The organism is Haemophilus parainfluenzae (assembly GCF_003253005.1).
In the GTDB taxonomy this organism is placed as follows: Bacteria; Pseudomonadota; Gammaproteobacteria; order Enterobacterales; family Pasteurellaceae; genus Haemophilus_D; species Haemophilus_D parainfluenzae_M.
The window spans coordinates 57,672-173,014 of the sequence record NZ_QEPZ01000005.1; the positions used below are offsets into that span (position 1 = coordinate 57,672).

A 115,343-nucleotide genomic window follows, 5' to 3' on the forward strand; every position below is an offset into this window, starting at 1 on the left:
CAGCAATCCCTAAGTTAGTTGCGAGTAAGAAGAAGAGCAATGCACCAAGGGCTAACACATTATTTTCTGGCAAATAGAATACTGGGAAGAGGAAGAAAAGTGATAACAATAAGCTATAACTGAAACCATCGAGGTTGCAGAAGCAGCGAAGCAATCCATGGTAACGGAAAAACAAAAAACATGTTTTCTGTGAAAAACCTATTGCCTTAAGTTATCAAGATTGTGATGACATGGTGCGCGCTTGCGAAGAAAATGGCGTCACCTTTATGGCTGGCCATGCGATGAACTTCTTTAACGGTGTTCACCATGCCAAAGAATTAATCAATCAAGGTGTGATTGGTAAAGTGCTTTATTGTCATACTGCACGTAATGGCTGGGAAGAACAACAACCAACCATTTCATGGAAAAAAATCCGTGAAAAATCTGGCGGTCACTTATACCACCATATTCACGAATTAGACTGCGTACAATTCATTATGGGTGGTATGCCAAAAACCGTTACCATGGCGGCCGCCAATGTTGCACACAAAGGCGAAAAATTTGGTGATGAAGACGATATGATTTTTGTCACCATGGAATATGATGATAATCGCTTCGCTGTTCTAGAATGGGGTTCGGCGTTCCGTTGGGGTGAACATTATGTATTAATTCAAGGGGAAAAAGGTACGATCAAACTTGATATGTACAATACCAAAGGTACCCTTCGTGTGGATGGGAAAGACACCTATTTCCTCATTCACGAAACCCAAGAAGAAGATGATGACCGTACCCGCATTTACAACAGTACAGAAATGGACGGCGCAATTCAATACGGTAAACCGGGCAAACGCACACCGTTATGGTTGAGCTCTATCATGAAAAAAGAAATGCGTTATTTAAACGATATTCTTCATGGAATGGAACCTACTGAGGAATTTGTAAAATTACTCACTGGTGAAGCTGCCCGCGGTGCCATCGCCACAGCCGATGCGTGTACCCGTTCTCGTTACGAAAACCGCAAAGTTGATTTATCAGAAATCATCGGTAAATAAAAATAACGTAAAAACTAACCGCACTTTGGTTGAGGAATCAAAGTGCGGTTTTTTTAATGTGTTTTCTCTTTCTTGCTCAAGGGCACAATATCGTGATGGTTTTATTAGACCCAAGGTTGCATAAAAATTATCTATGGTGGATCATAAGAAGCAGAATTAAGTAGTGAATGAGCCGGTTGTATGCTTGTTATATCAATTAACTAATATTAATATAATTAACAACCTCAAAATAATCGATAGCTATGAATAAACAATTAACACCCGCAGCCTTATTTGCTCTTAAAGAAGCACTTATCCATATTTACTGGTATAAAAAAGATCTAAAATCATTTTTACTTAAAAGTTTACCTAAGAATATAAACATCAGTAAAATTGATTGGGATGCTCTAACCAAAAGAGATATATGCATATTAATCATTGATAAATTATTTGAATTAAATAATACAGAAATTCTCTTACAATTAGCTAACGATATTTGCCAATTTAGAAACTTTGACCACTTAAAGCATCTTGAGGATGGAGATAATAAAGCATCTAAAGCCTTAAGTACTGTAAAACAGTTAAAAGAATTTATAATTCCATATCAAGAAAAGCAACGAGCTGAAGAAGAAAGACAAAAAAGAATAAAACTTGCAGAAGAGAGACTTCATTTATTTAAAAGCTATCAAGAGGAACTAGCTAGCTTAAGACAAGAGTTTTATTCTTTAGTAACGAGTCAAGACAATCAACAAAGAGGATTTAAATTAGAAAACTTGATGAACAAACTATTTATCTTAAATGATTTAGATCCTAAGGCTTCATTTAAAATTATGGGACAACAAATAGATGGCGCATTCACATTGGATGGAACAGAGTTTCTTTTTGAAGCCAAATGGACAAAGTCATTAATTAATAGTTCAGATTTAGCTGTTTTTAAAGAAAAAATAAAAACTAAATTGGAAAATACATTAGGGCTATTTCTATCTATTGATGGATTTTCAGAAGAAGGTGTTAATGCCTTTCAATCATCAGATAAAGTCATGATTCTTATGGATGGTTCAGATCTCTTAGCTATTTTAGAGGAAAGAATTTCTTTCACAGAATTAGTTTCTCGAAAAAAACAAATCGCCTCAAGAGAAGGTAAAATTTATGTCCCATTTTCTCAAATGAGATGAAACCTACTCAATCTAACACCAGAGTAAACTATCAAAACCTCAAAAAGAGACTCGAAATCCTACCGCACTTTTTGTAAGTGCGGTTGTTTTTTACATATTTTTGAAGAAACTTACGGTGATAATCGCTCTATTTCCCATTTTCCATCATTGAATAAATAACAAATTCTGTCATGTAAGCGGCTTGGGCGACCTTGCCAGAATTCAATGCGATCAGGAATCACAAGATAACCGCCCCAATGTGGTGGACGAGGCACATTCAATGGGTGTTTTGCTGCAATCAATGCGGCTTTCGCTAATAAAGATTTGTGGCTAGAAATGACCGCACTTTGCTCGCTGGCCCAAGCACCGATTCGGCTAGTATAAGGGCGAGTTGCAAAGTATTCATCTGATTGTTCAGGCGAGATTTTTTCAGCTTTGCCCTCAATACGAACAGAACGTTCTAATTCAGGCCAAAAGAATGTCAGGGCAACGAAAGGATTATGTTCTATGGCACGACCTTTTCGGCTGTGATAATTCGTGAAAAAGACAAAGCCTTGTTCGTTCACTTCTTTTAACAGTACCATTCGACTTGTTGGTCGACCGTCTCCATTGACTGTCGCAACATTAACACCCGTTGGCTCATTTACTTTAGCCGTAATCGCTTCGTTGAGCCATTTTTTAAATTGTTTTATTGGGTTGGGATCGCAATCATGCTGAGAAAGCGCCTGTTTGCAATAATCCTCACGAATATCATGTAAGTCCATTTTCTTTCTCCTTTTGCTTGAAAACAAAAAGCCCTTGCAACTGCAAGGGCTAGTATAGTCCGTTAATTATTTACCATCAACACTCACGCCATAAAACGCATCGTAGCCGAATGGGCTTTGTACGTAGCCTTTTACGCGAGGGCTAAGTGGTGCAAAACCAACTGAGTGTGCAACTGGAATCCATGGCGCTTGCTCATGGAAAATCACTTGTGCTTTTTTATAAAGTGCCGCACGCTCATCTTTATTGGTTAAGCCAATCGCTTTATCTAATAAGGCATCAAATTCTGCATTTTTGAAACGAGCAAAGTTTGAGTTGCCAGCGTTAGCACTTGCAAGTAACGGAGAAAGGAAGTTATCTGGATCACCGTTATCGCCTGACCAGCCAAAGATACCCGCCGTTAATTCACCTGCTTTAGCACGTTTTTGATAGTCAGCCCATTCAAACGTGACTGGATTTGCTTTTACGCCCACTTTCGCCCAGTCTGCCATCACAAGTTCAGCCATACGTTTTGGATTTGGGTTAGACGCACGTACCACTGGTTGAATCCAGAAATCAGTTTCAAAACCGTTTGGATAACCAGCTTCTGCTAAAAGCTGTTTCGCTTTCTCTGGATCATACGGATAATCTTGGATTTCATCGTTATAACTCCAAATTGTTGGCGGTAGTGGGTTTTTCGCTGCCGTACCTGCACCTTGATAAACCGCTTCAATAATTGCTTTTTTGTCCACCGCATAGTTCAATGCTTGGCGCACTTTCACGTTATCAAATGGCGCTTTCTCTGTATTGAATGCGATATATGCCACGTTCAAACCTTTTTGTTCCAAAAGCTGTACTTTCGGATCAGTTTTCATCTTGGCTAAATCCGCCACGTTCGGAAAGAGAATTAAATCACAAGAACCCGCTTGTAACTTCGCATAACGCGTAGTCGCATCTGGTACGATACTGATTACTAAACGATCAAGCGGTGTACGACCTTTCCAATAGGTTTCATTTGCTACGTATTGTGCAGCTTGGTCAGTTTTGTAATCTACAAAAATAAACGGACCTGTACCCACTGGTTTGTTATCAAGCGTTTCTGGTTTACCCGCTTTCAGCATCGCATCAGCATATTCAGCGGAATAAATAGAAATAAAGTCCATACCCAAGCTTGCTAAGAAAGTCGCATCTTTTTTATTCAAAGTAATACGAACAGTGTTGTCGTCCACTTTCTCAACTGATTTTAATAAATCTGGGAATTTCATCGCTTTGAAATATGGATAAGTCCCTTTTGATACATTGTGATAAGGGTGGTTAGGATCTAACTGACGTTGGAAAGAAAAGATTACATCATCCGCATTAAAATCACGTGTTGGCGTAAATTCTTTTGTCGTATGGAATTTCACCCCTTTACGTAAATGAAAAGTATAAGTTAAACCATCATCACTGATTTCCCAGCTTTCAGCTAAGGCTGGCTCAAGGTCAGTTGAACCTTTTTTGAATTCAACCAAACGGTTATACACTTGTTGTGAACTCGCATTATAAGATGTGCCTTCCATTACCAATGCCGGGCTAAAGCCAAGTGGTGCTTTCGCCGTACAGTACACAAACGTGTTATTACCTGAAGGTTTTTCTGTTTCTGCTTTTGCATTTTCTTTTGCCGCAGAACCTGATTGATCACAAGCAGCTAAAAACAAACTGGTTGCAATAAGAGTTAAGGTCGCTTTTAATTTCATAAGTTTTCCTTCTTTAATCGAGTGGAACACCCAAACATAAATATAAAATTTTACTTAAGATATAAGCAAATCAAACTTTTACGAAATAAGAAAAAGATCTTTCTTATAACAAATTAGACTAAGGCATTCAATATCAGCGTTTTTTCCGCAAATGATCCCCGTCTGTTTTATGCAAATAACTCAATATCCAAACTAATGCGATTGCAAAAACAGAAGTGGTCAAAAATGTATAGCTAAAAGCGTGTTGTAACGCATCCCCCTCATTACCAACAAATTGACGGTATAACGTCAAAATAATGGATGCCACCGCGATACCAAACCCAATACCAACTTGTTGCACAATGCTCAGCACCGTTGAGCCTACACCGCTTTGTGCCTGTAATAGGTCGCCAACGGTAAGAGTGTTAATTGAGGTAAAAATCATCGACATGCAGGCACCGTACCACATCAGATTACATATAATCCATGTCGTTGATGATGAGGTATCAAGCCATGACATTGAGACCGTTGAGCCAGCCATTAAAAGTGACGATAAAATTAACGTGGTTTTATAACCTAGCATATTTAAAATATGCCCAATAAAGCGTTTAAATACGACGGACATTAGCGCAATAGGTGCAAGCAACCAGCCTGACACTTCAGCTGAATAACCAAAGGAAAGTTGGAACATTAATGGCAATAAAAACGGCACTGCCGAACCGGAAAGACGGATAAAGATATTGGCTGCAATGCCTAATCGGAATGTTCTTGTATTGAAAAGAGATAAAGGCAAAATAGCACGATCATTACCTTTCGCATAAAAATAATAAGCCATCAATAATGCCATGCCAATCGCTAATGCACTGTATGTGGTTATGCGATCACTATGACTTTCACCGAGTAAATCAAGCCCGAGCGTTAAACCCACTAAACCAAATGCAAAGAGTAAAAAGCCCGTCCAGTCTAACTTATTCGCATTACTCTTATGATTGCCCATCACTTTAGCCGCAGCCCAAAAGCCTAATATGCCAATCGGAATATTGATTAAGAAAATCCAATGCCATGATGTATGCACCACAAGCCAGCCACCTAAAATCGGACCAAGAATCGGGCCAATCAATCCCGCTGTCGCCATTAAATTCCAGGCATTAATTAATTGATTTTTCGGTACGGTTTGAATAATCGCAAGGCGAGCAACCGGCATCATAAACGCACCGCCAATACCTTGAAGAATCCGTGCAAGCACAAGAGTTTCGAGAGAAGTGGCCATCGCACAAGCGACTGAACCGAATACAAAGGTAAAAACAGCTGAGCGGAAAACAGTAAGCGTACCAAATTTCGCTGCCGCCCAAGCAGTTAAAGGAATAAATAAAGCAACGGCAAGAGAATAGGCGATAATCGCCATTTGCATTTCAAAGACAGGGGTTTGTAGATCTGTTGCGATGGTTGGTAAAGCAGTATTTAAAATAGTCGCATCCAAGCTTTGCATAAACAAAGCCATGGAGGCCACCCAAGCCAGCCCTTTATAGTGCTGACGTTCTATTACTGCGTCTTTTTCCACCATTGATAAATAAACTCAGCGATCTGTTCAATGTGATTAATATCTAATAAAGTGCGGTCAGTTTCAAGCGAATAATCTGTTGCTAAAGCCAGTACGTTTTCATCTAATTCTGGCAAAGGTTTTATCATCTCTTGTCGGTGCAACAGAATCTTTGGAATAGGTTCTTGTTTAAATCCTTCCACCAAAACTAAATCTGTTAAATGACGATCAAATTGTTGGCTTAAATAGGCTAATGAAACTGGCTCTTGAGGCGTTTCTGTCATTAATGCCCAACGAGTATCACAAGCCATAATAACTTGTGCAGACCCCGCCTCTTTCATTCGCCAACTATCTTTGCCCTCTTTATCCACATGAGCGTTGTGATGGCTGTGTTTAATCACTGAAACACGTAGGCCTTTTTTAATTAATTGAGGAAGCAATTTTTCCAGCAATGTGGTTTTGCCACTACCGCTGTAACCCGTGATGCCAAGAAGAGGAAGGGGATTATTCATTGTAAAAACCTTTAGAAAAATGACCGCACTTGATAAAACAAAACCCCGCAGGACGGGGTTTAGCTATCAAAATCCATTAAGTGAAGAAAGTATAGCAAGGGGAAGCAAAATAGCAACTTTCTTACGTCTACTGAATTATTTTAGGAATGTTACGCCTTCCACAATTCGCTTAGCTGCTGCAATTGGAAGCTGTCCGATAAAGGTAATATCTTTATCGCCCATGACTTCACTGTAAATCGTATAAGCCCCTTGTTTCCACGTATTTTCTTTTGCAGCGGTGCTGTCGGCTTTATTAACATAAAGCGTGAAAGTGAAAAGACCGTCACTAAATAACGCATTTTCAATCACTTCACCATCCATTACATCTTGATTTTGACGAATTAAATCAAAACCTTGAGGTAACCAATCAGTTTTCCAATTGACTGCAAGAGATGACTCTTGTTTGCTTTCATTTAAAAGTGGCGGCACTGACACCTTATTCAGGTAATCTGTCAAACCACGTAGACGATCATCGATATATAACGTCACCACGCGGAATTGATCCAATAACTTACCTTCTCGGTCAAGCATATCGCCACGCAATAACAAACCATTTTCTTCATCTAAGAAAACGAGATATTGATAGCGAAAATCATCTTTTGGCACAATACGAATGGTATCAACAAATCGGCCTGCAATTCGGTCTTTTCCAAGCTTAATAAAATCATAATTCTGACTCAGCTTGCTAAAATCAGTACGAATCACCGCCGGAAGCGCATCCACAATCTCACCACTGTTAATCGTGAAAGCACGTGAACCCGGCTGGAAATAGCTGACTAAATTACCGCGCTGGATGATTTCTTGCTGTTCACCATCTAATGTCACCAACTGCGCATACACTTTTTGCCCTTGCTTAATATGACGATAACGGAATGAGTCCATATTTGTTGGCGTAGTTTGCACAAAAGCAAGCTCATAGTTTAAATCTCGCATGGCTTGCGACATTTTATTTAATGACTGGATTGGCTCTTCTGCAAATGCCGTAAAAGGCAATAAGAATAAGCCTAAAAGTGCGGTTAATTTGAGAGGCGTTTTTTTCATAAATAAATTGGTTTATCCAGAAAAAAATTCACCACGCCTAAGGTGGTGAATTATCGATTAATTGTAGTAATTATTTCGCTTGGTTGCTACCCACATTTAAGCTATCTGTATGCATACGACGCTGTAATTCATAGTTTTGTAACATCGTACCAATACGGCGATTTTTTTGCTCAACCTGTTCCGAAGTCGCTACATCTTTGGTCGGAGCGTTGTAACTTACTTCTTGAACAGAATTGTTAAATGGTAAGGTTTGTAAAACTGGATTTTCAGGTGTAACCGAGGTGCTTTTTGCATTGAACGATTGCACACCCACTACTGCCACCAAACACACACCTGCAGCCACGGCAATTTGTGTCATTGGTGCAAAGAATGCTTTTAATTTTTGCACGAATGGTAAGCTGTCTGCTTCTTCTGGTGTTGGTTGAGAAACAGTAATCTCCACGTGTTTTACTTCTTCTAATTCAATTAAGTCCGCCATTTTCGCCGTAAAGTCAGCACCTAATAACACTGGTGACTCTTTACGCATAACCGATCTTACTGTGTGATATGCCGCCCAAGATTTTTGTGAATCGTTATCCTGACAGAGTTGTTCCGTCAACTCGGCACTGACTTCTTCTCCATCCATATAGGCTGAAAGTAACTCTTTTTGCATTTTATAAACTCCGACTTTATTTTAACGTTGCATAAGCGGTTGTATTTTGTTCTCAATCACTTCCCGAGCACGGAAAATGCGAGAACGTACAGTGCCTACTGGGCAATCCATTATTTCTGCGATCTCTTCGTAACTTAAACCTTCAAGCTCACGCAAGGTAATCGCGGTTCTTAAATCTTCTGGCAAACTGTGAATAGTATCAAATACCACTTTTTCTAATTCGCTAGATAACATTTCATTTTCAGGGGTATCTACATCACGTAGATGGGTTCCCACATCATAGCTTTCGGCATCTTCAGCCAAAATATCTTCGCTCGGTGGACGGCGCCCCTGTGCCGTTAAGTAATTCTTTGCCGTATTAACGGCAATTCGATATAGCCAAGTGTAGAATGCACTATCGCCCCGAAAGGATTCAATGGAACGATAGGCCTTAATAAAGGATTCTTGTACAACATCTGGAATGTCGTTATGAGAAATGTAGCGGGTTAAAAGTCCGGCCACTTTATTTTGATAACGAGAAACCAATAAATTAAAGGCTTTTTTATCGCCTTGCTGCACTCTTTCTACCAAAGCCTGATCTGTTAGCTGTTCAGCCATATATCTCCTATGCTACGTCTAACACGCCTTCATATATTCAAGACAGCAAGCTATTGTTGCTTTATCAGACAGAGTTAAAATTGAAAAGTTCCTTATGTATAAAAAATTTCAAAAAATTAACGGACATTCGTTTTCTGCACATCTTGGATATATTCAACCATCGCTTGCACTTCAGCATCTTCTGATTGACTGCCATTAAAAAACCACGAAAAAAGTTGTAAATCCGTGGCGGCAAGTAAACGAATAAAAATATCTTTTTTGTCGTCAGTCAGTTGGTCAAAATGCGCTTTATAAAACGGCATGATGATTTTATCCAGCTCAAGCATGCCTCGACGACAATCCCATTCAATGCGGAGTTTATTGTACTTATCCATAATTCTCCCTAAATCATTGTAATTATACCTGATAAATGAAAAGTGCGGTTAAAAAAATTACCGCACTTTTTAATCAAAGAATCGATTATTCTGTCGCCTTCGGCTTAATCACCGCATAAACCACGCCGGTTAATAATGCCCCTGTTGCAATTGCACCTAGGTAGAGTAATGGCTCAGAAACAAACGGAATCACAAATAAACCACCATGTGGTGCTTGCAGAGAAATATTTAATGTCATTGAAATCGCACCGGCAGTTGCACCACCGATCACCGAGCTAATAATCACACGTAATGGATCAGCAGCCACAAACGGCAATGCCCCTTCAGAGATAAAGCATAAGCCTAAGATAAAAGAGGCCTTACCTGCATCACGTTGATTACGGGTAAATTTACTGCGTGTAATCCAAGTTGCAATCGCCATACCAATTGGCGGCACCATACCGGCAGCCATAGCGGCAGCCATTGGGGTATGAACTTGAGAAGCTAACATTCCCACGGAGAACGCATAAGCTGCTTTGTTTACTGGCCCGCCCATATCAATACACATCATCGCACCGATAATCGAACCTAACACCATCGCATTGACTTCGCCCATGGATTTTAACCAATCGCTTAAGGTGGTCATAATTTGTGAAACCGGTGGATTAATCACATAAATCATGGCAAGACCAACAATTAAGGTACCAAAGAGCGGTAGAATTAGAATCGGTTTTAAGGAAGTTAAACTTGCCGGCAATTTAATGGTTGCATTTAATCCTTTCACCACATAACCCGCTAAGAAACCCGCGATAATGCCACCTAAAATCCCGGCACCCGCCGTGGTGGCTAACATACCGCCAATAAGACCTACTGCAAGCCCCGGACGGTCTGCGATAGAAAAGGCCACATAGCCGGCAAATACCGCAATCATTAGATGGAATGCTGCGCCACCTCCAATATCCATTAAGGCTTTTGGAATACCATGAAAAATTGTTTCATCTTTGAAGGCTTCGATACCAAACATAAAAGAAATCGCGATTAATAAGCCACCAGCAACCACCAATGGCAACATGTGCGATACACCTGTCATCAAATGTTTATAGACGCCTTTTTTCTCGCCGCTTTCTTCTGATTTAGCAGAAGATTTTGCTGCACCACCTTTGTAAATTTTTGCTTCTTTAAATGCCTTATCGAATTCCTGTGCCGTTTTCTTTAAAGCCAAACCCGTTGAAGTACGATACATCGGTTTACCTTGGAATTTATCTAACGGCACATCAATATCGGCCGCAACAAAGACTAAATCTGCCGCAGCGACTTCTTCTGGGGTAATTTCATTACCTGCTCCCACCTGGCCACGGGTTTCGACTTTTACCTGCCAACCTTGTTTTTTTGCATAGGTTTCAATGGCTTCAGCTGACATAAAAGTATGCGCAACACCCGTTGGGCAAGCTGTAACCGCAACAATATTTTTGACGCCAGAAACACCGCTAAATCCAACCGCACTTTGAGTCGGTTGAACATAGTCCACTGCTTGATTAAGTGCATTCGTCAGCGTGACTTCAGGTGAAGCAATTGCCGCATCTTCATTGGCTAAAAAGACTTTTTTGCCCACAAGTTCAGCAGAGTTTGGCAAACTAGATCCGAAAACAATCACTAAATCCGCCTCTTTGGGTTGTTCAACCACAGTATGATTGGCTTTTTTCGCGACCACACTCAATGCTTGGCGAAGTAAATAGACTTTTGCCGCACCAATTTGCGGAGATTGAGTTAAAAACAAATTCATTACATTATCCTTCAATCACAGAAATTTTGACATTCGCCAGAATTGGCTCAAACAAGACGATATCACTCACGCCCACATTGCTTTGCGAAACAGCAAAGGCAGAAACAGCACTTGCAAACGCTAAAGTTTCCGCTTGAGATAAGCCTTTTTCGATACCATAAATTAAGCCAGCTACCATAGAATCGCCTGCGCCTACAGTGCTCACCACATTTTCACATTTAGGTGGTTGAGCTTGAATCACAGCTTGATCACTCAGCCATAAAGAACCGTTCGCTCCCATCGAAATAATGACGTTAGCAATGCCTTCTGCTTTAAGTTTTTTGGCTGCAGCAATAATTTCATCAAGAGAATTTAACGGATGGCCAATCCAAGCTTCTAATTCGCGATGATTTGGTTTCACCAACCAAGGATGCGCTTTCAAACCCGCTGTGAGTGCGGCATTACTGCTATCTAATACGACTTTCACACCAGCTTGATGCAACTGATTAAGCCAATCCGCGAACAATTCAGGACTCACACCACACGGTAAGCTGCCACATACCGCAACAATATCAAAGTTTTGGCAATATTCTAATGAATCTGCTGTAAATTGCTGCCAAGCTTCTGGAGTAATTTGATAGCCTAAGAAATTTAGGTCCGTCACATCGGCTTCTGTTTCCGTAATTTTTACATTAATACGGGTTTTGCCTGCAACACGATGGAATTTGTCTTCCAATCCCTGTTTTTTAAATAAGGTTTCAAAATCACCGACGTTGTCTTCACCTAAGAAACCACCAACAGCCACCTCTACGCCCAAATCTTTTAATACCTTAGCGACATTGATACCTTTGCCTGCAGGGAAAAGACCGAGCGTTTCAACAGTATTCACTTCGCCGATTTCAATACGAGGCAAACGCCCAACTAAATCGTAAGCGGCATTTAAGGTAATTGTTGCTACTTTTGCCATCACTTACCCCCGACCTTCGCCTAAACCACTTTCAATGACTGCACCAATACCGTCAATCGCTTGTTGAGCTTCTTCACCGCTCGCGACGAAACGTAGGCGATGACCTTTCACGACACCAAGCGCCACAATTTTCATCAAACTTTTTGCACTGACTAATTGGGTGTCACGATCTAAGTTTTGTACCGCAACAGACGCATTATATTTTTTCACTTCATTAACGAGCACGGCACTTGGACGAGCGTGTAAACCGTGTTCATTGCGAATCATAAATACCGCTTCAATGGCATCAGCTGGTAAACCTGTTTTTTCTTCATGAATTTGTGATACATGCTCGCTACTTACTTCAATGGTATCCAGTTCAGCTGGTGGTACGGCAGATACGCTTTCGCCAAGCCCACTCGCAATGATCTTACCTAAAGCTTCAATGGCCTGTTTCGCATCATCACCTTCTGCAACAAAACGTAAACGATGACCTTGAGTCACACCTAATGCCACAATTTTCATCAAGCTTTTTGCACTAACTGGTGCGGTTTCTCGAGTAAGATTTTGTACCGTAATCTTGGAGGTGAATTTTTTCACTTCATTAACAAGCACAGCACTTGGGCGAGCGTGTAAACCATGTTCATTGCGAACAGTAAAGGTCCCAATCACTGCACCCGTAGCGATTTGACCTTCAGATTGAGCAGCTGCAACAGGCACTTTACCGCCATTAAGTGCGGTCAAAATTTGCTGCGTATTACCACTTAATAAAATATTTTGGACTTCATCATCTAATAAACGCGCTAATGTCTCATTAATTTGATCGTTAACCGCCGAAATCGTCAACACGCCTTTCACCGCTTTGCCATTATGATTAAAAATGGTTTTCGCACGACTGAATGCCAACGCATTTTTCACATTACCTGATACGGCATCTGTAACCCATAAACCTTTACCTAGTGGCAGAGCAGAATTGGATACCACTTCAGAAACAAAGCTATTTTCAACCGCACTTTGCTGTTGTAATTTACCTGCATTGATGGCGGTAAGGGTGAGCAAACTTTGTGTTTCAATATCTAAACTTAATGTTTCTTCAGTAATGCTAAAAGCATCGCTTTCACCTAACAAAATCGCACGAAATTTTTCAATATCTGTTAATGTCGCTAACTGTGCCGCGGTGTCTTCATCACCTAAAACATGCGTTAATTGACGAAGTAAAGCAAGATGCTCATCAGAACGGGCAGCAATACCAATCACAACATAAGCAATATTACCTTCTCCCCACTCAATACCTTGTGGAAATTGGAAAACTTGCACACCAGTTTTTTTCACCATCGAACGGGTTTCTAATGTACCGTGTGGAATTGCAATCCCATTGCCTAAAAAAGTGGAGGTTTGTTGTTCACGTCCAAGCATACCTTGCAAATAGCCTTGTTCAACATTGTCAGCTTGCTCTAACGCGCTTGCAGCCATTTCAATAGCTTGCAGCTTATTTGTTGCCGTAGCATTTAAATGAATGTTGCTTTCCGAAAGTTCTAACATTCTTGCTCCTTCACATTGATGATTTAAAAAAAGAAAAGCTGCTGATGAGGTCTCTCATCAACAGCTCAAATTGATTATTGGCCGGTACAGGCTTTGAGTAGCATTTCGCTACCTTGAGAAATGTAGGCGTCATTTTCACCGCGCTCTTTGCCTTTTTGCAAATCACGCATTGCATCGTAGATCCCTTGCGTCACACTTGGCGAATCCACTTTTTGCCAACAATTTGCACTTAAACGGCTGAAGTTAGTTTGTAATGCTTCTGCATGTAACACACCGCTATAGTAAGCATACACATCAGAATCATGACCACCTGTGTAGAGTTTATCTTGAATTTGCTTGATTGGTACAACAATACGACCGAGATACCAGTCATTCGCACCACTTGCAAAATTATCCACAAAGAAATTTTTTGTTACACGATCTTTATACGTTGCCACAGTGGCTTCATAAGCGGCGGCATAAGATTTTTGGTCGATTTTATCTTTATCTAAATCAATGACCTTTTTGTCTTTACCCATAAATGGAATGTAAGAGGTCATATCCGAAATCGAAGAACAACCCGCAAGCATTACTGCCACAAAGAATACCGAGATTTTTTTAAACATTAAATTTTCCTTATTTATAGGCGGTTAAAAACGCCGTTAATTATACTTTTAATATGGGATTAAGCAAAGAAAAACCCAGCACCACGCTGATTTTTTTCTCATGCCGGTGTCTTTTACAAACGAAACTAAAATTTTATCAATTTTTTAGTTTTTTGTATTAATAATTTCAAATTTATATTTATCGTTTAAAACAAAATCGGTTTTTTTTGGAATTTTGCGTAACATATACATCATAAAGCCACTAATAGTCTCGTAATTTTCTGAATCAGGGAAAGATTCAATATCCAAAACGCGCATCACATCTTCAAGTGGCGTTGCCCCATCAATCAACCAAGAGTTTTCATCGCGGCTAACGATTTGCTCTTCTTCGTTAGAAACCAATTCTCCCATCACAATACTCATCACATCGTTCAAGGTAATTAAGCCCATTACAAGCGCATATTCATTGACGATAATCGCAAAATCTTCCCCCGTAGATTTAAACAACTCCAATACTTCGTATAACGACAGCGTATCTGGGATAAATAACGCTTTGCGTAATAAACGGCTATCTGTTAAATCTACTACTTCTTGTTGAAGATAAAGCGTCAACAAAGTATGGGATTCCACATAACCTAAAATCTTGTCCAAACCATTATCACAGATCACTAATTTAGAATGAGAGTCAGCCGATAAGGTATTCAACACTTCCTGACGAGTAAAAGTGCGGTCTAAAAACACGATGTTTTCACGAGTCGTCATGGTTGAAGACACGGTACGCTCTTGCATTTCAAAGATGTTTTCAATCAAATAATGTTCTTGTGTTTTTAGTACGCCAGCTTCTGCACCAGCCTCCACAATCGCCACAATGTCTTCTGGAGTCATATTATCTTCGCGCTTAGTGGATATCCCCATTAAATGGAAGAAGATATTAGAAAGACCATCAAAAAACCATACAATAGGTTTTAAGAAGAAAATGAAGACTTGCATAATGCCAATAGTCCGTAACGCCACACCTTCAGGATTAATCAATGCGAGACGTTTCGGAATTAAATCGGCTAATAAAACAAATGTTGTGGTTACCATGAAAAAAGCAATCCAAGAGGAGGCTGGCTCAACCCATTCTGCCGTGGTGTATTCATGTAAAAAACTCTGTAAGTGAAGACTAATGGTTGCTTCACCAATCACACCACCGAGTACGGCAACCATATTAAGTCCAATTTGTACTACAGTGATGAAACGCCCTGGCTGTTCCTGTAATTTTAAAACTTTCTCCGCTTTGATATTGCCTTCATTGGCCAACGTTTGTAGTTTAATGCGTCTTGCACCCGCGAGAGAAATCTCAGCTGATGACAAGATTGCACTGACAATAATTAATACGATTAAAATAAAAATCGCTGCAGATAAACTCATAATGTTCTCTTTATTGGCTTTAAAGTGCGGTCAATTTACCGCTGGTTTTTAGGTTAGAAATGTTATTATTAAATTGTGAGGGCGTTCTATGACGCCCCATATTTGAGAAACGCTAATTTTCGCTGTCGAACCAGCCACGTACAAATTGGATAGAAAGGAAAAGAGTAACTAATAAGAAAGCATAGAATACCCAAGATAAAATCGGATGGCTTGGTGTCACATCGCCACTGATTTCTTTCACTGCAACGGCATTGCGATATTCATCGAACATCGTCATCCGCCAACCGTAATACTTGATTTGCACTAATTTGTTTTCATTACCCAAGGCTTGAACTTGAGCCTGTAAGTTCGCTGAACCAAATTTAAAGTATAATGGAAAACCCCAACGGGTATCTTCATTACGATACACCATGATTTTGCCATCATCATTTTGTGTATTGATAAAATACACATCGCGCGTTGGACCATCAGCCGGATTCGATTTTGTAATCGGGCCATCTTTATCCACACGTTTCACTTCCACACCCGTTACTCGCGTTACATCATAGTGTGGGAAAACGTAGTCCACCACAGCAAACATAAAGCCGTGAAAAACAAAGACCACTAAAAATAAAAAGTATTTAAAAAACTTACGCATAAAACTCTCTCATTTAAATCGATGATTTATTGTACATTAATTTTAAATAAACGCTCGAAGTTTTGTGTACTAATTTGTGCAAATTCTTCCATAGACAGCCCTTTTAACGCTGCCACATATTCACAAACCTCTCGCGTATAGGCAGGCTGGTTCTCTTTGCCACGATAAGGCACGGGTGCTAAGTAAGGCGAATCCGTTTCAACTAACAAACGATCTGCTGGTACATAACGAATGGCTTCGCGAATACTTTCTGCGTTTTTAAAGGTAATAATGCCCGAACAAGAGATGTAAAAACCTAAATCAAGCGCCTTTTTCGCAAAATCTAAGGTTTCCGTAAAACAATGAATTAATCCACCGCACTTTTCTGCCTGGTGCTCACGCAACATAGCAATGGTATCTTCTGGTGCTGAACGCGTATGAATAATCACGGGTTTATCCACTTCATTAGCAATTCTGATTTGATCAGCAAAAACCGTTTGCTGCAATGCCTTATTATCTGCACTGTAATAATAATCCAAACCAATTTCGCCAATTGCGATCACTTTTTTATCTTGGGATAAACGTAATAAACGATCGGCATCGTAAGGTTCTTCTTCAAGATCTAGTGGATGTACACCGCAAGCCAAAGACACATTCGGAAATGTTGCTAACTCAGGGTAAGCTTTTTCAAAACGGCTTAATGTTACACCAATCGCCAATAAATGCTTCACATCTCGTGCGTTGGCTTTGGCCACTACATCAGCAATATCTTTGTGTAAATTTTCATAATCCAATGCATCTAAATGGCAATGGGAATCTACGATAAACATAATTTATTTAGTCCTTAAATACGTCGGTAATTAATTTTGTCAAACCATCTAGTAACATTAATTCCGTGTTAACGCCGTTGATAGTGAGTAAATCCGAGCGTACTTTTTGCATAATTTTATTTGCGGTTAATAACCCAAGCGCTGTTTGCTCGTCTGCAAATTGAGTTACACCTGTTTTAAGATCGAGTGTTTGCCAGCCACTTTGTATTTCGAGTTTGTATTTAATGGCATCGCTTAAAAACGCTAAAATCCAATCTACTTGCTGTATGGTGCGTTCTTTTTCAAAGAAAGGCAAAATTTCCAAAGGCGAACGACGACGATAAAACAGCCAAAATTGGCGTAGGAAATTCTTCCGTTGTTCAATTAATCCTTGCTGGAGCGTTTCCAATGCTAACAGTGGGCGCCCCAAATTCATCGCAAGTGCGGTCAATAATTCTGATGTTTCTGCCTGAAATTGAGAAGAAAGCCAATTTAGGGCTTCCGCTTCCGTTGGCAAAGGCACATTCCACACTTGGCAACGACTGTAAATAGTCGCTAACAACGAAGAGGAAGGCTCTGTTTGCAACAAGAAATACGTGTTCGGACGTGGCTCTTCCAAGGTTTTGAGCAATGCGTTAGCCGCTGCTTCCGTAAGACGTTCTGCATCTTGAATATATACTAATTTATTGCCGTTTTGTTGCGCGTGTTGGCTGACAACTTCATTAATCGACCGTACCTGATCAACACCAATATCTTTGCCTTCTTGAGAGGCTAAAACATGAAAATCAGGGTGACTGTACGCTGCCATTAAATGGCAAGCATGACAATGGCCACAAGGTGCATTATCTGGCGTTTGACACATAATGTGTTTTGTCAAAGCCTCAAACAAACCTTCAGCACCGAGACCTTGATCAGCTTTAATCAATAATGCATGATGCCCCAAACCTTCGCTAAAAGTTTGGCTAATTTTATGATAAGTAGGCACTAACCAAGGATAAAGTTTGCTCATTTTGCTTGTAAAACCCACCAATTTTTGACCGCACTTTGTATGTCTGCTTGTACTTTTTCCAAAGGCTGACCTGCATTAACAATGGCGGTTTTTGGGTTGTTCTGTATTAATTCCAAATAACGTTGGCGGGTACGATGGAAGAAATCGAGTCCTTGTTGTTCAATGCGGTCTAATTCACCACGACCTCTAGCACGAGCCAGCCCTTCTGCAGGATCAATATCTAAATAAAGCACAAAATCAGGCTCAAAATCGCCTAATACCATATTTTTTAAATTCACCATAAGCGTTTGATCAAACTGACGCCCACCGCCTTGATAGGCTTGTGAAGACATATCATGACGATCACCCAGCACAATTTTGCCTGCAGCCAATGCTGGCTTAATCACATTTTCTACCAATTGAATTCGTGCCGCATAAAGCATTAATAATTCCGCTTTATCCGTAACGGGTTCTTCTGTTTCATGCTTGATTAAATGGCGCAATTTTTCTGCTAGCGGAGTACCACCTGGCTCACGAGTAAATACGATATCATTTACACCAAGGGATTTTAATGTATCCACCACCGTTTGCATGGCGGTACTTTTACCTGCACCTTCCAAGCCTTCAATCACGATAAATTTGCCTTGCATTAGTTGGCTCCTTTTTGTTGGTTACGATACCAACGTAAATATTCTTGCACGGCTTTATTATGCTCGTTCAGATTACGAGTAAATTTATGGCCGCCACTTCCATCGGCAACAAAATAATAAAAGTCTGTTTTAGCTGGATGAGCCACGGCCTGCAAAGCACTCTCACTTACCATCGCAATCGGTGTCGGCGGTAAACCCTCAATCATATAGGTATTATACGGGGTCATCGCCTCCAAATCTTTCTTACGAATATTACCGGTATAACTCTCACCCATTCCATAAATCACCGTTGGGTCAGTTTGTAGTTTCATATTCGCTTTTAAACGGTTAATAAATACCGAAGCCACTTGTGGACGCTCCTCTGCAATCCCCGTTTCTTTCTCCACAATAGAAGCCAAAATCAGCATCTGATACGGATCCGCTAATGGGAGATTTTCATCGCGTTCACTCCATGCTTTATCCAAAGCTTTTTGTAGACGAGTAGTTGAACGTTTTAATAATTCAAGATCAGTCGAATTTGGTGTGTAATTATAGGTATCTGGATACAACCATCCATCCATGTTATTCCATTCGTAAACGGCTTTTGCAACAGCTGGAATATCCAATAACGCCATGATCTCTTTATCCGTTTTACCTTGCAAGGTTTGTTTTAAGTGCGGTGCGCTTTCAAGGTTTTTACGCCATTCCTTGAACGTTTTACCTTCAATAAACTTCACACTAAATTGCGCTTCCTTGCCAGAATTAATGATATCCAATAAATCTTGCAACGTTTTCACACCCGTTAAAGAATAAGTCCCCGCTTTCACTTTGTTGAGCTGCGGTTGTAATTTCAATAACCAAGGTAATAAATCGGCATGCTCAAGAATTTTTTCCTGCTCTAATAACGCAGCGAGTTTACTACCTGTAGTTCCTCGCTCAATTGTCAGCAATTGATCTTGAGTAGCATTCACCGGCGTATGGACAAACTCCGTTAGTTTTTGATAACCCCAAAAACCAACACCGGCTAGAATAAGCAGAAGAATTAGTAAAAAGGCAAAAAATTTTTTCATGCGTCACTCATTTTATAAAAACGACAAAAGGGGCAAAAATGCCCCCTTATTCTAACGGTTTCTGTTATTTATCGAAATATTGAATATCAGCATTTTTACGTAATGCCTTCACCCAGTCCTTGGTTGCATCTTGTAATTGGCTATTAACAATTTGTTCGTAAGCTTTTTGACGATAGGCATCTTCTGTTTTATCGCCATCGCGACTGCCAGTTACTTCGAGAATATGCCAACCAAATTCAGATTTAAACGGTGCAGAAATTGTACCTTGTGGGGTTGTTTCAACCATTTTTGCAAATGGACCCACATAAGCTTCAGGGAAGGCATAGCCTAAGCTTCCGCCATTCGCACCAGATAAATAATCTTTAGAATATTTTAATGCCGCATCAGCAAATGTCATTTTGCCCGAAATAATCTCGCTACGAATACGTTTTAATTCTGCTTTTGCTTGGGTATCGTTCAGTAATGGGTTTAGTTTTAATAAAATATGACGAACTTCATACTCTTTGCCCATCACTTTTTGTGCCGTACCTTTTGCTTTTGCTTCATCGAGCATTTGTTTACCCAATGCATCCACTTGCTCACGAGTGACATCTACGCTGTTTTGAATAGCATGATTACGCACGCCCGCCATTAACATTTGACGAGAGATTTGTTGTTTAAATGCATTTAAGGAAATACCTTGATAATCCAACGCATCTAAGAATTGACCATAAGTTAAACCATTTTTTGCCGCAATATCTTCTACGATACGGTTTACTTCCGCTTGGTTTACTTTTACGCCTGATTCCTTGATAGCCTTATCGGTCAGCATATCATCAATAATCTTATCTAATGCTGCACGTTGGCTACCTTTCTTGCCCATTACAGCATTCACTTGGCTTTGTAAAATTGGTGTGCCATTTACGGTCGCCACAACGCGTTCTTCTGCTTGTACTTGAGAAAAAGTAAACAGACCGATGATGGCAAATAAAAAAGATTTTAACATTGATTTTTTCATTTTAGTTATCTTAAAAAATAATAGGATAATGCTTGTTAGATTATCAATTTTATCAAAGGTTCACAATAGGCTGATCGTTATTTTGGCAATAACGCCACTTCATAACAACCATCATATTTTAATGTACGCACCTGAACTTGCTCATCACGGGAAGTCGGCACATTTTTACCCACATAATCGGCCCGAATAGGCAATTCACGGTGTCCACGATCGACTAAAATCACCAATTCAATTTTAGCTGCTCGACCAAAATCCGTTAACGCATCCATCGCAGCACGAATAGTTCTACCGGTAAAGAGCACATCATCGATCAAAATGACTTCTTTACCCTGAATATTCATATAACTTGAGGCACCGCTATATACAGGAGTTGGATTTTCAGGTTCAACATACTCTAGGTCATCGCGGTAAAACGTGATATCCAATTCCATCATTGGAAGATTTACACCATTTAACTCTTCAATACGACGTTGAATCAATTCAGCAATTTCTGCACCTCGACGTTTCACCCCAACTAAAATCACATTATCGAAATCTTGGTGCTTTTCAATAATTTCATGGGAAATACGTGAAATGGTGCGTAAAAATCTGTCTGCATCAATAATGATTTTTTCCATTTTATCTCTCGCTTTGTTTACATAGCCCAAATGCGGTTAAAAAACACTGATTTTTTGACCGCACTTTTACTGAAATATTAACCGAATTCTAGCTCTACCGCATTTTCACCAAGCAAATTCACCAACTCTGTTAGAATCTCATCTGTTGGTGTAATCGACCATTGAATCCCTAAACGCAATAACGCACGGCCTTTTGCACTTTGATAATATACGTTAATTGGTAAAGTCCCACCACTAACAGGCTCTAACATTTCTTTCAGTTTCTTAATAAAACTTGGGCTAATCTGCTCCTCTGACAAACTGATCGCCAAAGATTTCGCATAACGGGAGCGCGCCTCATCTAAGCTCATCAAATCCCGTACAGACATTTTTAACCCGCCTGAAAAATCGTCAAAACTTACTTGGCCAGATACCACCACAACCGTGTCTTTTTGCAGTTTTTCACCGAATTGGTCTAAGCTTTCCCCAAACAGAGTTAAGTCCAAACGTCCAGAACGATCATCTATGGTTGCAATACCAATTCGATTGCCTTTTTTCGTTGTTGCAAAGCGAGTTGATACTAACAAACCAGCTGCTGTGCTAATTTGTCCACGGCGATTCGGTGTCAGATCTTTTAATCGTGTAGAGCTGTAATGAGAAAGCTCTTTCAAATAACGACTCACCGGATGGCTACTTAAATACAAACCTAGAGTTTCACGTTCACCATCTAAAATTTGTTTTTCTGTGTAAGGTGGCGTGTGGGCATAAGCATTTTCCACTTCTTCGTGTGTTTCTGTTAGCACACCGAACATATCAGTTTGCCCCATGGCCTCATCTTTTGCATGCTGATCAGAGGCTTTGAGTGCATCTTCTAGATTCTTAGATAACGCCGCACGATGTGGTCCTAGCTTATCAAATGCGCCTGACATAATCAGACTTTCAAAGGTACGACGGTTAATTTTTTTTAGATCAACGCGAGCACATAAATCAAATAAATCTCTGAAAATTCCACCTTCATTACGCGCGGTAATTAGAGCTTCAATAGGACCTTCACCCACGCCTTTAATCGCCCCAATACCATAAACAATTTCACCATTTTCATTCACGCTGAAATGATGTTTCCCTACGTTAATATCTGGTGGGGTGACTTTTAAGCCCATACGCAAACATTCATCGTATAAGCCGACAATTTTATCCGTATTATCCATTTCCGAGGTCATTACGGCTGCCATAAACTCAGCAGGGAAATGGGTTTTCAGCCAAAGGGTTTGATAAGATACCAATGCGTAGGCAGCGGAGTGCGATTTATTGAAACCATAGCCGGCAAATTTTTCCACCAAGTCGAAAATTTTCATGGAAAGCTCGCCATCAACCCCATTTTTTTCAGCGCCTTCTTTAAACACTGAGCGCTGTTTCGCCATTTCTTCTGGCTTTTTCTTACCCATCGCACGGCGTAATAAGTCCGCACCTCCAAGAGTATAACCTGCTAGCACCTGAGCAATCTGCATCACTTGTTCTTGGTACAAAATAATACCGTAAGTTGGCTCTAAAATCGGTTTAAGGCTTTCATGTTGATAGTTTGCATCAGGATAAGACACTTCTTCTCGACCATGTTTACGGTCAATAAAGTTATCCACCATGCCCGATTGCAATGGACCTGGTCGGAATAACGCCACCAACGCGATAATATCTTCAAAACAGTCTGGCTGCAGACGTTTAATCAAATCTTTCATCCCGCGCGATTCCAGCTGGAATACGGCAGTCGTTTCAGACCGTTTCAGCAACTCAAAGGATTCGGGATCATCTAATGGAATGGCGGCAATATCGACTGGAGGTTTGCCTTCACGAGTAAGGCGGGCATTAATCATATCTAGTGCCCATTTAATAATGGTGAGCGTACGTAAACCTAAGAAGTCAAACTTCACTAAACCGGCATATTCGACATCATTTTTATCAAAGTGAGTAACCGGATGAAGCCCCTCGTTGTCACAATAAAGTGGCGCAAAGTCTGTAATCAAAGAAGGGGAAATCACCACGCCACCCGCGTGTTTACCCGCATTTCGAGTAACACCTTCTAGCTTACGCGCCATATCAATTAGGGCTTTAACTTCTTCATCTGAATCATATGCCACTTGTAACTGTGGTTCAGCCTCAAAAGCCTTAGCTAAGGTCATGCCTGGATCCGGTGGAATCATTTTTGAAATACGATCCACAAAGCCATAAGGATGGCCTAACACGCGCCCCACATCTCGAATTACTGCTTTGGCTGCCATAGTACCAAAAGTAATAATTTGTGATACTGCACCACGACCATAGGTTTCTGCTACATGATCGATAACGCGATCGCGTCCGTCCATACAGAAGTCGACGTCGAAATCGGGCATGGAAACACGCTCCGGATTGAGGAAACGCTCAAAAAGAAGATCGAATTCAAGAGGATCCAAATCGGTAATTTTTAGTGCATAAGCCACCAATGAACCCGCACCAGAACCACGTCCTGGTCCAACTGGGATATCATTATCTTTTGACCACTGAATAAACTCCATGACGATTAAGAAGTAACCCGGGAAGCCCATTTGGTTGATCACATCGAGTTCGACTTGAAGACGCTCATCATATTCCGGTCGTCTTTCTGCCCGCACTTGTTCATCGGGAAATAAAAACGCCAAACGCTCTTCCAAGCCTTCTTTGGATTTCATCACCAAATAATCTTCCGTACTCAGATCGCCTGTTGGGAATTTTGGAAGGAAATATTCTCCCAAACGCAAAGTGACATTGCAGCGTTGCGCTATTAATACCGTATTTTCAAGTGCAGAAGGAATGTCTGCAAATAAGTTGCACATCTCTTCTTCTGAACGGAAATATTGTTGCTCGGTATAACGTTTTGGACGTTTCGGATCATCAAGGGTATAGCCATCATGAATAGCAACTCGAATTTCGTGTGCCTCAAAATCATCAGGCGCGAGAAAGACAACATCATTGGTTGCGACAAGCGGTAAATCATGCTCCTCAGCAAGTTTTAATGCGGCTTGAATATAACGTTCTTCATCTGGACGCCCCGTTCGAGAAAGTGAAAGATAAAAATGGTCTGGAAAAAATTCTTGATAAAAACTGACCGCACTTTCAGCTTCGGAAATATTTTCTTTAAGGAGTTTTTTTGCAATATCGCCTTGTGTGCCACCTGATAAAACAATTACACCTTCACAATGTTCAATCAACCATTCCTGATCAATATAAGGCAAATCCACATAGCCGCGTTGATAGGCTTTTGAAAGTAGTAATGTGATGTTTTTGTAGCCTTCATTGTTCTTGGCAAGTAAAGTGAGAGTGAATAATTCCTCACCACATAACTCGCTTTTAACATGAACATCAGCGCCAATAATCGGTTTAATCCCCAAAGAAAGGGTTTCACCATAAAAACGCACCACACCACAAAAATTAGTAAAATCTGTTAATGCCAACGCGACCATGTTATCTGCTGCACACGCCTTGACTAATGGTTTCACTTTCGCAATTCCATCAATCATTGAAAAATCAGTGTGTGTGCGAAGATGCACAAAACGCGGTTTGGCTGACATTCAAATTCCTTGTTAAGTAAAAGTGCGGTTAATTCTAACGGGATTTTGCAATTGGCTCAATAAAACAAAATGCGAGGCTAAACCCCGCATTTCCAATTCATATTTGTAATTATTTTCTTGCCAATGGTGGCACGAAAGTTAAACCTAAATCCCAAGGTTGTTCAATCCAAGTATTTTGTGGAATATCAATCACGTAATCATCCACTAACTCAGCTCCTGCAGGTTTTGCGAATACTGTGACGAATTTCGCTTTCGGATACATTTCACGAATTGCACGAGCAGTATTGCCAGTATCCACTAAATCGTCTACCACGATCATTCCTTCACCATCACCATCTGCGCGGTGTAATACTTTTAATGCACCTTGTTCATCGTGATCATAACTAGCAATACACACGGTTTCTACGAAACGAATATTTAATTCGCGAGCAAGTACCGCTGCTGGGAATAAACCACCGCGGCTTACTGCAATAATACCTTTCCACTGAGTAGCAGGAAGTAAACGTTCCGCTAATTTACGGGCATGCATTTGGAACATATCCCAAGTCACAACATATTTTTCGCTCATAACAAATACCTTAAACTTTGTCGCTAAATAAAAAAATTGCAGAATTCTAACCCGAAATGGCGTTTTATGCTATGATTTCCGCAAAAATTTTAATGAAAAAAGGAGTTCATTATGTCAGAAATTACAACATTACAACCGCAATTACTTTGGAAATGGTTTGATCAAATTTGTGCGATTCCACATCCATCTCATCACGAAGGTGCGCTCGCGACCTTTATTGTTAACTGGGCGAAAGAAAAACAATTTTTTGCCGAGCGTGATGAAGCCGGTAATGTATTAATTCGTAAACCTGCCACAGCAGGTATGGAAAACAGCCAACCTGTTGTGTTACAAGCACATTTAGATATGGTTCCACAATCGAATGAAGGCAATCCACATAACTTCGCTCAAGACCCAATTCATCCTTATATTGATGGGGATTGGGTAAAAGCACAAGGCACCACACTTGGCGCGGATAACGGTATCGGCTTAGCCTCGACCTTAGCGGTATTAGAAAGTACCGATATTGCACATCCACCACTTGAAGTGCTACTCACTATGACTGAAGAAACCGGCATGGATGGTGCCGTACACCTTCGTCGTAACTGGTTAAAATCAGAAATCTTAATTAATACCGATACCGAAGAAATCGGTGAAATCTATATTGGTTGTGCTGGTGGGGTAAATGCTAATGTTGAGCTACCTGTTCACCGTGAAACCAATTCATTCAACCATACTTTGCAAATTAACTTAAAAGGTTTGCGTGGCGGTCACTCTGGTTGTGATATTCACACCACTCGTGCGAATGCAATTAAAGTATTAGCACGCTTATTAGCAAAACTTTCACAAAATCAACCGCACTTTGCCCTTGCAGAAATTCGCGGAGGCTCAATTCGTAATGCGATTCCACGTGAAGCGTCCGCAACCATTTGCTTCAATCATGATGTAGAAAGCGTAAAAAGCGCGGTCAAGAATTTTGAAGTTTTATTGAAAGAAGAGCTTGTTATCGCTGAACCAAACTTAACCTTAACTGCTGAGCAAGTTGAAAATCCACAACAAACCTTCACGTTTGAAACCACCAAAAAAGTGATTAATTTGCTGAACGTCTTACCAAATGGCGTAATCCGCAACAGTGATGTAATCAAAAATGTCGTGGAGAGCTCGTTAAGCATTGGTGTATTAAAAACCCTTGAAGATAAAATCGAAGGTACCATTCTTATTCGCTCATTGATTGAAAGCGGTAAAGAGTATGTAGAAGAAATCTTAACTTCACTCGCTGAACTCACTGGTGCAACGGTCGAATTCTCAGGTTCTTACCCTGGTTGGAAACCGGTAAACGACACGGCAATTTTAGCATTAATCAAAAAACATTATGCAGAAGTGCTTGGCAAAGAACCTGAGATTAAAGTGATTCATGCAGGGCTTGAATGTGGCTTGCTGAAAGAACATTATCCGAATATTGAGATGATTTCTGTAGGACCAACTATTCGCAATGCGCATTCGCCTGATGAAAAAGTCCAAATTTCAACAGTACAAACGTACTGGGAATTACTTACTAAAGTCTTAGCGGATATTAAATAATCTACAAATAAAAAGGGCTAAATATTACATTTAGCCCTTTGTTTTTTATCTTTTATAAACTACGTAATGCTTCGATACGTTTTTCAAGCGGAGGATGGCTCATAAAGAGTTCGCTGCGTTTGCCGTTAATCATAAAGGCATTAAGTGAACCTTCCATCTCTTGTGGCTCATGAATTTGTTGTAAACGTTGTAATGCCGCGATCATTTTTTCTTTACCCACAAGGTGCGCTGAACCAGCATCTGCACGGTATTCACGATAGCGTGAGAACCACATCGCGATAATGCTCGCTAAAATACCAAATACAATTTCTAACACCATTGAGACTAAGAAGTAAATACCTGAACTACGGCTTTCTTCATCACCATTACGGGAGCTCGCCACCACATTAGCAATTACGCGAGATAAGAAAATCACGAAGGTATTCAATACGCCCTGTAATAAAGTCATGGTCACCATATCACCGTTCGCGATGTGTGAGACCTCATGAGCCAATACTGCTTCAGCTTCCTCTGCCGTCATGGAGTTCAATAAACCGGTACTAATCGCCACTAAAGAATTGTTTTTAGTTGCACCGGTAGCAAATGCGTTAGCATCATTAGAATGGTAAATCGCTACATCAGGCATCGGAATGCCGGCTTGTTGCGCTTGACGGCGTACCGTTTCTACCAACCAACGTTCAGCTTGATTACGTGGTTCGGTAATCACTTCCGCGCCCACAGAACGCAATGCCATGGTTTTTGATAAGAATAATGAAATCAATGATCCAGCAAAACCAAAAAGCATCGCCATAATTAAAATGCCACCTGTACTATTTCCTGCAATACCGGTCACATTCAAAATAATCCCTAACACAAGCATCACAGCAAAGTTAGTGGCTAAAAATAAAAGGATTCGCATCATAATAAAGTTCCTCAATAAAATAGAAAGTAAACACTGCAATAATGGAGAATTTTTTGCAAAATTCAAGGTTTAACAAATAATTTATTGTAAATCTTCTAAGGTATTAAAATTTACAAATCGTCCCTCTTGTTCGTCAAATTGGACAGCAACCGCGCCATTTTTATTCATAAATTGTAATAAACGACGTTCGCCCTCGTTTAAATAAGCACGTAACTTCTCTTTAAGCTGAACGGACATCAAACAAAATGTTGGGTGTTCACGCTCTTTATCTTTTGCATAAGCCATTAAAGTGCGGTTATTTTTAACCGCACTTTTTAGTTTTTCTAATAAGTTTTGTGGAAAATATGGGCTATCACAAGGCACAAAAAGTACAAAATCCGTTTTAGCTTGTTCCAGAGCCGTCAACATACCACTCAATGGCCCCTGAAAATCAGGCAATTCATCTGAAAATACGGGAAACCCCCATTGAGCATACTCCGTATGGTGACGATTAGCATTAATCGATATATCAACTACTTGGGGTTGTAAGCGCTCAATCACATGACTAATTAACGGTTTATTTTGTAAAAGCTGTAAGCCTTTATCCGCCTCATTCATTCTCCGTGCTTTTCCGCCAGCCAAAATAACCGCACTTATTGTGTATTCCATATTTTCTTATTGCCTTATTTGAAGTATGATCTAGCCTTATTTTTCTCCATTTAAAAGGAAATAGCAATGAAATGTAAGCGTTTAAATGAAGTTTTGGAACTTTTACAACCTTACTGGTCTAAAGACCCAGATCTTAGCTTGCTACAAATTTTGCAAAAAATTGCTGATGAAGCAGGTTTCGATAAGCCCGTGGCAGAATTATCTGATGAAGTGATTATTTATCATTTAAAAATGCATGGCACAGATAAGTTTGAGCCAATTCCTGGCATCAAAAAAGATTATGAAGAAGATTTTAAAACCGCATTGTTAAAAGCGCGCGGAATTATTAAATAAGGAAAACAAATGAAAAAATTTTTATTTTTACTCAGTGCTTTATTTTCATTTAACGCATTCGCAGCTAATCTAGAAGAAGGTAAACAATACGTTCAAGTGGGTCAAACCGCTTCTGCACAGCCTGAAGTGATTGAATTTTTCTCTTTCTACTGCCCGCATTGCTATGCCTTTGAAATGGAATACCACATTCCAAAACAAGTTGCAGAAGGCTTACCACAAGGCACTGAATTTAAACAATATCATGTTAACTTCTTAGGTCGTCAATCTGAAAACCTCACTCGTGCATGGGCATTAGCGATGGCACTTGGTGCAGAAAGCAAAGTGAAAGCGCCTTTATTCGAAGCGGCACAACAAGATAAATTAAGCTCAATGGACGATATTCGCAAAATCTTCATTGATAACGGGGTTACAGCTGAACAATTTGATAACAACATCAACAGCTTTGCTGTAAACGGTTTAGTGAATAAGCAAGTAAATGCAGCAGAACAGTTTCAAGTACGTGGCGTACCTGATTTCTATGTCAATGGCAAATACCGTGTAAATCCTGAAGGCTTAAATTACGACGATTTCGTCAAAGATTATGTAGAAACTGTGAAAGGTTTATTGCAAAAATAAAAAAAAATTGGTTTAATGCCTGCCGTTTTTAAATATAAAGAAGAGAGATGATATTATGGCTGCTAGTTTCAGTGTTACTCGTCGTTTTTTTGACGACAAAAACTACCCACGCGGATTTTCCCGTCACGGTGATTATACAATCAAAGAATCCCAAGTATTAGAGCAATATGGCCAAGCGTTTAAAGCATTAGATTCAGGCGAGCGCAAGCCGACGACAAAAGAAGAAAAAGAATTTGTTGCTTTTTGCCGTGATGAACGTGCACCGGAAACTTTCTTCGAAAAAACATGGAATAAATATCGTACTCGCATTAACACAACAAAACGTGTTTACACCTTATCAGGTGATGTGAGCGAAGCGGCTTCTGGCGGCGAAGATTATTCTGGCGAATAATATATTTTAAAAGGCAGGCAGAAGCTTGCCTTTTGCTTTTTTACTCAATCCCCATGCTTGCCAAGGACTGTGGGATATTTATCATTCAAACGTAAACATCAATGCAACTACCCGTTTCCCAATATACCGAACTCCTGCAAAAAAAGACTGAAAAACTGACCGCACTTTTGCAGCCTTTTAACGCCCCAGAAATAGCCGTGTTTGATTCGCCAACCAGCCATTATCGGATGCGTGCAGAATTTCGTATTTGGCATGATAAAGGCGATTTTTATCACATCATGTTTGATCAAAGTACCTTGCAGCGCTATCGAGTGGACGAGTTTCCAATTGCCAGCGAACTGATCAATCGCATGATGAAAGCCTTATTGCCGTTGTTAAAAACGCAGGAAGTGCTTCATAAAAAACTGTTTCAAATTGATTATTTGAGCACACTCAGCAATAAAATTATTGTAAGCCTGCTTTACCACAAGCAACTCACGGAAGAATGGCAAAGCGCTGCAGCAAACCTAAAAGGTGAATTACAACAACTTGGTTTTGATGTGCAACTGATTGGTCGTGCGAGTAAACAAAAAATCTGTTTAGAGCAAGATTTTGTTGATGAAGTATTACCAGTAAAAGGTCACAATTATGTTTATCGCCAAGTGGAAAACAGCTTTACCCAGCCTAATGCAGCTGTAAATTGCAAGATGTTGGAATGGGCGATTGATTGCACTCAAGGTTCTCAAGGTGATTTATTAGAGCTGTATTGTGGTAACGGCAATTTCTCTATTGCCCTTGCACAAAACTTCCGCAAAGTACTTGCTACTGAAATCGCCAAGCCATCCGTGGCTGCCGCACAATTTAATATTGCGGAAAATGCGATCGATAATCTGCAAATTATCCGTATGTCGGCAGAAGAGTTTACCCAAGCAATGAATGGTGTACGTGAGTTTAATCGCTTAAAAGGCATTGATTTAAAAGCCTATCAATGCAATACGATTTTTGTTGATCCTCCACGAGCAGGGCTTGACCCTGACACCGTAAAGCTGGTGCAGAATTACGATCGTATTTTGTATATTTCCTGCAATCCACATACCCTTTGTGAGAATTTGCAAACCCTAAGCCAAACCCACCGCATTGAAAAAGCGGCACTGTTTGATCAATTCCCTTACACGGATCATATGGAAAGCGGCGTATGGCTGGTGAGAAAATAAAAATTCAACTGCTTGCCGAAGCGGGAACATTGTCAGAATTGACCGCACTTTGTTCCCCTTTTGGTATTGAGCATTGTACTGAAAGTCCGCTTGCATTGGTGAAAACTGAAAGTCATCTCGCCTTGCGTAAACTCGATGAGCCCAAATTAGGCGATGTGTTTGTAGATTTCGTAGCCGGCGCAATGGCTCATCGTCGTAAATTTGGCGGTGGACGTGGAGAGGCTATTGCCAAAGCTGTAGGCATTAAGGGCACAGAATTGCCGAGCGTGATTGATGCCACCGCAGGACTTGGTCGAGATGCTTTTGTTTTAGCTTCTATTGGTTGCCAAGTGCGTTTAGTAGAACGCCATCCGGTGGTATATTTGCTATTACAGGATGGACTCAACCGAGCCTATCAGGATGCAGAAATAGGTGAAATGATGCAACAAAATATGCGTTTACTAAATGTTCATCATATTGCCGAACTTAATCCACAAACCGAGAGTGCCGATGTGGTGTATTTGGATCCAATGTATCCACACAAACAAAAATCTGCCCTAGTCAAAAAAGAAATGCGTGTATTCCAACATTTGGTTGGTGCGGATTTGGATGCCGATGAGCTCTTGACACCTGCGCTACAATTAGCCCGTAAACGCGTGGTGGTAAAACGCCCTGATTATGCGGAATTCTTAGCGCAAAAAGCGCCCCATGTCACTCGTGAAACCAAAAATCACCGCTTTGATATTTATATGGGAGAAGCGCAATGCTAAAAGAAAGTGCCGTTGTGATGAGCTATGATGCGGAAACCGGTCTTGCTAAAGTGAAATGTCAATCACAAAGCGCCTGCGGGGCTTGTTCGGCTAGAGAAGCCTGTGGGACAGCCTCCCTGTCTGAACTCAATGGAAAACGAGGTGAGCATATCTTCACACTCGAAACCATTACGCCACTGCGCACAGGTCAAATGGTGGAAATCGGTCTAGAAGAAAAATCCATGTTATTTTCTGCATTGTTAATGTATATCGTGCCGCTTTTGACTTTATTGATTGCAACGTTGCTTTCTAGCTATATCAGTGAAAATGAGCTCATCCGTGCGATTTTAATCTTTATGTTGACCGCACTTTCCTTTGTGATGGTTAAACGTTACACCCTAAAACTCGGCCAACAAACAGAATTTCAGCCTGTTTTGTTGAGAGTATTGTCCTAAATAAAAAGAGCGGTTGAAAACAAGTTAATTTTCAACCGCTCTTTTGTACTTAGCTTATTACTACTCGAAAGAGCCTACATTAAGATGTAGGCTTTTCTTTTTTAATTAAGCTTGAGATTTTTTAAGGTCAAATTTGTAAGAAACAAAACCATACAATGTCCAACCGATAAAGGTCACAATTGAACCGTATAGCATCGCTTGTTCACCCGCAGCATAAAGCGCATAGATACTATAGACTGAACCAATAAAGGCAACAAGAACAGTTTTTTTGTATTTTTGGTAAGGAACGTTTTCAGTTTTCAACAATACGGGAAGTGCAGCCATTGAGAGCAAGTATGGAATAACGTTTGTTACTACCGCTAGGTCAACCAGCACATTGAATTGTTTATTTAATGATGGGCTGATTGTCATTAATGAGAGTAATGTTTGTAACGAAGTGATAGTTACCATACCAACGATAGGTGCATCTTTGCTAGTAACTTTTTTGAAGAATGCTGGGAAATAACCTTCTTCTGCTGAAGATTTGAATACTTGAGCAATAGTGAACTGCCAACCTAATAATGAGCCGAAACAAGACATCACCATTAAACCCATGATGACTTTACCGATTGTTTCATCAAACATATGAGCAAAGGCTAAACCGAACGGTGCGGTTGAATTAGCAAGTTCAAGATTAGGAACAATACCTGCGATAACGTTAGTAGAAACGATATAAATTACCGCAGCCCCTAAAGTACCACCAAGTACCGCAATTGGTACGTTCTTCTCTGGATTTTCAACCGCATCAGAGTTCGCACAAGCAGACTCTAACCCTAAGAATGCCCATAATGTCATTGAAATAGATACACCGATCGCTTCAAAAGTAGGTACATTGTGTGGGTTCCAAGAATTTACATACATTGTACCATCAAACCATTTCCAACCGATGATTGAAATACCCACCACAGGAATAATTACACCCCAAATGGTGAATGAACTGATGTTACCCGTAATTCTTGCGCCACCGAAGTTAAGAATGGTAGCAAGCCAAAGAGTGAAGATTGTCCATAATGCGATAGAAAGTGGAGAAAGAGTTGCACCGAGGAACTCTGAACCATAACCTACAGCAGAAATCGCAATCGCAGTATTCGCAATAACTAACGACACACCATAAGTATAGTTCGCCATAAAGTTACCTGCTTTACCGAAAGAGTATTCAGCATAGCCACCCATACCACCGGATTTTCTACTAAACATACCGCATTGTGCGAATGCATAAGCTAAGGCTGTTGAACCAACTGCGGTTACAAGCCAAGAAACGATAGAAATAGTCCCAATTTCGGCTAATTTGGTCGGTAACATAATGATACCTGAACCCATCATATTAACCATGGTCAGAATGGTGAGTTGAACCACACCAATTTTATTACTTTTAGCACTCATAATTTATACTCCTTAAAGTACGGTCAAAAAATCAGATGTTTTTAACCGCACTTTTTTTGTTTGTGCTGAGAGGGTTATGAGGGAAAACCTCATAACCACACTTTATTAATAGTCAGTTAAAACATAGCCATATGCACGAGTACGTCCATCAGGGTCTTTTTGTAAGTAAACCCCTTGGATTTCAGGTGCGAAACCAGGTAATGTGTTGATACCTTCTTCTAATGCGAGGAAGTATTTTTGTGCAGTCGGACTCCATCTTTCCCCCGGAACCACACATAACACACCTGGAGGATAAGGTAATGCACCTTCCGCAGCTACGCGACCAACAATGTCAGTTAATGCAACAAGTTCAACTTTGTTACGAACGAATTCAATATTCGCATCGTGTGGATTTAATGCATATTCCGGTAATGTTGCTTTGCGGAATAGGTCTTTTTGAAGTTGTTTTACATTGCGGCTTACATAAAGGTCATGCATTTCTTGGCATAATTGACGGATTGTGTAACCTTTGTAGCGGTCTTCGTTGTTTTTGTACACAGTTGGCAATACATCTTTTAATAAAGAGTTTTGTTTAATGTGTTTTTCGAACAAGGCGATTTGAGCGACCAATGTTTGCATTTTGGTAAGAGTTTCTGCCGGAGTGAGCAAGAATAAGATAGAGTTCAAGTCACATTTTTCCGGAATAATACCGTTTTCACGTAAGTAGTTTGCAAGAATGGTTGCTGGAATACCGAAGTCTTCATATTCACCATTTTCTAAGCTGATACCTGGAGTGGTAAGTAAGAATTTACATGGGTCAACGAAGTATTGTTCATCCGCATAGCCTTCAAATTTATGCCATGTATCAGTTGGGTGGAATTTGAAGAATTCGAGGTTGGTTGCGATTTCTTCTGTGTCATAATCTTGCCATTTTTTACCTTTCACTGTTGTAGGGATGAATGGACGGATTAAATCACAGTGATTCAATACTAATTTACGTGCTTCGATACCCACTTTCACACATTCATGCCATAAGCGAAGACCGGCTTCACTACCTTGGATTTTCGCGTTCACATCTAATGTTGCAAACAATGGATAGAACGGACTGGTTGAAGCATGTAACATGAAGGCGTTATTGAAACGTTTATGGTTTACATAACGATCTTGACCTTTGATATGTTTATCTTTTTTATGGATTTGTGAAGCTTGTGAGAAACCAGCTTGTTGTTTGTGAACAGATTGTGTCACTAAAATACCAGGGTCATTTTCATTTAATTCAAGCAATAATGGAGAGCAATCTTTCATCATTGGAATGAACTGTTCATAACCTACCCATGCAGAGTCGAATAAGATGTAATCACAAAGGTGACCGATTTTATCCACAACTTGGCGTGCGTTATAAATCGTACCGTCATAAGTACCTAATTGGATAACTGCTAAACGGAATGGACGTTTTTGGTTTAATTTTTCAGGTGCCACTTCTTTGATTAATGATTTTAAGTAATCTTCTTCAAAACAGTGACTATCAATACCACCGATGAAACCAAATGGGTTACGTGCAGTTTCCAAGTAAATTGGCGTTGCACCTGCTTGAATTAACGCACCGTGGTGGTTTGATTTGTGGTTGTTACGGTCAAATAACACTAAATCACCTGGAGAAAGTACTGCGTTTAATGCTACTTTGTTTGCAGATGAGGTACCATTTAATACGAAGTAAGTTTTATCTGCATTAAATACTTGAGCGGCATATTTTTGTGCATCACAAGCTGCACCTTCATGAATTAACAAGTCACCTAATTTTACGTCCGCATTACAAATATCAGAACGGAAAATATTTTCACCAAAGAAATCGTAAAGGAAACGACCTGCTGGGTGTTTACGGTAGTATTGACCACCTTGATGTCCTGGACAGTCAAAAGCGATATTACCCATTTCCACATATTCACTTAACATTTTGAAGAATGGAGGTAACATTTTTTCTTCATAAAGTTTCGCTGCAGTTTCGATTTGACGGCTATAAAGTTTGATGTCATAACCGTTTAAATCTTGGATATGATAAATAGAATCATAGAATTTTGGATCCACTTGTTGTTCTTCTGTTTGAACAACGAATACTGGAACGCCGAATTTTGTTGCTTGAATTCGACCGAGGTATTCTCCTACATCACCTGAACTTAATACGATAGCCGCAACATCTGTAAAGTCTGTTTTGGCAATCTCAACTAATTCTCTATTTGTAGAGAAATATTGTTCAACTTTTGGACTATATGCAATTTTTAAGTTTGGCATAATAAACTCCTTTATTTATTTTTGACGTAAAGTTACCCTGCATTATTAATTTTAATAACGCAATAGATTTATTTAGAATAAAACAACCCTCTCTAGATTTTAATAACAAAAACTAAAGTAAGAATTTATTTATTTTAAATTAAATAAGATTAAGTTAATTTCACAAAATATTTTTTACCTGTCCTAGACAATGTAAAAATATTCAGAAATTAATCTGTGGAGACTCTCTAAACAGAGAGAACAACTCTGTTTAGAGAGCCGTGTTGGATGGTTTATTTTGAGAAGCAAATACTGAATATGAGAAGCAAGAGCGATGCGATGGCATCATAATATGGCGTGTACGACGGATGTGCGCCATCAAAGAACGACCTTTTATCGGATTAAACCGTAAAAGTCTCAATACTTTCGTATGGACGTATCTGTGTATATATGTACGAAGTAGCATAGAAAAAGTCCCTCTTTCTATCTAAACTAACCTTTGTTGGGTACATTCTCTGCTTGTGTAAATATTATGTCAATAATATTTTTCAAAAAACGTGATCATTATCAAAAAATAAATTTAAATTTTACATAAAAATAAAACTACAAAAGTATGGAAATATTTTATCCTTAAAATGAGATGATGAATAAATATACCAGTTTATCTAGCTCCTTCCTAAGTTAAACTCGCAACCATGACTGCTTTAATCGTATGCATACGATTTTCTGCTTGTTCGAATGCAATATTCATCGGCGATTCAAACACCTCTTCAGTCACTTCAATGCCATTTGCTAATTCAGGATACTTTTCAGCAATTTGGCAACCCACTTTCGTTTCACTATTATGGAATGCAGGTAAACAGTGCATGAATTTTACTTTTGGATTACCCGTACGCTTCATGAGTTCAGGCGTTACTTGATAAGGAAGCAATAACTTAATGCGTTCTGCCCAAGCGTCTAATGGTTCGCCCATTGAAACCCAAACATCAGTATGCACAAAATCGGCACCTTTTACTGCTTTATCAATATCTTCAGTTACGGTAAGGCATGCACCACTTTCTTTAGCAAAACCTTCACACATCTCAACAAAACCGGCTTCTGGTAATAAAGCTTTGGGACCGCAAATACGCACATCCATCCCTAGTTTTGATCCAATTAGTAAAAGAGAATTCCCCATGTTATTACGTGCATCACCAATATACACATAACTAATTTGACGAAGTGGCTTGTCACAATGTTCAATCATCGTAAGAACATCCGCGAGCATTTGTGTAGGATGAAACTCATCCGTTAAACCATTAAACACCGGCACACCTGCATAATCCGCAAGTTCTTGCACGGTACTTTGTTTAAAGCCCCGATATTCAATCGCATCATACATTCTCCCAAGAACTCGAGCTGTATCCTTCATGCTTTCTTTATGTCCAATCTGAGAGGAGTTTGGATCAATGTAAGTCACTCTAGCACCTTGATCATAAGCAGCGACTTCAAAAGCACAACGAGTACGAGTTGAGGTTTTTTCAAAAATAAGTGCAATATTTTTACCTTTAAGTTGTTGCTGCTCTGTTCCTGCATATTTAGCACGTTTCAAATCACGTGATAAATCTAACAAATAATTAATTTCGCGTTCTGAATGATGAACAAGACTCAATAAGTGTCTATTTTTAAGATTAAAAGCCATAGCGCTCTCCTTATCGGATGCCATCAATAAATGCGGGCTACCTTACTGTGAATAACTTAATTTTTAGCGGATTGGATGTTCTATTTTTGTCCCAAACGTGAAGTTTTGCAACCAAATTCAATCCCTTATTTTGTGATGCATATCACACTTCATTTCATAACTTTATATTGCGCTTTCTTTATATATAAAAGAGCTTTAAAATCTTGCCGATTCTTACATAACAGGAGCTCATATGATCAACAGAAGAGATTTCATCCAACTTGGCGCAAGCAGTATTTTAGCGTTAAGTACTAGCCGTTTTGCTTTTGCGAAAAGCGATACACAAGTCGATTTACGTATTGTAGCAACGACCGATATTCACAGTTTTTTAACTGACTTCGATTACTACAAAGATGCACCTACTGAGAAATTCGGTTTTACCCGTGCAGCAAGCTTGATTCGTCAAGCACGTCAAGAGGTGAAAAACAGCGTTTTAGTTGATAACGGTGACTTAATTCAAGGTAACCCAATTGCTGACTATCAAGCAGCTAAAGGTTATAAAGAAGGCAAATCAAACCCAGCCGTAGATTGTTTAAATGCAATGCACTATGAAGTAGGGACATTAGGTAACCACGAGTTTAACTATGGCTTAGATTATTTAGCCGATGCGATTAAACAAGCGAAATTCCCTATCATCAATGCTAACGTAGTAAAAGTTGGTACTGAGGAGCCATATTTCACGCCTTATGTGATTCAAACCAAAGAAGTGGTGGATAGCCAAGGTAAAAAGCACAAACTAAACATCGGTTATATCGGTTTTGTACCACCACAAATTATGGTGTGGGATAAAGCGAACTTACAAGGCAAAGTTGAAACTCGCGATATCGTGAAAACAGCACAAAAATATGTGCCAGAAATGAAACAAAAAGGCGCAGATATTATTGTGGCACTTGCACACACTGGCCCATCTGATGAGCCATATCAAGAAGGTGCAGAAAACTCTGCATTCTACCTTGCTGATGTACCACACATTGATGCGATTGTTTTCGGTCACTCTCACCGTTTATTCCCAAATAAAGAGTTCGCCAAATCACCAAATGCAGATATTGCTAAAGGTACCGTAAAAGGCGTACCTGAAAGTATGGCTGGCTACTGGGCAAATAACATCAGTGTAATCGACTTAACCCTTGCTCAACACAACGGCAAATGGTTAGTGGCTGATGGTAAAGCGGTACTTCGTCCAATTTACGATGCAGAAAACAAAAAAGCGACCACAGAAAGTGACGCAGAATTGACCGCACTTTTAAAACCTGTGCATGAAGCCACCCGTGAATTTGTGGCACAGCCAATCGGTAAAGCGACCGATAACATGTACAGCTACTTAGCGTTAGTGCAAGATGACCCAACTATTCAAATTGTGAACCAAGCGCAAAAAGCTTATGTTGAAAAAGTGGCACCAAGTGTTGCAGCAATGACTGGCTTACCAATTTTAAGTGCAGGCGCACCATTTAAAGCGGGTGGACGTAAAAATGACCCAACGGGCTATACTGAAGTTAACAAAGGTGAATTAACCTTCCGTAACGCAGCAGATTTATACCTCTATCCAAATACCTTAGTTGTGGTGAAAGCAACCGGTGAAGAGCTGAAAGAATGGTTAGAATGTAGCGCGGGTATGTTTAAACAAATCGACCCTACAAGCGACAAACCACAATCGTTACTTGATTGGGAAGGTTTCCGTACCTATAACTATGATGTGATTGACGGCGTAAATTATGAATTCGACCTGACTCAACCACCACGTTATGACGGCGAATGCAAATTGATTAACCCGAACTCACACCGCGTGGTGAATTTAACTTACCAAGGTAAACCGGTTGATCCAAAAGCAGAATTCTTAATTGCGACTAACAACTATCGTGCTTACGGTAATAACTTCCCTGGCACTGGCGATGCACACATTGTTTACGCTTCTCCTGATGAAAACCGCCAAATCCTTGCGGATTACATCAAAGCAGAAAGTGAAAAACATGGCCATGTAAACCCAAGTGCGGATAAAAACTGGCGTTTTGCACCGATTAAAGGTAACGATAAATTAGATGTGCGTTTTGAAACCTCGCCAAGCGAACAGGCTGCAAAATTCATTCAAGATAATGCACAATATCCAATGAAGAAAGTCGGCACTGATGAAGTGGGATTTGCAGTATATCAAATCGATTTATCGAAATAACAAAAAAGGGCGTGCTCAGCACGCCCTACTTATTTCAAAGTGCGGTCAATTTTGACCTTATTTTTCTTCTTTTGGAAGTCTGATTAAGGAAAAGATCAAGCCGCCCCAAATCACTAGAAGCGCCACAATCATCATTGCAATTGCAATACCTGTCATTTTTATTCTCCTTTTTCTTCAAGATTGAGGCTCTCTTCATTTTTCCATTTTAAACGAGAAAGAATGAATGAAACGACCACTAGCGAAATTGCCATTCCCCAACCAAAGATATTGACAAACCAGCTTGGATAGCCTTCATAACCTTCTGTAAATACTTTCGCACCTTCACTGAATAACATAAAGGCGAGAATACCGGTGGTGATGACAATGCATAAACGCCATAGGAAGCCCACTTTAAATGAAGAACTTTGATTTAAGTGCTTGCCTAATAAGCCTAGTTTTTCATTTGCTACAATCACAATTAATGAAACAAATGCCACTGCAACAATACCAAAATAGTTCACAAATTTATCGAATACATCAAGCATTGGTAAACCGGTTGTAGTACCAAATAAAATGACTGACACCACCATCATTGGTAAACCAACAACAAAGGTCGCTTTTGCTCGACGTAAACGGAGTTTATCTTGAATCGCTGAAATGATTACTTCAATAACAGAGATAAATGAAGTTAATGCCGCAAAAGTTAATGAACCGAAGAATAATACCCCTAACACTTCACCGAATGGTGCTTTATTAATAATAGTTGGGAATGCAAAGAAGGCTAAACCAATACCACCTTTTGCCACTTCGCTCACCTCTACGCCTTGTGCGGTTGCGATGAAACCTAATGCCGCAAATACACCGATACCTGCAAGTACTTCAAAACTTGAGTTTGCAAAACCGACAACCAAGCCGCTACCTGTTAAATCAGAATCTTTCTTCAAGTACGATGCATACGTGATCATAATCCCGAAACAGATGGAAAGAGAGAAGAAGATTTGACCATAAGCTGCAATCCACACGCTTGGGTTAGACAGTTTTGACCAATCTGGTGTAAATAACGCATTCAAGCCTTTTTCTGCACCTGGTAAGAATAAAGAATAAACTACCAATGCCACAAACATTACGACTAAAACAGGCATTAAGATATCTGAAGATTTAGAAATCCCTTTTTGAATACCTAAAGAAAGCACGCCTAACGCCACTAACCATACAGCAATTAATGGACCTGTTACCATGCCGACAAACTCAAAACTCACACCATTGCTGATCTCACCCATTTTTAAAAATTCATGTAGGAAGAAATCAATCGGCTGATCACCCCATGCAGAATTAAGTGAGAAATAGGTATAGCTTGCCGCCCAACCTAATACCACTGCATAGTAAAGCCCGATAATAACATTGACCATCACCTGCCACCAACCAAACACCTCAAAGTGCGGGTTAAAACGACGATAAGAAAGCGGGGCACCACCACGATGGCGATGACCAATTGCGTAATCTAAGAAAAGCAATGGAATACCAGCGGTTAAAAGTGCAATAAGATAAGGGATAATAAATGCACCACCACCATTTTCATAAGTAGTATAAGGGAAACGCCAGATGTTTCCTAAGCCAACAGCGGATCCAATCGCCGCCATAATAAATGCCTTCCGACCAGAAAAGGTCTCACGCTTTGCGTTTGACTGCGTCATATTAAGTTCCTTTTGAATGAAGAAAGGTTTCAATATAGTGAATTCTAAAACCTAGTCAAGAATTTGATTTAAAGTGCGGTTAAAAATAATGAATTTTTTTTTAATATCACTGTCTAAAGGCGGAATTTAATCTCTATTAATAACCAAAAGGAAACATTTATGGATCTCAACAGCATTTTAAATCAAGTTTTAGATGTGGCTAAAAACTCTGCAAGCAAACTTGAAACAGGCAACCAAACTATCGACTCTCTCACCAAAGTAGGCGGTGGTGCAGCCTTAGGTGGTATTTTATCGATGATTTTAGGCCGTAGCGGTGGCGCAAGCTTAGCAAAATTAGGCTCACTTGCCGTTTTAGGTAACCTTGCTTACCAAGCTTACCAAAACTATCAAAAATCCCAACAAAACAGCCAACCAAACATCTCAGAAAATGCATTTGATGTACTAAATTCATCAAGCCATGTCGATGCAGGCGAATTAATTTTACGCACCATGATCGCCGCAGCGGCAGCAGACGGTGAAATTACTGAAGATGAAAAACAAACTATTGAAAACGAAGCAGGTAACAACCCTGAATTAGCACAATGGCTTGCACAAGAAATTCAAAATCCAATTTCTATCAACGAAATTGCTCGTCTTGTAGGCAACGATACTGCACTTGCAAGCAATGTATACTTAGCTGCTCGTTTAGTAAGTAAAGATTTATCTCGCAAAGAAATCATTTTCTTAGCAGACTTAGCAAAAGCGTTAGGCTTAGACGATGCGCTTATTGAACAATTAGAAAAACAAGCAGGCTTCTAATTTTGTGCGTAGAAAACATTACGTTTTCTGACCGCACTTCTTATCAAAAAACACGATAATCTTGGTTATCGTGTTTTTTTCATCTGTTTTTTCGCGAAAACCTAACCAAAGGTGAAAAATTCCGCTACAATGCTGAACTTCAATATTCATAAAATTATTTAATAATCATAAAAACGGGAAGCAACATGACAGGCGCACAACTCATTATCGAATGTTTAAAAGCGCACGGTGTAACCGATCTTTTCGGCTACCCAGGCGGGGCAATCATGCCAACCTATGATGCCATCTATGACTCAGGTCTTGACCATCTCCTTTGTCGTAACGAACAAGGTGCCGCAATAGCCGCAATTGGTTATGCACGCTCTACAGGCAAAGTAGGCGTATGTGTCGCAACGTCAGGCCCAGGTGCGACCAATTTAATTACAGGTTTAGGTGATGCCTTTGCTGATTCTGTGCCTCTCGTAGCATTTACTGGCCAAGTAGCAGCTCCCCTTATCGGAACCGATGCTTTCCAAGAAGCTGATGTTTTAGGTTTATCTCTTGCTTGCACCAAGCACAGCTACATTGTGCAATCCATCGAAGAACTCCCCGAAATTATTGCCTCTGCTTTCCAAATTGCACAAAGTGGCAGACCTGGTCCCATTCTCATTGATGTGCCTCGCAACATCCAAGTGAGCAATGTACCAGAACATATCAAACCTATTGTCAAACCAACCGTAAAACCAACCGCACTTTCAGAATTAAAATTAGCTGAAGCAAAAGCATTATTGGCGCAAGCGAAAAAACCGGTGCTTTATGTGGGCGGTGGTGTAGGCATGGCGAAAGCTACACAAGCGATCAAAAAATTCCTACAAATCACCCAAATGCCATCTGTTTCAACATTGAAAGGTTTAGGCTCAATTGACCCAACCGATCCCGTTTATATGGGCATGATTGGTATGCACGGCACAAGAGCTGCAAATGTTGCCGTACAAGAATGTGATTTATTGTTAGTATGCGGCGCGCGTTTTGATGACCGTGTAACGGGTAAATTAGATAGTTTTGCGCCACACGCGAAAGTGATCCATTGTGATATTGATGCAGCAGAAATCAATAAACTTCGTGTGGCAAATGTTGCCCTTCAGGGTGATTTAATTCAAGCCTTAGAGGCTTTAAGCATCCCACTTGCGATTGATGATTGGCGTGCACATATTCAAGCGCTGAAAGCCAAACTCGATTTCACTTACATCGACAATGCTGGTAACCGACCAATTGACCCTTGGTCATTACTCAACACGCTTTCACAGCGTAAACCTCAAAATGCGGTGATTTGTACCGATGTGGGCCAACACCAAATGTGGTCTGCGCAACATATGCGTCATTTCGCACCAGAAAACTATATTACCTCCGCGGGCTTCGGCACCATGGGATTTGGTTTACCTGCAGCGGTGGGCGCGAAAAAAGCCCGTCCTCATGATGAAGTGATTTTAGTGACAGGCGATGGCTCATTAATGATGAACATTCAAGAATTGGGTTCAATCAAACGCGGCAAATTACCCGTAAAAATTTTGCTGTTAGATAACCAACGCCTAGGTATGGTACGTCAATGGCAAGACCTTTTCTGGAACAAACGCCGTTCTGAAACCATTTTAGAAGATAACCCTGATTTCGTGATGTTAGCGAAAGCCTTTGATATTCCGGCTGAACGCATTGAGTGCGCTGATGATGTAGATGCGGCACTTAATCGTTTATTAAATAGTGAAACAGCCTATTTATTACAAGTATGTATTCCACCGGATGAATGTGTATGGCCACTTGTGCCACCGGGTGCATGTAACGCGGATATGGTAGAGGAGATGAACTAATGAATGAATATAAACTGGAACTCATCGCTCGCCATCGTCCTGAAGTACTAGAACGCATTTTACGCGTAGCACGCCACCGCGGGTTCACCGTTACAACGATGGAAATGACACTAATTGAAACCCAAGTGCGGTTAAAAATCACTGTAAAATCTGACCGCACTTTAGATCTATTAGTGAATCAGTTGGCGAAATTGCCAGATGTGCTGGAGATAAAATAATGAAAAATATACGTTTGTTATTGGAGTTACTTATTACTTTCGTACTATTTGGATGCACTTCATTACAAGATAAAGAACTATCTTCTCAAAAAGAAGTAATACACTCTTTCTTTATAGCAGAAGACAACATTTATGCTATAGGGCAACTTAATAGTTATCACTTTGCCGGTTCAAAATATAGTGAAACTGGAGATTTAATTCGTATCTTACGATCACCTTATGTAAAAAACATATCATCTGTGAAAATTCATTCTATCGCTAAAGATGTTGAAAAAAACAAAGTGAAAGCTACATTAACACTATATTTTAATGATAAAGAGCTTACCCAAAAGCAATCTAATGAGCTCTATGGACAAAATTATTACAATATGCAGGAGCATAATATATTTTTTAGAATGGAAGATGGTGAAATTGTTGATATTAAAAATAAAAATGAGATTTTAAAAAAAGCCAAATTGATTAAACCTTTGGAAACTAAGTACTTAGAATATCGTCAAGAAAAAAGATTCAGTGCTGAAGCAACAGAGGATAACATTACAGTAGCTGGACGAGCATCAGCGGCAATGATTATTTTTGTACCATTAGCAATTATCTCATTACCTTTTTATGCAATTCAGTCTTTATCTGGAAAATAAAAACAAACCCTAAAATTTACTCGGAGAGATTATTTATGCCAAAACTACGTTCAGCGACCAGTACACAAGGTCGTAATATGGCGGGCGCACGTGCCTTATGGCGTGCGACAGGAATGAAAGAAAATGACTTTGGTAAACCGATTATTGCGGTGGTGAACTCTTTCACCCAATTTGTGCCTGGGCATGTGCATTTAAAAGATATGGGACAGCTTGTTGCCGCAGAAATTGAAAAAGCAGGCGGTGTAGCAAAAGAATTTAACACCATTGCGGTGGATGATGGTATCGCAATGGGTCACGGCGGAATGCTTTATTCTTTACCAAGCCGTGATTTAATCGCAGATAGCGTGGAATATATGGTTAATGCGCACTGTGCTGATGCGATGGTGTGTATTTCCAACTGTGACAAAATCACCCCAGGAATGTTAATGGCAGCAATGCGTTTGAACATTCCAACAATTTTTGTCTCAGGCGGCCCAATGGAAGCGGGTAAAACCAAACTTTCTGATCAATTAATTCGCTTAGATTTGGTTGATGCGATGATTGAAGCGGCAGATCCGAATGTGTCAGATGAACGAATTGATGTCATTGAACGTAGCGCTTGCCCAACTTGTGGTTCTTGCTCAGGGATGTTTACCGCTAACTCAATGAACTGCTTAACTGAAGCGTTAGGTTTATCTTTACCTGGCAACGGTTCCATGTTAGCCACTCACGCAGACCGCAAAGAATTATTCTTAAAAGCAGGTCGTCAAATTGTTGAGCTTTGCAAACGTTATTACGAACAAGATGATGCAAGCGTATTGCCTCGTTCAATCGGTACTTTTGATGCCTTTGAAAATGCAATGAGCCTCGATATCGCAATGGGTGGTTCAAGTAATACCGTTTTACACTTATTAGCAGCTGCTCAAGAAGCGGGCGTAGATTTTAAAATGGAAGATATTGACCGTTTATCGCGCAAAGTACCTTGTTTAAGCAAAATTGCACCAAACACCAATAAATACCATATGGAAGACGTACACCGTGCAGGTGGTATTATGGGATTGTTGGGTGAATTAGATCGCGCAGGATTAATTCATAAAAATACACACACCGTGCTTGGAATGAGCATAGGAGAACAACTAGACCAATACGATATTATTCGCAATCAAGATGAAGAATTACATAAATTCTTCCGTGCAGGCCCTGCAGGCATCCGAACAACTCAAGCATTCTCACAAGATTGCCGTTGGGATACCGTCGATAATGATCGTGTAAACGGTTGTATTCGCAACAAAGAAAACGCAATTTCGCAAGAAGGTGGCTTAGCCGTATTATTCGGTAATCTCGCTGAAGACGGATGTATCGTTAAAACCGCCGGTGTAGATGAATCTATTTGGAAATTCACTGGCACTGCTATAGTATTTGAAAGCCAAGAAGATGCGGTTGCAGGCATTTTGGGTGGCAAAGTCAAAGAAGGGCATGTTGTTGTTATCCGTTACGAAGGCCCTAAAGGCGGACCAGGTATGCAAGAAATGTTATACCCAACCAGTTACTTAAAATCGATGGGCTTGGGCAAAAAATGTGCTTTATTAACGGATGGCCGTTTCTCTGGTGGTACATCAGGCTTGTCTATTGGACACGCTTCACCAGAAGCTGCTTCTGGCGGTGCAATTGGCTTAGTACGCGATGGCGATATGATCAACATTGATATTCCAAATCGTGCAATTAACTTAGAAATCAGTAATGAAGAACTCGCAGCACGCAGAACTGAACAAGATCAAAAAGGTTGGCAGCCTGCTAACCGTGAACGTGAAGTATCTTTCGCATTAAAAGTATTCGGTCACTTCGCCACCTCTGCGGACAAAGGTGCGGTACGCGATAAAACATTATTAAAATAATTTAATGGTTCCCCCTCCTTTATAAGAGGGGGATAAAACAAAGGAAAAACTAACCGCACTTCATCATCAAAACAAACACTATGAAAAACCTACTCACCAATCCTCAACCTTCTCAATCAGATTATATCAATGCCATTATTAAACTTGGTTCACGCGTATATGAAGCCGCACAAGTGACCCCTTTACAAAAAATGGGAAAACTTTCTGAACGACTGCACAATAATATCTGGATTAAACGAGAAGACCGTCAGCCAGTAAATAGTTTTAAACTACGCGGTGCTTACGCAATGATTTCTAGCCTTTCAGCAGAACAAAAAGCAGCAGGCGTAATAGCGGCATCTGCAGGTAACCATGCGCAAGGCGTGGCATTATCAGCGAAACAATTAGGCTTAAAAGCATTAATTGTTATGCCACAAAATACCCCGAGTATTAAAGTAGATGCAGTGCGTGGTTTTGGTGGAGAGGTGTTGTTGCACGGTGCTAATTTTGATGAAGCCAAAGCAAAAGCGATTGAGCTTTCAAAAGAAAAAAATATGACATTTATTCCACCATTCGATCATCCATTAGTGATCGCAGGACAAGGCACGTTAGCGATGGAAATGCTACAACAAGTGGCAGATTTGGATTATGTGTTTGTACAAGTCGGCGGTGGTGGTTTAGCTGCAGGCGTAGCAATTTTGCTTAAGCAATTTATACCAGAAATTAAAATCATCGGTGTCGAGTCCAAAGATTCAGCCTGTTTGAATGCTGCTTTAGAAAAAGGTGAACCTACAGATTTAGCACATGTTGGCTTATTCGCTGATGGTGTAGCGGTAAAACGTATTGGTGACGAAACATTTCGTTTATGTCAAAAATATTTAGACGGTATGGTGCTGGTAGACAGCGATGAAGTTTGCGCAGCAATGAAAGATTTATTCGAAAATGTGCGTGCGGTATCAGAGCCATCTGGTGCGTTAGGTTTAGCCGGTCTGAAAAAATACGTCAAACAGCATAATATTCAAGGCAAAAATATGGCAGCAATTTTATCCGGTGCCAATCTTAACTTTCATACATTACGTTATGTTTCAGAACGTTGCGAAATAGGTGAAAACCGTGAAGCTTTATTGGCGGTAACTATGCCGGAACAACCAGGTAGTTTCTTAAAATTTGCCCATGTTATTGGTAACCGTGCAGTAACAGAATTTAGTTATCGTTATGCAGATAATCAAAAGGCCTGTATTTTTGTTGGTGTGCGCACGGTCAATGAATCTGAAAAAGCGGAAATTATTGCTGAGTTAACGAAAAATGGCTTTGATGTAGAAGATATGTCTAATGATGATATCGCCAAAACTCACGTGCGTTATTTAATGGGTGGACGAGTTTCTAATCATCATGAACGACTTTATAGCTTTGAATTTCCAGAGCAAAAAGGCGCTTTACTTAAATTCTTAGAGATATTGGGTAAACGTTGGAATATTTCATTGTTCCATTACCGTGCACATGGAGCCGATTACGGTAATATTCTTGCGGCTTTCCAATTAGGCGAAAAAGATAACGAAGAATTTGAACAAGCTTTAGCAGAACTCGGCTATGTTTATGAAGATGTTAGTGAAAGTAAAGCGTATCGATATTTCTTACGATAGAAAAACAAAAAGAGCGGTCAAAATAACCGCTCTTTTTTATTATCATTATCTTATCGTTTTGATTTAACGAGTTTTTCAGTAAGTTCGTAAGCACGAAGTTTCGCTAACTCTTTAGAAAGTTTAGCTACAAGTAAATCATGATCTACATCAACTGCGTGATTCACTATATTTTCTTCCGCCTTACGTTTCGCTTCACGAATACGATCTGCATCTAACTCGCTACCGCGAATTGCAACATCGGCAAGTACCGTTACTACTTTAGGTTGAACTTCTAAGAAGCCGCCCGAAACATAGATAACTTCTTCATTGCCATCTTCAAGGGTGAATTTAACAATCCCTGGCTTAATCGCCGTCATCAAAGGAGTGTGGTTTGGTAAAATACCAAGTTCACCTTCCACACCTGTTGCTTGGATTTGTTTCACAGCACCTTCAAAGATTTTTCGCTCTGCGCTGACTATTATTAGGTTAAATGTCGCCATTTTTGTTCTCCTTCAAATGACTTGAAGTGATTACATATTTTTGGCTTTTTCTAGCGCTTCGTCGATTGTACCGACCATGTAGAACGCTTGTTCTGGAATATGATCGTATTCGCCGTTTAAAATACCTTTAAAGCCGCGGATAGTTTCTTTTAAAGAAACGTATTTACCTGGAGTACCGTTGAATACCTCAGCAACGAAGAATGGTTGTGATAAGAAACGTTCAATTTTACGTGCACGTGCTACCACAAGTTTGTCATCTTCAGATAACTCGTCCATACCAAGAATTGCGATAATATCTTTCAATTCTTTATAACGTTGTAAGATACCTTGTACGCCACGCGCTACATCATAGTGCTCTTGGCCAACAACGAGTGGGTCTAATTGGCGTGAAGTTGAATCTAATGGGTCAACCGCAGGATAAATACCTAAAGACGCAATTTGACGACTTAATACAACTGTTGAGTCTAAGTGCGCGAAGGTTGTTGCCGGAGATGGGTCAGTTAAGTCATCCGCAGGTACGTATACCGCTTGTACAGAGGTGATAGAACCTGTTTTGGTTGAAGTGATACGTTCTTGTAACACACCCATTTCCTCTGCTAATGTCGGTTGGTAACCTACCGCAGATGGCATACGACCTAATAACGCAGATACTTCAGTACCAGCAAGGGTATAACGATAGATATTATCCACAAAGAATAATACATCACGACCTTCATCACGGAATTTTTCAGCCATAGTTAAACCGGTTAACGCAACACGTAAACGGTTACCTGGTGGCTCATTCATTTGTCCGTAAACCAATGATACTTTATCTAATACGTTAGAATCTTTCATCTCATGATAGAAGTCGTTACCTTCACGAGTACGCTCACCTACACCCGCAAATACAGAGTAACCTGAGTGCTCGATCGCGATATTACGGATTAATTCCATCATGTTAACAGTTTTACCTACACCCGCACCACCGAATAGACCCACTTTACCACCTTTTGCGAATGGACAAATTAAGTCGATAACTTTGATACCAGTTTCTAATAATTCCGTACTATTAGATTGTTCTTCGTAGCTTGGTGCTGGACGATGGATAGCCCAATTTTCTTCCGCGCCAATTTCACCTTGCTCATCGATTGGTTCACCTAATACGTTCATAATACGACCTAGCGTTTTAGTCCCTACTGGAACTTGAATCGGGTTACCCGTATTTTCTACTTTTAAGCCACGTTTTAAGCCGTCAGATGTACCTAATGCGATACAGCGAACTACACCGCCACCTAATTGTTGTTGAACTTCAAGGGTTAAACCTGATTCAACTTTTAATGCATCGTAAACTTTTGGTACTGCATCTTGTGGGAATTCAACGTCAATCACCGCACCGATGATTTGTACAATTTTTCCTGCTGACATTACCGTTCCTCTTTCATTAAATCGCTGCCGCGCCGGCGACGATTTCGTTTAATTCATTTGTAATACTTGCTTGACGGGCTTTATTGTAAACTAATCGCAAGTCATTGATTAAATTACCTGCATTATCAGTTGCCGCTTTCATTGCTACCATTCTAGCAGCTTGCTCGGAAGCAAGGTTATCTACCACAGATTGATACACTTGTGATTCCAAATAACGAGTAAGCAAACTGTCTAATAAGACTTTTGGCTCTGGCTCGTAAAGGTAATCCCAGGTACTTTGTCTTTTCTCTAAATTATCGGTTTCTAATGCCGGTAATGGGATTAATTGTTGATAAACAGGTTTTTGCGCCATTGTATTAACGAATTTATTGTAGGCAATATAAACTGCATCTACTTCTCCGTCTTTATAGCTACCAAACATACCGTTTGCAACACCAATTAAGTCTTCCATTGTCGGATTATCACCCAAACCGGAAAGTTGTGCACGAATAGGTAATCCTAATGAGCGGAAAAAGCTGATACCTTTTGAGCCAATTAAGCCCAATTCAACAGTAACACCTTTATCTTTCCATTGTTTGATTTCTGTCATCACAGTTTTAAACAAGTTAATGTTCAAACCGCCACACATTCCGCGGTCAGTCGAGACCACTAAGATCCCGACTCTTTTTACTTCGCGTTGAATTAAAAATGGGTGTTTGTAACCAACAGTTGCTTTAGAGACGTGGCTGATAACATTTCGTATTGTTTCAGAATACGGACGAGAAGCAGCCATACGATCTTGCGTTTTACGCATTTTCGAGGTTGCCACCATTTCCATTGCCTTAGTAATTTTTTGTGTACTTTGTACACTGGCAATTTTGGTTTTTATCTCTTTTGCACCTGCCATCTTATTTCTCCGTTACTTTTACCACGCGCTGTTGGCTTTAAAGTTATCCAAAATCGCTTTCAATGATGCTTTAACTTCATCATTGTAGTTACCGGTTTTGGTCAATTCAGCCATAAACTCGCTGTGGTTACGGCGAGCATAATCTAAAAGTGCGGCTTCAAAACTTGCAATTTTTTGCAATTCCACATCTTCTAAATAGCCAAACTCAACCGCGAAAAGCAACACAGATTGGTCTGCTACGCTAAGCGGTACATATTGTTTTTGTTTCAATAATTCAGTGACTTTTTCACCGTGAGAAAGTTGTTTGCGTGTAGCATCATCAAGGTCAGATGCAAACTGAGCAAACGCCGCTAATTCACGATACTGAGCTAATGCGGTACGGATACCACCAGCTAATTTTTTCACTACTTTAGTTTGTGCAGAACCACCCACACGAGATACCGAAATACCAGGGTTTACCGCTGGACGAATACCAGAGTTAAACAAGTTAGATTCTAAGAAAATCTGACCATCGGTAATCGAAATTACGTTGGTTGGAACGAATGCAGAAACGTCACCCGCTTGAGTTTCAATGATAGGAAGAGCGGTTAAAGAACCTGTTTTTCCTTTTACTGCACCTTGAGTAAATTTTTCTACGTATTCTTCATTTACACGTGCTGCACGTTCAAGTAAACGTGAGTGTAGATAGAATACGTCACCTGGATATGCTTCACGACCTGGTGGACGACGTAATAATAATGAAATTTGACGATAAGCAACGGCTTGTTTTGATAAGTCATCGTAAACGATTAACGCATCTTCACCGCGATCACGGAAATATTCACCCATTGCACAACCAGCATAAGGTGCTAAATATTGTAAGGCAGCTGATTCAGATGCAGATGCCGCAACAACGATAGTGTTTTCAAGTGCACCGTGCTCTTCTAATTTACGCACTACGTTTGCAATAGTCGAAGCTTTTTGACCGATCGCTACATAGATACATTTAATACCTGAATCACGTTGGTTAATGATAGCGTCGATTGCTAATGCTGTTTTACCAGTTTGACGGTCACCGATGATTAACTCACGTTGACCACGACCGATTGGAACCATGGAGTCAACCGCTTTATAACCGGTTTGTACAGGCTGATCAACAGATTTACGATCGATAACACCTGGTGCAATCACTTCAACAGGAGAGAAACCATCGTTTTCAATTTCACCTTTACCATCGATTGGTTGACCAAGTGTATTTACCACACGACCTAATAAACCACGACCAACTGGTACTTCAAGAATACGGCCAGTACATTGTACTTCCATACCTTCAGCTAAATCTGCGTAAGGGCCCATTACTACCGCACCAACAGAATCACGTTCAAGGTTAAGTGCCATTGCGTAACGGTTGCCTGGTAAGGCGATCATTTCGCCTTGCATCACATCGCTTAAGCCATGAATACGAATAATCCCGTCACTTACAGAAACAATAGTCCCTGTATTACGGGCTTCGCTCACCACGTCAAATTGAGCGATGCGTTTTTTAATCAATTCACTAATTTCAGTTGAATTTAGTTGCATCTTGTATTCCTCTTATAATTGCAACTCATTTGCGAGACGAGCAAGTTGCCCACGGCTACTTCCGTCAATCACAAAGTCTTCAGTACGAATAACCACACCGGCAATCAGTGAGCTATCTACATTGCAATTTAATTTCACTTTGCGAGCTAATCTTTTTTCCATTGCAGCTGCAATTTTTTCGATTTGTGTTGCATTCAATGGTTGTGCAGAAATTACTTCAACTTCTGCAATAGCTTGATGTTCTTCCACATAATGTTTAAATTCTTCAAACACGGTAGGAATCGCACTCAAACGCTTATTTTCAGCCATTAACCGAATAAGATTTTGCCCATATTGATCCAATTGTTCGCCACAAATAGAAATTACTGTATCAGCTAATTTCTGTGCAGAAAGAGAACTACTTAAGTAAGCTTTTACCGTTTCATCTTCAGCTACGGCTGCAGCAAAACCTAACATATCAGTCCATTTTTCGACCGCACTTTGTTCAATGGCAAAGTCGAATGCAGCTTTTGCATAAGGGCGAGCTATTGTAGTTAATTCTGACATAAGCTAAGCCTCTTATAACTCTGCAACTAATTTATCAATAATGTCATTGTTTGCCGCTTCATCAATAGAACGACCCACAATTTTCTCAGCACCAGCCACTGCCAATGAAGCCACTTTAACACGTAATTCTTCTTGAACACGTTTACGTTCTGCTTCTACTTCAGCATAACCTTGAGCAATAATTTTTGCTTTTAGTTCTTCGGCTTCTGCCTTCACTTCGTCTAATACTTCATTGCGACGTTTATTCGCAGCATCTAAAATGTCTTGAGCTTGTACTTTTGCAGCTGAAAGTTCTTGTTCAACAAGATTTTTCGTATCTGCTTGCTCTTTTTTAGCTGCTTCAGCTGACGCTAAAGCGTTCGCAATTTGACTTTGACGAGTTTCAATCGCATTAATAATTGGTGGCCAAACAAATTTCACACAAAACCATACAAAAATAATAAAGGCGATGGTTTGACCAATTAATGTTGCATTAATATTCACAACATACCTCCTTCGTTAATTAGGAAATTTGTTGTTTATTAACCTAATAATGCAGCAAATGGATTTGCGAATGCGAAATATAAACCGATACCTACCGCGATCATCGCAATCGCATCAAGAAGGCCTGCAACAATAAACATCTTAGTAAGTAGTGAATTAGCTAATTCAGGCTGACGAGCGGCAGACTCAAGATATTTACCGCCAAGAAGACCAAAGCCAATTGCAGTACCTAACGCAGCAAAAGCAAGCATAATCGCAGAAGCAATGATTGTTGCACTAATTACAGTTTCCATAAATTTTCTCCGTTGTTGAGAGTTGAGTTGTTAAATAAAAAATAAAAATTAATGTTCCGCTTTATTATATGCAATACTCAGGTAAACCACAGTAAGCATCATAAAGACGAAGGCTTGTAATGCGATAACCAAAATATGGAAAATCGCCCACACCAACTGCAATGGCACACCCAGTGCAGCCACAAACGCATTGGCTGAATACATCACGGCAATCAAAATAAAGATCAGCTCACCAGCATACATATTTCCGAATAAACGAAGTGCTAATGAAACAGGCTTTGAGATCAACGTCACGGATTCAAGAAGAAGATTAACAGGGATAAATGCCCAATGATTGAAAGGGTGTAAAGTGTATTCTTTTGCAAGACCTTTAATACCCTTAGATTTAATCGTATAAAAAAGGATCAACACAAATACTGAAATCGACATTGCAAATGTCATATTCATATCCGTAGTCGGCACAGCTCGTACAGGAATATGATGTTTACCTGTAATAATAGCAAACAACTGGGGAATATAATCCACAGGTACCAAATCAATAGTATTCATAATCATCACCCATACGAAAATGGTTAAAGCCAACGGCGCTATCACATCTCGTTTACCGTGATAATTTTCTTTTACTACACCATCAATCCATTCTACAGCCATTTCAACAGCACATTGTAGTTTACTCGGTACACCTGCTGTTGCTTTTTTAGCCACTTTACAAAAAATAGCTAAGAAAAGGAAACCACACAACACAGAGAAGAAAAACGTATCAAGATTAAACGTCCAAAAACCTTCACCTGCTGTAAGATAAGTTAAATGGTGTTGGATATATTCAATTGAAGTTTGTCCAGACATAATCGATCCTTTGTTCTGAAGAATAACCCAAAGTTAAATTTTATTGAGAATAAGTGGAATAATATTATTCAGCACTAATGCCAATAAAAAACCAACAAAAAACGCAATAAAATTGATAACGAATAACCATTTGATGGCAATAATGATAAAAACCATCGTTAAAATAAACTTTATTGCTTCAGCACGATAAAGTGCGGTCAGTTTTGTTGAAAAATTTTGTTTTCTGTAAAAAATGATAAATATGAATGTACAAAAAGGCAAAAAGGCACTTAAAAAACCGTAGCTAAAATCTACCGCACTTTGGCGTTGCCAAATTGCAAGGAATAACCCCAAAACAACAAGACAAACCGATTCAATGATTATCGCCTTTTGATATCGATTTTTAACCTGTGTTAAAACCTTAGACATTATCTTATTTTTTAAAATACAAAAACTGTCTAATTATACCCGTGCTACAAAGAGTTTCAACTTTTAAACCACTAAAAAATGTTAAATAAATCACAATCTTAAAAAATAATTAACAAAATTGCCGTAAAAAAAGTGTGTTTTATCGTAAAACGATTAAATGTCGCTCACCTACAAGTTCAGGGACATTCAAAGTAATCACGTCTTTTACTTCGAATTTTTTGTCTAATTCTTGAACTTCATCTTCGTGATAAATGCCTTTCAAAGCATAAAAATACCCATTTTCTTTTGGCAAATGATGACACCAATCTGTCATATCTTTTAACGAAGCAAATGCTCGACTTAATACACCGTCGAATTTTTGTTCAGGTTGGTATTCCTCAACACGGCTAAGAACAGGTTCTACATTTGTTAGTCCTAACTCACGTACTGCATTTCGAATGAAGCTAATACGCTTACCTAAACTATCTAACAAGACAAATTGCTTGGTAGGATTAATAATGGCCAAAGGCAGTCCTGGCAAGCCTGGACCCGTTCCTACATCTATAAAACGATCCCCTTGTAAATAAGGACTAACAACAATACTATCCAAGATATGTTTTACTAACATCTCTTGCGGATCACGCACAGAAGTTAAATTATAGGCCTTGTTCCATTTATTGAGTAATTGTACCAACTGAATCAGCTGATCTTTTTGCAGATCGGTTAATTGAATTTCTGCTTGAGCCAGTAAATTTTCGAGTTTTGCTTTCATTTTTCTATCTATCTTGTCTATTTTTCGTCATTCTACTTGAAAGTGCAGTTAAAATCCTTAGTGTTTTTATTTCAGCAAAAATTTAGCCTACTAATTACATCTTTTTAATTTGTAATATAAAAAAGTGCGATGAAAATTCACCGCACTTTTGCTTTCAATACCTGAGAAGTTTACTCCCCACGTTTCAGCATGCCTTGTTTTTTCAAATTCACCAGAATAATTGAAATAGCAGCAGGCGTTATACCTGAAATTCGGCTTGCTTGACCAATGGAAACTGGACGATGCTGTTCTAACTTCACTCGTACTTCATTAGATAAACCAGACACTTTGCTGTAATCAAAGTTAGCTGGAATTGCCGTATTTTCGTGGCGTTTTTGTTTTTCAATTTCTTCTTGTTGATGCTCAATATAGCCTTGATACTTAATGGCAATTTCCACTTGTTCTACGGCTTCTCTATCTTCCATTGCCGGTTTATATGGCGTTAAAGAAGTCAAAATATCGTAGGTCATTTCCGGACGGCGCAATAAATCTTCACCGCTGGCTTCACGCACAAGTGGGCTACCAAGCACTTTATTCGCTTCTTCTAAATATTCAGAACGCGGATGCAACCAAATGCTACGTAAGCGTTGGCGTTCTTGTTCTATATTTTCCATTTTTTGATTAAAGCGCGCCCAACGAGCCTCATCAATTAAACCTAATTCATGAGCAATCGGGGTTAAACGAATATCCGCATTATCTTCACGTAATAACAAACGGTATTCTGCACGAGAAGTAAATACGCGATATGGTTCTTTGGTACCAAGTGTGCAAAGGTCATCCACCAATACTCCTGTATAAGATTGATCGCGACGTGGATACCATGCCTCTTTCTCTTGTACGTAAAGGCCCGCATTAATCCCAGCCAACAAGCCTTGTGCCGCCGCTTCTTCATAACCCGTTGTACCGTTAATTTGACCCGCAAAAAATAAACCAGAAATAGCTTTAGTTTCTAATGTTGGTTTTAAATCGCGTGGATCAAAATAATCATATTCAATGGCATAACCTGGTTTAATGATGCGCGCTTTTTCCAAACCTTTCATGGAATTCACAATGCCCATTTGCACGTCAAACGGTAAACTGGTAGAGATCCCGTTTGGATAAACTTCATTACTGGTTAAGCCTTCTGGTTCCAAATAAATTTGATGTGAATTACGATCTGCAAAACGCATCACTTTATCTTCAATGGATGGACAATAACGTGGACCAATCCCTTCAATCACACCGGTATACATTGGACTGCGATCCAAGTTATTACGGATCACTTCATGGGTTTGTTCATTAGTGTGCGTGATATAACAAGGAATTTGTTGAGGGTGATCAGATACCGATCCCATAAAAGAAAACACGGGTAAAACAGCATCACCATGTTGTTTAGCCAATATATCAAAATTGATCGTACGCGCATCAATACGTGGTGGTGTACCTGTTTTAAGACGATCTACACGTAATCCTAGATCTCTTAATCGATGTGAAAGATTTACAGAAGCAGGATCACCAGCTCGGCCACCTTCATAATGTTCTAAACCAATATGGATCTTACCCGCTAAGAAAGTACCGGCAGTTAAAATAACTGATTTAGCACGGAATTTAAGCCCCATTTTGGTTTCTACACCACAAACGCGATCTTGCTCAATTAAAATATCGGTCACTTCTTGCTGGAAAATATCTAAATTTGGTTGATTTTCTAGTGCGATGCGTACCGCTTGACGATATAACACACGGTCAGCTTGAGCACGAGTTGCACGTACAGCAGGCCCTTTACTGCTGTTTAAAGTACGAAATTGAATACCGGCTTTATCCGCTGCGTGAGCCATAAGACCACCCATCGCATCAATTTCTCTTACTAAATGGCCTTTACCAATGCCGCCAATGGCTGGGTTACATGACATTTGTCCTAGGGTATCGACATTATGTGTCAATAGCAGGGTTTTTAATCCCATGCGTGCTGGTGCTAATGCCGCTTCTGTACCAGCATGACCGCCTCCAATGACGATCACATCATAATTTTCGGTGTAAAACATATCTCTCTCTTCGTCTTCAATTTGATCTTCGATCTAAAAATAGGCGCTATTCTACTGAAAATTACGTGTGCTTGAAAGCAAGAATTCAATCGGTGATAAGAGAAGATCGAGAGATAATAAAGATAAGATCTATTTATATATAAAGATCTTATTATTGTTACTATTAAGATCCTTTTACCTTGTGAATAAGATCCTTTTCCTTTTTTAAATGAAGAAGTTAGATCATTTTAGACTGTGTTGAAATGTCGTCAGTTTGGAGGTTTTTTCTTGTGGATAAACTTTGATTTTATCCACAGTTAAAACAATCATCATATTTACTCAGTGGAAAAAAACAAGTTTTTGACAGGTTTTATTAAAGTTATCCACAGGTAATTTTTTTAGATAATGGATAAAGAAAAAGCGATAAACTCAAATTATCGCTTTATTATGATTAAAGTGCATGAATAAATTGTGGTAACCAATCTTCAGCAAATTGCTCTTGATCATCAACATGTAAGACATCGATTTTTAAACTCTCGCAGATTTTGACCGCACTTTTTTCACTTAATTGTGTTTCGACTTTATTCACGGCATGACAGAATGTATCGTAATCTGAATTACCTAAGCCTACAACAGCAAAGCGGAGGGAAGAGAAATCTTTATCTGATGCCGAAATTTGTTCAAAGAGTGGTTTCAAATTATCAGGTAATTCACCTGCGCCATGTGTTGAAGTGATAATCAACCAAATATTTTCATCAATCACATCATCAAGTTCTGGTCCGTGGAAAAGTGCGGTAGAAAAATCTTGTGTTTTTAATACATCTTCTAAATGCTCCGCCACATATTCAGCGCCGCCTAACGTGCTACCTGAAATCACGCAAATATTCATATTGTTTCCTAATAAAAAAAGGCTTAGATTTTCTAAGCCTTTATAGTCATTATACGTTGTCGAATTTACCTAACAATGAACGAATGTGTTCTTGCCAGTTGCGGTGTTCATTTCTAAGCTGCTCGTTTTCATGTTGCAACGCTTCTACCGCTTGTTGAGATTGATTTTTTTGTTCTTTTAATTCTTCTACTTCAAGTTGAAGTAATTGAATGGTTTCTACTGCTTGTCTAATTTTTTCTTCAAGCTGATCTAAAATTTCTAAAGACATAGTGATTTCCTTTTTTAAAATAAGTCCGAAACTGCTTTATTCTACCCACTTAATCCCATTTTTAAAAGCCTCTTGTCAAAAATTATTATGCAAACGTTTGCTTAGTGATAAAATAACGAGACTTTTTGCATTGGGAGAGAAAAATGAATCGTGCATTAGCTATTGAATTTTCAAGAGTAACCGAAGCAGCTGCATTAGCGGCTTATACTTGGCTTGGACGTGGTGATAAAAATGCGGCAGATGAGGCGGCAGTCAAAGCCATGCGTTATATGTTGAATTTAATCCATATGGACGGTGAAATTGTGATTGGAGAAGGGGAAATTGACGAAGCACCAATGCTTTATATTGGCGAAAAAGTAGGGTCAGGTAATGGTGAACTCGTTTCTATTGCGGTTGATCCGATTGATGGCACACGAATGACAGCAATGGGCCAATCAAATGCCATTTCAGTGTTGGCTGCTGGTGGTAAACGTACTTTTTTAAAAGCACCTGATATGTATATGGAAAAATTGGTTGTTGGTCCTGAAGTGAAAGGTATGATTGATTTAAGTTTACCGATTGAGCAAAATTTTCGCCGTGTAGCTTCTCGTTTAGGTAAATCCTTATCGGATTTAACCGTGATGGTACTTGCTAAACCGCGCCATGATGAAGTGATCAAGCAAATGCATAATCTAGGTATTCGCGTAATGGCCATTCCAGATGGTGATGTTGCCGCTTCGGTTTTATGTTGTTTACCAGATGCTGAAGTGGATATGGTTTATGGCATTGGTGGTGCACCTGAAGGTGTGGCAGCTGCCGCTGCAATTCGTGCATTAGGTGGGGATATGCAAGCTCGTCTTATTCCACGTAATGAAGTGAAAGGCGATACAGAAGAAAACCGTAAAATTGCCGCTGAAGAAGTTCAACGTTGTAAAGCCTTAGGTGTGAAGGTCAATGAAATCTTAAAATTAGAAGATTTAGTACGTGATGATAATCTTGTTTTTGCTGCAACGGGAATTACGCACGGTGAATTGCTCAAAGGGATTTCTCGTCGTGGCAACTTAGCAACTACAGAAACCCTATTAATCCGTGGTAAATCACGCACCATTCGTAAAATCCAATCCATCCATTATCTCGATAGAAAAGATTCTGAAATCTATGAGATTTTAAGAAATTAGTGAAAATAAAAGAGCGGTCATAAAAAACAATGAATTTTTTGACCGCTCTTTTTATTTCTTATAGCATTTTCTTCAATTGATACAGATAAGCTAAGGCTTGTTTTGGACTTAACTCATCTGGATCAAGTTGCTCAATGGCTTCGCGTAAAGCATCCGGTTCGGCTTCAAAAGCCAATTCACCTTGATGTTGATTTAACGCCCTTAAATGTTGAATTTGTTGATCACCATTTTGTGCCGACAATTTTTCTAATTGATGCAATTTTTGCTTCGCCAGTTTAATGACAGATTGAGGCACACCAGCCAGTGCTGCAACAGCAAGGCCATAACTTTTACTTGCTGCACCGTCTTGAACCGCGTGCATAAAGGCGATGGTATTGTTATGTTCTAATGCATCTAAATGAATATTAGCAATGCCTTCAATTTGTTCTGGCAGCGCAGTGAGTTCAAAATAATGAGTCGCAAATAATGTAAGTGAACGAGTTTTCTTCGCCAACCATTCAGCACAAGCCCAAGCTAAAGAAAGCCCATCATAAGTAGACGTCCCTCGTCCAATTTCATCAATCAGAACTAAACTTTGTGAAGTGGCTTGATGAAGAATATTCGCCATTTCTGTCATTTCTACCATAAATGTAGAACGACCCGAGGCTAAATCATCAGAGGCGCCAATTCGAGTAAAAATACGATCAATTTGCCCAATAACCGCACTATCAGCCGGCACAAAACTGCCTATATAAGCCATCAATGTGATTAAAGCTGTTTGACGCATATAGGTACTTTTACCGCCCATATTTGGGCCAGTAATAATCAGTAAATGACGTTGCTGATTGAGATTAACAGGGTTGGCAATAAAGGGGTCTTTTAAGACTTGTTCCACCACAGGATGGCGACCATTTTCAATTTTTACGCCAATTTCATCGCTAAATTGTGGTGCAACATAATTTAAGGTTTCTGCTCGCTCTGCTAAGTTAACTAACACATCCAATTCAGACAATGCTAAGCTGGCTAATTGTAATTGACCTAAATGTGGCAATAATAAATCAAACAATTCATCATAAAGTTGCTTTTCTAAAGCAAGCGCTGCCCCTTTTGATTTTAAAACCTTATCTTCGTATTCTTTTAATTCAGGAATAATATAGCGCTCGGCATTTTTTAATGTTTGACGGCGAACATAATGAATAGGTGCTTTATGGGCTTGTCCTTGGCTAATTTGAATGTAATAACCATGCACCGCATTAAAGCCAATTTTTAAGGTATCAATACCCGTGCTTTCTCGTTCGCGTTGTTCTAAATTTTCTAAATATTGCGTTGCGCCAGCGGAAAGGGTTCGCCATTCATCTAATTCTGCATTATAGCCTTCAGCAATAACGCCACCATCGCGAATTAATAATGGAGGAGTTTCAATAATTGCTTTTTGAAGTAGCTCGATTTGCGCGGAAAAATCATCAATTTGTGCAGAAAGTGCGGTCAAATTTGACGATATTTTTGTATGAATCAGTGATTTTATCGGTTCAATTTGTTCTAATGCAGTTCGTAAACGTGTGAGATCACGAGGACGAGCAGAACGCAGTGCTACACGAGCAAGAATCCGTTCCATATCCCCCACTTGTTGCAAATAAGGCTGCAATTCGTGATATAAATCTTGCTCAATAATTTCACCAATAGTTTTTTGGCGTTTTAATAGAATGTCTGTTTGACGGATTGGCTGATGAATCCAACGTTTTAACAAACGGCTACCCATTGGGGTAACACATTTATCTAATACCGAAGCAAGTGTATTTTCTGTGCCACCTGCAAGATTTTGAGTGAGTTCTAAATTTCGGCGTGTTTCGGCATCTAATTGAATATTATCGTTATTTTGAATAACACTAATGCTTTGAATGTGTGGCAGAGAAGCACGTTGAGTTTCTTTTGCATATTGCAATAAACAGCCTGCTGCTGCCAAGCCAAGAGGTGATTTTTCCACACCAAATGCACGTAAATCTTTCGTACCAAATTGACGATTAAGTTCTGAAATGGCAGTGCTGAGTTCAAATTCCCAAATTGGGCGACGGCGTAGACCTTTATAATGTTTGATAATAGCCATTTCGGCAAAATCTTCACAATAAAGTAATTCTACGGGATTAATACGCTGTAATTCAGCTTGTAAGGCTTCTTTTGAATGAGGTTCACAAAGCTGGAAACGACCAGACGTCATATCTAATGTGGCTAGACCAAATTTTTCTTTTTCCTGATAAACGGCCACAATTAAGTTATCTTGGCGTTCTGGTAAAAGCGCTTCATCACTTACCGTACCTGGTGTCACAATTCGTACAATTTTGCGTTCAACTGGGCCTTTTGAGGTGGCGGGATCACCCACTTGCTCACAAATGGCTACAGGTTCACCTAATTGCACTAATTTTGCTAAATAACCTTCTACCGCATGATAAGGCACGCCCGCCATAGGAATTGGATTACCTGCTGATTGTCCACGTTTCGTTAAAGAAATATCTAACAACGCCGCCGCTTTTTTTGCATCATCATAAAAAAGCTCGTAAAAATCCCCCATTCGATAAAATAATAAAATATCAGGATTTTCTGCTTTTAACTTGAGATATTGCTGCATCATCGGCGTATGCTGCTCAAAATTATCTTGTAAATTCATGATGTTATCCAGTTTAAGTTTTTAACTTTTTGTCTAGCAAGTAGTGGTTTTACGATAGAAGTAATGTGTTATTTTAAGTTGATTTTAATTTTCTACATCCACACTCAGTACTTCATCTTCTGTTTTTAACAGCGTATAGACATCTTTTAGCATTTCATTATCAATGTTGTAGCATCGTACTTGCAAGCGAACTTCGCCGCTAGCTTGGTCTTTGACTGAGATATTTTCAATGCGGTAATCGTGTTTCAATAATAAATCTGTCACTTTACTGATGCCATTAGCAGAGCTCAGTTGAATGGCTAAACGAGTACGTTTTTTATAGGTTTTACGACGAACATAACGTTGCACAATCGGGCTGATACGGATAGCGATTAAAATCATTAAAGTGGCAATAATGGCATCAAAAATAAAGCCTGCACCTGTTGCCACACCGATAGCCGCCGCAGCCCAAATAATGGCTGCAGTGGTTAAGCCTGAAATAGCATCATTTTTCTTGTGTAAAATCACACCCGCACCTAAGAAACCAATACCACTGATTACTTGTGCGGCAAGTCGCATAGGGTCAGTTCGAATATTATCTGAAACTTGCGCGTAATGCTCTGCGGCTTGAATGGAGACAATAGTCAGTACACAAGTCGTCACCGCAATAATGGCACAGGTTTTGACCCCAACAGGTTTGTGTTTAAGTTCACGTTCTAAGCCAATAATACCGCCAAGTACAAGTGCGAGTAGCATTTTCCCTAGGATAAGTAAATAAGCCGTCTGTTCAAGAGCGGTCGAAAAAAGAAAAGAATTTTCCATGTTAATAATGAATATGAGTAAATAAAAAAACAGGCATTATTCTACCTGAAAAAAGGAGTTTAATGGGCAAATTTACAATCAATTTACCTTTAATTTATCGCCTTTCGGCTTGAAATTGAGTAAAATCTAGAGCTTTGAAAGATGATGATAGCTGAGAATAAATTTATGCAAAAATCAACGCCGAATATTGGCTTTGTAAGTTTAGGGTGTCCTAAAAATTTAGTGGATTCCGAACGTATTCTGACTGAATTACGTACTGACGGGTATAACATTGTGCCAAGTTATGAAAATGTAGACTTGGTCATTGTAAATACCTGTGGATTTATTGATAGTGCCGTGCAGGAATCCCTAGAAGCCATTGGAGAGGCGTTGGAAGAAAACGGACGTGTGATTGTGACGGGCTGCTTGGGTGCGAAAGAAGATCAAATTCGCCAAGTTCACCCGAAAGTATTGGAAGTGAGCGGTCCGCATAGTTATGAAACGGTAATGGCACAAGTACACAAGTATGTACCAAAGCCAGAGCATAATCCTTACACCAGCCTTGTACCAAAACAAGGGGTGAAATTAACACCAAAACACTATGCTTATTTGAAAATCTCAGAAGGCTGTGATCATCGTTGTACATTCTGTATAATCCCTTCATTACGTGGGGATTTAGAAAGCCGCTCTATCACGCAAGTATTGGATGAAGCAAAACGTCTTGCTGACGCGGGTGTGAAAGAATTGTTGGTCGTTTCACAAGATACTTCAGCTTATGCGATGGATACACAACGCAAAGAAGGTGGCGTGAAAACGGCTTTCTGGAATGGTATGCCAATTAAAAATGACTTAATGACCTTGTGTAAACAACTTGGTAAATTAGGCATTTGGGTACGTTTACATTACGTTTATCCTTATCCTCACGTAGATGATTTAATTCCATTAATGGCAAAAGGTCTATTGTTGCCTTATTTGGATATTCCATTGCAACATGCGAGTCCAAAAATTTTAAAAGCGATGAAAAGACCAGGAAAAATTGACCGCACTTTAGAGCGTATCAAGCAATGGCGTGAGATTTGTCCAGATTTAACCCTACGTTCAACTTTCATTGTAGGTTTCCCGGGTGAAACAGAAGAAGATTTCCAAATGTTATTGGATTTCTTAAAAGAAGCACAACTTGATCGTGTGGGCTGTTTCAAATTTAGCCCAGTAGAAGGCGCTCCTGCAAGTGAAATGGCAGACCAAGTGCCTGAAGAGGTAAAAGAAGAACGTTTCCACCGCTTTATGCAGTTGCAACAAGAAATTTCGGCTGAACGATTAAAACAAAAAATTGGCCAAACGCTTGATGTAATTGTGGATGAAATTGATGACGAAGGTATCATTGGCCGTACAAAAGCTGATGCACCAGAAGTTGATGGCTTAGTTTATATTGAAAATCTAAGTGGTACGCCTGTGAAAGTAGGCGAATTTATTAAAGTAACCATCACCTACTCAGATGAATATGATCTGTGGGGAACCTATTAATTATTCATTTTATTTATTTTTTACCAAAGGAATTTATAAATGACAGAAGCACAAAAACAACCAAGTGTTATCCGTTTTGAACAGGAAGTAGCAGCAAAAAGCTATGAATCAGCTTGCGTTGAATTGCTGGATATTTTAAGCAAAATTGATACTAATTTTGGTGGCGTTGAAGGTATTGAAATTAATTATCCTAGCCAATTAAATGATGAATTAGTACAAGATAAAATTAAGCATTTATGCACCCGTGTAGCGGTAGCAATGAGTGAGTTATTTTCTGATCCTAAATTAGATATTTCTGAAGGTGGGGCACAACGTTTCTTTATCTTACAACGTTGGATTAATATGATTTTTGCATCATCGCCCTTTGTAAATGCGGATCATGTGTTGCAAGCTTATAACCGCAATCCAGATAAAACAAATTTATCAGATTTTCACTTAGATAGTGCAAGATCATCATTGATTAAATTTTGCATTTTGTATTTGCCTGAATCGAATATGAACGTCAATTTTGATGCTTTATGGAATTTAGATCCAGAATTATGCGCATCCCTTTGCTTTGCATTGCAATCACCACGTTTTATTGCGACTGATCAAGCGTTTTCTAAACGTAGCACCATTTTACAATGGTTTCCTGAAAAATTAACAACGATCGAAAACTTAAATAATGTACCAAGTTCAATTTCACATGATGTGTATATGCATTGTAGTTATGATGTTGCTGAAAATAAACACTGGGTGAAAAAAGCATTAAACCAAGTTATTCGTCGCCATTTATTACAAGGTGGATGGATTGATCGTGATGTCACTAAATTAGGTGAACGTGATGGTAAACCAGTAATGGTGGTGTTATTGGAGCATTTCCATTCATCTCATTCAATTTACCGTACGCATTCAACTTCAATGATTGCTGCACGTGAACGTTTCTACCTAATTGGTGTAGGTAATGATACAGTAGATGAAGCAGGCCGAGCAGTATTTGATGAATTTCACGTATTAGAAGGCAATAATATTGTCTCTAAATTAGATAATTTAAAAGTTATTTGTGAGAAAAATGGTGCGGCTATTTTTTATATGCCAAGTATTGGTATGGATTTAAACACCATTTTTGCAAGTAATACCCGTCTTGCACCAGTTCAAGTGATTGCTTTAGGTCACCCAGCTACAACCCATTCTGATTTTATTGAATATGTAATAGTGGAAGATGATTATGTGGGTTCTGAAAAATGCTTCAGTGAGCAATTATTGCGTTTACCAAAAGATGCCTTACCTTATGTACCTTCAGCGCTTGCGCCGCAACATGTAGAATATCGCTTACGTGAAAACCCTGAAGTGGTGAATATTGGTATTGCCTCTACCACAATGAAGCTTAACCCATATTTCTTGGCAGCATTAAAGGCTATTCGTGATCGTGCTAATGTGAAAGTGCATTTCCACTTTGCACTAGGTCAATCTAGTGGTGTGACGCATCCTTATGTTGAGCGTTTTATTAAATCTTATTTAGGCAATGATGCGACAGCTCATCCACATGCACCTTATGATCAATATCTCCGAATTTTGCATAACTGCGATATGATGGTAAACCCATTCCCATTCGGGAATACTAATGGCATTATTGATATGGTGACATTAGGTTTAGTGGGGGTATGTAAAACCGGTGCAGAAGTGCATGAACATATTGATGAAGGGTTATTCAAACGTTTAGGTTTACCGGAATGGTTAATTGCAAATACGGTAGATGAATATGTTGAACGTGCAATTCGTTTAGCTGAAAACCATCAAGAACGTTTAGAGCTTCGTCGTCATATCATTGAGAATAATGGCTTACAAACCTTATTTACAGGTGATCCAAGCCCAATGGGTAAAGTGTTACTTGAAAAATTTGAAGAATGGAAAGCAGCAAATTTAGCTGAAAAACCAAAGAAAAAAGCGACTAAATCCGCAACGACAAAAGAGAAGGCCACAAAGTCTACAACGACAAAGAAAAGTGCGGTCAAATCTGAAGGTAAATCTGAGCCGAAAAAACGGTAAAGAAAACCACGAAAAAAGCAGATAAATAATCAATAAATCCCCGAAAGGGGATTTTTTATTGATAAAAATTAAACAAAGCCTCATTTTTTCTAAAAAAACTTGATTTTGTAGCATAAAGCCTGTAATTAATAGAGCCATTCAACACAACATAAAATAAGGAAAAACTCATGAAAAACGTCGGTTTTATCGGTTGGCGCGGAATGGTCGGTTCCGTATTAATGGATCGTATGGTGCAAGAGCAAGATTTTACCAATATTAATCCAGTTTTCTTCACCACTTCTCAAGCAGGTCAAAAAGCCCCTGTATTCGCAGGAAAAGAGGCGGGTGAGCTTAAAAACGCATTCGACATTGAAGAACTTAAAAAATTAGACATTATCGTGACTTGCCAAGGAGGCGATTACACCAATGAAGTCTATCCAAAATTAAAAGCAACAGGTTGGGATGGTTATTGGGTTGATGCCGCTTCTGCACTACGTATGAAAGATGATGCAATTATCGTGCTTGATCCAGTAAACCAACACGTGATTTCTGAAGGCTTGAAAAAAGGCATTAAAACTTTCGTGGGTGGTAACTGTACCGTAAGCTTAATGTTGATGGCTATCGGTGGTTTATTTGAGAAAGATTTGGTGGAATGGATTTCTGTGGCAACTTACCAAGCGGCTTCAGGTGCGGGCGCAAAAAATATGCGTGAATTGATTTCACAAATGGGCTTATTAGAACAAGCAGTTTCAAGTGAATTAAAAGACCCTGCTTCGTCAATTTTAGATATTGAACGTAAAGTGACTGCAGAAATGCGTTCTGATAGTTTCCCAACCGATAACTTCGGTGCAGCATTAGGGGGAAGCTTAATTCCTTGGATTGACAAACTTCTCCCTGAAACGGGACAAACGAAAGAAGAATGGAAAGGCTATGCAGAAACCAACAAAATCTTAGGTTTAAGCGACAATCCAATTCCTGTTGATGGTTTATGTGTGCGTATCGGTGCATTACGTTGCCATAGCCAAGCATTCACTATCAAACTGAAAAAAGACTTACCATTAGAAGAAATTGAACAAATTATTGCATCACATAATGAATGGGTGAAAGTGATTCCAAATGACAAAGAAACCACATTACGTGAATTAACCCCAGCTAAAGTAACAGGTACATTAAGCGTACCGGTTGGTCGTTTACGTAAATTGGCAATGGGTCCGGAATATCTAGTAGCATTCACTGTAGGTGACCAATTATTATGGGGGGCTGCAGAGCCAGTTCGCCGTATCTTAAAACAATTGGTAGCGTAAGTTTTACTTTCACTACAAAGGGCGTATTTACTACGCCCTTTTCATTAGAAAATTATGATCAGAGAACCTCTTTTTCATCAATTTGCCCTTGCAGAGTTATTGCCTTTTTTTGAGCGATTTCCGACGCAATATCTTTCTGGCGAACGAAATATCAAATTGGCTTATCGTCATTTGGTTCAGCCTGAAAGTGCGGTCAGAAAATTGATGATTTTGGTGAATGGTCGAGCAGAAAATATGCTGAAATGGACTGAGTTGGCTTACGACTTTTACCAACAAGGTTATGATCTATTACTTTTCGATCACCGAGGACAAGGCTATTCACAGCGTATTATTCCTCAAAAAGGGCATTTAGATGAGTTTCGTTTTTATACCGATGATATGGCAAAAGTCATTGAAAAAGTGACCGCACTTTATGCTTATCAAGCGCAATATATTCTTGCGCATTCCCTCGGCGCTTTGATTTCCACCTATTATCTTGCCAATTACGATCATCATATTAAAAAGGCTGTGCTTTCTTCGCCTTTCTTTGGCGTTCCAATGAAACATCCATTACGAGATGAAGTCATCATTGCAACAATGATGGCATTTGGTCAAGGTCATCGCTATGTTTTTGGCAAAGGACATTACAAACCGGCAGATTTAAACCTTAATGAACTTAGCCATTCTAAAACGCGAATGAAATGGATGAACCGAGTTAATCGAAAACGCACTGCTATTCACTTAGGTGGCCCGACATTCCGTTGGGTACATTTGTGTTTAAATGCAATAAAAGCGCTCCCTAAAATCATTCCAAGAGTGGAAACACCCGTGCTTATTTTACAAGCGGAAAAAGAAAAAATTGTGGATAACAAAAACCTTGAAAAATTGACCGCACTTTTCCCGCATGCAGAATCTATGCTTGTACCTCAAGCAAAACATGAAATCCTTTTTGAAAAGGATAACGTGAGAAAAGCCGTGCTTGAACGCGTGAATCAATTTCTTCATTCTTAAAGATTATTTTTTAATCTGCATCAAATTTTATAAAAAACATCTCTTAAATCTTTAATTATACCAAATAAGTGGTATCTTTATGATCGCTATTTAATCGATTGTGTCACGGTTGTTATGTGTGATGCGTTATTTTTATTATTTATCTAGGAGCTATCCTATGGAAAGTAAAATTCCAGCAGTAGAAGTCAAACTTGGCTTTAAATGGCAAGGGCTGCTGATTGCCGTCATCGTTGGTTTAGGGATTTGGTTGATGCGTATGAATCAAAACCAGGTCCAACTGCTCGTCGTGCAGGTGCATTCTTAGCGATTGTTGTCTCTCAAATTGACACGATTACAATATCGAAAACAATCCTTTAAATAACAGTCTAACTTTTTGTGGTCAGATCATTTCGACCACACTTTTTTATTGAAGCAGCTGATCAATTACAAGTTAGATAATGGGTATTTCCAAATTTTATGTGGCTCTAAGATATGCTTGTATCGTTATAAAACATAAACAAGCTAAAGTTGTTAATGAAAATGGTGAGAATATAAATCAAATGAAATCGATGCTTTTTGCACGCGTTAGGAAATGCCGCGCCAGCGTTGGGAGATAAGCGTTATCGGGGAGCGAATTGGATGTAGGTAACAAGTCTTCTTTGTGATAAATTTATACCTCATTTTTTCCTTTCAAATTAGGAGTTCAAGATGTCTTTTTTCTCTTTTGCTTTTTTAGAAAATGCGATTTCTTTTCAAGGTTATCTTAAATATATTGCTATTTTTGCCTCACTGGGTGCATTGCTTGTAGTAACAAGCTTGTATTTACGTAATCGGTTAGAAACTAAATACCGCGATCTCAGTATTATTTTCCTTTTATTGATCATTTTATTACTTGGTGTGCAATATCATCAGTACCAACAAAATGAAGTCTATGTGGCGGACACCTCTCGTGTTGTTACCTTTTTAAATTCAGTGAAAGACAGTCAAAATTTACAAAAAGAAGATATTCGTACAAATAGCCGTACGCTGGCTAACGGGATGATTTTAAATATTCGGGATCAGTATTTCGAAGTTCATTTTAACAATGACTTTACGGCGTATTCCTTATCGCCAATTAACTTGGTGAACCCTAATGTTACTGTTATTGATAAGGAGGATAAATAATGGATGGCTACACATTATTAGGCTTAAAATTGGCCATGGGGATTGTTGGACTCGTACTTCAAATTAACTTAATGGGCAAAGGCAACCTCGCGCCGACCTCGGCGATGGATCAGGTTCAAAACTATGTGCTTGGTGGCATTATTGGGGGCGTGATTTATAGTGATAACATCGGTGTCTTCCAGTTTTCTTTGGTGCTTGTGTTGTGGACATTATTGATTTTCACTCTTCGTTTTATCAAGAATCATAACCAATTTGTTAAATCGTTGATTGATGGGAAACCGGTTTGGGTTATTTTAAACGGTAAAGTTCAGACGGCTGAGTGTATGAGAAATGGTATTGCCGCACATGACCTCATGTTTAAGTTGCGTGCCGCCGGCATTTATGAAATCAAGATGGTTAAACGTGCAGTATTTGAACAAAATGGGCAACTTTCTATTATTCAATATGGCGATGAAAACTTACGCTATCCCTTGATTATTGATGGGCAATTGGATGAGGATATTTTAGACGTGGTTGGGCGTGATGAAGAATGGGTTAAAGCAGAATTAGCGAAGCAAAATCTTACGGTTAATCAAGTATATATTGGGGAATACTTAAATGGTCAGTTAGTCACCCATTTATATGAAAACAAATAAAAGATTGACCGCACTTTGTAAGGTGATCTCAGATAGCGTGCGTTTCCTGATGCTTGTTTATATCTAACTAAAAATAGAAAAACTGAATTAAGTTGTTAATAAAATAGTAAAAATCTGAATCAAACGAAATCGATGTTTTAGGCACGCGTTAGGAAACGCGCGCCATCGTGGGGGATGCAATGTCATCAGATATGTTTGAACTTTTGATGAAAATAGGAGGTAAATAAAATGAGATACACCTTATTTCTTCTTTGTTTTATATTAAACGGATGTTGGTATTCAAACGGATGTTTTTATACTCTACAAATGGTTAATTGTGTTGATAAGGGGAAAGAATATCCATTAATTGCAGGGTATCAAAAAAAGAACTACTAGGACATACAAACTCAAAACAACGATGGAAAGATCTTGTTTCTTGTGGAGGAAAGTATGGTGATATAAATTTACACTACTATCCGCAAAACTATCAAATAAATGACAAAAGATATAAAAATCTTGATGAATGTATGAATACTAAGGGGTATATATATCTTTCTCCCGCTGAATGTGGCTATCAAGATCCTAAGAGGAATAAGGGAAAGTGTAACTTATAACGCATTGAATTTATTATTTAAATAGAGTGCGGTCAAAAATTTGGGAGTTTTTAAATTTTAAAAACAATCTGAAAAATGACCGCACTTTTTTGTATTTTCAACGATACCTATGCTAAGTAAACCTTATAATTTCACATCCAACTTCGCGTAAGCTCGTTCTACTTTTTCTACTGCTTTTTCCACAGAAATATCACGAGCGAGTAAGACACCTAAACGGCGATGGCCATTGATTTCGCCTTTGCCGAAAATGCGAATATTAGTATTCGGTTCAGCTAACACTTCGGCGATATTGCCAAATTGCATGTTTTTCGATTGACCTTCCACCACAATGGCTTTGGAAGCTGATGGGCTAATAAGGGTGATTTCTGGAATCGGTAAGCCTAAAATTGCACGCGCGTGTAAGGCGAACTCAGATAATTCTTGAGAAATTAGCGTGACCATTCCGGTATCATGTGGGCGAGGGGAGACTTCATTGAAGATCACCTCATCACCACATACAAACATTTCCACACCGAAAATGCCGCGACCACCTAATGCTGTGGTAATTTTCTCTGCTACGTCTTGTGCTTTTTTCAACGCTACATCAGACATGGCTTGCGGCTGCCAAGATTCGCGATAGTCGCCATCTTCTTGACGATGGCCGATTGGCGCTAAGAAACTGGTGCCGTTGATGTGGCGAACGGTGAGCAAGGTGATTTCATAATCGAATTTAACAAATCCTTCTACAATCACGCGTCCTGCGCCTGCTCGACCACCTTGTTGAGCATAATCCCAGGCTTTTTGTAAGTCGTCTTTGGATTTCAAAATACTTTGGCCGTGGCCAGAAGAGGACATAATCGGTTTCACCACGCAAGGAATACCGATTTTTTCAACCGCACTTTGGAAGTCAGCAAAGTTATCGACAAATTGATAAGGCGAAGTTGGCAAGCCAAGCTCTTCAGCGGCTAAACGGCGAATGCCTTCGCGATTCATGGTGAGCTTGGTGGCTTTGGCGGTAGGTACAACATTAAAACCCGCTTGTTCTAATTCCACTAGCGTATCAGTCGCAATGGCTTCTACTTCCGGCACGATGTAATCTGGGCGCTCTTTTTCCACTAAGGCTTTGAGGGCTGCACCATCTAGCATGGAAATCGTATAAGCTCGATGTGCCACTTGTTGTGCTGGGGCGTTTTCATAACGATCGACGGCAATTACTTCCACGCCTAAACGTTGCAATTCAATCACCACCTCTTTGCCCAGTTCACCAGAGCCAAGCATCATCACTTTGATAGCATTCGGGGTTAATGCTGTACCTAGGGTTGTCATGTTGTGTCCTTATTTTAAGAAAGATTCATCAAGTGCTAAATCGTCATTTTTATTAATCCCCACACCGCGAGCAATCACATTTTTAGCAATTTCATGTGCTTCTTCTAAAGAATGCTCGGTGTAAGTTCCGCATTGGTATTCGTTTAATTCAGGAATTTGGTTTTGATCTTGTACGGTTAAAATATCTTTCATAGAAGCTAACCATGCATCAGCCACTTGTTGCTCGTTTGGTGTGCCAATTAATGACATGTAAAAACCTGTACGACAGCCCATTGGGGAAATATCGATGATTTCTACATTGTCATTGTTTAAATGGTCACGCATGAAGCCTGCAAACAAATGCTCAAGGGTGTGAATCCCTTTTGATGGGAGAATTTCTTTGTTTGGAATGCAAAAACGAAGATCAAAAACGGTGATGTCATCGCCCTTTGGGGTACGCATTGTTTTGGCAACGCGCACGGCTGGTGCGTTCATACGAGTGTGATCCACTTTAAAACTGTCGAGTAATGGCATATTTATTTCCTTTAAAATCAGTGGTTTGTAAATTAATTGCAGGTTTTTGTAAATTTTTTACAATTTCTTTGAACTTTCCTTTTTAGCGTCGGTCTTATAGAACAAGCAACTTGCAGTTGTTTTAATAAAATTGGTTCCTTAGGTTATTTGCCCCTTACTTGATAAGGGGCTTTTTTTTATCTGTTGAATATCAATTCGTCTTTATTCTAGCCCACAATCAGGTTATGCACAAAGGCTATTCTCGGCTATGACACGAAAGGTAAACTGAAAAAGAGCAAGGCAATATAACGCAATCCTTTTCCAATCGTCATAAAAATCAAACAACTTAACCAATTCAATCGAAGCCAACCGGCTACCGCGCAAAATACATCCCCGATAATAGGCAACCAGCTCAATAATAAAGTGGTGGCGCCATAGCGTTGTATTTTGTTTATCGCCCATAAAGTGCGGTCATTTTTGCTGTCAATTTTCGGAAACCATCGACCAATCCAGTAAGTGGTGAGGCTGCCAAGTGTATTGCCTGCGGTTGCCAGAAAAACAAGCCAAAAAATATCCGTACTTAATAATGACCCAACCAATACTTTTGGCGCAGCAAGGGAGACAAACACAATTTCTGAATTACCCGGCAAGATGGTGGCACTTAAGAAAGCGCTGAAAAACATCAACCACAAGCCATAGGTTTGCCAAAAATCAGCCCAAAAGCTGAAAGAGAAAATGTCCCACATTAGGCTCTAATAATCTCGCGCGTTCTAACATCAAACACATCCATCCCTGCATTTAATCCCGCTTTTACGCCGAGATCAGCATCTTCAAAGACGATACAACGTGATGGTTCAGCTTTTGCCAGTTTTGCGCAGCGTAAAAAGGTTTCTGGATGCGGTTTATGTTCTTTCACATCATCTGCACTGACAATGGCGTTAAAGTAATGTTTGATATCTAATTTTTGCATCAACATATCAATCATTTGGCGGTTTGAACCTGAGCCGAGCGCAATTGGCTTTTGTTGATAGTAATGACGCACTACGTCAAAGGTTGGGAGTAATTTTGATTCTGTTGGAATCAATTCGTAAGAAAGTTTGCGTTTTGCTTGTATGACTTCATTTAAACGTTCTTGTGGCATACCGGCATCTTGCATAATAGCTGAGGCGATAGTGCTCACGGTTGCGCCACCTAAATCATACATAATTTGGCTGTTAAAACGATAACCAAATTGTTCCCCTACCATACTCCACGCGCGGGCGTGCACTGGCATGGTGTCGATTAAGGTGCCATCCATATCAAAAATAAGGCCATCATATTTTTCAAAAAGTCTGTTATCTATCATTTATTGCTTTCCTAGTTAGTAAATTTTTTCACTTTGTTTCAATTTTGTGATCTGTGCACTGGTAATTTTATGAAATAGCGGTAAAGTTATTCTATCTAAAAAAGGAATGTTATGTCGTTACTCAAACAATTAACCCGTTGGAAAATTCGCGGTCAGATTGATCAGGACGTTATTGATATTATTCTGACTTTGCAAAGTCGCCTAGAGCATCATTGGCGCATTGATGTGTCTATTCCGACCGTCATCACACTCTTATTGCATATTGCCAACAGCCTTGCCCGCTTAAAACGAGGCGGTTGCGTTTCCCCGCTTCATCAATCCTTTTATGATGAAATGCAAAGTGCGGTCATTTTCCCTGATGTTTTGGAAATTCACCACGATTTGCTTTCTTTTATTCCGCAAGAAATTCCCGAAGCCGAGCAGAGCTATTATTTAGCTAATATTTATAGCTTGCTGCTGGAGCAAGATAAAAAATAAGGGCATGAAAGCCCTTATTCTATCAGTTAAAAATCAAACTGAGTTCTAAATCTTTGAGTAAATTGCTCTCTAAGCGCAATTCATTCCACACTAATGGATTATTATCCAAATAATGTTTCTCAAAGGTCAGTTCCCAAGTCTGTAAAGAGCGGTCAATTCTAAGATTGATTTTGTCGGTGCTGTCTGTTGCTTGGCGAGATTTATTTAAAATCACCGAAATGCGTAAAAGAAGCAGTAAAACAAGGACATCTTCATCCGCATAACGAGCAAAAATCGGTAAATCATTCTTTTTAAATGCGCTAGTGTGATAACGAACTAAATTCACCAATAAGCGTTGCTGCTCGCGATCAAAACCCGGCAATTCCATATTTTGCAGAATATAAGCCGAATGTTTTTGCACATTTCGATGATTGATTACGATGCCTACTTCCAATAAACGTGCCGCCCAAATCAGCAGGTTTTTCATTTCATTAGCAAGATGCGGTTTTTGCCAATGGGTGTATTGGTCAATTAAGGTTTTCGCACTATTTGCCATGCGATCGGCTTGTGCTAAATCTAAGTTAAATTGTTCGGCAAGTCCTAATGCGGTACGTGTACGGATATCTGAAACTTGGAAGTTTTTTTCTAAGCTGTAAACCACCCCTTCACGCAAGGCACCGTCAGAGTAGCGCATATTTTCTAAACCAAATACGTCAAAAACGGCACTTAAAATGGCTAAGCCTGGCACGAATACATCCACGCGATCAGGATTTAATCCCGCAATATTGAGCTCTTCAAAATGGGAAGCTTGTAAGGTCCGGTCAATTAAATTTTGTAAGCGTTCAGCCGTGATAATGCCGTTCGGGTCAAGAGTTGCTGTAATCACTTGATAGACGGTTTTGATGGTGCCGGATGAACCTAACACTGATTGCCAGCCGAGTTTGCGATATTCCCAGCTTAAATCTTCAATTTTATTGACCGCACTTTGGCGAGCTTGCTCGAAGTTTTCTTTTGAAATTTCTCCATTTTGGAAGAATTTTTTGGCAAAGCTGACGCAGCCCATGTGACGACTTTCTGCCACTAAGGGGGTGAAATCATCACCGATGATCATTTCTGTCGAGCCACCACCAATATCGATGACCAGTTTACGTCCGCTTTCGGGTTGAGTGTGGCAAACACCCGCATAAATAGTTTTGGCTTCAGTTTGACCACTAATGATATTAATGGGATAGGGAAAGACAGTGGCAGCCTGACGTAAAAATTCGTCATTATTGACCGCTCTTCGTAAGGTGTAAGTGCCGACGACATTCACATCTTCTGGCGCAAAGCCTTGTAAGCGTTCAGCAAAAAGCGCAAGGCAATTTACACCGCGCTCAATAGCTTCTTGGCTTAATACATTGTGCTCGTCCAATCCATCGGCGAGTCTCACTTTTTGTTTTAAACGAGAAAGCACCTGAATTGAGCCATTGATAATGCGTGCCACAATCATGTGGAAGCTGTTTGAGCCTAAATCAATGGCGGCAATCTCCCGGGCCTCACCTCGGTGATGAGGTTCTGCGAGTTGAGCCAGTTGCTTGTCGTTATGCATGTCCTTTCCTAAAATTCAAATTGATACAATAAATCAAAAACTTGGTTTGTGCTGGAAACCGATTGGAAATAAAGTTGTGGCATTAAGCGGTAACGCAAGGTCACTTCGGCTAAGCCATCAAATAACCCCACACCGTATTTCACTTGTAAGCGTTTACCAATATTACCACTAACTTGTACTTTGGAGCTATCCCCAACACCGGCAGTGCCTAAGTTTAAGTCTTGAATACCAAAGGCTTCGCCAATACCGCCGACGACTTTACCACTTTTCGCTAAACCTAAGCCAAGTAATGCGGCACCCACAGAACCACTAGAACCTGCTTCACCGCTGTTTTCTAATGAGCGACCGGTTAATAAATAAGAAAGTGCCTGGTCTTGAGATTTGGCTGGATCAGAGAAAATCGTGACTTGTGGGCTAGATGCCATACCAATCACTTTTACCCCTGCGGTCACTTTACTGTCTTCCATGGCTTCTGGGTTACGAATCGCCTCAATATTTAACATCGGTTGTGAAGGTAAACCGGCGAAGCTGATTTGTCCTTTACGAATTAATAAGTCCTGTCCAAAAGAGGCATAACGACCATTTTTCAGGTTAATTTGACCGAATAATCCTAATTTGCCTTTATCCTGTTTCACAGAAAGTAAACCATCTAAATTCGTTTTTAAACCATAGGCATTTAAATGCACATCATCACCGATTTTAATTTTTAAATCAGATTGAATTTGCATACCGGATTTGGTTTCTGAAGCAAATTGGCGATTGATGAGTTCTTCTTTACTTTTTCTCGGGCCATTTAAAATCACTTCGTCTTCACTCACCGGTTCAGCATTGTCTGGTAAGCTTTCAATAGCAATTCTTGCCCATGGAATATCCACGTTTCCGCTTAAATCTAAGCGTTTTGGTGACGCTTTGACAACCACATTCGGGCTGACTTTTAATTTCGCCATAGACGGAATATCGACTTTGAAGTTATCCGCTTGTGCTCTGACTTCTGCCGTCCAGTTATTCATGTGCGCCCAGTTAGCCAGCCCATCGATGTTGAGTTTACTATCTGGTGTTTGTACATGACCATTTAAAGTTGAAGAAGTACCATTAAAGCGGATTGCTACTTGACCATCAGTTACATCAAAAGGCAGGCTTTTCAGTTTTGTTTTTACATTGCGAATATCAAAATTACCGTTTAATAATGGTTTTTCTAAATTGCCACCGAAACTTAAGCGAGAAACCACTTCACCATCCATGCTTTCACCGCTAGAGAAAAGTTGATTCGCTAAGGATAAGCGTAAACCTTCAATGGTAAAGGTGCCGCCTAGTTGTCGGGCTTTACTTAAATCATTAATTTTTAAGTCCGTGCCAATTCGGCCTTGATTCTGAACGTTAATGTTTGATTTCAGGGTTAAATTGTTATTTTGAATATCGGCATTCACACTTAATTTAGGAATATCTAGCTTAAAGGTGCGGTAGTCTAATTTTTGTGCCACACCAATGTTATTTCCTTCTACCGCTACATTTAGTTGTAACGGTTTATCGCTGAACCATGCCGCTTTTCCTCGGCTTTGTAATTGGCCTTTGAGCGTGTTTTGACCCATCAATCTATTCACTACATCTAAATTAATGCGTTTAAGCTCAAAAGGGACTTCACCGTTTTTCCCTGCCGTAAATTGTTGTGGAAAACACAAATCTAAATCTTGGTTAACCCAACAGTGAGACCCGATGGTGGCTTGGATTTTTTTATTGTCATAAGTCACAGGAATGGTTTGATTAACTTTAAAATCACCGATGGGTGAGTTTAGGCTCACTTGGCTTAAATTACCCTTCCATTGCTGAGAAGTGCGGTCAAAATTGCCAGTAATTTGTAAATTAGCTGCAACAGGTTCACCTTTGGATTTTAAGTTGAGCGTATGATGTTTTTCATCACCCGATGCATTCAAATCAATATTATGCAATTTAATGCTGTCGCCATAGCGGAAGTTTTCCGCTTTGACGGTGAGTTCACCGTTCACTTGCGGTTCACTCACAACATTACCTTTAATTAAGGCTTTGGATAAGTCTAACCCTTGGAAGTGCAAGCCTTGTGCTGTTAAATCAGTATTAATGGTTGGCGCAGTAAGCTTACCTAAAATTTGAGCTTTACCGACCAAGGAACCTGCTAAATCTTGCCACAGACCACGCAAGCTTGGTGCGTTGATATCTAAATCTAGGTTTGATTTATCACCTAATGTACCTTTTGCCGCAATGCGGTTATCGCCATAGTTAAGCAATAAATCAGGGATGTTTAATAAGGTTTCATGACTTAAAAAGGCACTTCCTTTTAAGCTTAATGGGCGAGAAGAGAGACTACCGGTTAAATCCACGGCTGGCACATCCACTTTCCAATGATTGGAATCAGCGGAACCTTTCGAGCTCACTTTGCCTGATAATACGGCTGGCATGGCTGGCACATAAGGGCGAATATTCATTTTGTTTAAATCAGCAGTTACATCCCATTGCGCGCCATCTTTCCAATTTGAGAAACCCGTTAAACGTGCCGTACCATCTAGGGCTGCAAGTTTTAATTCGTTGAGGGTGACTTCATAGAGCTTACCATCTGCATTCAAATCAATATTGGTGTGAGGGATATGATCCATACCTTCCACGCCCCCAACAACCTCAGCGTGATAATTCAACAAATCGCCCGTGAGTTTGATATCCACATCGTTAATTTTGAGCGGTGCAAGGCTATCTGCAAAAGCGTATTGACCTTTTTTCGCTTTTAACTGCAGATTTAATGGCATTTTATCTTCAGCCAGTTTCACATCACCGGTTAAGGTCGCATCAAGCACACCCTGTGTGGTTAACGAAAGTGCGGTCGTTTTTTTCAATGAACCCGATAAATTGAGATCAACTTTGCTGGCAGGCAGAATGGTTTTATCTTTTGATTTAAACTCTTGGATATCAGATTTTAATGTGAGATCAACCGGAAAATCTTCATTGAGCTGGAGTTGTCCTTGGCTAGAAAGTGTACCAAGAGAGCTGTCAATGTCGAGTTTTTGTAATTTCACTAAATGATCGGTGGCATCCGTTTGTAATTCTACTTTAGGCACAGTGATTTTTTGTGTTTCTTCGCCTTTTTCATTGAGCGATTGATATTGCCAGTTTGTACCCAAAACACTTGGAATGTGCATATCAAAAGGTAAGTTCACCGTATTTAAATTACCTAAAAATGCGGGTGTGAGTGTTTGCTCAATTTGCGCCCAATCAATGGGTTTAGCAGGTTCTTTTTGCTCAGGCTTAGGGGGATTCGGTTGAGTTTGGGATACCGTTGAGAAAAGCACATCTGAAAGAGTGGTGGGCTCAAGAGTAAGGCCTGATTCATTGTTTAAACTGACCGCACTTTGAAATGACGAAAAGGTAATATTACTTTGATCGAGTTTCATATCAAAGTCAGTAATCGCCACATTTTTCACTTGTACAGAAACCGGTAAATGGATTTTTTCCATTGGACCACTTTCTGTGGATTTCTCTTCAGAAGGCGGCATAACACTGGTATCAATGGCGATTTTAGGCTGCGTTAGGCTGAGATCATCAACAATAATATCTCCCGATAGTAAACGCGCTAAATTCAGTTGTAAGCGCGTTTTAGGGAGAGCCACATCTACGCCAGTTGTTTGAAAACGTAAATTTTCTAAGACTAAACCATCTTGTAAGCCACCGCTGACTTGCTCAATAGATAAGCTATCGAGCATTTTATCGGCGAGTTGAATAAGTGCACGTTGCCCACTATCAAAAGAAAGTGCTGTGACGAAGCCTAAAACAGGGACAAAAATGACCGCACTTCCGACACATAAAATTTTACGGCAGGTCTTTTTCTTTTTAACGGGTTGTGTCGTTTGGTTATCTGGTTGTTTTTCTTGTTCAGACATAGTCATACCCTAAATTTCAGCCCCTAAGCCAATGTAAAATTGAATGTTTTTGCTGTTATCTTTATCTCGAATTGGCGTTGCAATATCAAATTTGATAGCGCCAACTGGCGATGCCCAACGCACACCGAAACCTGCGCCGTAGCGTAACTCATTTGCTTTGTAAGCATCTGCGGCTAAGCCTGTATCCGTAAATACGGCTCCCCACCAATTTGGGTAAACTTGATATTGATATTCAAGGCTACCTGTTACTAAGCGAGAACCGCCGACTAATTTCCCATCTTTATTTTTCGGCGAAATTTTCTTATAGCCATAACCTCGCACGCTGCGATCGCCCCCCGCAAAGAAACGTAATGCAGGTGGAATTTTACGAATATCCGCGGTATTTAAATAGCCGATTTCTGCACGGGTAATAAAACGGTGATTTTCTGCATAAGTACGAATCCATGCGGTGGAAGCTTGAACTTTAAAGAAATTGGCTTCTGACATCCAAAGCTTATTCCCTAAATCGACCGTGATTTTTTGGGTATCTCCCCATGTTGGGAATTGACCGCCTTTTAAACGAGTCCGGCTAAAGCCTCCGGTAGGATAAACAAGGAGCGTTTTATCGGTGAAATCAGCTTGCGTGAAGCTGTCGTAACGGACACGAAGACCCGCAAAATATTGCCACCCCTCTTTATTATTCCAATAACGTAATGCAGCAAAAGTGAGTGATTTGGTATCCGTATCGTTTTTATTTTCTTTTTCATAACCGGTTGAAAATTCATAATAATAATTTAATGGATTTTTCAACAATGGTATTTTATAAGTGGCTTCAAAGTTTTGCTTTGGTGCAGAGATGTAAAGATTTGTACGGAAACTATGACCTCGGCTATTAATCCAAGGTTTTGTCCAACCAATTTGGACATGAGGGCCCGTATCGGTTGCAAAGCCGACCCCAAGCTCCATTGAGTTTTTCTTACGTGGATAAAGTAACAATTCGATATCCACTAATTTTTCTTCTTCGCGGACATGAGGCTGTAAAAGCACTGAGCTAAACCAGTTGGTAGAAGAAAAATCGTTAGTTAATTCAGATAAATCGCTGACTAAATAAGGATCGCCCGATTTAATGTTGAGCATATTTTGCAAATAGTCTTCGCGAATTTGGGAATGGTTGAATGTGATGTTGCCGTAATGATACCGCACACCACTATCAAATAACATACGCCACCATGCTTCATGGGTTTCAGGGCTGATTTCTAAGCGAGAAATTTGGAATTTTCCATCAAGATAACCGCGAGCAAGGGCAAGGTTTGAAATACTGGTTTTGTAATCATCGTATTTTTGATGCTCAACTAACTCGCCTTTTTTGGGTAAGTTTTTACGGAGTGCTGTGAAGTTTTCGTCTTCTGCTGCTTCTCCTGTAATTTCAACTTCTGTTCCGGCAATTTTACTTGGTTCACCAGGTTTTACATTGGCGATAAGTAAGTCTCGTTGACCTTTGCGTTTTTTCAATTCAAAGGTCACGGAAGAACCATAATAACCAAAGACTCGAAGGCCTTTATCAACAGCATCTGAAACGAGTTGTTTATACCGATCTGAACCGTCCATTTCACCTTTATCAATGAGTTTGACATTCATATCTGTATTGCGAATGGCGCGTTCACCCTTGATTCCGCGGATCTCAATATCCACGGTTTGTTCTGCAAGGGCTGAAAAACTTATCCATCCAAACAAAAGAGCGGTTATTTTTAACGAAATTTTTTTCATTTTATTACAAGCTAAACTTTAAGAAGATCCACATCAAACCGCCTTAGTTTACCCATAAAATAAGGGGATTACCAACGCAATTATGGATGAGATTTGAAATTGTTATATGCATTTGAGCGTTAATACGACAATGCGATCAAAGAAAGAGTTTCCTTTGCTGTGAAAAAAATAGCGATTTTTGTCTTTATTCAGACATTTAACCAAAATGTAACTGGACCATCATTGGTGAGGCTCACTTGCATATCTGCCGCAAATTGTCCATTGGCAACAGTGACTTTTTCTGCACATTTTTGCGAAAAATACTCATATAATTCGTTAGCTAATGTTGGTGCGGCACCTTTTGAGAAACTTGGTCGTAAGCCTTTTTGCGTGTCAGCGGCTAAAGTAAATTGGGATACCACAAGCACTTCACCACCGATTTGCTGCACGTTTAAATTCATTTTGTCATTTTCATCGCTGAAAATACGGTAATTTAAGACCTTCTCAGCGAGTTTATCCGCTTTGGCTTGCTCATCTTCTTTTTCTACGCCTAATAAAACTAATAATCCTTTGCCGATTTGCCCCACAATTTGACCTTCAACTTCCACTTTAGCCTGCGTAACACGCTGAATTAACGCAATCATTTTACTTCCTCTAAATTTGTTTGATTCATTGACTGCACTTCTGCAAGCACTGCAGCTAATTGTGCACCGAATAACACCACTGTCCAGCTGATTTGAATCCACAATAACATAATAGGCAACGTCGCCATGGCGCCATAAATTAATTGATAAGACGGGAAGGTGATGATGTACCAAGTAAAAGCTTGTTTCCCTAAGGTAAAGAAAATTGCCGCAATTAATGCGCCTGCTGCGGAGTGTTTGATGCTCACTTTCTTATTTGGCACGACCATATAAATGAGTGTGAAAATAAACCAAGTAGAAAGAAATGGCACAAAGCTGAGGAGTTTTAAGCCAAAAGAGAGCGTTTCCGATTGCTCAAACATGGCTTTGACATAGGAACTTGCGGCAATGCTAGTACCGATTAAAAGTGGACCGAGCGTTAAAATGAGCCAATAAATAGCAAATGAAGTAAAAATTGGGCGATTACTGGTATCTTGCCAAATGCCATTAAGTGTACGGTCGATGGAGTTAATGAGCATTAATGCCACTAAAATCAAACTCACAATCCCCACGGCACTCATTTGTTTGGAATTATGGACGAATTCATCAATATATTGCCCTACAACATCACTCGCGGAAGGGGCGAAATTGGTGAAGATGAATTCTTTCAATGCCCCAGTTACTTCGTTAAAGACAGGAAAGGCGGAAAAAATCGAAAACACCACCATAATTAATGGCACGATGGCGAGCATGGTGCTGTAGGTGAGTGAACCGGCAGCTTGCGTTAATTTGTTTTCTTGAGAACGCTGCCAAAATAATGCGAGAAAAGACGTTAAGGTCATTAGAGTAAGCCTCCGCAACAATGTTTAAATTTCTTCCCTGAACCACAAACACAAGGTTGTTTATTACTTGGGAGCGGCACACTTGGGTCAACAAAATACCAACGGCCATCGATTTTTACAAAAATAGAATGTTCGTGATGCACTTGCGGCTGTTCGCTACCTTGAAAATGCGCCTTAAATTCAACCGCACTTTGTGTTTTGGTTAAGGTTTCTGCTTTGACAATCTCTAAACCGAGCCATTGCGTTTCATCAGCCCAATCTTGCAGGGCTTTTTCATCTAATAACGGTTGTTGGCTTGGTACCGTGGTTTGCACAATATAGGGAATATTTTTGAGTACAAACGCTGAATAGCGGGAACGCATAAGTTGTTCCGCTGTTTCTGGAAACATATTGCCTGAATGAAAGCGTCCGCAGCAATCTTCATAAGAAAGCGAAGATTGGCATGGGCAAAGTGCGGTCGTTTTAGCCGGCATTTTGGGCCGCCTGTTGTAAATGATGTAATTGTGAATTGATAGAACGTTTAAACGCAGGCGCTAATTCTTCAATGGCTAAGGCTTCTTCTAGTTCTGCGATGCTTGAAGGCGCGGAGAGTTGTGTGTTTAAACGACGAATTGTCCATTCAGGGTAAGGTCGATGTTGCAAAATGAGTTCATCACCTTGATGAATTTCCCCTTCTTCAATCACGCGCACATACCAACCTGTCCAACCTGACTGACGGATCACCTCTCTTGTATTCTCATTCTTGGTATTATGAGATAAACGTTCGCAAGGTTTACGTGGTTGAGACACTTCTAACAGAGTAGAGCCAATTTTGTAACGATCGCCTACGCAAACATTATCTTCATGCAAGCCGGATACCACAAAGTTTTCACCGTAAATCGCGCTACCGTGAAAATCAAACTTTTCACCAAGTAGCTCGTTTAAAGCAGGGAAAGAGACATCAGACATAAAAAACAAGGCTTTATCAACACCACCGTGATGAGCCTTTAAACCCACATCGTTACCTTCTGCACCCAGTGTGTGCACTTTTACCATCGATACCGGTTTTTTACGGATGGCACTTTCATATGAGCTACCATCAGGGAACGTTAAGGTTTCTATTAATCCTGTTTTAATAATAAGAATTTTTGCGTTTGCCATCTATTTTTCCTGCTTTGAGTTAGTTTTGAGAAATTATACCGTAAAATCACTTAAATTTTGACCGCACTTCGTTTTTTCCTTATCATTCGTCTTAAATAAAACCAACAAAACAAAGGAATCTTTATGCAATATTCTCTCGCGCGTACCGAACAAGGTCAAACCCTTGGTATTACCGCAAAAATGGCAAACCGTCATGGCCTGATCGCTGGGGCGACAGGGACGGGTAAAACTGTCACACTACGCAAAATGGCAGAAGCATTCAGTGATGATGGCGTGCCAGTCTTTTTAGTGGATGTAAAAGGCGATTTGTCCGGTTTAGTTAAAGCGGGGACATTCAGTGGCAAAGTGGCGGAACGCATTGAGCAATTTGATTTAGGTGGCGAGAGTTATTTAAATGGCTATCCTGTGTCATTTTGGGATGTATTCGGTGAAACCGGTATTCCACTTCGTACCACGATTTCTGAAATGGGACCATTATTACTTTCCCGTTTATTAAATTTAAACACAACTCAAGAAGGCTTATTAAACCTCGTATTCCGTGTGGCAGATGACAAAGGCTTGCTACTCATCGACTTAAAAGATTTACGTGCAATGCTTAAATTTGTAGCAGAGAACGCCAAATCGTTCCAAGTAGAATATGGCAACGTATCAGCTGCGAGTGTGGGCGCGATTCAACGTGCTTTACTGACACTTGAAAATGAAGGGGCGACCAATCTTTTTGGTGAGCCAGCATTGAACCTTGAAGATTGGTTACAAACTCGTGATGGTCGTGGCGTGATCAATGTTTTAAATTCTGAAAAATTAATCAATTCCCCAAGAATGTATAGCGCATTCTTGCTTTGGTTGATGTCTGAATTATTTGAACAATTACCGGAAGTCGGCGATCCGGATAAACCAAAATTTGTGATGTTCTTCGATGAAGCACACTTACTCTTTGATGGCGCACCGAGTGTGTTGGTGGACAAAGTGGAACAAGTGGTTCGTTTGATTCGTTCTAAAGGTGTAGGGATTTATTTTGTGACCCAAAACCCATTAGACTTACCGGATACCGTGTTAGGCCAATTAGGTAACCGTGTTCAGCATGCGTTACGTGCTTTTACACCACGCGATCAAAAAGCAGTGAAATCTGCGGCAGAAACGTTCCGTTCAAATCCAGCAGTTAATGTGGTGGAAACTATTTCAACTTTAGGTGTGGGCCAAGCATTGATTTCATTCTTAGATGAAAAAGGTATGCCAACGCCAGTTGAAGTGGCTTACGTGTACCCACCGAAAAGCCAACTAGCCCCGATTACTGAAGAAGAGCGAGCCGCGTGGGTGAAAGACGATGAGCTTTATGCCTTCTATAAAGATTATGTGGATAATGAGTCGGCTTTCGAAGTATTAAATGCTCAAGCGGATTTAGCAGCAGTGCAACAAAAACAAGCTGAACAAGCGCAGCAAGAGGAAGAGAGCGGTTTATTTGGTCGCTTAAGCCGAATGATTTTTGGAACACAAAAACGCGGGGATAAACTTTCTCCGACAGAACAAATTGTGAATAGCGTGGCAAAATCAGTGGGTCGAAATATTCGTAATGAAGTGACTAAACAAATTATGCGTGGTATCTTAGGCGCATTGAAAAAATAACGAAAATTTGACCGCACTTTGCGGCAAGAAGAAAAAAGGAGACTGTTATGTCTGATGTATTTCACTTAAACCTGACTAAAGCACAACTGAAAGGTGCAACACTCGCTATCGTACCAGGGGATCCTGCACGTAGCGAACGTATTGCTAAAAAACTTGATAACCCTGAGTTTCTTGCAAGTACACGTGAGTTCACTTCTTGGTTAGGCTATTTAAATGGTCAACCGGTGGTGGTGTGTTCAACCGGTATTGGTGGCCCTTCTACGTCTATCTGTGTGGAAGAGCTGGCTCAGCTTGGCGTGCGTACATTCTTGCGTATTGGTACAACAGGTGCAATTCAACCACATATCAATGTAGGTGATGTTCTTGTTACAACGGGCGCAGTCCGCCTTGATGGTGCAAGCCGTCACTTTGCGCCAATTGAATATCCAGCAGTGGCAAATTTTGAATGTACCACGGCACTTTACAATGCAGCTAAAGAAAAAGGCATTGAGCCATTTGTAGGAATTACAGCTTCTTCAGATACGTTCTATCCAGGTCAAGAACGTTACGATACCTACAGCGGCAAAGTGTATCGTGATTACCAAGGCTTGTTAAAACAATGGCAAGATCTCAATGTGATGAACTATGAGATGGAATCAGCCACATTATTTACGATGTGTAATGCCCTTGGCTTACGAGCAGGTATGGTAGCTGGTGTGATTGTAAACCGTACACAACAAGAAATTCCAAATGAAGCCACCATGAAAGATACGGAAGATAAAGCAGTATCTGTGGTGGTGGAAGCAGCAAGAAAATTGTTAGCGTAAAACTCAGATAAAAAGAACCGCACTTTTTAGAAGTGCGGTTTATTTTTTAACTATTTTTTCGAGCAAAAGCGGCGGCTTCGGCGATTAATTGGTCATCAGGTCGAATGCCTGTGTAGAGCTCAAATTGTTCAACAGCTTGTAGCACAATCACTTCTGCACCAGAAATCGTTTGTTTCCCTTGCTGTTGAGCAAATTGGATAAATGGTGTTTCAGCAGGAATCGCCACCACATCAAAAGCGGTTTGAGCTTGTTGAATAAGATTTTCAGGAAAGGCGAGATTAAATTCTTCTTTTCCACCTTTCATCCCAATTGGCGTAACGTTGACTAAAATGTCTGCCGATTGATTGCCTAAAGATGGGATATATTCATAGTCATAAAGTGCGGCTAAATTTTTACCTGTTTTTTCATTTCGAGCAAAAATCTTAAGATGCTCAAATCCACTGTTTTTAAAGGCTGCGACGACGGCTTTTGTCATACCACCACTGCCTTGTACAATCACTCTACTCTTTTTATCTAATTGATATTCTTCGATAAGTTTAACAATGGCAATATAGTCGGTGTTGTAAGCACGAAGAAAACCTTGATCATTCACAATGGTATTCACAGACTGAATGGCTTGTGCAGAAGGGGAGATTTCATCTAAAAATGGCATGCAGCTTTCTTTAAAAGGCATTGAAACGGCACAACCTCGAATACCAAGTGCACGAATGCCTTTGACGGCGCTTTCAATATCCGTGGTAGTAAAGGCTTTATAGATAAAATTAAGCCCGAGTTTTTGATATAGATAGTTATGGAATGTTGTGCCAAAATTGCCCGGTCTGCCAGAAAGAGACATGCAAAGTTGGGTGTCTTTGTTAATCATATTTTGGTCTTAAATATTCAAATTTATATCATCATCAATAAAATATTGATTCATTTCAAAAGCTGGTTTTGCCGCTTTGTCTTTAATTAGATTGGTAATGATATCTTAAAAAAGTTATAGGGTGTAATACTACACTAAATAGAAAAGTAAGAGCGAAAAGCGTTCCGATGCAAAATACACAATTTAAGAACAATAAACATACAACATTATCGGTAATAAATAATGTATTAGTTTCTACAGCTTGAAGATCCCAGCTATCGATGTATGTCAAAAATATAAATGTTGCTACAAGAAGCAGTAATGATATGATGAAGACTAGTTTTCTCTGTATGGTTTTTATTATACTTTTCTCTATTGTAATACCAGAATCAATCATTTCACGTTCAGATAAATAAGTAAACTTTGAAGTCAATACAGTATAAATAGCAAACAAAGGGGCTATTATCATTGATAAATTTGAAATTACTTCAGATTGAAAGGAGTATATATGAGAGTATACTCCATTCCCTTTTATTAAATACGTATCAATGAATACTTCAAAATCAGTTATTGGAATATTATTAAAAAAAATGACTACGAGAACAAACAATACTGATATAAAAACACTACCATATACTAAAAAATCCTCATTTATCAAAAATTTTGGATATTTTTTATCTCCGTTCATATAGATCCCATCTTATTAAGTTTTTCAAGATAATCTGCTATACTTAAATTACCGTTATTAACACGCATAGCAAAACTAGACATATTATTTCCCTCAATAAATTGCTAAAAGCGGTTAAACTTAGTTTGATGCTACATTTTTATATGTTAATTGTCTAAGAATTCATCATTTAAAGTCAAAATGAAATTTTTTAAAATTTATTACAATAATTTTAAGTATTTGTAAGTATATTAACCTTTTAAATATTCAAATTTATATAATCATCGATAAGATATTGGTTTATTTCAATTTGGTCGGTATATATGATACTTTAATGAAGATACTGGGTGACGTATTACGCTAAACAGCACAAAAAGTGTAAAGAATGTCCCTGTATAAATTATATAAGTTAAGGATAGCAACCATATTACATTATCCCTAACAAATAATGTATTAGTTTTAGATTCTTCAAGATCCCAATTATATATGTATGTTAAAAACATACACATCGTTACAAGAAGCAGTGCTGATATAATAAAGCAAAATTTCATTAATATAGTTTTTTTTACACTTTTCTCTATTACCCTTCCACTATTAATAATTTCATTTTCCGACGAGTAAGTGAGCTTCAAAGTTAATGCTAGATAAATAGCAAACAGTGGAGCAATAATCATCGACAAATTTGAGATTATTTCAGATTGAAAGGAGTATATATGAGAATATACTCCTCTCCCCTTGACTAAATATTTATCGATAAATATTTCAAAGTTAGTTATTGGAACATCGTTAAAAAAAATAATTACAGATATGAATAATAGCAAAACAAATATGAAGCTATACGTAAAAAAAACTCATTCATCGAAAGTTGTGGATACTTTTTTTCCTCAGTCATATGTTTTCCTTTTTGCAAATATTTTTAAATATTCAAATTTATATCATCATCGATAAAATATTGATTCATTTCAAAGGCTGGCTTCGCCGCTTTGTCTTTGCCGACAATACGAGCAGGCACACCTGCAGCGGTGGCATATTCAGGCACAGGTTGAAGTACAACAGAGTTGGCACCAATTTTGGCATATTTGCCCACTTCGATATTACCGAGAATTTTTGCCCCTGCTCCAATCATCACACCTTCTCGTACTTTTGGATGGCGATCGCCGGATTCTTTACCTGTACCACCGAGGGTAACACCTTGTAAGATAGACACATCATTTTCAATTACCGAAGTTTCGCCGACAACAATACCGGTAGCGTGGTCAAACATAATGCCGTGCCCAATTTTGGCCGCAGGATGAATATCCACATCGAAAGCCACTGAAATTTGATTTTGTAAATAAAGTGCGAGTGCTTTTCGATTTTGGTTCCACAAATAATGGGTAATTCGATAGCTCTGAATAGCGTGAAAACCTTTTAGATAAAGCAATGGTGTGGACCACAATTCCACAGCAGGATCGCGGTGGCGCACAGCTTTAATATCACAAGCAGCACAGTCAATGATATTGGGCTCGGCCTGATAGGCTTCTTCAATAATTTCACGTAGCGAAATTGCCGGCATGATCGGGTTAGCCAGTTTATTTGCAAGTAAATAACTCAAGGCACTGCCAAGATTTTGATGTTTTAAAATGGTGGAATGGAAAAAGCTTGCGAGCATTGGTTCGCATTCTGCTAATTCTTTTGCCTCTTGGCGAATGTGTTGCCATACTTCTAACGTCATTTTTTCTCCTTATTCGCCTTTTCGTTCACGACCTAATAAGCTCAGTGCGACTTCTTGTGCACTTTTACCACAAAAGAGCATTTGGTAAATTTGTTCTGTAATCGGCATTTCCACGTCTTGTCGTTGCGCCAATAAATAGGTTTCTTTGGTGTTATAAAACCCTTCCACCACCTGACCAATTTCATCCATGGCTTGTTGGCTATCAGTCCCTTTGCCAAGCATTAAACCAAATCGACGGTTACGGGATTGGTTATCGGTACAAGTGAGCACTAAATCACCTAAACCAGACATGCCCATAAAGGTTTGTGTATTCGCTCCCATGGCTACACCTAAGCGAGTAATTTCCGCAATTCCACGGGTAATCAATGCCGTTCTGGCATTGGCACCAAATCCCATACCATCTGAAATACCTGCGCCAATCGCAATTACGTTTTTAATGGCGCCACCTAATTGAACGCCAATCATATCTTGGTTTACATACACCCGAAAATGCTGACTGCAATGAATTCGCGCTTGAAATTCTAAGGCAAATTTTTCATTACGAGAGGCAAGGGTAATAGCTGTTGGCAATCCTTGAGCCAGCTCTTTCGCGAAAGTGGGACCAGAAAGTACTGCCGTCGGAATTGATTTACCTAAGGTTTCTTCTACTACTTCTTGCAGTAATCGGCCGGTGTTACGTTCTAATCCTTTAGTTGCCCAAATTAAACGATGATCAGGTTTTAAGTGCGGTCGAATTTTTAAGAGAATTTCGCCGAAAGCATGGCTTGGCACCACAATTAAAATGTCTTTCGATTGATCAAGGGCTGTTTTCAAATCTAATTCTAAATGCAAACTTTCTGGAAATTCAATATCTGGCAGAAAACGGCGATTTTGACGTTCCTGTTGCATTTGATGAATGTGAGCGGGATTGTGCCCCCAAAGATAGGTTGGAGAGCCATTGCGAGAAAATGAGATAGCGAGTGCTGTTCCATAAGAACCGCAACCAAGAATGGTAATTGGAGATTGGGATGGGTTCATTTCAATCACCTTTAAAAAAAGGGCAGACGGTATCGCCTGCCCTTATCACAATTAATGTTGGGTTTCCTGATTTTCTTCCGCTTCAGCTGCTGCTTGCTGCTTGTTCATGTAATCAATGAACAGCGCATCGAAGTTTACCGGAGAAAGGTTTAATGCCGGGAATGTACCGCGATTCACTAAGTTAGAAATCAATTCACGAGCATAAGGGAAAAGCATATTTGGGCATTGAGATGTTAAGCAGTGCGCCATTTGAACATCTTCTAAACCGCTGATTGTAAATACACCAGCTTGTTTCACTTCACAAATAAACGCCACATCACCAGAATCTTCCATGGTCGTTTCTACGTTAATGTTTAACGTCACTTCATATAGATCTTCACCTACTTGAACGGCTTCAGTGCTTAAATCAAAGCCAAGTTTTGGTTTCCATTCTTGGTGGAAAATATGAGGAAGATTTGGTGCTTCAAAAGAAACATCTTTTACATAAATACGTTGAATTTGAAGTACGGCTTCTTGTTGCTCTTCAGCAGCTACTTCAGGTTGTTGATTTTGTTCAGACATAGAGGATCCTTACTTATGTTTTTTTACTAATGGTAAATTTGCACCCGCCCAAGCAGTTAAACCTTCTTTTAACACATAGACTTTTTCAAAGCCTTGTTTAGTTAAAAGTTCTGCGGAGGTGGTAGCAGAAACACCGTTAACATCCACAATGATAACCGGTTTTTCTTTGTGATGTTCGATTTTGCCTACATTGTGATTTTTGATTTCAGTTGGAAGCAAGTTCACGCTGCCAATAATATGACCGCGTTGGAATTCATCAATAGGACGTAAATCAATTACCACAGCTTCTTCATCGTTCATTAAACGAACGGCTTCAGGGTTGGTAATAACGCGATATTTTTGTGTCGCACTTTTAAAAAAGGTGAAAAGTGTCATAAAAAGGACAGCAAACCATGCGATCGTTAAAAAAGTGTGTTTTTGAGCAAATTCAATTGCTTGAGGCATAAATTCTTGCATGTTGTTCTCAGCTTAATTTTGATAATGAATAAGAGTTTATCTTCAGATGAAATAAGGCTTTAAGTATAACCGCACTTTAGTTATCTTTCAAAAAAATTATCAAGGAAACGCAACGTTGGCGAAAGCTTATACGATCAGAACAATAAAAATGTGATCAGGATCATAAATATACTATCTTTGTATTTATTCTACTCCTAATTAAGTAGAGAATGGCCGAACTTATATTGTTAAATGTGAAAGGAGACGCGCATGAAATTAAAAAAATTAACGGCACTTATGATGCTCGGATTAGGTTTTTCGGTTGCACAAGCTGCGGAATTACCGAATATTACAATTTTAGCGACGGGCGGCACCATTGCTGGAAGTGGTGAAACCGCCGTTTCTTCTGCTTATAAAGCGGGGCAACTCAATGTTGAAGCGTTAATCGATGCTGTGCCTGAAATTAAGCAATTAGCTAATGTTAAAGGTGAACAAATTGTGAAAATTGGTTCACAAGATATGAGCGATGATGTGTGGTTAAAATTAGCCAAAGCGATTAATGCACAATGTAAAGATACTGATGGTTTCGTGATTACTCATGGTACCGATACCATGGAAGAAACCGCTTATTTCTTAGATCTTACAGCAAAATGTGAAAAACCAATTGTATTAGTGGGTGCAATGCGTCCAGCGACAGAAAAAAGTGCGGATGGTCCGTTAAACCTTTATAACGCCGTAGTCGTGGCAACGGATAAAAAATCATCGGGTCGTGGTGTGTTAGTGGCGATGAATGGGGAAGTATTAGGTGCACGTGATGTGACCAAAATGAGTACTACTGCAGTACAAACGTTCCATTCTCCAAACTATGGTACCTTGGGTTACATCCATAACAGTAAAGTAGATTACGAACGCTCACCTGAAAGCAAACATACGGTGAACACGCCATTCAATGTAGATAAATTAGACAGCTTACCGAAAGTGGGCATTGTTTATGCTTATTCTAATGCACCAATTGAACCGTTAAATTCATTATTAGATGCGGGCTACCAAGGTATTGTTTCAGCAGGTGTAGGTAATGGTAACGTGAATGCTGCACACTTAGAACGTTTAGAAAAAGCAGCGAAAGATGGTGTGGTAGTAGTACGTTCATCTCGCGTGCCAACCGGTTACACCACACGTGATGCTGAAGTAGATGATTCTAAATATGGTTTTGTGGCTTCAGGTACATTGAATCCACAAAAAGCACGTGTGTTATTGCAATTAGCCTTAACACAAACAAAAGATCCAAAAGTGATTCAACAATACTTTGAGGATTTCTAGGAAAGTCATTGAAAGTGCGGTCAGAATTTGAATCAAATTTTAACCGCACTTTCGGATAAAATAGACTAATTCAAGTAATAAATATAGATAATGCACTAGTTTGTTGTTAATATATGTTCCGGAATTACTTTTAAAATTAATATGGAGAAAATATTATGATTTGGGCTCAACTTTTAGTCGTCCTACTCTTTATTTACCTAGGGGCTAGATTAGGCGGTATTGGTATCGGTTTCATGGGTGGTATGGGTGTTGTGGCACTTTCACTGCTTGGCTTAAAACCGGGTGCTATTCCGTTTGATGTAATTTCAGTTATCATGTCTGTAATCATGGCAATTGCTGCAATGCAAGTTGCGGGTGGTATGGATTTCTTAGTAAAAGTAGCTGAAAAAATTCTACGTAAAAATCCAAAATACATTACCTTCCTTGCGCCAACTGTAACTTACTTTATGACTGTACTTGCAGGTACTGGCCACACAGCATTCTCAACACTTCCAGTAATTGCTGAAGTGGCAAAAGAACAAGGCATTCGTCCTTCACGTCCACTTTCTATTGCGGTTATCGCTTCACAAATTGCGATTACAGCGTCTCCAATTTCTGCTGCGGTGGTATTCCTTTCTGCAGAATTAGAGAAAAACTTTGGTTTAAGTTACTTACAATTATTAGGTATTTGGATTCCAACTACTTACGCAGCATGTATGATTACTGCGGTGATTTGTAACTTCCTTGGTAAAGATTTGAAAGATGATGAAGTTTACCAAGATCGTCTAGCAAAAGGTTTAATTACTATGCGTGGTGAAATGCAAATTGAGATCAAACCTTATGCAAAACGCTCTGTCACAATTTTCCTTATCGCGATTTTAGTGGTCATGCTTTATGCAACTGCAATCAGTAAAACAGTTGGTTTAATTCAAAACCCAATTCTTTCTCGTGATAACGCAATTATCTCTTTCATGCTTGCGACTGCAGCGATTATCACTATGGCATGTAAAGTGGATACTGCAAACATTACCAATGCAGCAACCTTCAAATCAGGTATGTCAGCGGTAATTTGTGTGCTTGGTGTGGCATGGTTAGGTAATACTTTCGTGGAAGGTCATATCGATCAAATCAAAGCAGTATCAGCTGAGTTCTTACAACAATATCCTTGGAGTTTAGCGGTTATCTTGTTCTTCGCAAGTACCTTACTTTACTCACAAGCTGCAACTGCAAAAGCATTATATCCAACTGCAATTTTATTAGGTGTTTCTCCGGAAGCCGCAATTGCAGCCTTTGCCGCAGTATCAGCATTATTTATTCTTCCTACTTACCCAACCTTAATTGCGGCAGTAGAAATGGATGACACCGGTTCAACCCGTATCGGTAAATATGTATTCAACCACCCATTCTTAATTCCTGGTGTGATTGCAATTAGCTTATCTGTATTATTCGGATTCTTAATGGCGGGTGCAGTTTTATAATCCTCCATTAAGCTAAAATAAATGAAAACCATCTTGTCTTCGGATAAGATGGTTTTTTAATGGGGAACTTCTTCTTATTGTGATACTCTAAAAGGCAACCTCTTTTTATATATAAGGAAAACCAATGAAGTTATTTAAAATCCTTTTTGCTGCATTAATTGCTTATGCACCAACAGCATGGTCTGCGGTGGATTATAATATTAAATACAGTTCGAATTATTTAATGCCCGCGTATGTGCATTTTAAAGCTGATGGTTCACAGTATTCAGTCAATGCGAAAATTAACATTCCGTTGTACAACATTGTGTTTACTTCTCGTGGTTCACAAAATGCGAGTCAATTTAAAATGGTGAATTATCAAGATGTACGTAATGGTAAGCCTTATGCGATTTCTAAAATTTCGCCAACAACAATTGAATACGGTAAAGTGAAAAATGGGTTAGAAACTGAGCCGTTAAAATTACCGACTTTTGATTTATTCACTATGGCATTTCAGTTGAGTTATTACGATAAATTGCCAACCAGTTTCCAAATTACAAATGGTAAAAAACTTTACCCAATGGAAAATGTGAATGTGAAGAAAGTAGAAAAACAGATCCAATATAACAAGCAAACTGTCACGGAAATTACCTATTCATTTAAAACCGGTAACAAAGACATTATGGTGAAGAAATTCTCAGGTGAACAATTTCCACGTTATATCAAATACACCAGAGATGGTGATGATTATGAGTTAGAGTTTGATGAGTTTGTAAAATAGAATCGGATGAGAACAAGAAGCCACGCAAGATTGCGTGGCTTTTTATTTTAGTGTGCATACATAAATACTTGAGTGAGGAGAAGTATCGATGAGATAACAAATTGACAGCCTACGATTGGCATGACAAATTTCAACCATTTATTAAATGGAATACCAAGCATTTGTAACGTAACAAGGACTAATCCTGTTGGTGCAAGGAATAACATAATATATTGCCCCCAGTTGTAAGCTGATACGACGATGTCTCTTGGAATGCCCACAGTATCAGCTAGCGGAGCCATGATTGGCATAGCGAGTACGGCAAGGCCTGAAGATGAAGGTACAACTAATCCTAAGAAAATGAAGACCAAGAGCTGACCAATAATAAAGACGCCACCATTCATTCCGCCGACAAGATGCGTCATATAATCGAGAATGGTGTCAGAAATCATCCCTTGTTCCAGAATGATATTGACTGCTCGAGCGAGTCCGATAATCAATGCGACGCCGACTAATTCAGAAGCACCATGAGTAAAGCCATTTACGACATCTTTTTCAGGTAATCCACTGATAAACATAATAATGATGGTAATGGCTAGGAAGGAAGTCGCCATTTGAGGGAACCACCAGCCGCCAAACATCACCCCCCATACCATGAGAGGAAAAGCAGCGCTAAATAGAATCAGAATCAGTTTTCTTCTAAAGGTAAATTCAACGGTTGCATCCGGATCGATATCTTTCATATAGAGATCATAGAAGGTTTGGCGATCGTCATAGGTATAAGAAAATTCAGGATTGGCACGCAGTTTTTTACAATACCAATACATGTAAGCAATCACACACGCACCACCAAGAATAAGTCCCAGTGTACGAAATCCCATTCCTTCCGTGAATGGAATACCCGCAGCATTTGAGGCAATGACAACGGAGAAGGGATTGATTGTTGAAAAGGCAGTGCCCATCGAGGCGGCGAGGAATATGGCACCAACACAGACAATCGAATCATAGCCTAAGGCTAAAAAAACGGGGACAAGAATCGGGTAGAAGGCTACTGCTTCTTCCTCAATACCACAAGCTGTACCGCCTAACAGCATTAACACGCAGACAGCGAAGACGACGGAGAATTCATTTCCTTTTGTTTTCTTGGTGAGAGACATTAAACCAGCGTTAAATGCCCCTGTTTTGTTTATGACACCAATCATCCCACCGAGTATGAAGATAAAAATCATAATATCAGCCACTTCAATAGTGCCATCCACCATGGCGTGAATCATATCGGTAATGCCTTTTTCGTGTTGTTCAATGCGTTGATAGGTATCGGGGATAGCAATCGGCTTTTTGATAATGCCGTTGGTGAAATTAGAAAGTTGAATCTTGATATTGAGTTGATTAAGGGTTTGTTCTGTTGCTGGATAGCTTTGATCGGGAATTCCGTGGGTTTTGACAATAAAATGATTTTCGGTGGTGTCGTAGGAAAGTTTTGAGTAGGACCCTGAGGGAATAAGCCAAGTAAGACCAATAGCAATAAGAAGAATAATAAAGAGAATGCTAAATGCGGAAGGGAATTTCATCTTTTTCTTTGATGCTTCCATTATGGAGAACTCCTTGTGTTCGGATTAGTTAATAAGCCGAGCGCGTATTCTACACAAAACGAGCAAAAAAGCAAAGAGTGATTTTTAAAAGAACGCAATAATAACGGGATGAGCAATCGTTTACCTGAATTAAATTCTATGTGGTGGGATTTAATTTAAAATTGATTTGTTCAGAAAAATTAGAGGTGTATAGCATTTGATTATTTCGCCTTTATGATTTTTGATTGTAGTTCTTAAAAAAGTACCAAATAGTAAATGCAATGATTGTCACAATCCAATATACCGTAACGTATCCCCATGTACTGATCAATCTGAGTGAAATAAAACCAGCTAAATATGCCCCTAGTAATGCAACAGAAAATTGTAGTGAACTATCCAATGTGGCATAAGTTTTAGATGAATAATCAAGGATAATAGCCAGCAAGCACGGCACAAGTAATGCGTAAGTAATACTTAATAATAAAATTGGTACGGCGATAAGATAAGGAAAATTCATACCAATATATTCAAATAAAATAAATAAGCAGAAGGCAAAAATTTGGCTAAATAATACCCATTGGGTGACGGAAACCCGAGAATATTTTTTGAGTAATAGACCACTTAGCGGCGCAAAGGCGATAGCACAAAGGGGTTCGAATATGGAAAGTAATAACCCAATGTGTTGGCTGCTCCAGCCCAAGGCATTTAGACGAGGAATGAAACTACTGACCACCATGCCACTAGGAATAAACACAAATGACAATAAAATCAACCAGCGAAATGAGATGTGCGGTTGTTGCCAAAAGTGGAAAAAGCGTGTGAATAAAAAACGCAATGGCGGATTTTTCGGTTCAGCGGCAACTGTAGGTTCGGAATATAGGCTGATTTGCAGAATCAACAGTAGTGCAAAAACACTCATTAAATCCACCGCACTTTGCCAGCCGTAATAATGGTAAATCAGTAACACCAAACCACCCCCAAACATTTTACCCACGCGTCCCGCGATCACCTGAATGACACCGCCAAAGCCTCGTTGCTCAAAAGGCAGGATCGCACAAGTTAATCCTAGTGTTGCACAACCGAAAAATAGACTGCTTAGGTTCAATAGCACACACGCCACCATAAGCAGTGCAAAATCTTGTTGAGGTTGGATGAAATGCAACATAAATAAGGCAATAAAAATGATTAGCGAGGAAAGCCATAACCAACCGCGAAATTGCCCGACGCGCTTGAGACGATAGCGTTCGATCAATGGTGAAACGATGAATTTCGCCATTTCCATTCCACCAAGCAAATAGAACCAACTAAGCTGTTTAAGATCGAACCCCATCTCTTTTAACATGGTGATGAGACCAATCATATAAAACGCTACTACGCAGAATTTAAAGCCGGCAGTTGTGGCAAGGATTGCCCAATCCTGCTTAGTGAGTGATGTTGCCTTGTTGGCATTGCCAAAACGCTGCATAACGTCCTTTTTGTTCTAAGAGTGTTTGATGCGTGCCTTGTTCGGCAATGCTGCCGTTTTCCAACACATAAATGCAATGCGCGCCCACAATGGTGGAAAGTCGGTGAGCGATAATCAACACGGTTTTGTCTTTAACCAGCTGATCCAACGCTTTTTGCACTGCCAGCTCATTGCGGGTATCCAACGATGCTGTCGGTTCATCTAAAATGAGAATCGGTGCGTCTTTTAAAATCGCTCGGGCAATCGCAAGTCGTTGCTTTTCACCGCCGGAAAAATTACTCCCAATTTCATTAACTTGCGTTTGATACCCTTGTGGTAATGCCTGAATAAAATCGTGGCATTGGGCTAGTTTACAGGCATGAATAACTTCTTCATCTGTAGCATTCGGTTTTGCCATTCGGATGTTATTTAATACGCTGTCTTGAAATAAATACACATCTTGAAACACCACAGAAATTAAGCGCATGAGCTGTTCTTGGCTAACATCCCGAATATCGATACCGCCGATCGTAATTCGCCCTGATTGCGGATCAGCATAACGCAACAACAAGCGAAGTAATGTTGTTTTACCGCAACCGCTGGTGCCCAAAAAAGCATTGAGGCTGTTAGGTTTTATGTCTAGATTAATGTCGTTTAGGATGTTTTTTTCAGCATTATAACCAAAGCGGACATGCTCATAGCGAATGCAATAATCTGTGGGTAATCTGCTGCCATGATTTTCCGCCAATTCAGGCAATGCCATCAGTTTTTCAAATTTTTCACAGCTAATCACAAAAATTTCTAAGAGCGAAGACATTTGCACAAAGAAGTTCAATACATCTGAAATTCGTGCAATTAAAATCAGCACCGTGGCTAACAATACCCAATGGGCGCTACCAGAAATCACCCAAAATGTACCAACAATTAATACCGCAATAAGACTTAATTGAATGCTTGAGGTAATAATCAAATTCGGACGTTCGCCTTTTTTAGTACCGATGCATTGAATGTTTGCCACATCTTCAATCACACGGTTGAAAATATGTTGTTTGTTTTCAGTTTGCCCTGTTGATTTCAGAATTTCCAAACCTTGCACAAACTCAATGGTTTCGCCTTTAAGTCGCTGATTAGCTTCTGCCAAAATACTAAATCCACGACGGAAAGCTTTTCTCCGCCATAAATAAAGTGGCACGATAAGCGGAAAAATAATGAAGATCAGCAGCCCAAAGCGGTAATCAAAGAAACAAAGACAAAGGGCGGCAGACACCGGTGTTACGATGCCGTAAATTAGAATACTAATTAAACTGAATGCGTAATTCGTCGCTTCATTAATACTTTGGATGGCAATGGCACTAAGTTCGCCTGCACGAAATCCACTGAGGACAGCAAGAGATACGCGGCGAAGTTTTTCGCCCAGTTGACGTCTTAATTGATATGTCGCCAAAAATGAATCGCCTTTGGTGTCATAATATTCCGCCCAAATTCGGAAAAGGAGGCTGGCGATTAAAAGCACGCCACACAAAACACTCCAAAAAATGACCGCACTTTGCCCTGCCTCGGTTTGTTCTAATGCCAAAAGCAGCGGATACAGTAAGCCGATAGCCACGCCGAATAAAATTGCAGACAGCGCCGCAAAAGCAAGACAGCGTAAGAATGCGCTTTGTTGCTGTTGGGCGGTGGCAAATAAGGCGTGATAAGTTTGCCATAGGCTTTTTACACGTTGAGTTTCGGGATTAAAGTAAGATTGCATAACGTTCTCTAATGTATCGTCCAAGATTTTGCCTGTTGATATTCCGCCCAAAGGGTTTGATAGGCGACATTGGTTTGCAACAAGGCTTTGTGATTGCCTTGACCAATGATTTTGCCGTTCTCTAAATAAATAATTTGATCGGCTTGGATAATGCTAGACAGGCGATGCGCCACCATGATCACTGTTTTATTTTGCATCAATGCATGAAATGCCTGCATTAAATCCGCCTCGTTTTTCGCATCGGAAAAAGCCGTGGGTTCGTCTAGCAATAAAATCGGGCGATTTTGTAAAAAGGCGCGGGCTATACTGATACGTTGTTTTTGTCCGCCTGACAATAATTGTCCGCGTTCACCCACTTTCGTTTGATATTGCTCCGGTAAGGTCATAATAAAGTCGTGAATACGGGCTTGTTTGGCGGCATTGATAATCGCTTCCTCCGTCACACTTTCTATACCGTAAGCAATGTTTTCGGCAATAGAGCAAGAAAATAAGAAATTATCCTGAAATACGACCGAACAATATTTCATAAGTTGATCCTGTTCCATATGACGAATATCAGCACCACCTAAGGTGATTTTTCCGCTATCGACATCCCAAAAGCGCAACAACAAATTGAGCAAGGTGGTTTTGCCAGAGCCTGAAGTGCCAATAATGGCAGTAAAACTATTTTGCGGCACGCTGAAGTTAATATTTTTCAGCGTCGCTTTGTCGGCATCATAGCTGAAATTAACCTGTTCAAATTGAACAGCATACCCCTTCGGCGTTTGTAACGGCAAAAGTGAGGTGGCATTTTCTAACGTTTTTATTTCGTTAATGCGTTCAATGGCGGCACGGGAGCGTTCTAACAAATGAAACAGCCCCATGTAAGGATGCATGGTTTCAATTAACCCGGCGGCTAACACTAAAAAGGCAAAAAAAACAAAGGTGGAAAGCAGCGCAAGCGAGTGTAAATACACGCCTAACACGATCAAAAACAACATGATCGGCATTGGCGTAAAGAGCGAACGGGCAAGACGTGTTGGAGCGCCTACTTTGGCTAAAAAAGCGAAGATGACCTGATTAAAATTTTCCAATGCGGTGCTAAAACGGCTGTACGAACTTTGTCCCGCATCAAAGGTGCGAATCGTGCTCATACCTTGAATATATTCAATAATCGCGCTATTGATTCGGCTCACGGCAGCACCGTAATCACGATAATTCAATCGACTTTTTTGCATTAACCGTTGCAGAATCGTAAATAGCACGACCAGGAAAATCACCACAGCCAATGCCATTTGCCAATTTAACCAAAATAATGCTGCCAACACAAAAATTGGTGTGGAATAAGCCTCCGCTTTAAGGGGGGGCGCATCGGCAACAAAGGTGTGCAATTCGTTTACGTCATCGCACAGCACTTTGGTTAAACCGCCTGAACCGATTTCATTGACTTTGCCTAACGATAATTGACTGATTTTTTTCGCAAGCTGTTGGCGTAGCATTTTTTCCAATTCAAAGGCTGCATAATGAGATTTGTCGTGCGCTTTAATTTTGCAGGTGTAATACAAAATGGACGTGACAAGCAGCGCGAAAATCTGCCAATAAGGAAACGTAAGAGATTGGCTGACGGTGAACACAATGTGGATCATCAAAAGCCAAATCCCGATTTTTAAGCCTTGCGCGAAGGTTGCCAACCACATTGAGGCGCGTAATTGCGCGGCAACAGGTTGGAAAATTTGTTGGTGTTGCTGACTCATTGCTTAAAATCTTAACTCGGTAGAAAGCCCAATTTGGCGTTCCGGCTGACGGGTAATGTCGCCTGAGCGCGGTACGAGTAAGATATCTTTGCGTGAGTTAAGCACGTTGTCGGCATAAAGCGTGATTCTGGCATTCTTAAAGTCGTACGCTAAATAAACATCAAATTGGTCATAATGCCCTACTTTACCATTGGCTAAGTTGTCGGCAGTGGAATAATAACTGCTGTTGTAGCTGTAATTGGTGCCAATTTCTAGGTGGTCAAGAAGACGATAATTGGCCCCCAGTTTTCCACTAAAACTTGGTGCACGAGCGAGTTTATTCCCTTCAATGCCGCTGTTTGGATAACGTTTGATATCGGTTTTTAACATCCCGATGCCTGCGTTGAGTGCCAGTTTCTCTGTGGCCTGCCATTCGGTATTGATTTCCGCACCATAGGTGACGACTTTATCGGCATTGCGGATCACGATGGAATTTGGACCAAGAGTGAACGGTAACTGCATGTCCTTGTAGTCGTTATAGAATAGGTTGCTGTTAATGCGTAGGCGTTTATCTGCGGATGTCCAACGATGATAAAGTTCGTAGTTCCAGACATATTCCGCGTCATATTCATAGCTGGTGTACGGCACACCGAAAGTTACACCGGCACCGCCCGGATTATAACCTTTACCTACTTTAAAGCCTAAGCGTTGATCATCGTTAATTTTCCATGCAATGTCTGCTTTAGGCAGGAAGACATTGTATTTTTTATCCCGGTTGATGGAAAACATCGCACTTTTGCCTTTACGCTGATGATGTTCCTGTTCATAGCGAGCAGAAAGCGTCAATTCAAACGGAATATCCGGTGTAAAGGTAATTTCACCAAAGGCCGCCTTGGTTTTCGTTTTATCATTAAAATTTGTCGTAATCGGCGTGCGAGCAATGCGTCCGTTGAGCATCGTAACACTTTCATCTTGTTTCGCATTGAAATAGAACAAACCGAATAACCCACGGTATTTTTCGTTTTCGTATTTTACAATGGGTTCAATTTGGAATTCATTGCCATCAACACGAGCCGGAACACCTCGACGATTTGGCGGCAATGCGGTGTTGAATGGCGAAGTTGTTTTTCTATCGTGAATAAAGTGGGTATAAACCAATTTATTTTCCCATTTCCAATGCTCTGAGAGTTGATAACCAATGTCCCAAATAGTGCTGGCAGAGCGTGTTTGGAATACCGGGCGTTCCGGCGTGTAACGTGGTGAATTAGGTTGTAACTCTGTTTCGCTTTGTGGTGCTCGCGCGTTTAAATGATTGAATGTTAAACGGCTATAGAGATCTGGCAACGCAGACGGAGTCCACAGTAATTTGGCGCGGGTATTGGTGGCTTTAAACCAACGCGGGTTGCCGACGGGATCGTAATGTGGTAAATCTACAGCAGTTTCGCGTTGTTGATGATCTACGCTTAAACGAAACGCCAATTCGTCTTTCACCACCGGGCCTGAAATCAGGGCAGCCGTTTGTGCCAATCGATGATTCCCCATATTTAATTTCGCTGCACCTTCCCATTCTTGCGTTGGGTCATTGCTGGTCATCACCACGGCGCCAGCAATAGCATTACGCCCTTGGGCATAGCTTTGTGCGCCACGATAAATTTCTACCTGTTTCATATCCCAGAGGGATTTTGTACCGAACGCCAGTTCGTTATAGCTGGAAGTTCTGCCGTCAATTTGCATATTTAGTCGTGGGCGTGAACCGGCAAAAAATGCCACCGCACCTACCGCCGGGCCGGACCCGTCAACGCCACGCACAGTAGGTAAGTCATTGCCCAAACCGGTGTCTAAAATATTCACATCGCGTTTTAATAATTGGGTCGCAGACAGTAAATTGGCTTCTCGTTTGAGTTGCTCAGCGGTTACCACGGAGGTGCTTGAACCGGTAGAAGATTGACTACGTTCAAATTTTTCACCGGTCACTGTGATTTCGTCTAGTACCGTGGTCTGCTGACTTTCTTCGGCATGGCTAGAAAAAGAATAGGCACTCATCAGGCAAAGGCTAATGAGGCTGAGTCGTGGGGATAACTTGTTCATGGGTTCTCCTAGGCTTTATTTTAGCTTAAAGTTTACACTTTTCTTATTAATTGATTAATAATGTAAACCTAACATAATTACAATACGAAAGTAAATAAGAATTTTTCTCAAATTTGATATTTGACAATTAAAGGCTTTCGGCTATGTTATTGCCTATTAAGGAGCGGATCATGAAAAAAGATATTTTTTTGAAACAGGTTGCCACTGAACTGTTTTATCAACAAGGCTGGAGATTAACTTCTATCGCAGAAATTTGTCGGGCAGCGGGGGTGAGTCGAGTGACGTTTTATAAATATTTCCCCACCAAGCAAGATTTAGTGAAATGTATTTTTGAAGAACAAAAAAATAATATGCGGTGGGAATTTGACAGGCTGTTAGCCACGGAGGCAGATTTAACCACGGTGATTCAGCAAATTTTGACGATGCAGCAAGAATCCATGGCCACGTTGTATTCTGCTGCCGTATTACATGATTTAAATCATGATCAAGATGAAACCTTACAGGCTTTTTTTCGGCAAATGTCACAAGAAAAATATCACTATATGCACTATTTTTTCAGTACGTTACAAAAACGCAAGATTATCCGCGATGATTTCCCTGTCATGTTAATTGATCTTTTTATTCAAAAAATAGATGAAATATTAAATTCTGCCAGCCTCCAATTCTACTATAAAGGAAGAGAGCAAAAGCTTTTTAAAGATGTATTACAACTTTTTATGTGTGGTATTCGATATTGATAGATTATTGTTTTTATATTTATTTTGTACTTAGCTTAAAAAGAAACACGGAATTAACCGTGTTTAGGTTCAAAATTTGAAATATTCTTGGACATTTCATCCAACATTTCATAACGTTTTCGGTACATAGAACGTTTTTTACTGGCAATTTCTTCCAATGCTTTGCGGGCGCTTTCAAGCGGTAATTGCCAATATTGACCATTTAATTGCCCTTGGTTTTCTTGCCAGAATTCATCGTAATTGAATAGAATTTTACTGCGAGCAGATAGGCGATATTTACCTTGTGAAGTGTGAGGAATACCGATTAATTCACATTGCCATTTTTCGGCTAATAAGCGGAAAACATTCATCAACATAAACATCGGGCGAACACCGTGTAATTCTTTTGTGGCTTGTTTTACGGCTTCTTGCGCTTCTTCATAAGAAGGACCTTGAATTGAAGCAATAAGTAACTTATTTGGCTTTAAAAAGGTGAAAGAAGCATCATAAATGCTACGCCCATCATTGTCTTTTAAGTTAATAGAAAAATAACCTTCAAAAGGGTCAATCTGGTTGATATTGAAATAAATACCAAGTTGATCTGTTAATTGTGATAATAAAAGGGATTTTTCTTGGAGTAGTTTTTGGCAAAATTTTACGCCCATTTTTTCTTCAAGCATTAACAGATTATTGGTAATGGCATTGAGTCGCTCAGTTGCAGAAAAACGTTTATCGCAATAGGTCGCGAGCAATGCATTAAAACGATATGGATTTTGTTGAAAAAGCGGAATCCAAGTTTGGTTTGTATTTAAGAAATTAACTAATGCATCACATTGTTTTTTAAATAAAAATTTTCGTCCGTAATAACGGGCTTTATCCCTTAATTGTTTTTTTAATGGATGATTACAAGAATCGGGCAGTAATTCTTGAAAGGTCGCGAAAGTAATAGCTTGTTTTGTTGTCATAATGGATAAAGTGCGGTTATTTTTTCAAACGTTTTTATTAAGTAAAATCATACTGATTTTTGACCGCACTTATTGTACCTGTATTCCATAGTTTTTCCAATTAAGCATCAATAAAGGTGGTTCTTTACTTGCCTATTTTTCGATTTATCCTTAATATGCCAAATCCTACCTTGAATTTATGCAACTCATCCCCATATTCAATGAAATTATAGAATTGATGTAAGAGAGATAACTATGAACGCCAAAAGAACTCAACAACGTACACTTCCTGTATTGCCATTACGGGATGTCGTCGTTTTCCCTTATATGGTGATGCCACTTTTTGTTGGGCGCGCAAAATCCATTAGCGCCCTTGATGAAGCCATGAATGAGGGCAAACAATTATTATTGGTGTCACAAAAGCAGGCTGATTTAGAAGAACCTACCGTTGATGATGTATTCGATGTCGGGACGATTGCCAATATTATTCAATTATTAAAATTGCCAGACGGCACTGTGAAAGTGTTGGTGGAAGGGCAACAACGCGCGAAAATCAATCAATTAAATGATGGTGAAGATCATTTTTCTGCGGAAGTCACGCCGATTGAAACCACGTTTGGCGATGAAAAAGAATTAGATGTGGTGAAGGCAGCCGTTTTAAATGAATTTGAAAACTATCTGCAACTCAATAAAAAAATTCCCGCAGATGTTTTAGGTGCACTTCAACGCATTGATGATGCCGATCGTTTAGCAGATACCATGGCTGCACATATTCCTGTAACTGTTCGCCATAAACAAAGCGTGTTAGAACTGGCTGATGTGCAAGAGCGTTTGGAATACTTGCTCGGTATGATGGAATCTGAAGCGGATATTCTTCAAGTTGAAAAACGTATCCGTGGCCGTGTGAAAAAACAAATGGAGAAAAGCCAGCGTAACTATTATCTTAGCGAACAAATTAAAGCGATTCGCAAAGAAATGGACGAAGGTGAAAGTGAAGATACCATCGATGAAGTTGAGCAACTTCGTCAAAAAGTTGAAGCGGCAGGTATGCCAGCAGATGTGCGTGACAAAGTAGAAAGTGAGTTGCAAAAACTCAAAATGATGTCAGCGATGTCGGCTGAAGCGACAGTGGTGCGAAGCTATGTTGAGTGGATGCTTCAAGTGCCATGGCATAAACGTACCAAAGTGAAGAAAGATATCGCAAAAGCTCAACAGGTTTTAGATGCGGATCACTACGGTTTAGAGCGAGTAAAAGAACGCATTTTAGAGTACCTTGCGGTACAAGCTCGCTTAAACAAAATCAAAGGCCCAATCCTTTGCTTAGTAGGACCACCAGGGGTAGGTAAAACCTCACTAGGTCAATCTATTGCCAATGCAACAGGACGTAAATATGTGCGTATAGCATTAGGCGGGGTACGTGATGAAGCAGAAATTCGCGGCCACCGTAAAACCTATATCGGTGCATTGCCGGGTAAATTGATTCAAAAAATGGCAAAAGTTGGTGTAAAAAACCCACTCTTCTTGCTTGATGAAATTGATAAAATGTCTTCGGATATGCGTGGTGATCCAGCATCAGCCTTATTAGAAGTGCTTGATCCTGAACAAAATACCACCTTCAATGATCACTATCTTGAAGTGGACTATGATTTGTCTGATGTGATGTTTGTGGCAACCTCAAATTCCATGAATATTCCAGGCCCATTGCTAGATCGTATGGAAGTCATTCGTCTTTCTGGTTATACCGAAGATGAAAAACTCAATATTGCGATGCAACATTTATTACAAAAACAAATTGAACGTAATGGATTGAAAAAAGGCGAATTAACCATCGAAGAAAATGCCATTTTAGATATTATCCGTTATTACACCCGTGAAGCCGGTGTGCGTGGATTAGAGCGTGAGATTTCTAAAATCTGTCGTAAAGCAGTGAAGAATTTATTGGTAAACCCAAAAGTGAAATCTATTACCGTTAATTCAGACAACTTGCATGACTATCTGGGTGTGAAACGTTTTGAATTTGGTAAAGCGGATACCCAAAACCGTGTGGGCGAAGTAACAGGCCTTGCGTGGACTGAAGTGGGCGGTGACTTACTAACCATTGAAACTGCTTCAGTAGTAGGTAAAGGCAAATTGACCTTCACTGGTTCATTAGGCGATGTGATGAAAGAATCTATCCAAGCAGCGATGACCGTAGTCCGTGCACGTGCTGAAAAATTGGGTATCAATTCTGAATTCCATGAAAAACGTGATATTCACATTCACGTGCCAGATGGCGCAACACCGAAAGATGGTCCAAGTGCAGGTATCGCAATGTGTACCGCATTAGTTTCTTGCTTAACGGGTAACCCTGTGTGTGCTGATGTCGCGATGACAGGTGAGATCAGCCTACGCGGTAAAGTATTACCAATTGGCGGATTGAAAGAAAAATTACTTGCGGCACATCGTGGTGGCATTAAAACCGTATTGATTCCAAAAGATAACGTGAAAGATTTGGAAGAAATTCCAGATAACGTAAAAGAAAATCTTGCGATTCATGCGGTAGAAACCATTGATGAAGTGTTAGGCTTAGCGTTAGAAAATCCACCAGAAGGTATTGAATTCGTGAAAGTGGAAACGAAAGCGAAAGCACCTCACCGTAAAGCTGCGACTAAAACAGCAAGAGCGGTCAATTAATGACTTATTTTTTAGGGCTTGTGAAAACAAGCCCTTTTGACTTTTAATTATGCAAAAATTTCCCCCTCTTTCCCTTTATGTGCATATTCCCTGGTGTGTGCAGAAATGTCCTTATTGTGATTTCAATTCGCATGCACAGAAAGGCACAATTCCTGAACAAGAATATGTGCAACATCTGATAGCCGATCTTGAGGCAGACTTAGAGAAATATCAGGCTAGTATTCAATATCGTTCACTTCATTCAATTTTTATTGGTGGTGGCACGCCGAGTTTATTTTCAGCGGAAAGTATCAAGTTGTTATTGGCAGAAATTCAACATCGCATTCCTTTTTCAGAGAATATTGAAATCACCATGGAAGCTAATCCTGGCACTGTGGAAGCGGAGCGTTTTAAAGGCTATGTGGATGCTGGTGTAACACGTATTTCCATGGGTATCCAAAGTTTTAATGACGATAAATTACAACGTTTAGGGCGTATTCATAATGCGGAGGAAGCTAAAAGTGCGGTCAGTTTGGCAAAAGTTTCAGGCTTGAAAAGTTTCAATTTGGATTTAATGCACGGTTTGCCAAACCAAACTCTTGCAGAAGCGCTAGATGATTTGCGACAAGCCATTGAGCTTGCTCCACCACACCTTTCTTGGTATCAGCTCACCATTGAACCCAATACCATGTTTGCTTATCGTCCCCCTACATTGCCGGATGATGATGAGCTTTGGGATATTTTTGAGCAAGGCCACCAGCTTTTAACCGAAGCGGGTTATCAACAATATGAAACATCCGCTTATGCGAAACCGGGCTTTCAATGTCAGCACAATCTGAATTATTGGCGATTCGGGGATTATTTGGCGATAGGCTGTGGTGCACATGGAAAACTGACTTTTCCTGATGGCGATATTTTACGTTTTTCTAAAACAAAGCATCCAAAAGGCTATTTGCGTGGTGAATACCTTTATGAAGAAAAAAACGTGGAAAAAAATGACCGCGCTTTTGAATTTTTCATGAATCGTTTTCGTTTATTGGAAGCTGTACCAAAACAAGAGTTTGAACATTACACGGGGCTTTCGCAAAGTGCGGTCAAAAATCAAATTGATTTTGCGATCCAGCAGAATTATATTGTGGAAACACCTGATTTTTGGCAGATCACTGAACACGGTAAATTGTTTTTAAACGAACTATTAGCGCTTTTCTTAGATGAATAAAATTTTTTCATCATCACGAATAAATTTTTACACTTGTTTATTTAATAGGGTCGTATTAAAGTAAAGCAAACGTTTACGTCATTATTTAAAATTTAAAAGGGACAGAGAAATGGATCAATTAGAAATGAAAAAATTAGCGGCACGCGCAGCGTTAAAATATGTTAAGCCCGAGACCATTGTTGGCGTGGGAAGTGGTTCAACAGTGAATTGTTTTATTGAAGCCTTAGGTGAATTAAAAGATCAAATTCAAGGCGCAGTAGCGGCATCTAAAGCCTCAGAAGAATTATTGCGTAAACAGGGCATTGAAGTGTTTAGTGCTAACGATGTATCCAGTTTAGATATTTATGTGGATGGCGCTGATGAAATTAATCCACAAAAAATGATGATTAAAGGTGGTGGTGCAGCATTGACTCGCGAAAAAATTGTGGCCGCTTTAGCGAAAAAATTTATTTGTATCGTTGATTCTAGTAAACAAGTGGATGTGTTAGGTAGCACATTCCCATTGCCAGTAGAAGTGATTCCAATGGCACGTTCACAAGTTGGTCGTAAATTAGTTTCTCTTGGTGGCGCCCCAGAATATCGTGAAGGCGTGGTGACTGATAACGGCAACGTGATTTTAGATGTACATAACTTCGCTATCTTAAATCCAGTGGAAATGGAAAAAGAATTGAATAATGTTGCAGGTGTAGTAACAAACGGTATTTTTGCCTTACGTGGGGCGGATATTGTGATTGTTGGTACACCAGACGGCGCAAAAATTATTGATTAATAAAAATAAGGAAGCAAACATGACAAACAAAGTCTCACTCGACAAATCAAAAATTAAATTTGTGCTATTAGAGGGCGTGCACCAAAGTGCATTAGATACCTTACATGCGGCTGGCTACACCAACATCGACTTTTACAAAAAAGCCTTAGATGGTGATGAGCTAAAAGAAGCGATTAAAGATGCGCATTTTATTGGCTTACGTTCACGTACCCAATTAACTGCAGAAATGATTGAAGCTGCGCCGAAGCTTATTGCTATTGGCTGTTTTTGTATCGGAACCAATCAAGTGGATCTTAATGCAGCAAAAATGCGTGGGATTCCGGTATTTAATGCACCGTTCTCTAATACACGCTCTGTGGCTGAATTAGTGTTAGGTGAGATTTTGCTCTTAATGCGCAATATTCCTCAAGCGAATGCAGATGTGCATCGTGGTTTATGGAATAAATCGGCAGTGGGCTCTCATGAAGTACGTGGTAAAAAATTAGGTATCGTGGGTTACGGCCATATCGGTTCGCAATTAAGTATTATTGCGGAATCTTTAGGGATGGACGTGTATTTCTACGATATCGAAAATAAATTGCCATTGGGTAATGCAAAACAATTGCACACACTTGAAGAGTTATTGGGGTCTTGTGATGTGATCTCACTTCATGTACCTGATTTACCTTCAACCCGTAATTTAATGAGTGCTGAACGTATTGCACAGTTAAAACAAGATTCTATTTTGATCAATGCGGCACGTGGTACGGTAGTAGATATTGATGCTTTAGCAGCAGCGCTTGAGCAAGGTAAGGTTCGTGGGGCAGCAGTTGACGTATTCCCTGTTGAACCTGCTTCAATCAATGAAGAGTTTGTTTCACCATTACGTAAATTTGATAATGTGATATTAACCCCGCATATCGGTGGTTCAACCGCGGAAGCGCAAGAAAACATTGGTTTTGAAGTGGCGGGTAAATTTGTGAAATATTCTGATAATGGCTCAACCCTTTCTTCCGTGAATTTTCCAGAAGTATCTTTACCAGAACACGTTGGCACAAAACGTTTACTCCATATTCACGAAAACCGTCCTGGTGTATTAAACAAACTGAACCAAATTTTTGTCGAAGCCAATCTCAATATTGCAGCGCAATATCTGCAAACCGATCCGAAAATTGGTTATGTTGTGGTAGATGTTGAAACAGATGATGCATCACCATTGTTAGCCAAACTCCGTGAGATTGAAGGCACAATTAAAGCACGTGTGTTGTATTAATGTGAAAAATTAAGCAAAAATTGACCGCACTTTGTGCGGGATGCAAAGCAAAATGGGCAAAGTAAGTTATTTTACTTTGCCCATTTTTATTAGTTAGTTGTAGCTTACATTTATTTGATCATAGCCTTAAATAGATTACGACGATCAGCATTAAATGTCGGCTGTGCGGTTGGGATGGATAAAACCATACGCAAACAATCCTGTGTGAGTTGAACCGCTTGTTCATTAGTCAGATTCGGGTCGAGCGGTGAATGTAAGGAACAACTTAAATATTGCGGTACATTTTCAAGACTACTAACAGTGAAAGTAAGTGCTTTGTAAGGCAGTTGTACAGTGAGTTTATCACCTAATTCACGTGGTTCCCATTGTTGTTGAGGACCCGGTAGAATCACTACGCTCATCATCCATGGGGTTAATACTGTGCCGATCCATTGATCTTCAAATAAAACAAATTTAGGGCAGAAACACTCGATGCCTTTGTGATAAAAAGGAAGATCTTGCATTTCGGGCACAATGTTTTTCATTTCAGTCAGGAAAATATCTGTTGGGTTTTCTTCAAAGCCAGTGACAGAGGTTAAAAGTGCGGTCGAATTTTGTGGTGTTTTTTCGTGTCGATACATGGTTTATTTTTCAATATTAATAAGATTAAAGCATAGCAGGTGAAATCTTAAAGAAAGTTCCCCTCTTTTCTAAAGAGGGGAGTCTAGATTTAAGCCGTATTCCTTAATGACTTGATTTAACGTTTCAAAAACCTTTGGCAACACGTTTTGTATTGTTTCTGTCAAACCAATTCCAGATTCTAGCGATTCTGGTTGGATGCCGATGAGACAAAGGTGTTTTGGGAATTCGTCCGTTAATTTCATTGCAGAAAGTACATCACAAATGCCGAGTTGGTGTGGTGAAATTTTGCGAGAGAAAAAGGTGGGCACTTGCTCGTCATGTAACACGACAATCTCACCAGGCTGTTTACTAGCAAGCACAGCATCGACAATAATCAAATGCTCGCGATTTGCCATCGCATCCAGTAATTCCATGCCACAAGTACCACCATCGATGATGTCAAAGTGCGGTTGAATTTCAGGACGTTTTTCAAGCTCCTGCACCACGCGCACACCGACACCTTCATCACTTAACAAAATATTGCCGACACCAAGAATTAACGGCTTCATTACAACACCTTCACTTCAGTTACTTCACCGTTTTCGGTATTAACTACATGTACGGCGCAGGACATACAAGGGTCGAATGAGTGAATGGTTCGAACCACTTCCAATGGTTTAGTCGGATCTGCCACCGGTGTACCAATAATGGAAAGCTCATAAGGACCCATTTGGTCTTGTTCATTACGCGGACCGGCATTCCATGTGGATGGTACAACCGCTTGATAGTTTTCGATGCGACCGTCTTTGATCACAACCCAGTGAGAAAGCATACCACGTGGTACTTCACCGAAACCAACACCACGGAATTCACCGTTTGCTGGAATATCTGTTTTGATATAAGCTGTCATATCACCTTTAGCGATATTATCAATGAGCATTTGCCATTGAGCGCTTAAAATGTCGTTGATCGCACAGCAATGCACGGTACGACCGATAATACGTCCAAGGGTAGAATGTAATTGATCGGTGGTTAAAGTATTACCGGTCAATTTTTCATAAATGCCTTTTAATTCATTGAAGTGGTTGACAGTTGGTGTGTCATTCGAAGCCAAACCACACATTAAATAGGCGAGAGGGCCTACTTCGACAACTTTACCGTAGAAGGTTGGTGCTTTTACCCAAGAGTATTTACCGTCATCTTGCCAGCCGGTATATTTCGGACGAGTTAAGCCAGCCCAAGGTTCTAATGGCTCATCATCTTCGTACCAAGCGTGTTTACCACTTTCTTTAATACCTTTTACAACGAACTCATCTTTTTGTTGGTCGATTGCACGGAAAGTGGATAAATCGCCGTTTTCGATATAACCACCTTTCAACATGAATTTAGAGTTATCTGCATCAATTGGGTATTCTGGCACAGATAAGTAGTTACCTGATGTTTTACCAAGACTTAACCATTCAGGATAGTAGGCCGCAAATACTGCCGCATCTACTTTATACACTTGGTTAATGAAGTCAGTTAAGCGATCGATACAAGCTTTCACGAACATGAGACGTTCTTGGTTTAGTACCGCTTGGGAATCTAAGTTAATTGGGTTTGCTACGCCACCAATCGCCAAGTTTTGAATATGTGGTGTTTTACTACCGAGTAATGCCACTACGCGGTTAGCATCACGTTGACATTCAAGAGCTTGCAAATAGTGTGCGACGGCAATGAGGTTGACTTCTGGTGGAAGTTTCATTGCAGCATGACCGAAGTAACCGTTAGCGAAAATACCAAGTTGTCCGCTATCCACTAATGCTTGGATTTTTTTCTGTACGTTGCGGAATTCGTTAGCACTGTTTAATGACCATGTAGAGACACCTTTTAGCATATCTGCCGCTTTTTCAGGATCAGCTTTTAG

105 protein-coding genes and 2 pseudogenes (2 of these 107 cut by a window edge) are annotated in these 115,343 nt (G+C 39.8%); 35 read left to right on the forward strand and 72 right to left on the reverse strand.

The window, feature by feature from the left end:
* A protein-coding gene (locus DPV97_RS06990; RefSeq protein ID WP_049375130.1) for a hypothetical protein crosses the window boundary here: on the reverse strand, positions 1–175 show its start. 242 nt of this gene lie to the left of the window's left edge; 175 of the gene's 417 nt are visible here — the first part of the coding sequence; the start codon lies at positions 173–175; its stop codon lies beyond the left edge, outside the window.
* On the opposite strand from DPV97_RS06990, the pseudogene DPV97_RS06995 reads away from it, so the two are divergent.
* Positions 168–1,031: pseudogene (locus DPV97_RS06995) on the forward strand (Gfo/Idh/MocA family oxidoreductase); the annotation flags it as partial. The gene DPV97_RS06990 and the pseudogene DPV97_RS06995 sit on opposite strands and share 8 nt — an antisense overlap.
* Positions 1,032–1,273: 242 nt before the next feature.
* Complete coding sequence (locus DPV97_RS07000; protein ID WP_070713415.1) at positions 1,274–2,185, forward strand: hypothetical protein; 912 nt, start codon at positions 1,274–1,276, stop codon at positions 2,183–2,185.
* 110 nt (positions 2,186–2,295) lie between these two features.
* Here the strand turns inward: DPV97_RS07000 and pdxH are convergent, their stop codons facing one another.
* The 22 genes and pseudogenes from pdxH to gpt form a co-directional block, all read right to left on the reverse strand.
* A complete protein-coding gene (pdxH, locus tag DPV97_RS07005) occupies positions 2,296–2,928 on the reverse strand; it encodes a pyridoxamine 5'-phosphate oxidase (RefSeq protein ID WP_070713412.1) in 633 nt (210 codons plus the stop codon).
* A gap of 66 nt (positions 2,929–2,994) precedes the next feature.
* On the reverse strand, positions 2,995–4,641 hold the full coding sequence (locus DPV97_RS07010) for an ABC transporter substrate-binding protein (protein ID WP_049364209.1): 1,647 nt from the start codon (positions 4,639–4,641) through the stop codon (positions 2,995–2,997).
* A gap of 133 nt (positions 4,642–4,774) precedes the next feature.
* Positions 4,775–6,184: an MDR family MFS transporter gene (locus DPV97_RS07015; protein ID WP_070713409.1), complete on the reverse strand. Its 1,410-nt coding sequence runs from the start codon at positions 6,182–6,184 to the stop codon at positions 4,775–4,777.
* Complete coding sequence (gene mobB / locus DPV97_RS07020; protein ID WP_070713405.1) at positions 6,163–6,672, reverse strand: molybdopterin-guanine dinucleotide biosynthesis protein MobB; 510 nt, start codon at positions 6,670–6,672, stop codon at positions 6,163–6,165. The genes DPV97_RS07015 and mobB overlap by 22 nt, the downstream gene beginning before the upstream one ends.
* Before the next feature lie 135 nt (positions 6,673–6,807).
* Entirely contained in the window at positions 6,808–7,752 is a 945-nt protein-coding gene (rseB, locus tag DPV97_RS07025) for a sigma-E factor regulatory protein RseB (protein ID WP_070713403.1), read from the reverse strand.
* 70 nt (positions 7,753–7,822) lie between these two features.
* Positions 7,823–8,404: a sigma-E factor negative regulatory protein gene (locus DPV97_RS07030; protein WP_070713400.1), complete on the reverse strand. Its 582-nt coding sequence runs from the start codon at positions 8,402–8,404 to the stop codon at positions 7,823–7,825.
* 21 nt (positions 8,405–8,425) lie between these two features.
* The gene (gene rpoE, locus DPV97_RS07035; RefSeq protein ID WP_014064431.1) at positions 8,426–9,001 is read right to left on the reverse strand and encodes an RNA polymerase sigma factor RpoE; all 576 of its coding nucleotides are present in this window, start codon (positions 8,999–9,001) and stop codon (positions 8,426–8,428) included.
* Between the two features lie 116 nt (positions 9,002–9,117).
* Complete coding sequence (locus tag DPV97_RS07040; protein WP_049364214.1) at positions 9,118–9,375, reverse strand: FAD assembly factor SdhE; 258 nt, start codon at positions 9,373–9,375, stop codon at positions 9,118–9,120.
* Between the two features lie 85 nt (positions 9,376–9,460).
* The gene (locus tag DPV97_RS07045) at positions 9,461–11,137 is read right to left on the reverse strand and encodes a fructose-specific PTS transporter subunit EIIC (RefSeq protein WP_070713397.1); all 1,677 of its coding nucleotides are present in this window, start codon (positions 11,135–11,137) and stop codon (positions 9,461–9,463) included.
* 4 nt (positions 11,138–11,141) lie between these two features.
* Complete coding sequence (fruK, locus tag DPV97_RS07050; RefSeq protein ID WP_070713394.1) at positions 11,142–12,083, reverse strand: 1-phosphofructokinase; 942 nt, start codon at positions 12,081–12,083, stop codon at positions 11,142–11,144.
* 3 nt (positions 12,084–12,086) lie between these two features.
* The gene (fruB, locus tag DPV97_RS07055; protein ID WP_070713390.1) at positions 12,087–13,604 is read right to left on the reverse strand and encodes a fused PTS fructose transporter subunit IIA/HPr protein; all 1,518 of its coding nucleotides are present in this window, start codon (positions 13,602–13,604) and stop codon (positions 12,087–12,089) included.
* 74 nt (positions 13,605–13,678) lie between these two features.
* Positions 13,679–14,209, reverse strand: a complete 531-nt coding sequence (locus DPV97_RS07060; protein ID WP_049365129.1) for an HI_0449 family lipoprotein — start codon at positions 14,207–14,209, stop codon at positions 13,679–13,681.
* Positions 14,210–14,356: 147 nt separating this feature from the next.
* A pseudogene (paeA, locus tag DPV97_RS07065) lies at positions 14,357–15,601 on the reverse strand (polyamine export protein PaeA); the annotation flags it as partial.
* Positions 15,602–15,713: 112 nt separating this feature from the next.
* Complete coding sequence (locus DPV97_RS07070) at positions 15,714–16,238, reverse strand: DUF1523 family protein (RefSeq protein ID WP_070713381.1); 525 nt, start codon at positions 16,236–16,238, stop codon at positions 15,714–15,716.
* Between the two features lie 26 nt (positions 16,239–16,264).
* The gene (locus DPV97_RS07075) at positions 16,265–17,047 is read right to left on the reverse strand and encodes a YchF/TatD family DNA exonuclease (RefSeq protein ID WP_070713380.1); all 783 of its coding nucleotides are present in this window, start codon (positions 17,045–17,047) and stop codon (positions 16,265–16,267) included.
* Positions 17,048–17,054: 7 nt separating this feature from the next.
* Positions 17,055–18,035 (reverse strand): DNA polymerase III subunit delta', encoded by a 981-nt coding sequence (locus DPV97_RS07080; protein ID WP_070713377.1) that lies wholly within the window; start codon positions 18,033–18,035, stop codon positions 17,055–17,057.
* Entirely contained in the window at positions 18,032–18,664 is a 633-nt protein-coding gene (gene tmk, locus DPV97_RS07085; protein WP_070713375.1) for a dTMP kinase, read from the reverse strand. Before tmk ends, DPV97_RS07080 begins: the two co-directional genes overlap by 4 nt.
* A complete protein-coding gene (gene mltG, locus DPV97_RS07090; RefSeq protein WP_070713371.1) occupies positions 18,664–19,713 on the reverse strand; it encodes an endolytic transglycosylase MltG in 1,050 nt (349 codons plus the stop codon). Before mltG ends, tmk begins: the two co-directional genes overlap by 1 nt.
* Before the next feature lie 64 nt (positions 19,714–19,777).
* Positions 19,778–20,710: a peptidylprolyl isomerase gene (locus DPV97_RS07095; protein WP_049375141.1), complete on the reverse strand. Its 933-nt coding sequence runs from the start codon at positions 20,708–20,710 to the stop codon at positions 19,778–19,780.
* Between the two features lie 77 nt (positions 20,711–20,787).
* Positions 20,788–21,327, reverse strand: a complete 540-nt coding sequence (gene pyrR, locus DPV97_RS07100; protein WP_049364226.1) for a bifunctional pyr operon transcriptional regulator/uracil phosphoribosyltransferase PyrR — start codon at positions 21,325–21,327, stop codon at positions 20,788–20,790.
* 77 nt (positions 21,328–21,404) lie between these two features.
* On the reverse strand, positions 21,405–24,884 hold the full coding sequence (gene dnaE, locus DPV97_RS07105; protein ID WP_070713368.1) for a DNA polymerase III subunit alpha: 3,480 nt from the start codon (positions 24,882–24,884) through the stop codon (positions 21,405–21,407).
* Between the two features lie 109 nt (positions 24,885–24,993).
* Positions 24,994–25,452 (reverse strand): xanthine phosphoribosyltransferase, encoded by a 459-nt coding sequence (gene gpt / locus DPV97_RS07110; protein WP_049364228.1) that lies wholly within the window; start codon positions 25,450–25,452, stop codon positions 24,994–24,996.
* 111 nt (positions 25,453–25,563) lie between these two features.
* On the opposite strand from gpt, the gene DPV97_RS07115 reads away from it, so the two are divergent.
* Positions 25,564–27,012 carry an aminoacyl-histidine dipeptidase gene (locus DPV97_RS07115; RefSeq protein ID WP_070713364.1) on the forward strand — a complete coding sequence of 483 codons (1,449 nt, stop codon included), beginning with the start codon at positions 25,564–25,566 and terminating at the stop codon, positions 27,010–27,012.
* A gap of 52 nt (positions 27,013–27,064) precedes the next feature.
* On the opposite strand, the gene htpX is transcribed toward DPV97_RS07115, so the two are convergent.
* Both htpX and mobA read right to left on the reverse strand, forming a co-directional pair.
* The gene (gene htpX / locus DPV97_RS07120) at positions 27,065–27,916 is read right to left on the reverse strand and encodes a protease HtpX (RefSeq protein ID WP_410002436.1); all 852 of its coding nucleotides are present in this window, start codon (positions 27,914–27,916) and stop codon (positions 27,065–27,067) included.
* Positions 27,917–27,994: 78 nt separating this feature from the next.
* A complete protein-coding gene (gene mobA / locus DPV97_RS07125) occupies positions 27,995–28,561 on the reverse strand; it encodes a molybdenum cofactor guanylyltransferase MobA (protein WP_070713361.1) in 567 nt (188 codons plus the stop codon).
* A 66-nt stretch (positions 28,562–28,627) separates the two neighbouring features.
* Between mobA and DPV97_RS07130 the strand changes: the two genes are divergently transcribed.
* The 6 genes from DPV97_RS07130 to DPV97_RS07155 all read left to right on the forward strand — a co-directional run bounded on the left by DPV97_RS07130 (position 28,628) and on the right by DPV97_RS07155 (position 32,276).
* Entirely contained in the window at positions 28,628–28,894 is a 267-nt protein-coding gene (locus DPV97_RS07130) for a YihD family protein (RefSeq protein ID WP_005699179.1), read from the forward strand.
* Positions 28,895–28,903: 9 nt separating this feature from the next.
* Positions 28,904–29,509, forward strand: coding sequence for a thiol:disulfide interchange protein DsbA (dsbA, locus tag DPV97_RS07135; protein ID WP_070713356.1), 606 nt, complete (start codon positions 28,904–28,906; stop codon positions 29,507–29,509).
* A 55-nt stretch (positions 29,510–29,564) separates the two neighbouring features.
* Positions 29,565–29,900: a MaoP family protein gene (locus DPV97_RS07140; RefSeq protein WP_070713351.1), complete on the forward strand. Its 336-nt coding sequence runs from the start codon at positions 29,565–29,567 to the stop codon at positions 29,898–29,900.
* A 101-nt stretch (positions 29,901–30,001) separates the two neighbouring features.
* Positions 30,002–31,093 (forward strand): tRNA (uridine(54)-C5)-methyltransferase TrmA, encoded by a 1,092-nt coding sequence (trmA, locus tag DPV97_RS07145; RefSeq protein ID WP_070590982.1) that lies wholly within the window; start codon positions 30,002–30,004, stop codon positions 31,091–31,093.
* Positions 31,075–31,842, forward strand: coding sequence for a class I SAM-dependent methyltransferase (locus DPV97_RS07150; RefSeq protein ID WP_070713350.1), 768 nt, complete (start codon positions 31,075–31,077; stop codon positions 31,840–31,842). Before trmA ends, DPV97_RS07150 begins: the two co-directional genes overlap by 19 nt.
* Positions 31,836–32,276: a SoxR reducing system RseC family protein gene (locus DPV97_RS07155; protein ID WP_049384715.1), complete on the forward strand. Its 441-nt coding sequence runs from the start codon at positions 31,836–31,838 to the stop codon at positions 32,274–32,276. Before DPV97_RS07150 ends, DPV97_RS07155 begins: the two co-directional genes overlap by 7 nt.
* Before the next feature lie 105 nt (positions 32,277–32,381).
* On the opposite strand, the gene potE is transcribed toward DPV97_RS07155, so the two are convergent.
* The 4 genes from potE to DPV97_RS07175 form a co-directional block, all read right to left on the reverse strand.
* The gene (potE, locus tag DPV97_RS07160; protein WP_070713347.1) at positions 32,382–33,698 is read right to left on the reverse strand and encodes a putrescine-ornithine antiporter; all 1,317 of its coding nucleotides are present in this window, start codon (positions 33,696–33,698) and stop codon (positions 32,382–32,384) included.
* Positions 33,699–33,803: 105 nt separating this feature from the next.
* On the reverse strand, positions 33,804–35,966 hold the full coding sequence (gene speF, locus DPV97_RS07165) for an ornithine decarboxylase SpeF (protein WP_014064454.1): 2,163 nt from the start codon (positions 35,964–35,966) through the stop codon (positions 33,804–33,806).
* 250 nt (positions 35,967–36,216) lie between these two features.
* Complete coding sequence (gene speFL, locus DPV97_RS09695) at positions 36,217–36,411, reverse strand: leader peptide SpeFL (protein WP_197534114.1); 195 nt, start codon at positions 36,409–36,411, stop codon at positions 36,217–36,219.
* Between the two features lie 210 nt (positions 36,412–36,621).
* Positions 36,622–37,626 carry an ornithine carbamoyltransferase gene (locus DPV97_RS07175; RefSeq protein WP_070713344.1) on the reverse strand — a complete coding sequence of 335 codons (1,005 nt, stop codon included), beginning with the start codon at positions 37,624–37,626 and terminating at the stop codon, positions 36,622–36,624.
* Positions 37,627–37,858: 232 nt separating this feature from the next.
* Here DPV97_RS07175 and cpdB point away from each other — a divergent pair, with 232 nt between their 5' ends.
* Positions 37,859–39,832 (forward strand): 2',3'-cyclic-nucleotide 2'-phosphodiesterase, encoded by a 1,974-nt coding sequence (cpdB, locus tag DPV97_RS07180; RefSeq protein WP_070713343.1) that lies wholly within the window; start codon positions 37,859–37,861, stop codon positions 39,830–39,832.
* Between the two features lie 57 nt (positions 39,833–39,889).
* Here the strand turns inward: cpdB and DPV97_RS07185 are convergent, their stop codons facing one another.
* Positions 39,890–39,988: a methionine/alanine import family NSS transporter small subunit gene (locus tag DPV97_RS07185; protein ID WP_075875915.1), complete on the reverse strand. Its 99-nt coding sequence runs from the start codon at positions 39,986–39,988 to the stop codon at positions 39,890–39,892.
* 2 nt (positions 39,989–39,990) lie between these two features.
* A complete protein-coding gene (locus tag DPV97_RS07190) occupies positions 39,991–41,505 on the reverse strand; it encodes a sodium-dependent transporter (RefSeq protein WP_070713340.1) in 1,515 nt (504 codons plus the stop codon).
* A 159-nt stretch (positions 41,506–41,664) separates the two neighbouring features.
* Here DPV97_RS07190 and DPV97_RS07195 point away from each other — a divergent pair, with 159 nt between their 5' ends.
* From DPV97_RS07195 to ilvA, 6 genes are all read left to right on the forward strand, one after another.
* A complete protein-coding gene (locus tag DPV97_RS07195; RefSeq protein WP_070713337.1) occupies positions 41,665–42,303 on the forward strand; it encodes a tellurite resistance TerB family protein in 639 nt (212 codons plus the stop codon).
* 185 nt (positions 42,304–42,488) lie between these two features.
* Positions 42,489–44,147 carry an acetolactate synthase 2 catalytic subunit gene (ilvG, locus tag DPV97_RS07200; protein ID WP_070713335.1) on the forward strand — a complete coding sequence of 553 codons (1,659 nt, stop codon included), beginning with the start codon at positions 42,489–42,491 and terminating at the stop codon, positions 44,145–44,147.
* Complete coding sequence (ilvM, locus tag DPV97_RS07205; protein ID WP_070713331.1) at positions 44,147–44,365, forward strand: acetolactate synthase 2 small subunit; 219 nt, start codon at positions 44,147–44,149, stop codon at positions 44,363–44,365. The genes ilvG and ilvM overlap by 1 nt, the downstream gene beginning before the upstream one ends.
* On the forward strand, positions 44,365–45,000 hold the full coding sequence (locus DPV97_RS07210; RefSeq protein ID WP_046943106.1) for a hypothetical protein: 636 nt from the start codon (positions 44,365–44,367) through the stop codon (positions 44,998–45,000). The genes ilvM and DPV97_RS07210 overlap by 1 nt, the downstream gene beginning before the upstream one ends.
* 35 nt (positions 45,001–45,035) lie before the next feature.
* Positions 45,036–46,874 (forward strand): dihydroxy-acid dehydratase, encoded by a 1,839-nt coding sequence (ilvD, locus tag DPV97_RS07215; protein ID WP_070713330.1) that lies wholly within the window; start codon positions 45,036–45,038, stop codon positions 46,872–46,874.
* An 80-nt stretch (positions 46,875–46,954) separates the two neighbouring features.
* Entirely contained in the window at positions 46,955–48,496 is a 1,542-nt protein-coding gene (ilvA, locus tag DPV97_RS07220; RefSeq protein WP_070713328.1) for a threonine ammonia-lyase, biosynthetic, read from the forward strand.
* Between the two features lie 50 nt (positions 48,497–48,546).
* Here ilvA and DPV97_RS07225 read toward each other — a convergent pair whose 3' ends face one another.
* From DPV97_RS07225 to DPV97_RS07285, 13 genes are all read right to left on the reverse strand, one after another.
* Complete coding sequence (locus DPV97_RS07225; protein WP_005699104.1) at positions 48,547–48,975, reverse strand: F0F1 ATP synthase subunit epsilon; 429 nt, start codon at positions 48,973–48,975, stop codon at positions 48,547–48,549.
* 30 nt (positions 48,976–49,005) lie between these two features.
* The gene (atpD, locus tag DPV97_RS07230) at positions 49,006–50,379 is read right to left on the reverse strand and encodes a F0F1 ATP synthase subunit beta (protein ID WP_049364245.1); all 1,374 of its coding nucleotides are present in this window, start codon (positions 50,377–50,379) and stop codon (positions 49,006–49,008) included.
* 16 nt (positions 50,380–50,395) lie between these two features.
* Complete coding sequence (gene atpG, locus DPV97_RS07235; protein WP_070713325.1) at positions 50,396–51,265, reverse strand: F0F1 ATP synthase subunit gamma; 870 nt, start codon at positions 51,263–51,265, stop codon at positions 50,396–50,398.
* Positions 51,266–51,283: 18 nt separating this feature from the next.
* Entirely contained in the window at positions 51,284–52,825 is a 1,542-nt protein-coding gene (gene atpA / locus DPV97_RS07240) for a F0F1 ATP synthase subunit alpha (protein ID WP_070713322.1), read from the reverse strand.
* A 12-nt stretch (positions 52,826–52,837) separates the two neighbouring features.
* Entirely contained in the window at positions 52,838–53,371 is a 534-nt protein-coding gene (gene atpH / locus DPV97_RS07245) for a F0F1 ATP synthase subunit delta (RefSeq protein WP_049364247.1), read from the reverse strand.
* Positions 53,372–53,383: 12 nt separating this feature from the next.
* Positions 53,384–53,854: a F0F1 ATP synthase subunit B gene (atpF, locus tag DPV97_RS07250; RefSeq protein ID WP_049364248.1), complete on the reverse strand. Its 471-nt coding sequence runs from the start codon at positions 53,852–53,854 to the stop codon at positions 53,384–53,386.
* Positions 53,855–53,892: 38 nt separating this feature from the next.
* Positions 53,893–54,147 carry a F0F1 ATP synthase subunit C gene (atpE, locus tag DPV97_RS07255; RefSeq protein ID WP_005632219.1) on the reverse strand — a complete coding sequence of 85 codons (255 nt, stop codon included), beginning with the start codon at positions 54,145–54,147 and terminating at the stop codon, positions 53,893–53,895.
* 48 nt (positions 54,148–54,195) lie between these two features.
* Entirely contained in the window at positions 54,196–54,993 is a 798-nt protein-coding gene (atpB, locus tag DPV97_RS07260; RefSeq protein WP_070713319.1) for a F0F1 ATP synthase subunit A, read from the reverse strand.
* A 33-nt stretch (positions 54,994–55,026) separates the two neighbouring features.
* Entirely contained in the window at positions 55,027–55,401 is a 375-nt protein-coding gene (locus DPV97_RS07265; RefSeq protein ID WP_049364250.1) for an ATP synthase subunit I, read from the reverse strand.
* A 139-nt stretch (positions 55,402–55,540) separates the two neighbouring features.
* Positions 55,541–56,152: a 16S rRNA (guanine(527)-N(7))-methyltransferase RsmG gene (gene rsmG / locus DPV97_RS07270; RefSeq protein ID WP_049364251.1), complete on the reverse strand. Its 612-nt coding sequence runs from the start codon at positions 56,150–56,152 to the stop codon at positions 55,541–55,543.
* 170 nt (positions 56,153–56,322) lie between these two features.
* Positions 56,323–58,212 carry a tRNA uridine-5-carboxymethylaminomethyl(34) synthesis enzyme MnmG gene (mnmG, locus tag DPV97_RS07275; RefSeq protein WP_070713316.1) on the reverse strand — a complete coding sequence of 630 codons (1,890 nt, stop codon included), beginning with the start codon at positions 58,210–58,212 and terminating at the stop codon, positions 56,323–56,325.
* 430 nt (positions 58,213–58,642) lie between these two features.
* The gene (mioC, locus tag DPV97_RS07280) at positions 58,643–59,080 is read right to left on the reverse strand and encodes an FMN-binding protein MioC (protein ID WP_070713314.1); all 438 of its coding nucleotides are present in this window, start codon (positions 59,078–59,080) and stop codon (positions 58,643–58,645) included.
* Positions 59,081–59,129: 49 nt separating this feature from the next.
* Complete coding sequence (locus DPV97_RS07285) at positions 59,130–59,348, reverse strand: cell division protein ZapB (protein ID WP_014064476.1); 219 nt, start codon at positions 59,346–59,348, stop codon at positions 59,130–59,132.
* A 143-nt stretch (positions 59,349–59,491) separates the two neighbouring features.
* Between DPV97_RS07285 and glpX the strand changes: the two genes are divergently transcribed.
* Positions 59,492–60,505 (forward strand): class II fructose-bisphosphatase, encoded by a 1,014-nt coding sequence (gene glpX, locus DPV97_RS07290; RefSeq protein ID WP_070713311.1) that lies wholly within the window; start codon positions 59,492–59,494, stop codon positions 60,503–60,505.
* 58 nt (positions 60,506–60,563) lie between these two features.
* Here the strand turns inward: glpX and mutS are convergent, their stop codons facing one another.
* Together mutS and DPV97_RS07300 are read right to left on the reverse strand one after the other, a co-directional pair.
* Positions 60,564–63,146, reverse strand: a complete 2,583-nt coding sequence (gene mutS, locus DPV97_RS07295) for a DNA mismatch repair protein MutS (RefSeq protein ID WP_111382937.1) — start codon at positions 63,144–63,146, stop codon at positions 60,564–60,566.
* A gap of 84 nt (positions 63,147–63,230) precedes the next feature.
* On the reverse strand, positions 63,231–63,947 hold the full coding sequence (locus DPV97_RS07300) for an MgtC/SapB family protein (protein ID WP_014064479.1): 717 nt from the start codon (positions 63,945–63,947) through the stop codon (positions 63,231–63,233).
* Positions 63,948–64,112: 165 nt separating this feature from the next.
* Between DPV97_RS07300 and rimO the strand changes: the two genes are divergently transcribed.
* The 7 genes from rimO to DPV97_RS07335 all read left to right on the forward strand — a co-directional run bounded on the left by rimO (position 64,113) and on the right by DPV97_RS07335 (position 71,529).
* On the forward strand, positions 64,113–65,450 hold the full coding sequence (gene rimO / locus DPV97_RS07305) for a 30S ribosomal protein S12 methylthiotransferase RimO (protein ID WP_070713307.1): 1,338 nt from the start codon (positions 64,113–64,115) through the stop codon (positions 65,448–65,450).
* Positions 65,451–65,489: 39 nt separating this feature from the next.
* A complete protein-coding gene (locus DPV97_RS07310; protein ID WP_111382939.1) occupies positions 65,490–67,478 on the forward strand; it encodes a UDP-glucose:protein N-beta-glucosyltransferase in 1,989 nt (662 codons plus the stop codon).
* A gap of 167 nt (positions 67,479–67,645) precedes the next feature.
* Complete coding sequence (gene asd, locus DPV97_RS07315; protein WP_070713305.1) at positions 67,646–68,761, forward strand: aspartate-semialdehyde dehydrogenase; 1,116 nt, start codon at positions 67,646–67,648, stop codon at positions 68,759–68,761.
* Between the two features lie 54 nt (positions 68,762–68,815).
* A complete protein-coding gene (locus DPV97_RS07320; protein WP_070713302.1) occupies positions 68,816–69,751 on the forward strand; it encodes an alpha/beta fold hydrolase in 936 nt (311 codons plus the stop codon).
* Between the two features lie 121 nt (positions 69,752–69,872).
* Positions 69,873–70,055, forward strand: a complete 183-nt coding sequence (locus tag DPV97_RS09670; RefSeq protein WP_243585222.1) for a hypothetical protein — start codon at positions 69,873–69,875, stop codon at positions 70,053–70,055.
* A gap of 383 nt (positions 70,056–70,438) precedes the next feature.
* Positions 70,439–70,894, forward strand: coding sequence for a DUF3290 family protein (locus DPV97_RS07330; RefSeq protein ID WP_049364259.1), 456 nt, complete (start codon positions 70,439–70,441; stop codon positions 70,892–70,894).
* Entirely contained in the window at positions 70,894–71,529 is a 636-nt protein-coding gene (locus DPV97_RS07335; RefSeq protein ID WP_070713299.1) for a DUF421 domain-containing protein, read from the forward strand. Before DPV97_RS07330 ends, DPV97_RS07335 begins: the two co-directional genes overlap by 1 nt.
* A gap of 716 nt (positions 71,530–72,245) precedes the next feature.
* Here the strand turns inward: DPV97_RS07335 and purT are convergent.
* From purT to DPV97_RS07360, 4 genes are all read right to left on the reverse strand, one after another.
* Positions 72,246–73,427 (reverse strand): formate-dependent phosphoribosylglycinamide formyltransferase, encoded by a 1,182-nt coding sequence (gene purT / locus DPV97_RS07345; RefSeq protein ID WP_070713295.1) that lies wholly within the window; start codon positions 73,425–73,427, stop codon positions 72,246–72,248.
* Between the two features lie 9 nt (positions 73,428–73,436).
* The gene (gene luxS / locus DPV97_RS07350; protein ID WP_070713293.1) at positions 73,437–73,940 is read right to left on the reverse strand and encodes an S-ribosylhomocysteine lyase; all 504 of its coding nucleotides are present in this window, start codon (positions 73,938–73,940) and stop codon (positions 73,437–73,439) included.
* A 245-nt stretch (positions 73,941–74,185) separates the two neighbouring features.
* Complete coding sequence (locus DPV97_RS07355) at positions 74,186–74,665, reverse strand: YqaA family protein (protein WP_070713290.1); 480 nt, start codon at positions 74,663–74,665, stop codon at positions 74,186–74,188.
* Positions 74,665–75,264, reverse strand: coding sequence for a beta-phosphoglucomutase family hydrolase (locus DPV97_RS07360; RefSeq protein WP_070713289.1), 600 nt, complete (start codon positions 75,262–75,264; stop codon positions 74,665–74,667). Before DPV97_RS07360 ends, DPV97_RS07355 begins: the two co-directional genes overlap by 1 nt.
* Positions 75,265–75,375: 111 nt before the next feature.
* Between DPV97_RS07360 and DPV97_RS07365 the strand changes: the two genes are divergently transcribed.
* The gene (locus tag DPV97_RS07365) at positions 75,376–75,741 is read left to right on the forward strand and encodes a hypothetical protein (protein WP_049364267.1); all 366 of its coding nucleotides are present in this window, start codon (positions 75,376–75,378) and stop codon (positions 75,739–75,741) included.
* A gap of 22 nt (positions 75,742–75,763) precedes the next feature.
* Here DPV97_RS07365 and ppx read toward each other — a convergent pair whose 3' ends face one another.
* The 7 genes from ppx to DPV97_RS07400 form a co-directional block, all read right to left on the reverse strand.
* On the reverse strand, positions 75,764–77,308 hold the full coding sequence (gene ppx, locus DPV97_RS07370; RefSeq protein ID WP_070713286.1) for an exopolyphosphatase: 1,545 nt from the start codon (positions 77,306–77,308) through the stop codon (positions 75,764–75,766).
* Positions 77,309–77,316: 8 nt separating this feature from the next.
* Positions 77,317–81,216: an autotransporter assembly complex protein TamB gene (gene tamB, locus DPV97_RS07375; RefSeq protein ID WP_431830724.1), complete on the reverse strand. Its 3,900-nt coding sequence runs from the start codon at positions 81,214–81,216 to the stop codon at positions 77,317–77,319.
* 3 nt (positions 81,217–81,219) lie between these two features.
* Entirely contained in the window at positions 81,220–82,956 is a 1,737-nt protein-coding gene (gene tamA / locus DPV97_RS07380; protein WP_070713281.1) for an autotransporter assembly complex protein TamA, read from the reverse strand.
* Positions 82,957–83,144: 188 nt separating this feature from the next.
* Positions 83,145–83,579, reverse strand: coding sequence for a D-aminoacyl-tRNA deacylase (gene dtd / locus DPV97_RS07385; RefSeq protein ID WP_070713278.1), 435 nt, complete (start codon positions 83,577–83,579; stop codon positions 83,145–83,147).
* Positions 83,576–84,400, reverse strand: coding sequence for a virulence factor BrkB family protein (locus DPV97_RS07390; protein WP_070713276.1), 825 nt, complete (start codon positions 84,398–84,400; stop codon positions 83,576–83,578). Before DPV97_RS07390 ends, dtd begins: the two co-directional genes overlap by 4 nt.
* Positions 84,400–84,873: a YchJ family protein gene (locus DPV97_RS07395; RefSeq protein WP_070713273.1), complete on the reverse strand. Its 474-nt coding sequence runs from the start codon at positions 84,871–84,873 to the stop codon at positions 84,400–84,402. Before DPV97_RS07395 ends, DPV97_RS07390 begins: the two co-directional genes overlap by 1 nt.
* Positions 84,863–85,540 carry an MOSC domain-containing protein gene (locus DPV97_RS07400; protein WP_070713270.1) on the reverse strand — a complete coding sequence of 226 codons (678 nt, stop codon included), beginning with the start codon at positions 85,538–85,540 and terminating at the stop codon, positions 84,863–84,865. The genes DPV97_RS07395 and DPV97_RS07400 overlap by 11 nt, the downstream gene beginning before the upstream one ends.
* 123 nt (positions 85,541–85,663) lie before the next feature.
* Here DPV97_RS07400 and DPV97_RS07405 point away from each other — a divergent pair, with 123 nt between their 5' ends.
* Entirely contained in the window at positions 85,664–87,163 is a 1,500-nt protein-coding gene (locus DPV97_RS07405) for a helicase HerA-like C-terminal domain-containing protein (RefSeq protein ID WP_070713268.1), read from the forward strand.
* Positions 87,164–87,210: 47 nt separating this feature from the next.
* The gene (udp, locus tag DPV97_RS07410) at positions 87,211–87,969 is read left to right on the forward strand and encodes a uridine phosphorylase (protein ID WP_049369700.1); all 759 of its coding nucleotides are present in this window, start codon (positions 87,211–87,213) and stop codon (positions 87,967–87,969) included.
* Positions 87,970–88,015: 46 nt separating this feature from the next.
* Here udp and DPV97_RS07415 read toward each other — a convergent pair whose 3' ends face one another.
* The 6 genes from DPV97_RS07415 to DPV97_RS07440 all read right to left on the reverse strand — a co-directional run bounded on the left by DPV97_RS07415 (position 88,016) and on the right by DPV97_RS07440 (position 93,225).
* Entirely contained in the window at positions 88,016–88,831 is an 816-nt protein-coding gene (locus DPV97_RS07415; RefSeq protein ID WP_070713266.1) for a shikimate 5-dehydrogenase, read from the reverse strand.
* A gap of 82 nt (positions 88,832–88,913) precedes the next feature.
* On the reverse strand, positions 88,914–89,498 hold the full coding sequence (locus DPV97_RS07420) for a hypothetical protein (RefSeq protein WP_070713261.1): 585 nt from the start codon (positions 89,496–89,498) through the stop codon (positions 88,914–88,916).
* Positions 89,499–90,393: 895 nt separating this feature from the next.
* Positions 90,394–91,191: a serine O-acetyltransferase gene (cysE, locus tag DPV97_RS07425; RefSeq protein WP_005695011.1), complete on the reverse strand. Its 798-nt coding sequence runs from the start codon at positions 91,189–91,191 to the stop codon at positions 90,394–90,396.
* A gap of 9 nt (positions 91,192–91,200) precedes the next feature.
* Positions 91,201–92,208, reverse strand: coding sequence for an NAD(P)H-dependent glycerol-3-phosphate dehydrogenase (gene gpsA, locus DPV97_RS07430; protein WP_070713258.1), 1,008 nt, complete (start codon positions 92,206–92,208; stop codon positions 91,201–91,203).
* 51 nt (positions 92,209–92,259) lie between these two features.
* Positions 92,260–92,769, reverse strand: coding sequence for a protein-export chaperone SecB (secB, locus tag DPV97_RS07435; protein ID WP_005695013.1), 510 nt, complete (start codon positions 92,767–92,769; stop codon positions 92,260–92,262).
* 9 nt (positions 92,770–92,778) lie between these two features.
* Complete coding sequence (locus tag DPV97_RS07440; RefSeq protein WP_070713255.1) at positions 92,779–93,225, reverse strand: rhodanese-like domain-containing protein; 447 nt, start codon at positions 93,223–93,225, stop codon at positions 92,779–92,781.
* 249 nt (positions 93,226–93,474) lie between these two features.
* On the opposite strand from DPV97_RS07440, the gene ansB reads away from it, so the two are divergent.
* From ansB to DPV97_RS07455, 3 genes are all read left to right on the forward strand, one after another.
* Positions 93,475–94,524 (forward strand): L-asparaginase 2, encoded by a 1,050-nt coding sequence (gene ansB, locus DPV97_RS07445; RefSeq protein WP_070713252.1) that lies wholly within the window; start codon positions 93,475–93,477, stop codon positions 94,522–94,524.
* A gap of 155 nt (positions 94,525–94,679) precedes the next feature.
* A complete protein-coding gene (locus tag DPV97_RS07450; protein WP_070713246.1) occupies positions 94,680–95,981 on the forward strand; it encodes an anaerobic C4-dicarboxylate transporter in 1,302 nt (433 codons plus the stop codon).
* Positions 95,982–96,105: 124 nt separating this feature from the next.
* Complete coding sequence (locus DPV97_RS07455; protein WP_070713245.1) at positions 96,106–96,741, forward strand: hypothetical protein; 636 nt, start codon at positions 96,106–96,108, stop codon at positions 96,739–96,741.
* 47 nt (positions 96,742–96,788) lie between these two features.
* Here the strand turns inward: DPV97_RS07455 and DPV97_RS07460 are convergent, their stop codons facing one another.
* From DPV97_RS07460 to DPV97_RS07480, 5 genes are all read right to left on the reverse strand, one after another.
* Positions 96,789–98,312, reverse strand: coding sequence for a YfcC family protein (locus tag DPV97_RS07460; RefSeq protein WP_070713242.1), 1,524 nt, complete (start codon positions 98,310–98,312; stop codon positions 96,789–96,791).
* 211 nt (positions 98,313–98,523) lie between these two features.
* Positions 98,524–99,756 carry an MFS transporter gene (locus DPV97_RS07465; protein ID WP_070713238.1) on the reverse strand — a complete coding sequence of 411 codons (1,233 nt, stop codon included), beginning with the start codon at positions 99,754–99,756 and terminating at the stop codon, positions 98,524–98,526.
* Positions 99,713–101,509, reverse strand: a complete 1,797-nt coding sequence (locus tag DPV97_RS07470) for an ABC transporter ATP-binding protein (protein WP_243585221.1) — start codon at positions 101,507–101,509, stop codon at positions 99,713–99,715. Before DPV97_RS07470 ends, DPV97_RS07465 begins: the two co-directional genes overlap by 44 nt.
* The gene (locus DPV97_RS07475; RefSeq protein ID WP_070713233.1) at positions 101,494–103,218 is read right to left on the reverse strand and encodes an ABC transporter ATP-binding protein; all 1,725 of its coding nucleotides are present in this window, start codon (positions 103,216–103,218) and stop codon (positions 101,494–101,496) included. Before DPV97_RS07475 ends, DPV97_RS07470 begins: the two co-directional genes overlap by 16 nt.
* A gap of 3 nt (positions 103,219–103,221) precedes the next feature.
* Positions 103,222–105,285 carry a TonB-dependent receptor gene (locus DPV97_RS07480; RefSeq protein WP_070713231.1) on the reverse strand — a complete coding sequence of 688 codons (2,064 nt, stop codon included), beginning with the start codon at positions 105,283–105,285 and terminating at the stop codon, positions 103,222–103,224.
* Between the two features lie 170 nt (positions 105,286–105,455).
* On the opposite strand from DPV97_RS07480, the gene DPV97_RS07485 reads away from it, so the two are divergent.
* On the forward strand, positions 105,456–106,022 hold the full coding sequence (locus tag DPV97_RS07485) for a TetR/AcrR family transcriptional regulator (RefSeq protein ID WP_049375193.1): 567 nt from the start codon (positions 105,456–105,458) through the stop codon (positions 106,020–106,022).
* Positions 106,023–106,075: 53 nt separating this feature from the next.
* Here DPV97_RS07485 and DPV97_RS07490 read toward each other — a convergent pair whose 3' ends face one another.
* A complete protein-coding gene (locus DPV97_RS07490; protein WP_070713226.1) occupies positions 106,076–106,966 on the reverse strand; it encodes a VirK/YbjX family protein in 891 nt (296 codons plus the stop codon).
* 234 nt (positions 106,967–107,200) lie between these two features.
* Between DPV97_RS07490 and lon the strand changes: the two genes are divergently transcribed.
* The 4 genes from lon to serA all read left to right on the forward strand — a co-directional run bounded on the left by lon (position 107,201) and on the right by serA (position 112,837).
* Complete coding sequence (gene lon, locus DPV97_RS07495) at positions 107,201–109,618, forward strand: endopeptidase La (protein WP_070713223.1); 2,418 nt, start codon at positions 107,201–107,203, stop codon at positions 109,616–109,618.
* Between the two features lie 49 nt (positions 109,619–109,667).
* Positions 109,668–110,816: a radical SAM family heme chaperone HemW gene (gene hemW / locus DPV97_RS07500; protein WP_070713220.1), complete on the forward strand. Its 1,149-nt coding sequence runs from the start codon at positions 109,668–109,670 to the stop codon at positions 110,814–110,816.
* Between the two features lie 109 nt (positions 110,817–110,925).
* The gene (gene rpiA / locus DPV97_RS07505; protein WP_070713217.1) at positions 110,926–111,585 is read left to right on the forward strand and encodes a ribose-5-phosphate isomerase RpiA; all 660 of its coding nucleotides are present in this window, start codon (positions 110,926–110,928) and stop codon (positions 111,583–111,585) included.
* 19 nt (positions 111,586–111,604) lie between these two features.
* A complete protein-coding gene (gene serA, locus DPV97_RS07510) occupies positions 111,605–112,837 on the forward strand; it encodes a phosphoglycerate dehydrogenase (RefSeq protein ID WP_070713214.1) in 1,233 nt (410 codons plus the stop codon).
* 110 nt (positions 112,838–112,947) lie between these two features.
* Here the strand turns inward: serA and hybE are convergent, their stop codons facing one another.
* The 3 genes from hybE to hybC all read right to left on the reverse strand — a co-directional run.
* Positions 112,948–113,457: a hydrogenase-2 assembly chaperone gene (gene hybE, locus DPV97_RS07515; protein WP_070713211.1), complete on the reverse strand. Its 510-nt coding sequence runs from the start codon at positions 113,455–113,457 to the stop codon at positions 112,948–112,950.
* Positions 113,458–113,526: 69 nt separating this feature from the next.
* A complete protein-coding gene (locus tag DPV97_RS07520) occupies positions 113,527–114,006 on the reverse strand; it encodes a HyaD/HybD family hydrogenase maturation endopeptidase (protein WP_070713209.1) in 480 nt (159 codons plus the stop codon).
* Positions 114,006–115,343, reverse strand: the 3' portion of a protein-coding gene (gene hybC / locus DPV97_RS07525; protein WP_070713207.1) for a hydrogenase 2 large subunit. Its footprint extends 372 nt past the window's final position; only the last 1,338 of its 1,710 coding nucleotides appear in the window; the start codon falls outside the window, past its right edge — the gene reads right to left on this strand; its stop codon occupies positions 114,006–114,008. The genes DPV97_RS07520 and hybC overlap by 1 nt, the downstream gene beginning before the upstream one ends.

Excerpts from the sequence above, each read along its gene's own strand:
- DPV97_RS07115 (WP_070713364.1), top strand. The coding sequence starts at position 25,564 with ATGTCAGAAATTACAACATTACAACCGCAATTACTTTGGAAATGGTTT.
- DPV97_RS07475 (WP_070713233.1), bottom strand. The coding sequence starts at position 103,218 with ATGAGTCAGCAACACCAACAAATTTTCCAACCTGTTGCCGCGCAATTA.
- DPV97_RS07320 (WP_070713302.1), top strand. The coding sequence starts at position 68,816 with ATGATCAGAGAACCTCTTTTTCATCAATTTGCCCTTGCAGAGTTATTG.
- DPV97_RS07395 (WP_070713273.1), bottom strand. The coding sequence starts at position 84,873 with ATGCCGGCTAAAACGACCGCACTTTGCCCATGCCAATCTTCGCTTTCT.
- speF (WP_014064454.1), bottom strand. The coding sequence starts at position 35,966 with ATGCCAAACTTAAAAATTGCATATAGTCCAAAAGTTGAACAATATTTC.
- DPV97_RS07400 (WP_070713270.1), bottom strand. The coding sequence starts at position 85,540 with ATGGCAAACGCAAAAATTCTTATTATTAAAACAGGATTAATAGAAACC.
- DPV97_RS07195 (WP_070713337.1), top strand. The coding sequence starts at position 41,665 with ATGGATCTCAACAGCATTTTAAATCAAGTTTTAGATGTGGCTAAAAAC.
- dsbA (WP_070713356.1), top strand. The coding sequence starts at position 28,904 with ATGAAAAAATTTTTATTTTTACTCAGTGCTTTATTTTCATTTAACGCA.
- DPV97_RS07390 (WP_070713276.1), bottom strand. The coding sequence starts at position 84,400 with ATGACCTTAACGTCTTTTCTCGCATTATTTTGGCAGCGTTCTCAAGAA.
- DPV97_RS07460 (WP_070713242.1), bottom strand. The coding sequence starts at position 98,312 with ATGGAAGCATCAAAGAAAAAGATGAAATTCCCTTCCGCATTTAGCATT.
- pdxH (WP_070713412.1), bottom strand. The coding sequence starts at position 2,928 with ATGGACTTACATGATATTCGTGAGGATTATTGCAAACAGGCGCTTTCT.
- rseB (WP_070713403.1), bottom strand. The coding sequence starts at position 7,752 with ATGAAAAAAACGCCTCTCAAATTAACCGCACTTTTAGGCTTATTCTTA.
- mobA (WP_070713361.1), bottom strand. The coding sequence starts at position 28,561 with ATGGAATACACAATAAGTGCGGTTATTTTGGCTGGCGGAAAAGCACGG.
- ilvG (WP_070713335.1), top strand. The coding sequence starts at position 42,489 with ATGACAGGCGCACAACTCATTATCGAATGTTTAAAAGCGCACGGTGTA.
- DPV97_RS07420 (WP_070713261.1), bottom strand. The coding sequence starts at position 89,498 with ATGAACGGAGATAAAAAATATCCAAAATTTTTGATAAATGAGGATTTT.
- DPV97_RS07010 (WP_049364209.1), bottom strand. The coding sequence starts at position 4,641 with ATGAAATTAAAAGCGACCTTAACTCTTATTGCAACCAGTTTGTTTTTA.
- mobB (WP_070713405.1), bottom strand. The coding sequence starts at position 6,672 with ATGAATAATCCCCTTCCTCTTCTTGGCATCACGGGTTACAGCGGTAGT.
- ppx (WP_070713286.1), bottom strand. The coding sequence starts at position 77,308 with ATGCATAACGACAAGCAACTGGCTCAACTCGCAGAACCTCATCACCGA.
- dnaE (WP_070713368.1), bottom strand. The coding sequence starts at position 24,884 with ATGTCAGCCAAACCGCGTTTTGTGCATCTTCGCACACACACTGATTTT.
- DPV97_RS07450 (WP_070713246.1), top strand. The coding sequence starts at position 94,680 with ATGATTTGGGCTCAACTTTTAGTCGTCCTACTCTTTATTTACCTAGGG.
- DPV97_RS07360 (WP_070713289.1), bottom strand. The coding sequence starts at position 75,264 with ATGATAGATAACAGACTTTTTGAAAAATATGATGGCCTTATTTTTGAT.
- DPV97_RS07030 (WP_070713400.1), bottom strand. The coding sequence starts at position 8,404 with ATGCAAAAAGAGTTACTTTCAGCCTATATGGATGGAGAAGAAGTCAGT.
- tamB (WP_431830724.1), bottom strand. The coding sequence starts at position 81,216 with ATGACTATGTCTGAACAAGAAAAACAACCAGATAACCAAACGACACAA.
- gpt (WP_049364228.1), bottom strand. The coding sequence starts at position 25,452 with ATGAGCGAAAAATATGTTGTGACTTGGGATATGTTCCAAATGCATGCC.
- ilvD (WP_070713330.1), top strand. The coding sequence starts at position 45,036 with ATGCCAAAACTACGTTCAGCGACCAGTACACAAGGTCGTAATATGGCG.
- DPV97_RS07155 (WP_049384715.1), top strand. The coding sequence starts at position 31,836 with ATGCTAAAAGAAAGTGCCGTTGTGATGAGCTATGATGCGGAAACCGGT.
- DPV97_RS07405 (WP_070713268.1), top strand. The coding sequence starts at position 85,664 with ATGCAATATTCTCTCGCGCGTACCGAACAAGGTCAAACCCTTGGTATT.
- asd (WP_070713305.1), top strand. The coding sequence starts at position 67,646 with ATGAAAAACGTCGGTTTTATCGGTTGGCGCGGAATGGTCGGTTCCGTA.
- rpiA (WP_070713217.1), top strand. The coding sequence starts at position 110,926 with ATGGATCAATTAGAAATGAAAAAATTAGCGGCACGCGCAGCGTTAAAA.
- DPV97_RS07185 (WP_075875915.1), bottom strand. The coding sequence starts at position 39,988 with ATGACAGGTATTGCAATTGCAATGATGATTGTGGCGCTTCTAGTGATT.
- rpoE (WP_014064431.1), bottom strand. The coding sequence starts at position 9,001 with ATGGCTGAACAGCTAACAGATCAGGCTTTGGTAGAAAGAGTGCAGCAA.
- DPV97_RS07075 (WP_070713380.1), bottom strand. The coding sequence starts at position 17,047 with ATGTTTATCGTAGATTCCCATTGCCATTTAGATGCATTGGATTATGAA.
- DPV97_RS07140 (WP_070713351.1), top strand. The coding sequence starts at position 29,565 with ATGGCTGCTAGTTTCAGTGTTACTCGTCGTTTTTTTGACGACAAAAAC.
- DPV97_RS07490 (WP_070713226.1), bottom strand. The coding sequence starts at position 106,966 with ATGACAACAAAACAAGCTATTACTTTCGCGACCTTTCAAGAATTACTG.
- atpD (WP_049364245.1), bottom strand. The coding sequence starts at position 50,379 with ATGTCAGCAGGAAAAATTGTACAAATCATCGGTGCGGTGATTGACGTT.
- DPV97_RS07330 (WP_049364259.1), top strand. The coding sequence starts at position 70,439 with ATGTCTTTTTTCTCTTTTGCTTTTTTAGAAAATGCGATTTCTTTTCAA.
- DPV97_RS07355 (WP_070713290.1), bottom strand. The coding sequence starts at position 74,665 with ATGTGGGACATTTTCTCTTTCAGCTTTTGGGCTGATTTTTGGCAAACC.
- rimO (WP_070713307.1), top strand. The coding sequence starts at position 64,113 with ATGCAAAAATCAACGCCGAATATTGGCTTTGTAAGTTTAGGGTGTCCT.
- speFL (WP_197534114.1), bottom strand. The coding sequence starts at position 36,411 with ATGCTACTTCGTACATATATACACAGATACGTCCATACGAAAGTATTG.
- trmA (WP_070590982.1), top strand. The coding sequence starts at position 30,002 with ATGCAACTACCCGTTTCCCAATATACCGAACTCCTGCAAAAAAAGACT.
- DPV97_RS07130 (WP_005699179.1), top strand. The coding sequence starts at position 28,628 with ATGAAATGTAAGCGTTTAAATGAAGTTTTGGAACTTTTACAACCTTAC.
- udp (WP_049369700.1), top strand. The coding sequence starts at position 87,211 with ATGTCTGATGTATTTCACTTAAACCTGACTAAAGCACAACTGAAAGGT.
- hemW (WP_070713220.1), top strand. The coding sequence starts at position 109,668 with ATGCAAAAATTTCCCCCTCTTTCCCTTTATGTGCATATTCCCTGGTGT.
- mltG (WP_070713371.1), bottom strand. The coding sequence starts at position 19,713 with ATGAAAAAATTTTTTGCCTTTTTACTAATTCTTCTGCTTATTCTAGCC.
- gpsA (WP_070713258.1), bottom strand. The coding sequence starts at position 92,208 with ATGAACCCATCCCAATCTCCAATTACCATTCTTGGTTGCGGTTCTTAT.
- DPV97_RS07045 (WP_070713397.1), bottom strand. The coding sequence starts at position 11,137 with ATGAATTTGTTTTTAACTCAATCTCCGCAAATTGGTGCGGCAAAAGTC.
- lon (WP_070713223.1), top strand. The coding sequence starts at position 107,201 with ATGAACGCCAAAAGAACTCAACAACGTACACTTCCTGTATTGCCATTA.
- dtd (WP_070713278.1), bottom strand. The coding sequence starts at position 83,579 with ATGATTGCGTTAATTCAGCGTGTTACGCAGGCTAAAGTGGAAGTTGAA.
- luxS (WP_070713293.1), bottom strand. The coding sequence starts at position 73,940 with ATGCCATTACTCGACAGTTTTAAAGTGGATCACACTCGTATGAACGCA.
- atpH (WP_049364247.1), bottom strand. The coding sequence starts at position 53,371 with ATGTCAGAATTAACTACAATAGCTCGCCCTTATGCAAAAGCTGCATTC.
- DPV97_RS07285 (WP_014064476.1), bottom strand. The coding sequence starts at position 59,348 with ATGTCTTTAGAAATTTTAGATCAGCTTGAAGAAAAAATTAGACAAGCA.
- mutS (WP_111382937.1), bottom strand. The coding sequence starts at position 63,146 with ATGAATTTACAAGATAATTTTGAGCAGCATACGCCGATGATGCAGCAA.
- ansB (WP_070713252.1), top strand. The coding sequence starts at position 93,475 with ATGAAATTAAAAAAATTAACGGCACTTATGATGCTCGGATTAGGTTTT.
- DPV97_RS07480 (WP_070713231.1), bottom strand. The coding sequence starts at position 105,285 with ATGAACAAGTTATCCCCACGACTCAGCCTCATTAGCCTTTGCCTGATG.
- DPV97_RS07015 (WP_070713409.1), bottom strand. The coding sequence starts at position 6,184 with ATGGTGGAAAAAGACGCAGTAATAGAACGTCAGCACTATAAAGGGCTG.
- serA (WP_070713214.1), top strand. The coding sequence starts at position 111,605 with ATGACAAACAAAGTCTCACTCGACAAATCAAAAATTAAATTTGTGCTA.
- cpdB (WP_070713343.1), top strand. The coding sequence starts at position 37,859 with ATGATCAACAGAAGAGATTTCATCCAACTTGGCGCAAGCAGTATTTTA.
- rsmG (WP_049364251.1), bottom strand. The coding sequence starts at position 56,152 with ATGAAAGCAAAACTCGAAAATTTACTGGCTCAAGCAGAAATTCAATTA.
- DPV97_RS07300 (WP_014064479.1), bottom strand. The coding sequence starts at position 63,947 with ATGGAAAATTCTTTTCTTTTTTCGACCGCTCTTGAACAGACGGCTTAT.
- mioC (WP_070713314.1), bottom strand. The coding sequence starts at position 59,080 with ATGAATATTTGCGTGATTTCAGGTAGCACGTTAGGCGGCGCTGAATAT.
- DPV97_RS07175 (WP_070713344.1), bottom strand. The coding sequence starts at position 37,626 with ATGGCTTTTAATCTTAAAAATAGACACTTATTGAGTCTTGTTCATCAT.
- tmk (WP_070713375.1), bottom strand. The coding sequence starts at position 18,664 with ATGCAAGGCAAATTTATCGTGATTGAAGGCTTGGAAGGTGCAGGTAAA.
- DPV97_RS07080 (WP_070713377.1), bottom strand. The coding sequence starts at position 18,035 with ATGAGCAAACTTTATCCTTGGTTAGTGCCTACTTATCATAAAATTAGC.
- potE (WP_070713347.1), bottom strand. The coding sequence starts at position 33,698 with ATGAGTGCTAAAAGTAATAAAATTGGTGTGGTTCAACTCACCATTCTG.
- DPV97_RS07040 (WP_049364214.1), bottom strand. The coding sequence starts at position 9,375 with ATGGATAAGTACAATAAACTCCGCATTGAATGGGATTGTCGTCGAGGC.
- DPV97_RS07440 (WP_070713255.1), bottom strand. The coding sequence starts at position 93,225 with ATGCAAGAATTTATGCCTCAAGCAATTGAATTTGCTCAAAAACACACT.
- DPV97_RS07190 (WP_070713340.1), bottom strand. The coding sequence starts at position 41,505 with ATGACGCAGTCAAACGCAAAGCGTGAGACCTTTTCTGGTCGGAAGGCA.
- DPV97_RS07335 (WP_070713299.1), top strand. The coding sequence starts at position 70,894 with ATGGATGGCTACACATTATTAGGCTTAAAATTGGCCATGGGGATTGTT.
- ilvM (WP_070713331.1), top strand. The coding sequence starts at position 44,147 with ATGAATGAATATAAACTGGAACTCATCGCTCGCCATCGTCCTGAAGTA.
- DPV97_RS07310 (WP_111382939.1), top strand. The coding sequence starts at position 65,490 with ATGACAGAAGCACAAAAACAACCAAGTGTTATCCGTTTTGAACAGGAA.
- atpA (WP_070713322.1), bottom strand. The coding sequence starts at position 52,825 with ATGCAACTAAATTCAACTGAAATTAGTGAATTGATTAAAAAACGCATC.
- ilvA (WP_070713328.1), top strand. The coding sequence starts at position 46,955 with ATGAAAAACCTACTCACCAATCCTCAACCTTCTCAATCAGATTATATC.
- DPV97_RS07095 (WP_049375141.1), bottom strand. The coding sequence starts at position 20,710 with ATGAAAAAATCAATGTTAAAATCTTTTTTATTTGCCATCATCGGTCTG.
- DPV97_RS07210 (WP_046943106.1), top strand. The coding sequence starts at position 44,365 with ATGAAAAATATACGTTTGTTATTGGAGTTACTTATTACTTTCGTACTA.
- DPV97_RS07485 (WP_049375193.1), top strand. The coding sequence starts at position 105,456 with ATGAAAAAAGATATTTTTTTGAAACAGGTTGCCACTGAACTGTTTTAT.
- atpE (WP_005632219.1), bottom strand. The coding sequence starts at position 54,147 with ATGGAAACTGTAATTAGTGCAACAATCATTGCTTCTGCGATTATGCTT.
- secB (WP_005695013.1), bottom strand. The coding sequence starts at position 92,769 with ATGTCTGAACAAAATCAACAACCTGAAGTAGCTGCTGAAGAGCAACAA.
- DPV97_RS07365 (WP_049364267.1), top strand. The coding sequence starts at position 75,376 with ATGTCGTTACTCAAACAATTAACCCGTTGGAAAATTCGCGGTCAGATT.
- atpG (WP_070713325.1), bottom strand. The coding sequence starts at position 51,265 with ATGGCAGGTGCAAAAGAGATAAAAACCAAAATTGCCAGTGTACAAAGT.
- fruB (WP_070713390.1), bottom strand. The coding sequence starts at position 13,604 with ATGTTAGAACTTTCGGAAAGCAACATTCATTTAAATGCTACGGCAACA.
- DPV97_RS07225 (WP_005699104.1), bottom strand. The coding sequence starts at position 48,975 with ATGGCGACATTTAACCTAATAATAGTCAGCGCAGAGCGAAAAATCTTT.
- purT (WP_070713295.1), bottom strand. The coding sequence starts at position 73,427 with ATGACAACCCTAGGTACAGCATTAACCCCGAATGCTATCAAAGTGATG.
- DPV97_RS07455 (WP_070713245.1), top strand. The coding sequence starts at position 96,106 with ATGAAGTTATTTAAAATCCTTTTTGCTGCATTAATTGCTTATGCACCA.
- glpX (WP_070713311.1), top strand. The coding sequence starts at position 59,492 with ATGAATCGTGCATTAGCTATTGAATTTTCAAGAGTAACCGAAGCAGCT.
- DPV97_RS07060 (WP_049365129.1), bottom strand. The coding sequence starts at position 14,209 with ATGTTTAAAAAAATCTCGGTATTCTTTGTGGCAGTAATGCTTGCGGGT.
- fruK (WP_070713394.1), bottom strand. The coding sequence starts at position 12,083 with ATGGCAAAAGTAGCAACAATTACCTTAAATGCCGCTTACGATTTAGTT.
- DPV97_RS07150 (WP_070713350.1), top strand. The coding sequence starts at position 31,075 with ATGGCTGGTGAGAAAATAAAAATTCAACTGCTTGCCGAAGCGGGAACA.
- DPV97_RS09670 (WP_243585222.1), top strand. The coding sequence starts at position 69,873 with ATGCGTTATTTTTATTATTTATCTAGGAGCTATCCTATGGAAAGTAAA.
- DPV97_RS07265 (WP_049364250.1), bottom strand. The coding sequence starts at position 55,401 with ATGTCTAAGGTTTTAACACAGGTTAAAAATCGATATCAAAAGGCGATA.
- tamA (WP_070713281.1), bottom strand. The coding sequence starts at position 82,956 with ATGAAAAAAATTTCGTTAAAAATAACCGCTCTTTTGTTTGGATGGATA.
- mnmG (WP_070713316.1), bottom strand. The coding sequence starts at position 58,212 with ATGTTTTACACCGAAAATTATGATGTGATCGTCATTGGAGGCGGTCAT.
- DPV97_RS07415 (WP_070713266.1), bottom strand. The coding sequence starts at position 88,831 with ATGATTAACAAAGACACCCAACTTTGCATGTCTCTTTCTGGCAGACCG.
- pyrR (WP_049364226.1), bottom strand. The coding sequence starts at position 21,327 with ATGGAAAAAATCATTATTGATGCAGACAGATTTTTACGCACCATTTCA.
- DPV97_RS07070 (WP_070713381.1), bottom strand. The coding sequence starts at position 16,238 with ATGCGTAAGTTTTTTAAATACTTTTTATTTTTAGTGGTCTTTGTTTTT.
- DPV97_RS07465 (WP_070713238.1), bottom strand. The coding sequence starts at position 99,756 with ATGCAGCGTTTTGGCAATGCCAACAAGGCAACATCACTCACTAAGCAG.
- cysE (WP_005695011.1), bottom strand. The coding sequence starts at position 91,191 with ATGACGTTAGAAGTATGGCAACACATTCGCCAAGAGGCAAAAGAATTA.
- atpB (WP_070713319.1), bottom strand. The coding sequence starts at position 54,993 with ATGTCTGGACAAACTTCAATTGAATATATCCAACACCATTTAACTTAT.
- DPV97_RS07000 (WP_070713415.1), top strand. The coding sequence starts at position 1,274 with ATGAATAAACAATTAACACCCGCAGCCTTATTTGCTCTTAAAGAAGCA.
- DPV97_RS07520 (WP_070713209.1), bottom strand. The coding sequence starts at position 114,006 with ATGAAGCCGTTAATTCTTGGTGTCGGCAATATTTTGTTAAGTGATGAA.
- hybE (WP_070713211.1), bottom strand. The coding sequence starts at position 113,457 with ATGTATCGACACGAAAAAACACCACAAAATTCGACCGCACTTTTAACC.